General features: G+C 67.1%; 85 protein-coding genes and 1 pseudogene (2 of these 86 cut by a window edge). 44 read left to right on the forward strand and 42 right to left on the reverse strand.

The window, feature by feature from the left end:
• From JL101_RS32940 to JL101_RS32950, 3 genes are all read left to right on the forward strand, one after another.
• Window positions 1-529, forward strand: the end of a protein-coding gene (locus JL101_RS32940; RefSeq protein WP_203100658.1) for an MFS transporter. It extends 665 nt beyond the left edge of the window; 529 of the gene's 1,194 nt are visible here — the last part of the coding sequence; its start codon lies off the left edge, out of view; the stop codon is at window positions 527-529.
• A 120-nt stretch (window positions 530-649) separates the two neighbouring features.
• Window positions 650-1,111 carry an RT0821/Lpp0805 family surface protein gene (locus JL101_RS32945; RefSeq protein ID WP_203100660.1) on the forward strand — a complete coding sequence of 154 codons (462 nt, stop codon included), beginning with the start codon at window positions 650-652 and terminating at the stop codon, window positions 1,109-1,111.
• A 119-nt stretch (window positions 1,112-1,230) separates the two neighbouring features.
• The gene (locus tag JL101_RS32950) at window positions 1,231-1,677 is read left to right on the forward strand and encodes a methylglyoxal synthase (protein WP_228435606.1); all 447 of its coding nucleotides are present in this window, start codon (window positions 1,231-1,233) and stop codon (window positions 1,675-1,677) included.
• Window positions 1,678-1,698: 21 nt separating this feature from the next.
• Here JL101_RS32950 and JL101_RS37065 read toward each other — a convergent pair whose 3' ends face one another.
• The 5 genes from JL101_RS37065 to araD form a co-directional block, all read right to left on the reverse strand.
• The gene (locus JL101_RS37065) at window positions 1,699-4,407 is read right to left on the reverse strand and encodes a PAS domain S-box protein (protein WP_203100662.1); all 2,709 of its coding nucleotides are present in this window, start codon (window positions 4,405-4,407) and stop codon (window positions 1,699-1,701) included.
• A gap of 355 nt (window positions 4,408-4,762) precedes the next feature.
• A complete protein-coding gene (locus JL101_RS32965; protein ID WP_203100665.1) occupies window positions 4,763-5,596 on the reverse strand; it encodes a DUF72 domain-containing protein in 834 nt (277 codons plus the stop codon).
• Window positions 5,597-5,832: 236 nt separating this feature from the next.
• Window positions 5,833-6,552, reverse strand: a complete 720-nt coding sequence (locus JL101_RS32970; RefSeq protein ID WP_203100667.1) for a ribonuclease activity regulator RraA — start codon at window positions 6,550-6,552, stop codon at window positions 5,833-5,835.
• Window positions 6,553-6,637: 85 nt separating this feature from the next.
• On the reverse strand, window positions 6,638-7,408 hold the full coding sequence (locus JL101_RS32975) for an aldolase/citrate lyase family protein (RefSeq protein WP_203100669.1): 771 nt from the start codon (window positions 7,406-7,408) through the stop codon (window positions 6,638-6,640).
• Between the two features lie 65 nt (window positions 7,409-7,473).
• Entirely contained in the window at window positions 7,474-9,207 is a 1,734-nt protein-coding gene (gene araD, locus JL101_RS32980) for an L-arabinonate dehydratase (RefSeq protein WP_203100671.1), read from the reverse strand.
• Between the two features lie 207 nt (window positions 9,208-9,414).
• Here araD and JL101_RS32985 point away from each other — a divergent pair, with 207 nt between their 5' ends.
• The 11 genes from JL101_RS32985 (at window position 9,415) to JL101_RS33035 (ending at window position 22,476) form a co-directional block, all read left to right on the forward strand.
• On the forward strand, window positions 9,415-10,497 hold the full coding sequence (locus JL101_RS32985; RefSeq protein ID WP_203100673.1) for a LacI family DNA-binding transcriptional regulator: 1,083 nt from the start codon (window positions 9,415-9,417) through the stop codon (window positions 10,495-10,497).
• A 381-nt stretch (window positions 10,498-10,878) separates the two neighbouring features.
• The gene (locus JL101_RS32990) at window positions 10,879-11,805 is read left to right on the forward strand and encodes a calcium-binding protein (RefSeq protein WP_203100675.1); all 927 of its coding nucleotides are present in this window, start codon (window positions 10,879-10,881) and stop codon (window positions 11,803-11,805) included.
• Between the two features lie 323 nt (window positions 11,806-12,128).
• Window positions 12,129-12,881, forward strand: a complete 753-nt coding sequence (locus JL101_RS32995; protein ID WP_203100677.1) for a FadR/GntR family transcriptional regulator — start codon at window positions 12,129-12,131, stop codon at window positions 12,879-12,881.
• 58 nt (window positions 12,882-12,939) lie between these two features.
• Window positions 12,940-13,845, forward strand: a complete 906-nt coding sequence (gene kdgD, locus JL101_RS33000) for a 5-dehydro-4-deoxyglucarate dehydratase (RefSeq protein ID WP_203100679.1) — start codon at window positions 12,940-12,942, stop codon at window positions 13,843-13,845.
• Between the two features lie 69 nt (window positions 13,846-13,914).
• A complete protein-coding gene (locus JL101_RS33005) occupies window positions 13,915-15,426 on the forward strand; it encodes an ABC transporter substrate-binding protein (protein ID WP_203100681.1) in 1,512 nt (503 codons plus the stop codon).
• 70 nt (window positions 15,427-15,496) lie between these two features.
• Entirely contained in the window at window positions 15,497-16,420 is a 924-nt protein-coding gene (locus tag JL101_RS33010; protein WP_203100683.1) for an ABC transporter permease, read from the forward strand.
• A complete protein-coding gene (locus tag JL101_RS33015) occupies window positions 16,417-17,343 on the forward strand; it encodes an ABC transporter permease (protein ID WP_203100685.1) in 927 nt (308 codons plus the stop codon). The genes JL101_RS33010 and JL101_RS33015 overlap by 4 nt, the downstream gene beginning before the upstream one ends.
• Window positions 17,340-19,031 (forward strand): ABC transporter ATP-binding protein, encoded by a 1,692-nt coding sequence (locus tag JL101_RS33020; RefSeq protein WP_203100687.1) that lies wholly within the window; start codon window positions 17,340-17,342, stop codon window positions 19,029-19,031. The genes JL101_RS33015 and JL101_RS33020 overlap by 4 nt, the downstream gene beginning before the upstream one ends.
• Window positions 19,028-19,945 carry a dihydrodipicolinate synthase family protein gene (locus tag JL101_RS33025; protein ID WP_203100689.1) on the forward strand — a complete coding sequence of 306 codons (918 nt, stop codon included), beginning with the start codon at window positions 19,028-19,030 and terminating at the stop codon, window positions 19,943-19,945. Before JL101_RS33020 ends, JL101_RS33025 begins: the two co-directional genes overlap by 4 nt.
• A gap of 34 nt (window positions 19,946-19,979) precedes the next feature.
• A complete protein-coding gene (locus tag JL101_RS33030; protein WP_203100691.1) occupies window positions 19,980-21,518 on the forward strand; it encodes an ABC transporter substrate-binding protein in 1,539 nt (512 codons plus the stop codon).
• A gap of 124 nt (window positions 21,519-21,642) precedes the next feature.
• On the forward strand, window positions 21,643-22,476 hold the full coding sequence (locus JL101_RS33035) for a DMT family transporter (protein WP_228435638.1): 834 nt from the start codon (window positions 21,643-21,645) through the stop codon (window positions 22,474-22,476).
• Window positions 22,477-22,584: 108 nt separating this feature from the next.
• Here the strand turns inward: JL101_RS33035 and JL101_RS33040 are convergent, their stop codons facing one another.
• Window positions 22,585-23,994: a sodium:solute symporter family protein gene (locus JL101_RS33040; protein ID WP_203100695.1), complete on the reverse strand. Its 1,410-nt coding sequence runs from the start codon at window positions 23,992-23,994 to the stop codon at window positions 22,585-22,587.
• Window positions 23,995-24,122: 128 nt separating this feature from the next.
• Between JL101_RS33040 and JL101_RS33045 the strand changes: the two genes are divergently transcribed.
• The 4 genes from JL101_RS33045 to JL101_RS33060 all read left to right on the forward strand — a co-directional run bounded on the left by JL101_RS33045 (window position 24,123) and on the right by JL101_RS33060 (window position 30,752).
• Window positions 24,123-25,367: a metal-dependent hydrolase family protein gene (locus JL101_RS33045; RefSeq protein WP_203100697.1), complete on the forward strand. Its 1,245-nt coding sequence runs from the start codon at window positions 24,123-24,125 to the stop codon at window positions 25,365-25,367.
• A gap of 490 nt (window positions 25,368-25,857) precedes the next feature.
• Window positions 25,858-26,304: a hypothetical protein gene (locus JL101_RS33050; protein ID WP_203100699.1), complete on the forward strand. Its 447-nt coding sequence runs from the start codon at window positions 25,858-25,860 to the stop codon at window positions 26,302-26,304.
• Window positions 26,305-26,432: 128 nt separating this feature from the next.
• The gene (locus tag JL101_RS33055) at window positions 26,433-27,551 is read left to right on the forward strand and encodes an efflux RND transporter periplasmic adaptor subunit (RefSeq protein WP_203100701.1); all 1,119 of its coding nucleotides are present in this window, start codon (window positions 26,433-26,435) and stop codon (window positions 27,549-27,551) included.
• A 3-nt stretch (window positions 27,552-27,554) separates the two neighbouring features.
• Window positions 27,555-30,752, forward strand: a complete 3,198-nt coding sequence (locus JL101_RS33060; protein ID WP_203100703.1) for an efflux RND transporter permease subunit — start codon at window positions 27,555-27,557, stop codon at window positions 30,750-30,752.
• 12 nt (window positions 30,753-30,764) lie between these two features.
• Here JL101_RS33060 and pap read toward each other — a convergent pair whose 3' ends face one another.
• Together pap and JL101_RS33070 are read right to left on the reverse strand one after the other, a co-directional pair.
• The gene (pap, locus tag JL101_RS33065; RefSeq protein WP_203100705.1) at window positions 30,765-32,246 is read right to left on the reverse strand and encodes a polyphosphate:AMP phosphotransferase; all 1,482 of its coding nucleotides are present in this window, start codon (window positions 32,244-32,246) and stop codon (window positions 30,765-30,767) included.
• A 22-nt stretch (window positions 32,247-32,268) separates the two neighbouring features.
• Window positions 32,269-33,393: an AI-2E family transporter gene (locus JL101_RS33070; RefSeq protein WP_203100707.1), complete on the reverse strand. Its 1,125-nt coding sequence runs from the start codon at window positions 33,391-33,393 to the stop codon at window positions 32,269-32,271.
• A 378-nt stretch (window positions 33,394-33,771) separates the two neighbouring features.
• Here JL101_RS33070 and JL101_RS33075 point away from each other — a divergent pair, with 378 nt between their 5' ends.
• Both JL101_RS33075 and JL101_RS33080 read left to right on the forward strand, forming a co-directional pair.
• Window positions 33,772-35,952, forward strand: a complete 2,181-nt coding sequence (locus JL101_RS33075) for a hypothetical protein (protein WP_203100710.1) — start codon at window positions 33,772-33,774, stop codon at window positions 35,950-35,952.
• Between the two features lie 176 nt (window positions 35,953-36,128).
• A complete protein-coding gene (locus JL101_RS33080) occupies window positions 36,129-36,386 on the forward strand; it encodes a hypothetical protein (protein WP_203100712.1) in 258 nt (85 codons plus the stop codon).
• Between the two features lie 21 nt (window positions 36,387-36,407).
• Here JL101_RS33080 and JL101_RS33085 read toward each other — a convergent pair whose 3' ends face one another.
• The 3 genes from JL101_RS33085 to JL101_RS33095 form a co-directional block, all read right to left on the reverse strand.
• Complete coding sequence (locus JL101_RS33085) at window positions 36,408-37,295, reverse strand: dioxygenase family protein (RefSeq protein ID WP_203100714.1); 888 nt, start codon at window positions 37,293-37,295, stop codon at window positions 36,408-36,410.
• Between the two features lie 20 nt (window positions 37,296-37,315).
• Entirely contained in the window at window positions 37,316-37,825 is a 510-nt protein-coding gene (locus JL101_RS33090; RefSeq protein ID WP_203100717.1) for a c-type cytochrome, read from the reverse strand.
• A 108-nt stretch (window positions 37,826-37,933) separates the two neighbouring features.
• On the reverse strand, window positions 37,934-39,382 hold the full coding sequence (locus tag JL101_RS33095) for a tetratricopeptide repeat protein (protein ID WP_203100719.1): 1,449 nt from the start codon (window positions 39,380-39,382) through the stop codon (window positions 37,934-37,936).
• 264 nt (window positions 39,383-39,646) lie between these two features.
• On the opposite strand from JL101_RS33095, the gene JL101_RS33100 reads away from it, so the two are divergent.
• A complete protein-coding gene (locus JL101_RS33100; protein WP_323374757.1) occupies window positions 39,647-40,678 on the forward strand; it encodes a methyltransferase in 1,032 nt (343 codons plus the stop codon).
• 42 nt (window positions 40,679-40,720) lie between these two features.
• On the forward strand, window positions 40,721-42,799 hold the full coding sequence (locus tag JL101_RS33105; RefSeq protein WP_203100723.1) for an adenylate/guanylate cyclase domain-containing protein: 2,079 nt from the start codon (window positions 40,721-40,723) through the stop codon (window positions 42,797-42,799).
• A gap of 44 nt (window positions 42,800-42,843) precedes the next feature.
• Here JL101_RS33105 and JL101_RS33110 read toward each other — a convergent pair whose 3' ends face one another.
• On the reverse strand, window positions 42,844-44,313 hold the full coding sequence (locus JL101_RS33110; RefSeq protein WP_203100726.1) for a right-handed parallel beta-helix repeat-containing protein: 1,470 nt from the start codon (window positions 44,311-44,313) through the stop codon (window positions 42,844-42,846).
• 335 nt (window positions 44,314-44,648) lie between these two features.
• Between JL101_RS33110 and JL101_RS33115 the strand changes: the two genes are divergently transcribed.
• Entirely contained in the window at window positions 44,649-46,703 is a 2,055-nt protein-coding gene (locus JL101_RS33115; protein ID WP_203100728.1) for a calcium-binding protein, read from the forward strand.
• Window positions 46,704-46,934: 231 nt separating this feature from the next.
• On the opposite strand, the gene JL101_RS33120 is transcribed toward JL101_RS33115, so the two are convergent.
• The 6 genes from JL101_RS33120 to JL101_RS33145 all read right to left on the reverse strand — a co-directional run bounded on the left by JL101_RS33120 (window position 46,935) and on the right by JL101_RS33145 (window position 53,044).
• The gene (locus tag JL101_RS33120) at window positions 46,935-48,308 is read right to left on the reverse strand and encodes an acyltransferase family protein (RefSeq protein WP_203100730.1); all 1,374 of its coding nucleotides are present in this window, start codon (window positions 48,306-48,308) and stop codon (window positions 46,935-46,937) included.
• Between the two features lie 166 nt (window positions 48,309-48,474).
• Window positions 48,475-49,158 (reverse strand): sugar transferase, encoded by a 684-nt coding sequence (locus JL101_RS33125; protein ID WP_203100732.1) that lies wholly within the window; start codon window positions 49,156-49,158, stop codon window positions 48,475-48,477.
• Between the two features lie 32 nt (window positions 49,159-49,190).
• Complete coding sequence (locus JL101_RS33130) at window positions 49,191-50,087, reverse strand: WecB/TagA/CpsF family glycosyltransferase (RefSeq protein WP_203100734.1); 897 nt, start codon at window positions 50,085-50,087, stop codon at window positions 49,191-49,193.
• Between the two features lie 54 nt (window positions 50,088-50,141).
• A complete protein-coding gene (locus tag JL101_RS33135; protein WP_203100736.1) occupies window positions 50,142-51,131 on the reverse strand; it encodes an NAD-dependent epimerase/dehydratase family protein in 990 nt (329 codons plus the stop codon).
• 46 nt (window positions 51,132-51,177) lie between these two features.
• Window positions 51,178-52,188, reverse strand: coding sequence for a UDP-glucuronic acid decarboxylase family protein (locus JL101_RS33140; protein ID WP_203100738.1), 1,011 nt, complete (start codon window positions 52,186-52,188; stop codon window positions 51,178-51,180).
• 145 nt (window positions 52,189-52,333) lie between these two features.
• Complete coding sequence (locus JL101_RS33145; RefSeq protein WP_203100740.1) at window positions 52,334-53,044, reverse strand: helix-turn-helix transcriptional regulator; 711 nt, start codon at window positions 53,042-53,044, stop codon at window positions 52,334-52,336.
• Between the two features lie 1,542 nt (window positions 53,045-54,586).
• Here JL101_RS33145 and JL101_RS33150 point away from each other — a divergent pair.
• From JL101_RS33150 to JL101_RS33190, 9 genes are all read left to right on the forward strand, one after another.
• Window positions 54,587-56,950 (forward strand): GumC family protein, encoded by a 2,364-nt coding sequence (locus JL101_RS33150; protein WP_203100748.1) that lies wholly within the window; start codon window positions 54,587-54,589, stop codon window positions 56,948-56,950.
• A gap of 27 nt (window positions 56,951-56,977) precedes the next feature.
• Window positions 56,978-57,946 (forward strand): NAD-dependent epimerase/dehydratase family protein, encoded by a 969-nt coding sequence (locus JL101_RS33155; RefSeq protein ID WP_323374754.1) that lies wholly within the window; start codon window positions 56,978-56,980, stop codon window positions 57,944-57,946.
• Window positions 57,943-59,184: a glycosyltransferase gene (locus tag JL101_RS33160; RefSeq protein WP_203100750.1), complete on the forward strand. Its 1,242-nt coding sequence runs from the start codon at window positions 57,943-57,945 to the stop codon at window positions 59,182-59,184. Before JL101_RS33155 ends, JL101_RS33160 begins: the two co-directional genes overlap by 4 nt.
• Window positions 59,185-59,220: 36 nt before the next feature.
• Entirely contained in the window at window positions 59,221-61,428 is a 2,208-nt protein-coding gene (locus tag JL101_RS33165) for an NAD-dependent epimerase/dehydratase family protein (RefSeq protein WP_203100752.1), read from the forward strand.
• A gap of 4 nt (window positions 61,429-61,432) precedes the next feature.
• Window positions 61,433-62,677, forward strand: a complete 1,245-nt coding sequence (locus JL101_RS33170; RefSeq protein WP_203100754.1) for a lipopolysaccharide biosynthesis protein — start codon at window positions 61,433-61,435, stop codon at window positions 62,675-62,677.
• 10 nt (window positions 62,678-62,687) lie between these two features.
• Window positions 62,688-63,902, forward strand: coding sequence for a glycosyltransferase family 4 protein (locus tag JL101_RS33175; RefSeq protein WP_203100756.1), 1,215 nt, complete (start codon window positions 62,688-62,690; stop codon window positions 63,900-63,902).
• On the forward strand, window positions 63,899-65,233 hold the full coding sequence (locus JL101_RS33180) for an O-antigen ligase family protein (RefSeq protein ID WP_203100758.1): 1,335 nt from the start codon (window positions 63,899-63,901) through the stop codon (window positions 65,231-65,233). Before JL101_RS33175 ends, JL101_RS33180 begins: the two co-directional genes overlap by 4 nt.
• A gap of 353 nt (window positions 65,234-65,586) precedes the next feature.
• Window positions 65,587-67,017, forward strand: a complete 1,431-nt coding sequence (locus tag JL101_RS33185) for a GNAT family N-acetyltransferase (RefSeq protein WP_203100759.1) — start codon at window positions 65,587-65,589, stop codon at window positions 67,015-67,017.
• Window positions 67,018-67,382: 365 nt separating this feature from the next.
• On the forward strand, window positions 67,383-68,636 hold the full coding sequence (locus JL101_RS33190; RefSeq protein WP_203100761.1) for an ATP-grasp domain-containing protein: 1,254 nt from the start codon (window positions 67,383-67,385) through the stop codon (window positions 68,634-68,636).
• 527 nt (window positions 68,637-69,163) lie between these two features.
• Here the strand turns inward: JL101_RS33190 and JL101_RS33195 are convergent.
• Both JL101_RS33195 and JL101_RS33200 read right to left on the reverse strand, forming a co-directional pair.
• Window positions 69,164-70,540 carry a M20/M25/M40 family metallo-hydrolase gene (locus JL101_RS33195; protein ID WP_203100763.1) on the reverse strand — a complete coding sequence of 459 codons (1,377 nt, stop codon included), beginning with the start codon at window positions 70,538-70,540 and terminating at the stop codon, window positions 69,164-69,166.
• Between the two features lie 73 nt (window positions 70,541-70,613).
• Window positions 70,614-72,419, reverse strand: a complete 1,806-nt coding sequence (locus tag JL101_RS33200; protein WP_203100765.1) for an SLC13 family permease — start codon at window positions 72,417-72,419, stop codon at window positions 70,614-70,616.
• Window positions 72,420-72,790: 371 nt separating this feature from the next.
• On the opposite strand from JL101_RS33200, the gene JL101_RS33205 reads away from it, so the two are divergent.
• A complete protein-coding gene (locus JL101_RS33205; RefSeq protein ID WP_203100767.1) occupies window positions 72,791-74,362 on the forward strand; it encodes an AbgT family transporter in 1,572 nt (523 codons plus the stop codon).
• Between the two features lie 41 nt (window positions 74,363-74,403).
• A complete protein-coding gene (locus tag JL101_RS33210; protein ID WP_203100769.1) occupies window positions 74,404-74,931 on the forward strand; it encodes a DUF1269 domain-containing protein in 528 nt (175 codons plus the stop codon).
• 39 nt (window positions 74,932-74,970) lie between these two features.
• Here the strand turns inward: JL101_RS33210 and JL101_RS33215 are convergent, their stop codons facing one another.
• The 13 genes from JL101_RS33215 to JL101_RS33275 form a co-directional block, all read right to left on the reverse strand.
• Entirely contained in the window at window positions 74,971-75,882 is a 912-nt protein-coding gene (locus tag JL101_RS33215) for a cation diffusion facilitator family transporter (RefSeq protein WP_323374755.1), read from the reverse strand.
• Between the two features lie 56 nt (window positions 75,883-75,938).
• On the reverse strand, window positions 75,939-80,159 hold the full coding sequence (locus JL101_RS33220) for a translocation/assembly module TamB domain-containing protein (protein WP_203100771.1): 4,221 nt from the start codon (window positions 80,157-80,159) through the stop codon (window positions 75,939-75,941).
• 37 nt (window positions 80,160-80,196) lie between these two features.
• Window positions 80,197-80,970, reverse strand: coding sequence for an MlaA family lipoprotein (locus JL101_RS33225; protein WP_203100773.1), 774 nt, complete (start codon window positions 80,968-80,970; stop codon window positions 80,197-80,199).
• A gap of 8 nt (window positions 80,971-80,978) precedes the next feature.
• The gene (locus JL101_RS33230) at window positions 80,979-82,304 is read right to left on the reverse strand and encodes an alpha/beta fold hydrolase family protein (RefSeq protein WP_203100775.1); all 1,326 of its coding nucleotides are present in this window, start codon (window positions 82,302-82,304) and stop codon (window positions 80,979-80,981) included.
• Complete coding sequence (locus JL101_RS33235; protein ID WP_203100777.1) at window positions 82,301-82,867, reverse strand: hypothetical protein; 567 nt, start codon at window positions 82,865-82,867, stop codon at window positions 82,301-82,303. Before JL101_RS33235 ends, JL101_RS33230 begins: the two co-directional genes overlap by 4 nt.
• Complete coding sequence (locus JL101_RS33240; protein ID WP_203100779.1) at window positions 82,864-85,917, reverse strand: efflux RND transporter permease subunit; 3,054 nt, start codon at window positions 85,915-85,917, stop codon at window positions 82,864-82,866. The genes JL101_RS33235 and JL101_RS33240 overlap by 4 nt, the downstream gene beginning before the upstream one ends.
• On the reverse strand, window positions 85,914-86,972 hold the full coding sequence (locus JL101_RS33245; RefSeq protein WP_203100781.1) for an efflux RND transporter periplasmic adaptor subunit: 1,059 nt from the start codon (window positions 86,970-86,972) through the stop codon (window positions 85,914-85,916). Before JL101_RS33245 ends, JL101_RS33240 begins: the two co-directional genes overlap by 4 nt.
• A complete protein-coding gene (locus tag JL101_RS33250) occupies window positions 86,972-88,732 on the reverse strand; it encodes a recombinase family protein (RefSeq protein ID WP_203100783.1) in 1,761 nt (586 codons plus the stop codon). The genes JL101_RS33245 and JL101_RS33250 overlap by 1 nt, the downstream gene beginning before the upstream one ends.
• A gap of 356 nt (window positions 88,733-89,088) precedes the next feature.
• Entirely contained in the window at window positions 89,089-90,558 is a 1,470-nt protein-coding gene (locus tag JL101_RS33255) for a GntP family permease (RefSeq protein ID WP_203100785.1), read from the reverse strand.
• Between the two features lie 85 nt (window positions 90,559-90,643).
• Entirely contained in the window at window positions 90,644-91,903 is a 1,260-nt protein-coding gene (locus tag JL101_RS33260; protein WP_203100787.1) for a patatin-like phospholipase family protein, read from the reverse strand.
• Window positions 91,904-92,085: 182 nt separating this feature from the next.
• Window positions 92,086-92,664, reverse strand: a complete 579-nt coding sequence (locus JL101_RS33265; protein WP_203100789.1) for a hypothetical protein — start codon at window positions 92,662-92,664, stop codon at window positions 92,086-92,088.
• A 211-nt stretch (window positions 92,665-92,875) separates the two neighbouring features.
• Window positions 92,876-93,238 carry a glycine zipper 2TM domain-containing protein gene (locus JL101_RS33270; RefSeq protein ID WP_203100791.1) on the reverse strand — a complete coding sequence of 121 codons (363 nt, stop codon included), beginning with the start codon at window positions 93,236-93,238 and terminating at the stop codon, window positions 92,876-92,878.
• Window positions 93,239-93,279: 41 nt separating this feature from the next.
• The gene (locus JL101_RS33275) at window positions 93,280-93,717 is read right to left on the reverse strand and encodes an EF-hand domain-containing protein (protein WP_203100793.1); all 438 of its coding nucleotides are present in this window, start codon (window positions 93,715-93,717) and stop codon (window positions 93,280-93,282) included.
• A gap of 562 nt (window positions 93,718-94,279) precedes the next feature.
• Here JL101_RS33275 and JL101_RS33280 point away from each other — a divergent pair.
• On the forward strand, window positions 94,280-95,761 hold the full coding sequence (locus JL101_RS33280; protein WP_203100794.1) for an alpha/beta hydrolase: 1,482 nt from the start codon (window positions 94,280-94,282) through the stop codon (window positions 95,759-95,761).
• 43 nt (window positions 95,762-95,804) lie between these two features.
• Here JL101_RS33280 and JL101_RS33285 read toward each other — a convergent pair whose 3' ends face one another.
• Window positions 95,805-96,311 carry a PAS domain-containing protein gene (locus JL101_RS33285; RefSeq protein ID WP_203100795.1) on the reverse strand — a complete coding sequence of 169 codons (507 nt, stop codon included), beginning with the start codon at window positions 96,309-96,311 and terminating at the stop codon, window positions 95,805-95,807.
• 171 nt (window positions 96,312-96,482) lie between these two features.
• Window positions 96,483-97,193 carry an META domain-containing protein gene (locus JL101_RS33290; RefSeq protein ID WP_203100796.1) on the reverse strand — a complete coding sequence of 237 codons (711 nt, stop codon included), beginning with the start codon at window positions 97,191-97,193 and terminating at the stop codon, window positions 96,483-96,485.
• Window positions 97,194-97,347: 154 nt separating this feature from the next.
• Here JL101_RS33290 and JL101_RS33295 point away from each other — a divergent pair, with 154 nt between their 5' ends.
• Window positions 97,348-98,259, forward strand: a complete 912-nt coding sequence (locus tag JL101_RS33295) for a LysR family transcriptional regulator (RefSeq protein ID WP_203100797.1) — start codon at window positions 97,348-97,350, stop codon at window positions 98,257-98,259.
• On the opposite strand, the gene JL101_RS33300 is transcribed toward JL101_RS33295, so the two are convergent.
• The 4 genes from JL101_RS33300 to JL101_RS33315 form a co-directional block, all read right to left on the reverse strand.
• Entirely contained in the window at window positions 98,232-98,873 is a 642-nt protein-coding gene (locus JL101_RS33300) for a peroxiredoxin-like family protein (RefSeq protein WP_203100798.1), read from the reverse strand. The two genes, JL101_RS33295 and JL101_RS33300, sit on opposite strands and share 28 nt — an antisense overlap.
• Before the next feature lie 25 nt (window positions 98,874-98,898).
• On the reverse strand, window positions 98,899-100,293 hold the full coding sequence (locus tag JL101_RS33305) for an FAD-containing oxidoreductase (RefSeq protein ID WP_203100800.1): 1,395 nt from the start codon (window positions 100,291-100,293) through the stop codon (window positions 98,899-98,901).
• Between the two features lie 33 nt (window positions 100,294-100,326).
• Window positions 100,327-101,511 carry an MFS transporter gene (locus tag JL101_RS33310; protein WP_203100802.1) on the reverse strand — a complete coding sequence of 395 codons (1,185 nt, stop codon included), beginning with the start codon at window positions 101,509-101,511 and terminating at the stop codon, window positions 100,327-100,329.
• Between the two features lie 90 nt (window positions 101,512-101,601).
• A complete protein-coding gene (locus JL101_RS33315) occupies window positions 101,602-102,114 on the reverse strand; it encodes a cupin domain-containing protein (RefSeq protein ID WP_203100804.1) in 513 nt (170 codons plus the stop codon).
• Between the two features lie 205 nt (window positions 102,115-102,319).
• Here JL101_RS33315 and JL101_RS33320 point away from each other — a divergent pair, with 205 nt between their 5' ends.
• The 8 genes and pseudogenes from JL101_RS33320 to JL101_RS33355 all read left to right on the forward strand — a co-directional run bounded on the left by JL101_RS33320 (window position 102,320) and on the right by JL101_RS33355 (window position 111,687).
• On the forward strand, window positions 102,320-103,156 hold the full coding sequence (locus JL101_RS33320; RefSeq protein WP_203100805.1) for a 3-hydroxybutyrate dehydrogenase: 837 nt from the start codon (window positions 102,320-102,322) through the stop codon (window positions 103,154-103,156).
• A 34-nt stretch (window positions 103,157-103,190) separates the two neighbouring features.
• Window positions 103,191-104,360, forward strand: a complete 1,170-nt coding sequence (locus JL101_RS33325; RefSeq protein WP_407697467.1) for a patatin-like phospholipase family protein — start codon at window positions 103,191-103,193, stop codon at window positions 104,358-104,360.
• A 171-nt stretch (window positions 104,361-104,531) separates the two neighbouring features.
• Window positions 104,532-104,798 carry a DUF4212 domain-containing protein gene (locus JL101_RS33330; protein WP_202683184.1) on the forward strand — a complete coding sequence of 89 codons (267 nt, stop codon included), beginning with the start codon at window positions 104,532-104,534 and terminating at the stop codon, window positions 104,796-104,798.
• Window positions 104,799-104,822: 24 nt separating this feature from the next.
• On the forward strand, window positions 104,823-106,604 hold the full coding sequence (locus JL101_RS33335; RefSeq protein ID WP_203100807.1) for a sodium:solute symporter family protein: 1,782 nt from the start codon (window positions 104,823-104,825) through the stop codon (window positions 106,602-106,604).
• A 107-nt stretch (window positions 106,605-106,711) separates the two neighbouring features.
• Complete coding sequence (locus tag JL101_RS33340) at window positions 106,712-108,553, forward strand: DUF294 nucleotidyltransferase-like domain-containing protein (RefSeq protein WP_203100821.1); 1,842 nt, start codon at window positions 106,712-106,714, stop codon at window positions 108,551-108,553.
• Window positions 108,554-108,579: 26 nt separating this feature from the next.
• The gene (locus JL101_RS33345) at window positions 108,580-109,161 is read left to right on the forward strand and encodes a hypothetical protein (RefSeq protein ID WP_203100808.1); all 582 of its coding nucleotides are present in this window, start codon (window positions 108,580-108,582) and stop codon (window positions 109,159-109,161) included.
• Window positions 109,162-109,318: 157 nt separating this feature from the next.
• On the forward strand, window positions 109,319-111,376 hold the full coding sequence (locus JL101_RS33350; RefSeq protein WP_203100809.1) for a methyl-accepting chemotaxis protein: 2,058 nt from the start codon (window positions 109,319-109,321) through the stop codon (window positions 111,374-111,376).
• Window positions 111,377-111,490: 114 nt separating this feature from the next.
• A pseudogene (locus JL101_RS33355) lies at window positions 111,491-111,687 on the forward strand (antitoxin MazE family protein).
• A 94-nt stretch (window positions 111,688-111,781) separates the two neighbouring features.
• Here the strand turns inward: JL101_RS33355 and JL101_RS33360 are convergent.
• The 3 genes in view from JL101_RS33360 to JL101_RS33370 are tightly spaced (at most 52 nt apart) and all read right to left on the reverse strand, a layout consistent with a single transcriptional unit that may run on beyond the window.
• On the reverse strand, window positions 111,782-113,089 hold the full coding sequence (locus JL101_RS33360; RefSeq protein WP_203100810.1) for a sigma-54-dependent transcriptional regulator: 1,308 nt from the start codon (window positions 113,087-113,089) through the stop codon (window positions 111,782-111,784).
• A complete protein-coding gene (locus JL101_RS33365; RefSeq protein ID WP_203100812.1) occupies window positions 113,086-114,510 on the reverse strand; it encodes an ATP-binding protein in 1,425 nt (474 codons plus the stop codon). The genes JL101_RS33360 and JL101_RS33365 overlap by 4 nt, the downstream gene beginning before the upstream one ends.
• A 52-nt stretch (window positions 114,511-114,562) precedes the next feature.
• Window positions 114,563-115,343, reverse strand: partial view of a universal stress protein gene (locus tag JL101_RS33370; protein WP_203100814.1) — the 3' portion only. 104 nt of this gene lie beyond the right edge of the window; the window shows 781 of its 885 coding nt (coding positions 105-885); its start codon lies off the right edge, out of view; it ends in the stop codon at window positions 114,563-114,565.

Raw genomic sequence — 115,343 nt, forward strand, 5'->3', positions numbered from 1 at the left:
GGCCGCCGTCACACAGGCCCTGCTGTTCGCCGCGTTCACCGTGTTCTGGACCGTCCTGGCACTGCGCCTGGAGCAGCCGCGCTTCGGCCTGGGTGCCGACATGGCCGGCCTGTTCGGCATCGTCGGAACGGTGGGGATCCTCGCCGCGCCGGTCGCGGGGCGGATCGCGGACAGGAGCGGCCCGCACCGGATGATCGCGCTGGGAGCGGTGCTGACGCTGGCCTCCTGGCTGCTGTTCGGCCTCTGGACCTCGATCCCCGGCCTGGTGGTGGGCGTGATCCTGCTGGATTTCGCGGTGCAGGCGGCACTCGTCTCGAACCAGCACGTCGTCTACGCGCTGCGGCCGGAAGCGCGCGCCCGGCTGAACACCCTCTTCATGGGCATGATGTTCCTCGGCGGCGCGATCGGTTCCGGCGCCGCCACCCTGTCCTGGACCCTGGGCGGCTGGAACGCCGTGTCGGGGCTGGGCGCCCTGCTGGCGGCAGCCGCCACCTTCCTCCAGCGGTCCGGGCTGCGCCGGGGCCGGTAAGTGCCGCGAACGACAGAAAAGTCGGCCTGAAGGCCGCTCTTTCGGAGAATCCTGCCGACCGGACGACTCCAATTGGCGGTTCGGCTGTTGAAGCCCCGACAAACAGCTTCGGGGTCAATCATGCGAAAAATCTTCCTGGCAGCCGCCCTGTCGGCGTCCCTGGTCTCGGTCACGGCGTGCGACAGCTCCACCCTCGGGACCCTGGGCGGCGCCGGGGCCGGCGGCCTTCTGGGCTCGCAGATCGGCGGCGGCAAGGGCCGGCTGGCGGCGACGGCGGCCGGTACGCTCCTCGGCGCCTTCCTGGGCAACCGCGCGGTCGCCGCCCTCAGCGACAAGGATACCGACTATGCCGCCCAGGCCGAGCAGCGGGCCTACGGGGCTCCGGTCGGCCAGCAGATCCAGTGGGAGAACCCGGACAGCGGCAACTACGGCACCATCACGCCGATCCGGGAGGGCCGCAACGCCCAGACCGGCCAGTACTGCCGGGAGTTCCAGCAGACCATCTACGTCAACGGCCGGCCCGAGCAGGGTACCGGACGGGCGTGCCAGCAGCAGGACGGTTCCTGGCAGATCGTCGGCTAGCCTCCCGCGGGGCCGGACGGATCCGGGGGCGGTGATCGCCAAGGGCGCGCAACACCGCCGGGGCGGGACGGTTGACGGCTTCGCGGAACCGACGCCCCCCGTCCCCTTGAGCCGGAGATATGATGGAAGCCTCGAAACGGATCGCCCTGGTCGCCCACGACTCCATGAAGGAGGAACTCCTCGCCTGGGTCCGGCACAATGCCGGGACCCTTGAGGCCCACCGGTTCTGGTCCACCGGGACGACCGGGTCCAGGATCAAGGAAGCATGCCCCGAGCTCCAGGTAACCGCCCTGAAGTCCGGCCCGCTCGGCGGGGACCAGCAGGTCGGCGCCATGATCGCCGACGGCGGCCTCGACATCCTGCTGTTCTTCACCGACGCCCTGTCGCCCCACCCGCACGACGCCGACGTCCAGGCGCTGACGCGCCTGTCCACCCTCTACAACGTCGCCCTGGCGACCAACCGGACGACGGCCGATTTCCTGATCACCTCACCCTTCTTCGGAAAGCCTTTCCAGCCCACCGGCGGCGGGGACGGGGAGCCCGCCCATCCGGACGCGCGGGGCTGAGGCCCCGGGATTTCGGGCCGGTCATGCCGGCCGGCCGTCGCAGGGTCCGGGGGCCGGCGCCGGAATCTTGCGCCCCCTGATCGCCGCCTCCAGCGCCGCGGCGAGGCTGGCCATCCTGTAGGGCTTCGCGATGACCTGGATGCCTTCCGCGATGGCGTCGGCGGCCGATGCCTCGTAGCCGGTCGTGAGGAGCACGGGAAGGTCCGGCCGGCGGAGCCTGAGTTCCCGCGCGAGGGCGACTCCGCTCATGCCGCCGGGCATCATGACGTCGGAGAACACGGCGTCGACCGTGCGGCCGTCCGCCAGGGCGCCGAGGGCAGCCGCGGCGCTCGCGACCCGGGTCACCTCGTAGCCCAGCGAAGTCAGCATCTCCTCGGCCAGGGCGGCGACCTCGTCGCCGTCCTCCACCAGCAGCACGTGGCCCAGCGCCGTGTCTTCCCGCAGCTCATCGGCATCGAGGACATTGCGGGCGGGCCTGCTCGGCGCCTTCGCCGACCGGGGCAGCAGAACCGTCACCGTCGTGCCCCGGCCGGGAGCGGTGTCGATGTCGACCCGGCCGCCCGAGGCCTGGGCGAAGCCGAACACCTGGGCCAAGCCAAGGCCCGACCCTTTGCCGACCTCCTTGGTCGTGAAGAACGGCTCGAACACGCGGGCCGCGACATCGGGCGTCATCCCGGTGCCGTCGTCGGTGACGCTCAGCCGGACGAAGTCGCCCCGCAGGTCGCCGTTCTCCAGCCCCGGGGCGTTCCGGGCCGCGAGGGTGATCGTCCCGCCGCCCGGCATGGCGTCGCGGGCGTTGACGCAGAGGTTCAGCACGACGAGCTCGAGTTCGCCCGGATCCGCCTCGACCGGCCACAGTCCGGGCGGGAAACGGGTCTGGATCTGGATGTCGCCCCGCAGCGAGCGGTCGAGCAGTTCACGCATGCCGCCAATCTGCCCCGCGAGGTCGACCGGCTCGGACCGGAGCGGCTGGCGCCGGGAGAACGCCAGCAGCTGGCGGGTCAGGGAGGCGCCGCGCTCGACGGCCTGGTGCATGCCGTCGAGTAGCCGCTGGCGGCGGGCCGGCTCCATCCTGCGGTCGAGCATGCCGAGCCCGCCCGAGAGGACCTGGAGCAGGTTGTTGAAGTCGTGGGCGACGCCGCCGGTGAGCTGGCCGATGGCTTCCATCTTCTGCGCCTGGCGCAACTGCTCGGAGGCGCGCTTTTGCTCGGTGACGTCGCGCCCCTCCGCGATCAGGTGGTAGAGCCGGCCGGCGCCGTCGTGAACCGGCTTGACCGAGAAGTCGATGATCGCGCGCACCTCGCCCGCGCCGCGCATCTCATGCTCCCCGCGCACCACGTCGCCGGCTGCGGCGCGCCGGACCGCGTCCCGGACCGCCGCCTGGAGTGCCGGATTGCCGCGCATCGGCGCGGCGAGCCAGAAGGGCCGTCCGACGATGTCCTCCGGTCCGATCCTGCTCCAGGCCATGGCGGTCCGATTCACCTCCTCGACCATCCCGTCCGGCGTGAGCAGCGCCATGAACTGGAAGGCGGAGTCGAAGATCGTGCGGAAGCGCCGTTCGCTTTCGGCCAGCGCCTCGGTGCGTTCGGCCACCCGCAGCTCCAACTCGTCGCGGGCCGATTTCGCGTCGGTGATGTCCACGCTGCAGCCGGTGTAGCCGAGGAACTCGCCATGGTCGTCGAAACGGGCGACGCCCTCGCAGCGCAGCCAGCGGACCTGCCCCTGGCGGTCCACGACGCGGGTCTCGTGCCGGAACGGCCCCCGGGTCCGGAAGGCCGCGGCGAAGGCGCCGGTGTGCGCCTCCAGGTCCTCCGGCAGGACGACCGCGGTCCAGCCGTCGCCGAGCATGTCGGCGGCCGGCCGGCCGAACATGTAATCGTAGTGCATGTTGGCGAAGGTGAGGTTCCCCTCGACATCCGTCATCCAGATCAGGGCGGGCGCCGAATCCGCCATGTGCCGGAAGCGCGCCTCGCTTTCGCGCAGCGCCGCCTCGACCCGCCGGCGGTCGGTCAGGTCGATCGAGACCGCGATCACGGACGTCAGCCGTCCCGCGTCGTCGCGGATCGCGCTGACGCTGTTGTTGGCCCACACGCTGGAGCCGTCCGGCCGCACATAGCGCTTCTCGATCTCGAAGGCCCCGCCGCCGTCCACCAGATGCTGGAAAAGGACGGCGTTGCGCGGCAGGTCGTCGGGGTGCGTGATATCATGCATGCGCAGGCCGAACAATTCGCCGCGCGGGCGACCGACGGCCTGGCAGTAGCGGTCGTTGACGGCGAGAAAACGGCCGTCGGGCGCGCAGATCGCGAGGCCGGCGGCCGCCTGTTCGAAGAAGGCCAGGAATTGCCGGTCGCGCGCCCTCAGCTCCGCCTCCATGCGGCGGTGCTCGGTGACGTCGCGGCAGATCGCGGATACGCCGACGATCGAGCCGTCGCCGGCCTGCATCGGCGCTAGCGTCACCGTCGCGTCGACGTGACGGCCGTCCTCGCGCCGGCCGGACAGCTCGAAGCTTATGGTCTCGCCCCGCGCCGCCTGGCCGAAGCGCCGCCGGGATTCGCCGGCGTCGTCCGGCATGAGGAACCCGGCCGACCGTCCGACCGCCTCTTCCGCCGTGCAGGCGAAGATCCGCTCCGCGCCGGGGTTCCAGGTCAGGATGGTGCCGTCCAGGGCGAAACTGATGATCCCGTCGGGGGACGAGGCGACCACGGCGGCCAGATGCGCGTTGGCGACCATTACGCGGCGGTCCTCCGGTCCCGCAGCCGCTTCCGGGGAGCCGGCTTTGCTCCGATCCTCAGGACCATGTCATCATCCAGGTATTCGCTTTTACAGTCATTAAGGGAAAGCATAGATGAAGGAATAAGCAGCGATGTGCCGTCTCTGCCGGCATCGATACTGTCCATCGTCATTGCCCCCGCAGCGCTCAATATAGCATCGACATTGCCAAGCACGTCAGAGCGTATTTCGGGTGGGGGTCATGCTACTTTGCGCCTTGCGACTGTGCTGAGCGGTGTTCGGCCGATTACCCGAGGGCATCAGACTTTGGTCTGGCGAGCCGGCAATTCAAGGCTCGGGAATGATCGCCGGCTTTTCAGGCGGGCGACGCGGTCCCGGCGAATCGCCCGGCCAGCGACAGGGCATCGAAGGGGGCGTGCACGCGGGCGTCGTTGTCGAAGTAGACGAAGGCGGCTCGGGCGCCCCCGGCGTTCCAGCCGCGGATCCGGCCGGCCCACCCGTCGAGGGCCGCTTCCGAATAGCCGCTGGCGTACAGCTCTTCCGCGCCATGCAGCCGGGCATAGGCGAAGTCGGCGGTAAGCATGTCGAAGCGGGGCCAGCCCGGCGCATCGGAACTGACGAGGGCCACCCGCCTCTCGCGGAGCAGGTCGAGGAAATCCGGCGTCTGGAAGCTCGGGTGCCGGACTTCGAGCGCGTGCCGCAAGGTTCCCGGCGCGACCGCTTCGGTCCACGACCTCCCCTCGACGATGCCGGTGCAGCCCCGGGCGAGCCGGGCGGCGCCTTCCATGTCGGCGGGCAGGCGGTCGAGGAAGCGGGCCAGCCGGTCGCGGTCGAAGCGGGTCCGTTCCGGCAGCTGCCACAGGAACGGGCCGAGTTTCCGGCCCAGCAGCAGCACGCCGGAGGCGAGGAAGTTGGCGAGGGCCGTCTCGACGTCGCCCAACTGTTTCCGGTGCGTGATGAAGCGGCTGCCCTTGACCGCGAAGACGAAACCTTCCGGCGTTCCGGCATGCCAGCGCCGGAAGGTTTCGGGGCTCTGAAGCCGGTAGAAGGTGGCGTTGATCTCGACCGAATTGAACAGGCGCCCGATATGCTCCAGCTCCAGCCGCTGATTCAGGCCCTGCGGATAGAAGACGCCGCGCCAAGTCGGATAGGTCCAGCCCGAGGTTCCGATGCGGATGGAATTCGACATGTTCTCCGGACTTCCCACGCGCTGCCCCCGGAATGCGGTCCGCTGCAAGCCGGCCACGCCGGGCCGGTGCCGCAGGCTGACCGGCCGACAGCGTACCGGCGCGCTGGACCGCGCCGGCCCGCGCGCGCCCATTCAGGAGATCACCGACGAGGACCGGCACCGCGGGATCGGTGTCTGTTTCCTCAACGTGGTTCTCTCCCCCGGGGCTGCCGGCAGCCCCGGGGAAGGCGTCCTGGTCAGCGGCCGTTGGCCTTCCGCCAAGCGGCGTACTGCGATCGGGTCTCCTCCTCGGTGGCAGGGTAGAGGCCGAGGATCGAGCGTCCCGCCATGACCTGGTCGGTGACGAAATCCTCGAACGCCGTCATCTCCACGGCCTCATCGGCGATCTCGTCGGCCATGCCGGCCGGGATCACGATCACGCCTTCGGCATCGCCGACGATCACGTCGCGGGGAAAGACCGGCGCGTCGCCGCAGCCGATCGGCACGTCGATGTCGATCGCCTGGTGCAAGGTCAGGTTGGTCGGGGCCGACGGGCGCTTGTGATAGGCCGGAAAGTCGAGCGCCGCGATATCCGGCGAGTCCCGGAAGCCGCCGTCGGTGACGATGCCGGCGACGCCGCGCTTCATCAGCCGGGAGACCAGGATCGACCCGGCGGACGCCGCCCGGGGATCCTTGCGGCTGTCGATCACCAGGACGGCGCCTTCCGGGCACTCCTCCACCGCCTTGCGCTGGGGATGTCCGCGGTCCTGGAACACGCTGATCGGGTTGATGTCCTCGCGGGCGGGAATGTAGCGGAGCGTGTAGGCCTCGCCCACCATCGGGGCGTTGGCGGGATTGAGCGGCCGGACGTCCTGGATAACCTGGTTGCGCAGCCCCCGCTTGAACAGGGCGGTGGCCAGGGTCGCGGTGCTGACGGTCTTCAGCTTCTCGCGCGTTTCCGGCTTGAGGGTGGTCATATCGAAGGTCCCCGGTTCCACGGAATTGGCTTTCCCTCCCCGGCGGGACCGCCGCGGGGGAGGGGGCTAGGGTCGCCCGCCGGGCTCAGGCGGGATTCCTGAACCGGGCGGCGAGCTGTTCGGAGGTGCGGGCCAGCAGGCCCACGTCGGAGCCGACCGCCGTGAACAGGCAGCCGCGCTCGATGAAGCGGCGGGCCAGGGCCTCGTCGCCGGTCAGGATCCCGGGAGCCTTGCCGCACGCCCTGATCCGGTCGATCGCGTCCTCGATGGCCGCGGTCACGTCGGGATGGCCGGGCTGGCCCAGGTAGCCCATGTCCGAGGACAGGTCGCCGGGGCCGATGAACACGCCGTCGACTCCCGGAACGGCGGCGATCTCCTCCAGGTGGCCCAGGGCTTCGCGGGTCTCGACCTGCACCAGCACGCAGGTCTCCTCCGCCGCCCGGGCATAGTAGTCCTTCACCCGACCGAACCGCGACGCCCGCGAGGCCGAGGCGAACCCGCGCACCCCGTCCGGCGGATAGCGGGTCGAGGCGACCGCCTGCCGGGCCTCCTCGGCGTTCTGGACATAGGGGATCAGGAAGGTCTGCACCCCGGCGTCCAGGTAACGCTTGATCGTCACCATGTCGTTCCACGGCGGACGGACGATCGGGTGCGCCGTTCCGCCCACCGCCGCCTGGAGCTGGCTATAGACCATGGGCAGGTCGTTGGGCGCGTGCTCCGTGTCGATCAGCAGCCAGTCGAACCCCGACCCGGCCAGGATCTCGACCGAGATGTGGCTGGACAGGCTCGACCACAGGCCGATCTGCTGCCGGCCTTCCTTGATCGCCTTCTTGAAACTGTTGATGGGCATGTCCATGGCGTTTCCTCGTCGCGTTATTGCTTGATGGTGCCGTTGCTTCACGGCTCCGGCAGGTGGACCGGTCAGTGGATCTCCGGCTCTCCCGCGGGGGCCGTGGAGGCTCCGGTCTCCAGGAACTTGAAGTCGCAGCCTTCGTCGGCCTGGCTGACGAACTGCGAGAACATCGCGCCGTAGCCGCGCTCGAACCGCGGTGCGGGAGCCTTCCACGCCGCGCGCCGGCGGGCAAGCTCGTCCTCGCCGACCCGCAGCTCCAGCCGGCGGGCGGGAATGTCCAGCTCGATCACGTCGCCGTCCCGGACCAGGGCCAGCGGGCCGCCCACGAAGGATTCGGGCGCCACGTGCAGCACGCAGGCGCCGTAGCTGGTGCCGCTCATGCGGGCGTCGGAGATCCGCACCATGTCCCGCACGCCCTGCTGGAGCAGCTTCCTCGGGATCGGCAGCTGGCCCCATTCCGGCATGCCGGGCGCTCCCAGCGGGCCTGCGTTGCGCAGCACCAGCACCGAGGTCGCGTCCACCTCCAGGTCGGGATCGTCGATCCGGGCCGCCATGTCGTTGTAGTCTTCGAACACCACGGCCTTGCCGGCGTGGCGGTGCAGGTGGGGCTCGGCGGCGGGCGGCTTGATCACGGCGCCCTTGAGCGCCAAGTTGCCGCGCAGCACCGCCAGGCTGTCCGACGCGACCACCGGATTGTCGAGCGGCCGGATGACGTCGTCGTTGAAGACTTTGAAGCCCTCGATGTTGGCGCCGAGCGCCAGGCCGTTGACGGTCAGGCAGTCCCGGTGGATCAGGTCGCCCAGCCGCGCCAGCATCGCGCGCAGGCCGCCGGCATAGTAGAAGTCCTCCATCAGGTGTTTGCCCGACGGGCGGATGTCGGCCAGCAGCGGCGTCCTGCGCGCCAGCTCGTCGAACCGCTCCAGCGTCAGCTCCACCCCGGCCCGGCGGGCCATGGCGATCAGGTGGACCACGGCGTTGGTCGAGCCGCCCAGCGCCAGCACGGTGGTGACCGCGTTGTCGAAGGACTGCGGCGTGACGATGTCGGACGGCTTCAGGTCGTTCCAGACCATGTCGACGATGCGCTTGCCGGTCAGTGTCGCCATCGCGGCGTGGCGCGAGTCCGGCGCCGGGATCGACGAGGCGCCCGGCAGCGTGAACCCCAGGGCCTCGGTGGCGCCGGTCAGGGTCGAGGCGGTGCCCATGGTCATGCAGTGGCCGGCGGAGCGGGCGATACCCTGCTCGACGCCCTGCCAGTCGTCCTCGGTGATGTTGCCGGCGCGCAGTTCGGCCCAGTATTTCCAGCTGTCGCTGCCCGAGCCGAGCACCACGCCGCCCCAGTCGCCGCGCAGCATCGGGCCGGCCGGCATGAAGATGGTCGGCAGGTCCATGGAGAAGGCGCCCATCAGCAGCGCCGGCGTGGTCTTGTCGCAGCCGCCCATCAGGACGCAGCCGTCCGCCGGGTACGAGCGCAGCAGCTCCTCGGTCTCCATGGCCAGGAAGTTTCGGTAGAGCATCGTGGTCGGCTTCTGGAACGGCTCCGACAGGGACATGGCCGGCATCTCGACCGGGAAGCCCCCGGCCTGCCAGACGCCGCGCTTGACCTCCTCGACCCGCTGCTTGAAGTGGGTGTGGCAGGGGTTGATGTCGCTCCAGGTGTTGATGATGGCGATCACCGGCTTCCCGGCATAATCGGAGCGGTCGTAGCCCATCTGCGCCGTGCGCGACCGGTGGCCGAACGACCGCAGGTCCTTGACGCCGTACCAGCGATGACTGCGAAGCTCTTCGGGTTTCTTGCCAGACATTCCCTGTTTCCCCTCCCGCGCCTGCCCGCGCGCTTACCGGCAGCCGGTATGATAACGCTAACAAAGCGATGTTAGCGATAGCAGATGGCCGAGGAAAGCATTTTTTGCCGCGGTTCTGGGGCAGACGGTACCGCTTGGAAGGGGCTTCTCGCGGTGATAATGTCAGCGCTATCTACAGGACGAACATCTTGCAAGGCAGGCTTTCCCGTGGCCCGTTCCGCCCCCGCGCCGTCCCGCCGAAAAACCGCCGACGGCAAATCCGCACCGGAGCGGCCGGGCGGCCACGCCTCCAGCCGGTCGTCCGGCAGCGTGACGCTGAGCGACGTGGCCAAGCTGGCCGGCGTATCGCCGATCACGGTGTCGCGCGTGCTTAACCGGCCGGAGCTGGTGACCCAGGATACCATCGACATCGTGCGCGAGGCGATCGCGCGGACCGGCTATGTGCCCAACCTGCTCGCCGGCGGGCTGGCCTCCCGGCGCAGCCGGCTGGTCGCGGCGCTCGTCCCGACCATCGCGAGTTCGATGTTCGCCGAAACGGTGGAGTCGCTGACCGACAGGCTGGCGGAAGCGGGGTACCAGGTGCTGCTCGGCCTTTCGGGCTATCCGGCGGTCCGCGAGGACGACCTGCTGGACGCGATCCTGGGCCGCCGGCCCGACGGCATCCTGCTGACCGGCATCAAGCACTCGCCCGCGACGCGTCAACGCCTGCTTGCCGCCAGGATCCCGGTGGTGGAGATCTGGGACTACACGCCGACCCCGATCGACACGCTGGTTGGCTTTTCGCACGACGAGGCAGGGAGGGAAGTAGCCGACTATCTCCTCGCCAAGGGTCACCGGCGCTTTGCCGTCGTCAGTGCAGACGATGATCGGGCGGCTCTCCGGCAGAAGGGCTTCCTTGCGGAGCTTGCCGCCCGCGATATCACCGATGCAAGGATCTTCACTGTTCCAGCCCCCGGCACCCTCGGGACCGGCCGGGAAAGCGCGGCGAGGCTTCTGGACGGCGAAGCGCCTCCGGAGGCGGTGTTCTGCAGCTCGGATATCCTGGCCCAGGGCGTGTTGGCAGAAGCCCTTTCCCGCGGCCTTTCCATTCCCGGCGACCTTGCGGTCATGGGGTTCGGCGACCTTGATTTTGCCGCCCATACCTTTCCCGCGCTGACGACCGTGCGGATCGACAGGCGCGCCGTGGGCCGGTTGGCAGCCGAAACCATGCTGGCCAGGATAGATGGCAGGCCCGGTATCGAAACCGTGATCGACATAGGGTTCCAGGTGATCGAACGTGCCAGTGCCTGAATGGCAGGGCGGGGTCTGCGCAAGCGCCATCGTGTGGCCTTGGACGCAAGGCCCCACCCTCCGCGGCGGTGAAAACCTGGAGCAACCAACATGGTTTCATGATCGAGTTTGTTGAATCCTTGTCAAATCTGATTGTTATAACGAAGTTTAAGAAGATACTGAATTTCCTGAAATATCTGTGAATTAGTAAACCAAAATGAGGGTCGCAAAGATAAATCATATGTCCTCATGTTATAAAGCCAATAATTTAGATCGCTCTATCATTCTGCATGCTAAATTTTTGCCGTGTTCCGGAAAATGGATTCCGTTTCATGGACGGAATTTCGGGACATGGTGTGTTCGATTTGCTCCTGTTTTGGAACAATGCGGGAGGACAGAACAATGGCAGACGTGACGATCCTGGATAACAATGCCAATTTCCTGCTGGCTGGTGCAGGCGACGACACGGTCCTGGCCAAGGGTGGAAGCGACAATATTTCCGGCGGCGGTGGCCAAGACACGATTTTCGGCGGGACCGGCAATGACATTCTCAACGGTAACAACGGCGACGATGTGCTGTTCGGGGAAAGAGGTGCCGACACGCTCAGCGGCAATCTCGGTAACGACGCGCTGTTCGGAGGGGACGGCGGGGACACTCTCGACGGCGGCGCTGGTGACGACGTGCTCGTCGGCGAGGCGGGCAGCGACAATCTGAACGGGCAGGGCGGAAGGGACGTGCTGGCCGGAGGCGCCGATGCCGACAACCTGAGCGGCGGTGCGGACAGGGACGCGCTCGACGGCGGCGACGGCAACGACGTACTCCACGGCAACCAGGGCGAAGACGAACTCTCCGGCGGCGACGGCGACGATGTTCTCAACGGCAATGCCGATGACGATGTGCTCGATGGCGGAGACGGCGACGACGTGCTCAATGGAAACGCCGGCGACGACATTCTCCTCGGTCAAGGTGGATCCGACATCCTGGCCGGGGGGCCGGGCGACGATCGGTTCGTCTATTTCGATGTTACCGACTCTTCGGTGACGGATCCCGACGAGATTATCAACTTCAACGGCGCGGGCGACGATGTGATCGACCTGGCCGCCATCGATGCCAATACGCAGGTGGCCGGGGACCAAGCCTTTGCGCAGAACAGATACTCCGAAGGGGCTGGAGGCCCGCCCGTGAACTGGAACCCCCGGTCGCTCCATTTCGATACGGACGATCAGATCCTGTATGGAAACGTGGATAGCGACGACGCAGCCGAGTTCGGCATAAAGTTGCCTGGCACGATGGCCGCCGAAATCGGCTTCGGCGACTTCATCGCCTGACGTGCGGAGCAGGCGGTCGGAAACGGCCGCCTGCACCCATCGTCCTTCGGGCGGACGAAGGAGGACGTCGCCGCCTCCTTCGAAATCGCCTTCGTTTCCCTCCTCTCCAGGCGCCCGGCCAGCGGTGGCTGCCAAGCTCATCTGGTTTCTTCCTGGACGTGCCTCATTCGCCCTGCCACGCAACACCGCCGACGGCGCTGTCGCCCGATATCCCGTATGATCGATCGTGCCGGCTTGCGCTGTACTCATATGATGAGTACTAGTTGGGCAGGGCGTGGCCGGCCGCGGGCGTCGCCACGGGCAGCAGGTTCGGGAGTAGGGAAATGGCGATCGTCGCACGAGCCGGGGCACGCAAGACCCTGAGCGCCCAGGTGGTCGAGGCGCTGCGGCGCCAGATCGAGGAGGGCGACTACGCGCCGGGGGACAAGCTGCCGGCCGAGCCGGTGCTGGTCGAGCGTTTCGGATTCAGCCGGACGGTCATCCGCGAGGCCATCGCGGCGCTCCGGGCCGACGGCCTGGTCGAATCGCGCCACGGTGCCGGCGTCTTCGTGCTCGGGTCCCGGCGGGGCCTGGAAAGCCCGGAGCTGTTCACCCAGGCGACCGACAGGATCTCCGACATCATCGAGGAGCTGGAGCTCCGCATCGGCATCGAGGTCGAGGCGGCCGGCCTCGCGGCACTGCGCAGCTCCCCCGCCCAGGAGGCGGAGATCCAGTCCCAGCTCGAGATCTTCGGCGATCTGGTCGAGCGCGGCTTGCCGACCGACCAAGCCGATTTCGACTTCCACATGGCGATCGCGCGGGCGACCAACAACGGCCGGTTCAAGGCCTTCCTGGAGCATGTCGGCCGCCGGATCATCCCGCGGGTCAAGTTCCGCAGCGTCATGGGCGGGGTCGACCCGCTGCCGAGCCGGGACAGGATCCTGTTCGCGGAGCACACCGAGGTGGCGGAAGCGATCTGGGCGCGCGATCCCGAGCGCGCGCGGGAGGCGATGCGCCGCCATCTGCTGGGCGGCATCAAGCGTTACCGGGCCCTGACCCGCCCGAAGCCGTCGCCGGGCGTGCCCGATAAGGCTTGACAGGTCCCGCTTATCATCATACGACTTGGAAAAAGTCATATTATGAGAAGGGTGGTGGATGTCTCCCGCTGAAATCAAGTCCCGCCTGTCGTCCGGCCTGTTGTCGTTCCCGGTCACCCATTTCGACGCCGAGCTGCGCCTGAACCTGGACAGCTACGGACGCCATGTCGAGTGGCTGTCCGGTTTCGGCGCCGCGGCGCTGTTCGCCGCCGGCGGCACGGGTGAGTTCTTCTCGCTGTCCCCGCGGGAGATAGCCGACGTGACCCGCGCCGCCAAGGCGGCCTCCGGCGACGTGCCCATCATCGCCGGCTGCGGATACGGCACCCCGCTGGCCACGGACATCGCCGCGAAGGCCGAGGAGGCCGGGGCCGACGGGCTGCTGCTCCTGCCGCACTACCTGATCGGGGCGCCGCAGGAGGGCATCTACCGGCACGTCAAGGCTGTCTGCCGGTCCACGGGGCTCGGCGTCATCCTCTACAACCGGGCCAATTCCGTAGTGAAGGCCGACACCCTGGCCCGGCTGGCGGACGAGTGCCCCAACCTCATCGGGTTCAAGGACGGCACCGGCCAGATCGACACGGTCCGCGCGATCACCGCCAAGCTGGGCGACCGGCTCTGCTATATCGGGGGCATGCCGACCCACGAGCTCTATGCCGAGGCCTTCAACGCGGTCGGGGTCACGACCTATTCGTCGGCCGTGTTCAATTTCGTCCCCGAACTGGCCCAGCGCTTCTACCGGGCGATGCGCGGCAACGACGCCGCCACCATGGAAGCCATCCTGAAGGACTTCTTCTTCCCGTTCGCGGCGATCCGCGACCGGCAGCCGGGATACCCGGTGTCGATCATCAAGGCCGGCGTCGAGATCATCGGCCGCACCCCCGGCCCGGTCCGCCCGCCGCTGACCGATCTCACGCCCGAGGAGAAGGACATGCTCCGGACCCTCGTGACCCGGACCGCCGGCTGAGCGCGGCCGCCCGGAATCGCCCCGGAGACGGCGGCGGCCCCAGACAGAAGAAAACACGGAGGAAATACCATGACACCCAGAGGTGTGCTGTCCGTCGCCTGCGCCATGCTGATGGCATCGGCGGCCCTGCCCGCGGCGGCGCAGACGGGAGACGACGCCATCACGGTCGTCCTGCCGGAGCAGCCGGGCAACCTGGAGCCGTGCGGCAGCATCATGACCAATGTCGGGCAGATCCTGAACCAGAACGTCACGGAACCGCTGACGGTCATCGACCCGGAGAACGGGACGCCCCGGCCCAAGCTGGCGACGTCGTGGGAACGGGTCGACGACACGACCTGGCGCTTCCGCCTGCGCGACGGGGTGAAGTTCCATGACGGCGCCGACTTCGACGCCGAGGCGGCGGCCTTCTCGATCCGGCGGATGACCAGCGGGGCCTTCACCTGCAACAACATCGCCAAGTTCGGCAGCGCGAAGCTGACGGTGACCCCGGTGGACAAGTCCACCCTGGAGATCCGGACCGGAATGCCGGAACCGATCCTGCCCGCCCTGCTGAGCGTCGCGATGATGGTTTCGCCGAAGACGCCGGCCGACCGGGCGGTCAACGATCCGGTCGGCACCGGGCCCTACGAGCTGGAAACCTTCACGCCGCAGACGGTCGTCCTGGAGCGGTTCGACGGCTACTGGGGCGAGACGCCCGACATCGCCAAGGCGACCTATGTCTGGCGCGCGGAATCCTCGCTCCGGGCCGCGATGGTCCAGACCGGGGAGGCCCAGCTGACGCCCGCGATCGCCATCCAGGACGCCACCGACCCGGAAACGGACTTCTCCTACCTGAATTCCGAGACAACCGCGATCCGGATCGACACCGGCAAGGCGCCGCTCGACGACGTGCGCGTCCGCAAGGCGCTCAACCTCGCGATCGACTGGCAGGGCATGGCGGAGCTGTTCGGCGACGACGTCCTGCGCGCCTCGCAGATGGTCGTCCCCGGGATCAACGGCCACAACGCCGCCATCGAGCCCTGGAGCTACGATCCAGACCGGGCGGCGACGCTCCTGCAGGAGGCGCGCGCGGACGGCGTCCCGGTCGACACCGAGATCAAGCTGATCGGCCGAAACGGCATCTATCCCAACGGCAACGAGGCGCTGGAGGCGATGATGACGATGTGGGAAGCCGTCGGCTTCAACATCGACCTGACCATGCTCGACGTGGCGGACTGGACCCGGTACCTGCAGAAACCCTTCTCGCAGGACCGCGGACCGACCCTGCTGCAGGTCATGCACGACAACAACAAGGGCGACGCCGCCTTCACGATCCCGATCTTCTACCATTCGTCGGGACAGTACGCGACCTTCTCCGACCCGAAGCTGGACGCCCGGATCGACGAGGCGCTCGACCAGACCGACGAGGCCCGGACCAAGGCGTTCCAGGAGATCCTGGCGGAAGTGCATGACGGGATCGCGGTGGACATCCCGATGTTCCACATGATCGGCTACACCCGGGTCGGGCCCGGCCTCGACTGGCGCCCGAACCTGACGACCAACAGCGAGATCCCCCTCGCGGAAATCCGCCTGAAGAAGTGACGCCGGTCCGCGCCGCCGCCCTGCGGCGGCGCGGCGGCCCGCTTCCGCATCTCCGACAAGGGAAATCCGGATGTTCGGTTACCTCGGAAAACGCGCCCTCCACAGCGTCGTCTCGGTCCTGGGACTGCTGGTGCTCGTCTTCTTCCTGACGCGGCTGACCGGCGACCCGTCCTATCTCTTCCTGCCGCTCGACGCGACCCCGCAGGCGCGCGAAGCCTTCTCCCGGCTCCACGGCTTCGACCAGCCGCTCTACGTCCAGTTCTTCGATTATCTCGGCGACCTCCTCCATCTCGACTTCGGGGAGTCGCTGCGCCAGAACCGGTCGGCGATGGAGGTGGCGCTGGAGGCCTTTCCCCAGACGCTGAAGCTCGCCGTGCTGGCGATGACCTTCGCCTTCGCCCTGGCGCTGGTCGTCGGATCGCTGGCGGCGGCGAAGCCCGGGAGCCCGTTCGACCGGTTCGCCAGCCTGGTGTCGCTGGCCGGGGCCAGCGCCCCGGACTTCTGGGTGGCGATCGTCGGCATCCTGGTCTTCGCGGTCAGCCTCGACCTGCTGCCGACCTCCGGGACCGGCTCCGCGGCGCACTGGATCATGCCGGTCGCCGTCCTGATGCTGCGTCCCTTCGGCCTGCTGGTCCAGGTCGTCCGCGGCACGATGATCGGCGCCCTGTCCTCGCCCTACGTCAAGACCGCGCGGGCCAAGGGGGTGAGGCGTCAGAAGATCATCTTCTCCCACGCGCTGCGCAACTCCCTGCTGCCGGTCGTCACCGTGGCGGGCGACCTCGCCACCAGCCTGGTCAACGGCGCGGTCGTCGTCGAGACCGTGTTCGGCTGGCCGGGCATCGGCAAGCTGATGATCGACGCCATCATCCAGCGCGACTTCGCGGTGGTGCAATCGACCGTGCTGGTCACGGCGACCGCCATCTTCCTCCTGAACATCGCGATCGACATCCTCTACGCCATTCTCGATCCGCGCATCCGGTACCAGACGTCATGACCGTGATCCCGACCGACGCGAAGGCGGCGCCCCGCGAGCCGGGCAGGGCCCGGGTCCTCCTGGGCTATCTCGTCCACGACAAGCTGGCGCTGATCTCCGCGATATACCTGCTGTTCCTGATCGCCGCGGCGATCCTCGGCCCGCTGCTGGTCGGCGACCTGGCGACCAAGCTGGGCCTGCGCCAGCGCAACCTGCCGCCGTTCACGCTCGACCAGGGCTGGGCCTACGTGCTGGGCGCCGACACCCTCGGCCGCAGCATCCTCGCCCGCCTGGTGGTGGGGGCGCAGAACACCCTCGGCATCGCCGCGGCGGCCGTGCTGACCTCCGCCCTGGTCGGCGGCGCGCTGGGCCTGGTCGCCGGCTATTCCAACCGGTGGTACAGCCAGGCGATCATGCGGCTGGCCGACATCGTCATGAGCTTCCCGTCGCTGCTGCTGGCGCTGATCGTGCTCTACACGCTCGGGCCGAGCATTCCCAACCTGATCATCGTCCTGGCGATCACCCGGGTGCCCATATACCTGCGGACGACCCGCGCCGAGGTGCTGGAGCTCCGCGAGCGCATGTTCGTGAGCGCCGCGAAGGCGATGGGCGCCGGCTCGCTGCGCATCGTGCTGCGGCATATAGCGCCGCTGGTGGCGCCCACGCTGGTCACCATCGCCGCGATCGACTTCGCCTCGGTCATCCTGGCGGAATCGGCGCTCAGCTTCCTAGGCCTCGGCATCCAGCCGCCGCAGTTCACCTGGGGCGCCATGGTCGCGACCGGGCGGGGATACCTGGCGAGCGCCTGGTGGGTCGCGTTCTGGCCCGGCTTCGCGATCCTGCTGACGACGCTTTCGCTCAACCTGCTGTCGAGCTGGGCCAGGACGGTCGCCGATCCGCAGCAGCGGTGGCGGCTCCAGACACTGCGGAGGGCTCCGCGATGACCGGAGGAACCATCCCGAAGAAACCCATCCTGGAGGTGCGGGGGCTGACGGTCGACTTCCTGTCCGACCGCGACCCGTTCCGCGCCGTCAGCTCGGTCGATTTCCACGTCTGCCCCGGGGAAACGCTCTGCATCCTGGGGGAGAGCGGCTCGGGCAAGAGCGTCAGCACCAGCGCCATCATGGGGCTGATCGACACGCCGCCGGGCGACATCGTCGCCGGCCGTATGGTGTTCGACGGCCGCGACCTGTCGGCCATGACGGGGGAGGAGCGGCGCGACCTGAACGGTCGCCGGATCGCCATGATCTTCCAGGATCCGCTGGCGCACCTCAACCCGGTCTACACGATCGGCTGGCAGATCGCGGAGGTGTTCGAGGCCCACGGCATCGCCCGGGGAGGCGAGGCGAGGCGGCGGGCGGTCGACCTGCTGCGCCGGGTCGGGATCCCCGATCCGGAACACCGGGTCGACCAGTATCCCCACCAGTTCTCGGGCGGCCAGCGCCAGCGCGTGATGATCGCCATGGCCATAGCGCTCCAGCCCTCCGTGATCATCGCCGACGAGCCGACGACCGCGCTGGACGTCAGCGTCCAGGCGCAGATCCTGGACCTGCTGCGCGACCTCCAGGCCGAGTACGGCATGGCGCTCGTCCTGATCACCCACGACCTGGAGGTGGCGGCCTCCATGGCCGACCGGGTCATGGTGATGAAGGGCGGCCGGATCGTCGAGGAGGGCGAGGCCAGGACGGTCTTCACCCGGCCGAAGCACGACTATACCCGCGCGCTGCTGTCGGCCCTGCCGCACGCCGACGACGCTGACTCCCACCGGCGTTCCGGCACGGCCGCCGGCGAGCCGATCCTGCGGGTCGAGAACATCGTCAAGCGCTACACCCTGGGCGCCGGCCTGTTCGGCCCCGCCAAATTCGTCGATGCCGTCAACGACGTCAGCTTCGTGGTCGGCAAGGGCGAGACGGTCGGCATCGTCGGCGAGTCCGGGTCCGGCAAGTCCAGCGTCGCGCGCATCCTGCTGCGCCTCAACGAGCCGACCTCGGGCCGGGCGCTCTACAAGGGGGAGGACATCTTCGGCATGGACCGGCGCGCGCTGCTCAAGCTGCGGCGGAAGGTGCAGATGGTGTTCCAGGATCCCTACGGGTCCATGAACCCCAGGATGGACGTACGCACGATCATCTCGGAACCGCTCCGGATCCACCGCGATATCCTGCCCAAGGCCCGGTGGAACGACCGGGTGGTCGAACTCCTGGAGTTGGTCGGGCTGAAGGCGGAGCACGCCGCCCGACACATCCACCAGTTCTCGGGCGGGCAGCGCCAGCGGATAGCGATCGCCCGGGCGCTCGCCAGCGACCCCGAGCTGATCGTCTGCGACGAGGCGGTGTCGGCCCTGGACGTCTCGATCCAGGCTCAGGTGATCGACCTGCTCGCCGACCTGCGGACCCGCTTAGGCCTGTCCTACATCTTCATCACCCACGACCTGCCGATCGTCCGGCATTTCGCCGACCGCATCATCGTCATGAAGCACGGCGAGATCGTCGAGCAGGGCGCCACGCAGGCGCTGTTCTCCAACCCGCAACATCCCTACACGCGCACGCTGCTGAACGCGACGCCCCATCCCAAGTGGGAGACCGGCGCCGCGGTCGGCGCTGCCGCGCTTCCTGACAGGCAGGCACTTCCATGAAATTCGACAAGCAGGATCTGAAACGGGCCCTGACCGGCATCTCCGGCATCCTGGTGACGCCGTTCGACGCCGAGGACCGGCTGGTCCCCGCCCTCCAGGCGCCGATCGTGGACCGCGCGGTGGCGGCCGGCGTCCACATCCTGGTCGCCAACGGCAACACCGGCGAGTTCTACGCCCTGACCACCGAAGAGGCGGAAACGATGGTGCGGGCATCGGCGCGCCACGTGGACGGGCGCGCTCCCCTGGTGGCCGGCGTCGGCCGCGCCATCGGGGACGCCTGCCGTCTGGCCAGGGTCTCGGCGGAGGCGGGGGCCGACGCGCTGATGGTCCACCAGCCTCCCGACCCGTTCGTGGCGCCGCGCGGCATCGCGGAATACGTGAAGCGCGTCGCCGACGCCTCCGGCGGCCTGCCGCTGGTGATATATCTCCGTAACGACGCGATCGGGGTCAAGGCCATCGAGGCCCTGTGCGCGGTCGAGGGCGTGGTCGGGGTCAAGTGGGCGACGCCCAACCCCCTGAAGCTGGCCGAGGCCATGGCCGCCTGCGATCCGGACATCGTCTGGGTCGGCGGGCTGGCGGAAGTCTGGGCGCCGCCGCTCTATGCCGTCGGCGCGCGGGGCTTCACTTCGGGCCTGATCAATGTCTGGCCCGAAAGGTCGGTGGCGATCCACGCGGCCCTGGAAAGCGGAGACTACCCCGAGGCGCGCCGCCTGATCGCCGGGATGCGGGCTTTCGAGGACATCCGGGCCCAGGAGATGAACGGCACCAACGTGACGGGCGTGAAGGCGGCGCTGCGCCTGCTGGGACACGACTGCGGCGCCACCCGCCCGCCCTCGGCTTGGCCGCTGACCGAGGCCCAGTCCGCGATGCTGGCCGCCTTCGTCGAGGCCAACGGCCTCCGGCGGCTTGCCTGACGGAAAAGAAATTCTGTCCAAGGGGAGGAAACCGATGAAGACGAAGAAATCCTGCAGGGGCACCGCGGCGCTCCTGGCGTCGGCGCTGGCACTGGCCCTGTCGGCGGCCCTGTCAGCGGGTCCGGCGCTCGCGGCGCCGGGGGAGATCACGGTCGTCCTGCCGGAGCAGCCGGCCAACCTGGATCCCTGCCGGTCGATCCGCAACGACATCGGCCGCATCATCAACATGAACATCACGGAGACCCTGACCGACATCCAGGCGGAGGAGGGCACCGTGGAGCCCTTCCTGGCCACCGGCTGGCAGCAGGTGGACGACCTGACCTGGCGCTTCACGCTGCGCGACGGCGTCAAGTTCCAGGACGGAGCGGACTTCGACGCCGCGGCGGTCGTCCATACGATCAACCGGCTGATGAACCCGAACCTGTCCTGCGACAGCCGCTCCAAGTTCGGCGACATCAAGCTGACGCCCAAGGCGGTCGATCCTCGGACCGTCGAGATCAAGTCCGACATCCCGATCCCCATCCTCCCGACCCTGATGGGCACGGTCCAGATCGTCTCCCCGAACCTGCCGATGGACAAGGAGACCAACAGCCCGGTCGGCACCGGTCCCTACCGGCTGGACGGCGCGTCGCCGGAGCGGGTGGTCCTGACCCGGTTCGACGGGTACTGGGGGGAAGACCCGGAAGTCGCCCGCGCCACCTTCGTCTGGCGCCCGGAATCGGCCATCCGCGCCGCCATGGTCTCGACCGGCGAGGCCGACCTGACGCCGACCATCGCGGTCCAGGACGCCACCGACCCGGATACCGACTTCGCCTACCTGAATTCCGAGACGACGCGCATGCGCATCGACGCGCAGATGCCGCCGCTGGACGATCGCCGGGTCCGCGAGGCGCTCAACCTCGCCATCGACTGGGACGCGCTGGGCAGCGCCCTGTTCGGCGACGACGTGCTCCGCGCCTCGCAGATGGTGGCGCCGGGGGTCAGGGGCCACAATCCGGACATCAAGCCCTGGGGGTACGATCCGCAACGGGCGAGGCAGCTGCTCGAAGCCGCCCGCGCCGACGGCGTTCCGGTGGACAAGGAGATCCGGCTGATCGCCCGCAACGGCTTCTTCCCCAACTCGGCGGAATCACTCGAGGCGATGATGGGCATGTGGGAGGAGGTCGGCTTCAACATGACCATGGTGCAGCTGGAGGCCGCGGACTGGGTCCGCTACCTGGACAAGCCGTTCCCGCCGGAACGCGGCCCGACGCTGTTCCAGCAGCAGCACGACAACAACACCGGCGACGCCGGCTTCACCGCCCCGGTCATGTATTCGAGCGGCGGGCAGTACTCGACCATCGCCGACCCCGAGGTGGACCGGCTGCTCCGGCAGGCGATGAGCGCCACCGGCGACGAGCGTGCCAAGCTGTTCCAGGAGGTCTTCGCCCGGGTCCATGACGAGGTCGTCGCGGATGTCCCGATGTACCACATGATCGGGTACACCCGCGTCGGCCGGCGCATCGAGGGCTGGCGGCCGTCCCTCAAGACCAACAGCGAGATCCGGCTTTCGGAAATCGACCTTAAGGACTGACGATCCGGACGGCGGCGCCCCGATCGGCGGGCGCCGCCCATTCCCGCAGGGGCAGGCATTGACTCAGATTTCCAGGACCGGCGCCGCCGCGTGGCTGCCGCCGGTGATCGTCGGCGCGCTCTTCATGGCGGTCAACTCGGCCGTGGGCGCGTTCGACGCGGTCATCGTCCGCTTCGTCGCGGCCGAGGTCCATCCCTTCGGGATCGTCTTCTTCCGCAACCTCTTCAGCCTTCTCTTCCTCGCCTTCTTCCTGGGGCGGATCGGACCGCACCCGTTCCGCTCCCCCCTGTGGCCGGTCCACTGCCTGCGGGCGGTCATGAAGCTCGGGGCCCTGGTGGCCTATTTCTACGCCGTGACCCTGCTGCCCTTGTCGGTGGCGATCGCCGTGGCCTTCACCACGCCCCTGTTCGTCTCGCTCGGCTCCATCCTGTTCCTGGGCGAACGCCCGCGTCCCCTCCGGCTGCTGGCGCTCGCCGCGGGTTTCGGCGGGGTCTGGATCGTCCTGCGCCCGGACGCGGTGCCCGTCGGGATGGGCGCGGTCCTGGCGCTGGGCGCGGCGGTCGCGCTGGCGGGGGTCGCCCTCCTGATGAAGGTCTCCTCCTCGCGCGAGCCCGCGCTCCGGATCGTCTTGTTCAATCTGCTGGTGACGGTGCCGGTGGCGTTCCTGCTCTGCCTGCCGGTCTGGACCACGCCGTCGGCCGGCAGCCTCCTGCTCCTCGCGGTGCAGGGCGCCGGGGGCCTCGCCGCCCAGTTCGCCTTTGCCCGCGCGATGAAGCTTGCCGACGCGTCGCTCCTCATCCTGGTGGACTTCATCCGGCTGCCGCTCGCCGTGTTCCTCGGCCTCGCGCTGTTCGGCGAGCCAGTCGAAATCGCGGTCTTCGTCGGTGGTGGAATCATCCTCGCCTCGCTTCTCCTGCTGCTTCGGCAGGAACGGAGGGCAGCCCGGCAGGGGCCATAGGGCCATTGACCCGGTGGCCGGCATCTGGTCGCCATCGAGGGCATTGGACCGGCCTTTTGCAGGGTAGGAAAGGGAAGGGCTCAGTCCCCGCCGCGGGATGAAGTGGCGTCACCTGGCGCCGGCGATCGCCCGCGTCGCCCTTTCCTCGTTCTCCCGCGTCGCCGTCGCCAGGCTGACGATCACCAGGACGGCGACGGAGCAGGGCAGCGCGAACAGCACGCTGTTCCAGCCCAGCGGCTTGCCGAGCGCCAGTTCCCACACCAGGGTCGCCACGCCGCCGGTCAGGATCGCCGAGAGGCCCCCCGCGGGCGTCGCCTTGCGCCAGACCAGGGCGGCCAGCAGGGCCGGAGTGATGGCGGCGCCGTACATGGTGTAGGAATACATCTGCAAGGCCAGGATGGTCGGGAAGAAGGTGCCGAGCGCGTAGGCCAGGACTCCCAGCCCGACGACCGCCAGCCGGTCGAACATCAGCCGGCGCTCGGGCGCCACCGTCCTGCCCATCAGGGATCCGTGGAGGTCGTACATCACGTTCGCGGACGCCGACAGGAGGTACGAATTGCCGGTCGTGATGATGATCGCGACGGCCGCCGCCAGCAGCATGCCGCCCAGCAGGACCGGGAGTTTCTGGTTCGCCAGCGAAAGCACCGCCGTGGCCGGGTCGATCTCGGGCAGCAGGACGGCGGCCGAGGCGGCGAGCACCAGGATGATGCCGATGGTCAGGACGGAGCCCACGAAGAAGCCGATCGCCGCGATCCGGGCCGTCTTCGGGTTCTCCGCCGCGGAGAACCGCTGGTAGACGTTCTGGTCGCCCAGCAGCAGCAGGAACAGGGGCAGGAAGTAGCCGAGCATCTGCGGTAGGGTGAGGCCGCCCGTGAGGGTCTGCTTGGCCTCGGGAAGGGCCGCGACCATGCCGTCCAGCCCGCCCGTCTGCGACAGGATCAGCGGCACCGCGGCGATCAGCGAGACCAGGATGAAGATGGCGCTGATGAAGTCCGTGTAGGCCACGGACACCAGGCCGCCGATCGTGGCGAGGAAGATGATGATGGCCGCCGCGATCAGGGTCGCCTGCCACTCGGGGATGCCCGTCGTGATGTGGAGGACCTTGCCCCCGCCGATGAACTGGTAGGAGGTGATCCCGATGAAGGCGAAAAGGATGATCAGCGCCGAGACCGCGCGGGCCGCCTTGCCGTAGCGGATCTCCAGGATCTCGGGCACGGTGTAGCGCGCCGCGACGCGGACTTTGTCGGCCAGCCAGAAATACAGGATCAGCACGCCGATCGGCGTGCCGAGAAAGAAGAAGATCCCGGCGAACGGACCGTACTGGAACACGAAGCTGGCGCCGCCGACGATGGTGCCCGATCCGACGAAGGTCGCCAGCAGCGTGCCGGCCAGGACGGCCTTGGACAGGCTGCGTCCGGCCACCATGAAGTCGTCGCTGTCCTTGACCAGCTTGCGCATGATGTAGACGCCGAACACGCACACGAAGAGCAGGTACGCGGCGATGATTACGATCTGCATGTCTCGGATCTCCCGGATTGCCACCCCAAGGTTTCGCTCGATTTCGAAACTTATCGAAAGCGAAACCGTTGGAATCGGACTTGGTGGCATCCCGGGCCGCCCAATTTTCCCGGAATCGGAGAAGCATCGTGTCCGTCGTGATTTTCAAGGATTGCACCGTGTTCGACGGGACCAGCGCGGATCTTCGCGACGGCATGAACGTCGTCGTGGAGAACGACCGGATCCGGGAGGTCGCCGACCGGCCGGTCGTCGTAGAGGGCGCGCGCGTCATCGAGGCGAAGGGCAAGACCCTGATGCCGGGCCTGATCGATGCCCATTTCCACGCGATCGCCGCCGATCCCGACCTGGGCAAGCTCGAGAACATGCCGAAGATGCTGCTCGCCCAGCATGCCCGCCGGTTCCTCGAGGCGGCCCTTCACCGCGGCTTCACCTCCCTGCGGGATGCCGGCGGGGCGGACTACGGGCTGGCGCTCGCGACGGAGCACGGCCTGATCGACGGGCCGCGCCTGTTCTTCGCCGGCCGTGCCCTGACCCAGACCGGAGGGCACGGCGACTTCCGGTCCTACGAGGACGGCTCGTCGCTCAGCCTGTGCCTGTGCTGCCGCGGCGGCGCCGCCCTGGCCCAGGTGGCGGACGGCGTCACGGAGGTGCGCAAGGCCGCGCGCGAGGAGCTGCGCCGCGGTGCCACCCAGATCAAGATCATGGCGTCCGGCGGCGTCGCCTCGCCCAGCGATCCGATCGACAATCTCCAATATTCCGACGAGGAGATCGCGGCCGCCGTGTGGGAGGCGCAATCCTGGGGAAAATACGTCATGGCCCATGCCTACACGCCCCAGTCCATCACGCGCTGCCTGAACCACGGCGTCCGCAGCATCGAGCACGCCAATCTGATCGACGAGGCGACAGCGAAGCTGGCGGCGGAAAAGGAAGCGTTCGTCGTCCCCACCCTGGTGACCTACGACGCCCTCAACCGGTTCGGCGCCGGCCTGGGATTCCCGCAGGTCAGCCTGGACAAGCTGCAGGTGGTGCTGTCCGCCGGCCTGAAATCGCTCGAACTGTTGCGCCGGGCGGGAGTCCGGACCGGCTTCGGGACCGACCTGCTGGGGGACATGCACCAGCACCAGTCATCCGAGTTCTCGATCCGCCGCGAGGTCATGAGCGCCGCCGAGATCCTGATCTCGGCGACTTCGGTGAACGCGGCCCTGGTCCAGAAGGAAGGCGAACTGGGCGTGGTCCGCGCGGGGGCGCTCGCCGACCTCCTGCTGGTCGACGGCAACCCGCTTGAAGACATCAACCTGCTGGAGCATCACGGCCGCAACCTGGCGATCGTGATGAAAAACGGCAGGATCTACAAGGATGCGCTGGCCGCCTGACGGGCCTTAGACCGGACCCGGGCGGGGCTGGCGGGCGCGTAACCCTCCGGATCATTCCGTCCAGCTTGACGGCGTCGGCGGCGTTCCTGCCCCGCCCGCCGGACGGTACCCCTTCGCCCGTGCGATGAGGCCTGCCGGCGCGTCGCTGCTCCTGTTTCTCCGACGGAAGCCGGGCGCGTACTCCGCATTCCGCCCGAAAGGAGATCCCCCGATCGAGCCGGGGAAACTTGATGCAGGTTATGGTGTCCTGGGAAGGCACAAGTAATCGTTCGGTCCGACTGACATGCTGACGGTGCAGACTCGCAATTCCGAAAATATCTTCTGAAACGAATTCCGGACTGATGTCTGGGAGCAGGTTCAGGTTATAGGGATCGTATGAAACGAAATCATGCCGTCCCGACCGCAATTGCATCGGTCCTAAAGAAGCCTCACCGGATCGGCCCCGATCCGGAGCAAAATGCATCGGCAAATCTTTCCGAGGACGACTGCCATGAGCGAGACCCGTTCGGATGAGGATCTGATCACTCCGCAGGAGCTTCGACACATCTCCGAAGAGAAGGAAATGGAGGAGATCCGCGCAGCCCTCGAACAACAGAAGAAACTGGAGGCGCAGCAGCAGGATCTCTATCAGGCCTTCATGAACCAGCATATCCGGCCGGACGCCAAGGAGCGGTTCACGGCGGCGGTGCGCCGCGCGGCCGAACGCGGCCTCAACGAGATCCAGCTGCTCCGCTTCCCGAGCGCCTTTTGCACGGACGGCGGCCGGGCCATCAACAATTTCGACCCCGACTGGTCGAACAGCCTGACGGGGTTCGCCAAGGAGGCCTTTGATGCCTGGGACCAGCATCTCCGGCCATCCGGCTACAAGCTCCGCGCCCAGATCCTGAACTATCCCGGCGGCATGCCGGGCGACGTCGGAATATTCCTGCGCTGGTGACCGGGTCCAAGGCGCCGATCGGCCGGAAAACGTCTTAACGGGCGGCAGCGGGCCGCAAGCGGGGAGGTGCGAGGGTCATGTCCATTCTCCGGCAATCCTGGCGGCCAGGGAGGGAACGGGGCAGGCGCATGGCCCTGGCCGGCTTCTGCGCCGCCGCGCTGGCCGCCTGTTCGCCGGAGGAGGGCGCGCAGCAGGGAGCGGCACCGCCTCCCCCGGTCGCCGTCGCCGTGGCGCCGGTCGCCCGCAAGGACGTCACCGTCGGGGCGGGGTTCGTCGGCCGGGTGGTCGCGGCCGAGGATGTCGATATCCGCGCCCGGGTCTCCGGTTTCCTGGAGAAACGGCTCTTCACCGAAGGGCAGGACGTGCGGGCCGGCGATCTCCTGTTCACCATCGAGCAGGCCCCGTACAAGGCCCAGGTCGCCCAGGCCAGGGCCAACCTCGCGAGCGCCGAGGCCGCCGCGGTCAATGCGGCCGTCCAGTTGCAGCGCGCTCTCGACCTGGTGAAGAACAAGAATATCTCCGAAGCCGTCGTCGACCAGCGCCGCGCCGACGACGCCATGGCCAAAGCCGCCGTGCTCCAGAACCGGGCCGCCCTTGAACAGGCCGAGATCAACCTGGGCTACACGGAGATCCGCGCTCCCCTGTCCGGGCGGATCGGCCGGTCGAGCTATTCCCCGGGCAGCCTGGTCGGCCCCGAGGCCGGCGCCCTCGCCGCCATCGTCAGCCAGGATCCGGTCCACGTCACCTTTCCCGTGAGCCAGAGGGAGATCCTGCAATTCAAGCGCCGCGCCGCGGAGACGGGCGAGGCGGCGAACCGGGCCATCGTCCGGCTCACCCTGGCCGACGGACAGGCCTATCCCCATCCGGGCCGGGTGGACTTCCTCGACGTCAAGGTGGACCCGGGCACGGACACGCTGACCGTCCGGGCGGAGCTGCCCAATCCCGACCGGCTCCTCACCGACGGCCAGTTCGCCACCGTCACGGTGGAACGCGAGATGCCGGAACAGGCCCTGGTCGTGCCCCAGGCCGCGGTCCAGGCCGACCAAGCGGGCACCTTCGTGCTGGTCGTCGGCGGCGACGGCAAGGTCGAGGTCCGCCGGGTGGCGCTTGGATCGGGCGGGAACGGCGAGACGGTCGTCGAAAAGGGCCTCCGCGAAGGAGAGATGGTCATCGTCGAGGGCGTCCAGAAGGTCCGTCCCGGCCAAGCGGTCGATGCGGCCCCGGTCCAACAGGCGGCGGGAACCTGAGCCATGCTGTCGAGCGTGTTCATCCGGCGTCCCCGGCTGGCGATGGTCATCGCCATCGTCACCACGCTGGCCGGGCTGATGGCCATCACGATCATCCCGGTCGCCCAGTATCCGGACATCGTGCCGCCGCAGGTCAGCGTCACCGCCGTCTATCCCGGCGCCGGGGCCGGCGTCGTCGAGACCACCGTGGCCCAGCCGATCGAGGCCCAGGTCAACGGCGTCAGCAACATGCTGTACATGAAATCGACGAGCGGCAACGACGGCAGCTATACCCTGACCGTCTCCTTCGCCCTCGGGACCGATCCCGACATCAACACGGTCAACGTCCAGAACCGCGTCAGCCTCGCCGAATCGAAGCTCCCGGAAGAGGTGAGGCGGCAGGGCCTGAGCGTGAAGAAGAAGTCGGCGGCGCTGCTCCAGGTCGTGAACCTCTACTCGCCGAAGAACACGTATGACTCGCTGTATGTCAGCAACTACGCCACCATCAACATCCTCGACACGCTGGCCCGTATCGACGGCGTCGGCGACGCGTTCCTGTTCGGGGCGCTCGAATACAGCATGCGCGTCTGGCTCGATTCGGACCGGATGACCAGCCTCGGACTCACGCCCGCCGACGTGGCGAGCGCGATCAGGAGCCAGAACACCCAGGCCGCCGTGGGCCGCATCGGGGCCGAGCCGATCGGATCGGACCAGGCCTTCCAGCTGAACATCCAGACCAAGGGCCGCCTGGCCGATCCGGACGAGTTCGAGGCCGTGGTGATACGGGCCAATCCCGACGGCTCCGTGGTGCGGGTGCGCGACGTCGGCCGGGTGGAGCTGGGGGCGAAATCGTCCGACTCCTTCAGCCGGGTGAACGGCAATCCCGGCGTCTCGATCGCGATCTATCAGGCGCCGGGCGCCAACGCGGTCGCCGTCGCGGCGGCGATCCGGGCCGAGATGGACCGCCTGGCCCAGCGCTTCCCCGAGGACTTGGCCTACAGGATCGGCTACGACACGACGCTGTTCGTCACGGCCACCATCGAGGAGGTGATCCACACGCTGGTCGAGGCCTTCGTCCTGGTGGTCGTCGTCGTCTTCCTGTTCCTCGGAAGCTGGCGGGCGACCCTGATCCCGACCATCGCCGTGCCGGTGTCCCTGGTCGGCACCTTCGCCGTCATGCTCGCCCTCGGCTATTCGGCCAACACCATCTCGCTGCTGGCCCTGGTGCTGGCGATCGGCATCGTGGTCGACGACGCCATCGTCGTGGTCGAGGCGGTCGAGCGCGTCATGGAGGAGGAGGGGCTGCCGCCGAAGGAGGCGACGGCCAAGGCGATGGGGGAGATCACGGCGCCGATCATCGCCATCACCCTGGTCCTGCTGTCGGTGTTCGTGCCGGTCGGCTTCATCCCCGGCCTGACCGGCGAGCTGTACCGCCAATTCGCGGTCGCGGTCTCGGTCTCCATGGTGCTGTCGGCGATCAACGCCCTGACGCTCAGCCCGGCGCTCTGCTCGATCCTCCTGAAGCCGGCCCACGGACCCAGGCGGGGGCTGATGGGCCGCGTGACAAGGGCGATCGACCGGACCCGCGATTTCTATGCCGCCGTCGTCGCCCGGCTGGTGCGGCGGGCCGCGTTCGGCATCCTGTTCCTGCTGGTCGTGGCGGGGGGCGTCTATGCCCTGTCCAGGGCCACGCCCACCGGATTCCTGCCGCAGGAGGACCAGGGCGCGTTCTTCGTCGAGCTGCAGCTGCCCCAGGGATCGTCGGTCAAGCGGACGCTCGCGGCGGTGGAGCAGGTCGAGGACATCGTCCGCCCGATCGGCGGGGTGGTCGACGTGACCTCGGTGGTGGGCTACAGCATGATCAGCGGCCTGTCCCAATCCAACGCCGCCTTCATGATCGTCACCCTGGCACCCTTCGGGGAGCGGACCGATCCGCAGCTCGGCGTCGAAGCCATCACGGCCAGGATCCGCCGGGAAGGGGCCGCCGTCCGGGCCGCGGCCGTCATCCCCTTCCAGCCGCCGCCGATCATCGGCCTGGGCACCACGGGCGGGTTCGAGTTCCAGCTCCAGGACCTCGCCGGCGGCACGCCGGAGGACCTGGCGGCGGCGGCCCGCGGCCTGATCTTCGCGGCGAACCAGCAGCCCGAGCTGTCGGGGGTGTTCACGACCTTCGCGGCCGACACGCCGCAACTCTATCTCGACATCGACCGCAACAAGGCCCAGACGCTGGGCGTGGCCATCGACGACATCTTCACGGCCCTCCAGGCGACGCTCGGCGGGTTCTACGTCAACGACCTGAACCTGTTCGGCCGGGTCTGGCAGGTCAACCTGCAGGGCGAGGCGGACGACCGCGACCAGGTGACCGACGTCTACCGCATCAACGTGCGCAACGCGAAGGGCGAGATGGTGGCCCTGCGGTCGCTGGTCGAGGCGCGCCTGATCCTGGCTCCCCAGTCCCTCACCCGGTACAACAATTACCGGAGCGTGACCATCAACGGCAGTCCGGCGCCGGGCGTCAGTTCGGGTACCGCGCTCGCCGCCATGGAGCGGCTGTCGGCCGCCACCCTGCCGTCCGGCTACGGCTACGAGTGGACGGGCACGGCGCTCCAGGAGAAGCAGGCGGCCGGGCAGACCACCGTGATCCTGGCGCTGGCGGTGCTGTTCGCCTACCTGTTCCTGGTGGCCCTGTACGAGAGCTGGAACATCCCGGTGCCGGTCCTGCTCTCCGTCAGCGTGGGGCTGCTCGGCGCCTATGCCGCGCTGATCCTGGCGGGGCTGCCCGGCGACATCTATGCCCAGATCGGCATCATCGTGCTGATCGCGCTCGCCAGCAAGAATGCGATCCTGATCATCGAGTTCGCCAAGGAACAGCGGGAGCGGGGCCTCCCGGTCGCCGAGGCGGCGGTCGCGGGCGCGCGGATGCGCATCCGCGCGGTCATGATGACCAGCTTCGCCTTCATCCTCGGGCTCCTGCCGCTGGTGACCGCGCAGGGTGCGGGCGAACTGAGCCGCCGCGGCGTCGGCACCGCCGTGTTCGGCGGCATGCTGGCCGCCTCTCTGGTCGGCGTCTTCCTGATCCCGGTCCTCTACGTCGTGTTCCAGCACCTGCGGGAGAGGGTGGGCCGCGGACCGCGCGCGGAGCCGGCGGCGTCGCCCGCGGCGCCCGTCGTCGTCCATTCGGCGATGACCGGGGATCTGCCGCGCGGCGCCCATGGCGACTGACGCCGGTACCGGTCAGAGCAGCCGGTCCAGGCCGTCGCACACGGCGGTGAGCACCTGGATCCGCGCGGCGCGCTTGTCGTTGGCCGGCACCAGCACCCAGGGCGCCCCGGTCGAACCGGTCCGGGCCACCATCTCGTTGACCGCCATCAGGTAGTCGTCCCAGTGCTCGCGGTTGCGATAGTCCTCCTCGGTGATCTTGTACCGTTTCCGCGGGGTGTTCGCGCGCTCGTCGAACCGGCGGAGCTGCTCGTCCTTGTCGATGTGCAGCCAGAATTTCAGCAGCAGCGATCCGTGGTCGGTCAGCTGCCGCTCGAAATCGTTGATCTCGTCATAGGCCCGCCGCCACTCCTCGGGCCGGGCGAAGCCTTCGACCCGCTCGACCAGAACCCTGCCGTACCAGCTCCGGTCGAAGATCAGCATCTTGCCGGCGCGCGGCAGGTGCCGCCAGAAGCGCCAAAGGTAATGGCGTGCCCGCTCCTCGTCGGTCGGCGCCGCGACGGGCACGACGCGGCAATTGGCCGCCTTCATGCTCCAGACCAGCCGGCGGATGGCGCCGCCCTTGCCGGCGCTGTCCCAGCCCTCGAACGCCAGGACGGAGGACAGTCCCTCCTTCCTGGCCCTCAGGGACAGCTTGTGGAGGCGCCGCTGCTGGTCCTCCAGCTGCTCGCGGTAATCCTCCTCCGCGATCCGGCGGGACAGATCGAGGCTGCCCAGCACGTCGACCGGCCGTGCCGCCGGTTTCATGGCCTCGGCGGTCCGGGGCGCAGGAACGGCATCCGCCTCGTCCAGGCGGGCCGTGAAGGTGGCCAGCAGGTGCTCCGCGACGCGCACGCTGCGATGGCGGGCGTCGGTGCTCTCCACCACGGTCCAGGCGGCGCCGCCCGCGCTGGTTTCCTGCAGATAACGTTCGCAGAGCGGCTTGATCTCGTCGTAATGCTTGAAGATGATCCAGTCGCGCTGCTCCAACTGCCAGCCGGAGTCCTTCCGCTTCAGGCGGCGCCTCAGTTCCTGCCTGGGCAGGTGCAGCCAGATCTTCACCAGCAGCATGCCGTCGGTCACGAGCGCGCGCTCGAAGGTTCGCACATGCTCCATCCGGGCGGCGAAGCCGTCGCTGTCGATGCGGCCGAGATAGCGGTCGGCGATCGCGTCCAGCGCCAGTCCGCCGAAGAAGAGGGAGGCGCGCCCCCGGGGCGGCAGCGCCATCCAGTAACGCCAGAAGCGGGGCCGCTGCCTTTCCTCCTCGGTCTCCTCCTCGAACACCTGGGTATCGAGATAGCGGGCGTCCAGCCACTCGTTCAGCCGGTCCACCAGCTCCTCGCAGCCGATGCGGTCGTCGCCGGCGACCGCGATCAGGACCGGCACGCCTTTGCGCCTCAGGTGGAACTGCGCCTCCAGCAGCCGGGCCCGGAGGTCGGGCATGCGGACCTTGTAGTCCTCCTTCGCCAGGGTGCTGCCGATTTCCGCCACGTCGAACATCGTTTCCCCTCCCGTCATGATTTTTCTGATAGCCGCCGGGTCACCGGCCGCCCGGCACCGGCGCGTCCTCGTCCTTCCCCCACTCCTGGATCAGGCTGTAGCCGATCGCCAGGAGCGTCGGGCCGAGGAAGATCCCGATGAAGCCGAAGGCCATGATGCCGCCCATCACGCCGAAGAGGATCATGAGGATCGGGAGGCTGCCGCCCCGGCTGATGACATAAGGCTTCAGGAAATTGTCGATCGTGCCGACGACGAGCAGGTTCCAGACGATGATGAAGATGCCCCATTCCCGCTGTTCCTGGGCGAACAGCCAGGCCGCCGCCGGAATCCAGGTCAGCAGGAGGCCGCCGGGAAAGAGCGACAGGAAGAACGAGAGAAAGCCCAGGAGGAAGGCGCCGGGAACCTGCGCGACCCAGAAACCCGCCGTCGCCAGCACCGCCTGGACCAGAGCCGTGCCGAGCACCCCGTGGACGACGCCCTTGATGGTGCTTCCCGCGATCTCCATCAGCCGGCGGGAACGGTCGCCGGCGACTCGCCTGAACACGGCGTCGGCCATCCGGACGACGGCGGTCCCGTGCCGGTACAGGAAGAACGCGGTCAGGACGCTGACCGCCGTTTCGAAGATTCCGCCGGCCAGGGCGGCACCCTGGGCGAGAGCCCAGTCCCGGGCCGGTCCGACATAGGGCCGGAGGGATTCGGCCAGCGCCGCCCCGTCATAGGCCATCTCCTCCCAGGTGCGGGTCAGGTTGGGACCCAGGAAAGGCAAGTCGGCGATCCACCGCGGCGGCGGCGGCGGTCCCTGCTGAAGCAGCGATCGGATCCCTTCGGCGAAGCCGACGACGCCCTCCGCCAGGCGCGAACCCAGGATGACGAGGGGCAGCAGCAGCACCAGGGCGACCAGGAGGGTCATCACGACGGCGGCCGGTCCCTCGCGCCCCCCGAGGCGCTTCACCAGGAAACGGTAGATCGGCCAGGTCGAGAAGGTCAGGATGACTGCCCAGAGGATGGCGGCCAGGAAAGGCCGGAGGATGACGAAGCAGCCTACGGCCAGGGCGAGGAGAAGCACCAGCCCGGCGGCTTCCTGCACGTAGGCCCGCGGCCCCGGCGCGGCGGCGGTTGGTGCCGTTCCGGGCTTCGGCGTCGTCGCGACCATGTCCTCAGGCATCCGGGTTCTCCAAAGAGCACCTCGAGGATCACCGGGCAGCCCTCCCGGCCGGGTCCGCTTTCAGCCAAATCTCTTTCAGGCAAATCTCTTTCAGGCAAATCTCTTTCAGCCAAATCTCTTTCAGCCAAGTCTACGGCGATCACCCGCCTTTCCGTAATCCGGGATTTCCCCTACGCCGGCCGGGCCGAGCGCAAGGGAAATGCCCTCGCGCACTTGCCTTACGGGGCGGGGCAGGCCCTTATGCTCCAGGCTCGCCCCTCACTGGTTCGGAACCTGGTGTCAATGCGGAATGGAAAGTCGGAAAGCGGAAGTCCGATCGTCGGATACGGTTCAGGCCCTCGAAAGGAGTGGACGGATACGGGAGCAGCGATCTTCGTCGTGATCATCACGGCCTGCATGGCGATGGTCCCGCTTGCCGGAAACAATTATTTCTATTTCTCCGACGATTTCCAGACGATGATCATGCCGGTCATGCTGGAGATCGCCCGCCAGGTGAAGGAGTGGCAGATGCCGTTCGTCACCGGGCGATCCTGGCTCGGCGGTGCCATCTCCGCGGAATACCAGTACGCGATCTGGAACCCGGTCTCCGTTTCCCTCTATGTCCTGATGGATCGCTTCGGCCGTCTTGACCAAGCCGCGGCCTTCTTCTCGATTTTCCATCTCTGCCTGCTGTCGGGCGGCGTCTTCACGTTGTGCCGGGGATTGGGCACCCCGCGGGCCGGAGCCGTCGCCGCCGCGCTGGCCGGCGGAACCAGCATGTGGGTGGTCTACTGGGGGCAGGCGTGGGTGAACGCCCTGGTCGGCATCGCTTGGCTGCCCTGGGCGTCGGCCGCGCTCCTGCTGGCCTACCGCCGTGCGCTTCATGTCGGGCCGGCGGCGGTCGCGACCGCCCTGGCCCTCGTCAGTGGCTGGCCCTACACGGCCATCGCCCTGATCGTGGGCGCCGGCATCGCCCTTGCCGCCAGCTTCGTCCTGACCGGCCGGTTCCTGGCCTGCGTCCGGGTCGTCCTCGCCATGGGCCTGGGCGGCGCCATCGCGGCTCCGGCCTATCTCCCTCTGCTGTACTTCCTGCTGGAAGCGTCGATGCGCTCCCACGGCGCATCCTCGGATGTCCTCACTGCGCATTTCGACACCCTGCTCGCCGTCAGCCTTCCGATCTTTCCCAACGTCCTGAAGACCTTCAGCGGCGTGGACCGCACCGCGCCGTCCCCTCCGATCCACTATGTGTCCTGGTTCATCCTGCCCGTCCTGGCCAATGCCCGCTGGCCGGCCCTCGGCCTGAAGAACCGGCGGGGAGGGCTCGGCCTCGGCTTGGTCCTGGTGGCGACCGCCTTCGGCCTGCTGTCCATGTACGGGGCCGGCTGGTATTTCCGCTGGCCCTTCCGGCTGCTGCCCTACTACCACATCGCGCTCGCGGTCCTGGCGGGATGGCTGATGACCCGGACCGTGGGGGATGGGCAGGGGGTCTGGAAACCGGGCAGGACCGCTCTCGCCTTCGCCGTTCCCCTGGCGCTCGGGTTCCTCAACCAGTCCGGCATGGGCACGGACCAGGCCATCCTGCTCTCGTGGATCTGCGTGCTGGTCCTCCTCACCCGGTACTTCCAGAGGTCATGGCCGGAGTACTGGATGGCGGTGCCCGTGGTCGGGCACGTCACCATCTTCGTCTACCTGACGGCCGTCTTCCCCCACAACGGCATGGTGCCGCGATGGACGCCGCCGGTGGAACGGCAGGCCCTGCCCGGCATCGCCGATGCCCCCAGGGTGCGGCAGCTCGCCCTTTACCAGCCGCCCGGGCGGGATGCGTCCTTCGGTTCCGGCAAGGCTCCGGACGACGCCTTCTGGTTTGAGCTGATGCCGGGAAACACGCTGCTCCACCATGACGTGGAGGGGATCAACGGCTATTCCGCCCTGGACCCCCGGGGCCTGCGCGAGGCCTTTTGCATGGATTACATCGGGGCCAGCTGTCCGGACGCCGCGCGGCGGATCCTGTCGCCGGCCACGTCCGCGGATGGGACCGCCGGGCTTTCACTGCTCGACCTCACCCGCGTCGAGCGCGTGGTCGCCCAGCGGGGGCTCCATGCCGGGAGGTTCGCCGTGGAGGCGGGAGGCACCTGGGTCCGGGCCGGATCGGGCAGGCATGCCGACGTCTTCGTGAGACGCGAGCCGCTCCCCCCGCGGCCGGGCAGCGTTTCGGTCCTGCCGCCGGACATGCGGTTGCGGCTGGTCGGGAGAGGGCCGGACCGCGAGTCCTATCAACTGGACAAGGGGCATGGCGGCGGCCGGGTCGTATGGGCACGAGCCTGGTATCCCGGGTATCGCGCCTTCCTGGCCGGTCGCTCCCTCGAGGTCGAGCCGGTGCTGGGGTTCCTCCCGTCCGTCGTGCTCCCTCCGGACGAGGGGGGCGAACTGGTCCTCGACTACGTCCCGGCGGGGCTGCGGCCGGGCTTGGCGATCGCAGGCGTCGCCCTGGCACTGGCGGGCGCCTTCTCACTCGGAAGCCTGCTGCTGAAACGGGAAAGGCGGAGAGGGGAGGGAGTGTCGGTGACTGCCGAGGGCTAGCCGCCGGGCCGCAAGGTTCCGCCGGCCCGGCAACCATGATGTTCCCGATGGGTCACAACCGGAGCCAGTGGGAAAGCACTGTGATGGGGGATTGTGGCGCGGGAACCGACAAGGGAAAGCCGTCGCTTCGCCGGACGGCGATGCCGAAGACTTGACGGCAAGGGGAAGGAGCAAAAATGGACATGGATCTGTGGCATCTGGGAATCCTGCTCATTCTGACTTGGCTGGCGTGGCTGAACAGGCGCATCATCGTGTATTATCTCCGCTCGCGGCATCTCTTGAACCGGACCTTGTCCCGATATGTCCTGCTTTCATCCTCGGATGTCGTTCTCTCAAGCCTGATCCATCTGGGTGGATTCATCGGCGTGATACTTGTATGCGAGGCCTACTATGGCTGGCATATGAACGTGGCCGAGTACAACCTCCCCCGCTGAAGTCCCCTCGCCGCAGACGTGTCACCCTGCTCCCTTCTGCACGGAGGATGCCGAGACCTGCGCCTTCAGGACGAAATCGTAGGCGAGCCTCCGCCACGGTCCGGCGCTCCCGTCCGGGAAGCCGCCGGGAGCACCCGGCGGGCACGCCACGACGAGCGAGGGCTTGACGCCGAACACCGCGTCGTCGGCGAGGTACGGGCTGTCGGCCGGGAAGAGCTGGGTGACCAGGGATTCGTGCCCCTCCGCCGCGACTCTGAAATGGATGTGCGCCGGCCGGAAGGGATGGCGCCCGGTGGCGTTCAGCAGTTCGCCCACCGGGCCGCCCGCCGGGATCGGGTAGTGGGACGGCAGGATCGACCGGAAGGCGAAGCGTCCCCGGCCGTCGGTGCGGAAGCGCGCCCGCAGCGTCGGTTCCGTCAGTTCCGGGCGCTGCATGTCGTAGTAGCCGTTCTCGTCGGCCTGCCAGACATCGACGAGGGCGCCGGCGAGCGGGCGCCCGTCGCCGGATGACACGGACCCTTCCACATGGAGGCGCTCGCCCGGCTGCCCCCGCGCCATGTCGGCGCCGAGCGGCAGTTCCGGGGTGTCGGCGGCGTGGAACGGGCCGGGCGGGGTGGTCTCGGTGATTCCCCCGGCTGTCGGGTGGTTGATCGAGTCCACCAGCATGGTGACGCCAAGGACGTCCGACAGCAGGACGTATTCCTGGCGTCCCCCGGTGCAGGCCCTGCCGGCGCGGGCGAGGAAATCGACCGCCGCACCCCATTCCTCGACTGTGGGTCGGACATCCCGCACGAAGCCGTGCAGGTGGCGCACCAGGCTGGTCATGATGGCCTTCAGGCGCGGATCGCCGGTGCCGGCGAAGCGGTCGATCACCTCCCGCGTGAGGGAGTTCCCATCGAGATCCGTCATGAAATCCGGCATGGCGGCCGTCACCCGGGAATCATGACGCCGAGATAGGGCGCCGTCGGCTTCTCGGACGGGCCGGCAAGGTCCGGCACCTTGTGCCGTACGGGCCTGAGGTTCCTGAGATAGGTCGCCAGGGCCTGGGCATCGGCGTCGGTGAGCTTGCCGTAGCTGTGATAGGGCATCACCGGGGCCAGGACGCGGCCGTCCGGGCGGACGCCGGTGCGGACGGCCTTGACGACGTCGGCCTCGCTCCAGTTTCCCAGGCCGGTTTCCGGCTCCGGAGTCAGGTTGGGCGGGTAGAAGGTTCCGAGCCCCGGGACCTGGAATCCCACCTCGGAGCCGCCGAGATAGCGCTGCGGATCGGGCTTTCCCAGCAGCGCCCCGGTGGTATGGCAGCCGCCGCAATCCATGATGGCGGCAAGATATTCGCCCCGCTTCACGGCTTCCTCCGCGGCGGTCGGCGAGGTCGTCACGAGGGCCGCGCCGAGCAGCAGCGAGGTGGCGGCGGCGCCGGCGGTCAGAATCGTGCGCATGTTCTCCACATCCCTTGATCGTCTTCGGATGACCGAACCTTAGCGCGCACGGCTTTCCGCCGCCCTTTCCGGATCTTTCCCGAGTTGGCCGGAGTTTTCCCGGATCTCCTACTCGGGCACGCCGGCTTTCCTGAGTCCTTCGATGAACACGTCGCGGTGGGCGAACTTGCCCAGGTTTCGGCGGAGCACGCTCAGGCAGAGGGGTGGACCCACCCTGTTTCGGATCTCGATGAACTCCCGGGCCTCGTCCAGCAGGCCCAGGTGGCCGCAGCAGCTGATCAGGGTGTTGTAGTGCCCGGAATATTCCGCGAAGGAGGAGACCGAGGCCCGCAGGAAGGGCAGCGCCTCTTCGAAATGCTGCGCCCCCAGGAGCGCCAGGCCATGGATCGCCGTGTACAGCCCGGAGAAGCCGTCGAGCGGGCTCATGCGCAGCGCACGGCCGGTCTCGGCGATCGCCTCGTCGAAATGGCCCGCCCTCAGGAGCGCCCACCCCAGGGCCGTGCGGCCGAGCGCGAAGCTCGGGTGGAGGCCGAGCGCTGTCCGGAGCTCCCCCAGGGCCCGCTCGTGCTGGCCCGCCGTGCTGAGGCACAGCCCCGAGACCATCCGGGCCCACGGATCGCTGGGGTCGAGGGAAAGCGCATCCTGGGCATGCCCGGCCGCCTGACGGTAGCCCTCGCGTGCGTCGGGAAACCAGTAGCAGAGCGCCGCCCACCACAGCGCCCAGCTCAGCAGCGCGTGGGCGCGGGCATAGCCCGGCTCGATCGCGATGGCATGGCGCAGCAGGGCCTGGGCGTCCTCGTTCTGCCGGCGCCCCACCCGGTTGATCAGGCCCATGGCCCGCACGACCAGCCCCCAGGCGTCGATGCTTTCCGGCGGCCTGCTGGAGACCCGGAACCCCTCCTCGGCGTAGAGGTGGGGCTCCACCGCGGCGACCACGCGCTCCGTGATGTCGTCCTGGACCGCGAAGATGTCCTGGAGGTCGCGGTCGTACCGCTCCGCCCAGATGTGCTTTCCCGTCTCGGCGTCGACCAGCTGGCCGGTGATGCGGATGCGCGGGCCCGCCGTCCTGACGCTCCCCTCCAGGACGTAGCGCACCCCGAGGTCCCGGGCGACCTGCCGGACGTCGGCCGGCCTGCCCTTGTAGACGAAGGAGGAGTTGCGGGAGATGACGAACAGCCAGCGCAGGCGCGCCAGCGCCGTGATGATGTCCTCGGTGATGCCGTCGGCGAGATATTCCTGCTCGGGATCGCAGCTCATGTTGGCGAAGGGCAGGACCGCGATGGAAGGCTTGCCGTGGATCGTCGCCTCGCCGGGACCCGCGGCCGGTGCCGCGTCCCTGGCCGGCGGCTCGTCCCGATCGGGGCCGCCCGTTCGGCGAAACGACAGTTTCGTGTGGTTTTCGACGATGGAGAGCGTCTTGTCGGAGAACAAACCTATCAGCAGCTTGTCGACCGTGGATTTTCCCAGCCTCGTCTTGAAGGCGAACTGCTCTCGCGACAGCCTTTCACGGGCAAGATAGTCCCTGATCGTCGCTGCGATACGCTTCTTGTCTTCCAAACCCCGCCCTCCGTCGTCCGCAGAGGTCGCCCCTTCCGGAAAGATGCGGGCCATTATCCGGAAAATCCAGGCATATTCCGGATAAACCCGCGGAAACGAAACAAGCGTACAAGGAGGCTGTCCCTGGCCCCGGGAGCGGCAGACCGGCTCCGCAGGGGAAGCCGGGATTTCGCCCGCCGCACCGTGACGCTCTTGGACATGGAGGAGGAGAGGATGGCAAGCCTGATCGAAGCCGCCGGCCCGGAAACTTTTCCCGGCCGGCCGATGACTGCCGAGCCGGAGCCGCCCTCGCCGGCTCCACTGATGGCTCTCTCCACCGGCTTCTGGGGCTTCAAGACCCTGGCCGCAGCCCATGAGCTGGATCTCTTCACCCGGCTGGCCGGCGGGGCGAGCACGACATGCCTGGAACTCGCCGAGGCGCTCGGGATATGTCACCGTCCGGCGGAAATGCTGCTGACCGGGTGCGCGGCCCTCAGCCTCCTGGAGAAGCGCGGCGGCCGATACCGTAACGCCCCGATCAGCGAGGCCTATCTCGTGCGCGGCAAGCCCGATTATTTCGGCGGCTGGATCGAGATGGCCGACAAGCGGCTTTATGCCGGCTGGGGCAAGCTCGCCGAGGCGATCCGCACGAACCGGCCGACGACGTGGGATCCGGCCGTGCAGGCCTCGATCTTCGACGCCGAGGACCCGACGATGCTGGCCCTCTTCTGGGAGGCGATGCACGCGCTCTCGACCATGACCGCGCGCCGGCTCGGGGAGGCGTTGGACCTCGGCCGCTTCCGGCATCTCCTGGATATCGGCGGCGGGTCCGGCGCCTACGACATCGAGCTCTGCCGGCGCTATCCCCATCTTCGGGCGACCGTGTTCGACCTGCCCCACGTGACCGCGATCGCCGCCGGGAAGATCGCGCTGGCCGGGCTGGGCGGGAGGATCGGGACGGTTCCGGGCGATTTCTTCGGCACGGCTCCGTTCCCCGGCGGCCACGACGTCCACCTGCTCTCGATGATCCTGCACGACTGGAGCGAGGAGAAGGACCGGGCGCTGCTGCGCCGGTCCTTCGAGGCGCTGCCGAGCGGCGGCCTGGCCGTGATCAGCGAGCTTCTGGTCAACGACGACAAGACCGGCCCGGCCCCGGCCGCGCTGATGAGCCTGAACATGCTGATCGAGACGGAAGGGCGGAACTACACGCCGTCCGAATACGCGGGGTGGATGGAGGATGCCGGTTTTCGCGACGTAGAGACCGTCTGGTTCGACGCGCCGGGTGCCAACGGCGCGGTCGTCGGCCGCAAGCCCTAGACCGGCGCGGGCCGGGCGGGCCATCGAACGAAGGAGGATGCGATGAGGCTGGGGATCCAAAGCACGCTGCTGTACGCCAACGTCGCCCTGATGGCCTGCTCGCTGTCGGCCGTCTCGGCGGTGGTGCTCCTCCGTCATCTCGCCGTCGTCCGGACCGTCGCGGATCGTGAGATCGAGCAGGTCGCCAACGACGTGGAACACCGGGTTTCCCGGTTCCTGGAGAACGGCCCCGCCGTCCTGAACAGGGTCAAGTACTTCGTCGAACACCAGGATGCGGTGCCGGGCGACATCGGGCGCGTGACGGACTACCTGGCGTCGGAGGCCCGGGCGAGCCCGACGTTGACCTGGGTGAGCGTCAGCAGCGCCGGAACGGGGGAGTTCCTGGGCGTGACCCGGCGTGACGGCACGTTCGTCCTCAACCGGTCCGACCCGACGGTCGACGGCGGGATCGCCCGTGAATGGGAATTGCGCCCCGACGGGACGCGGGTCCCCTTGGAGACCGGACCGGGAGTGCCGTACGACCCCCGCGGCAAGGCGTGGTTCGCCCTCGGTATCGACGCGGACGAGCCGCGCTGGACGGATGCCTACGAGTTCGCCGAGGGCAGGCCGGGCATCTCGGCGGTGGTCGGCCTGAGGCATCCCGGGACGGGCAGGGCGGCGGGCGTCGCGACGGCGGATTTCCATCTCAGCGGGATCGAGAGTTTCCTGGCCGACCTGCGGGTCGGGACCGGCGGGCGCGCCGTGATCTTGGCACCCGGGTCCGCCGCCGGGTCCCCGGAGGAGTCCCTCGTTCTCGGCGCCGGGTCCGGTTTTCCGGAAGAGCTGCGCGCGGCGCTTACGGCCGTCGCCGGGCAGGGCGCGGGGGAGGCAGACCCGCCCCGGCAATCCGCGGACCGTTCCGGCGGCCGGTTCCGTGCCACGGCCGGCGGGGTCATCGTCGACGGCCGAACCCTCGCCGTCGGCGGCGGACTGCACTGGCAACTCCTGGTCATGCTGCCGCTCGCCGACGTCGAAGCCCCGATGTGGTCCGTCACGGCGGCGGTCCTGGTGACCGCCTGCCTCTTCCTGGCGGTCGGCATCGTCGCCGCGACCGTGATCGCCTGCGCCATCTCCAGGCCGATCCGCCTGATGAGCCGGGATCTCGCGGCGATCGGCGACCTGCACTTCGCGCGCACCAGGCCGGTCCGCTCCTCGATCCGCGAGATCGACGCCATGGCGTGCTCGCTGGTGCGCATGAAGGCCGCCCTGCGGTCCTTCTCGACCTACGTGCCGGTCGACGTCGTCCGGCGCGTCCTGACGAGCGGCCAAGCGGCCGAGCCCGGCGGCGAACTGCGCGTGCTGACCGTCCTGGTCTCGGACCTGGCCGGCTTCACCGGGATCGCGGAAGGCATGCCGCCGGGGAAGCTGGTGGGATACCTGGGCAGGTATTTCGGCATCCTGGAGCGGGCCGTCCACGATGCCGGCGGCATCGTGGACAAGTTCGTGGGGGACGGCATGCTGGCCTTCTTCGATGCCCCGGCCCGCGTCGGCGGTCACGCCGCCCAGGCGTGCGAGGCGGCGCTCGACGCGCAGCGTTCCCTCGGGCGGCTTGCCAAGGTGGCCGGCGATGCGCCGCCCCACACGCGCATCGGCTTGGCCGCCGGGGAAGTCCTGGTCGGCAATATCGGGACGGCGCAGCGCCTGTCCTATACGGTGATCGGGGACGCGGTGAACCTGGCGTCCCGGCTGGAGATGCTGAACAAGGCCTACGGGACCGCCATCCTGGCGTCGGGCGAGGTTCGGCGGGTCGCCGGCAGCGGCTTCGAATGGCGCCACCTCGACCGGGTGACGGTTCCAGGACGGTCCGAACCTGTGGAACTGTACGAGTTGCTGGGCCGAAAAGGGGAAGTCGCCGCCACGGCGCTCTTGGTCCGGGATCTCCACGAGGCGGCGTTGGGGGATCTGGTGGCCGGCCGGTTCGACGAGGCCGCGCGGGGCTTCCGCGCCCTCCTCGGCAAGGCGCCCGACGACCGCCCGGCCCGCTACCTGCTGGAACACACCGTGCGGATGGGGGCGGAACTTGCCGTTTCGGGACCGTCACGGGACTGGCGGGGCGTACATGTCCACCGGTCTAAGATGTGAGCGGGACGGCGCCGTCGAAGCGTAAACGGGAGTGACGGGCCTTTTCAGCTTCTCAGGTCCTGGCAGCCTTGCCACGATGCGGCAGTTCCGATCAATCGGCCACCTTGCTCATATCCGGTTTCTCCCTGCCACCCGGACCAGTCCAGTTCACGGCCGCCGATCATCCACCACGCCTGGCCGGCATTGGACACGATCCAGATGTTGCCCTCCCAATCGTTGTCGAAGGTGGCGGGATCGGGCGTGTCGTGGTCGGCGACGAAACCGCTGTGCCCGTCGGGTCCGTGATGGATGATGCGATTGTTGTGGATACGGTTGCGGTCGGTCAGGTAAGGCCCTTGACGATCGCTCACCCGCTCCTGATAGATCAGGCCGATTCCGTTGCCGCCGTCCCGGTCTGTCTCTATGCAGTTTCCGGTGACCTCCACGCCGGAACTGTTTTGCACGAGGATCTGGCTTCCCCAGAGCCACGTGAAATCAGCGCTGCCATTGCCGGCCACGACGTTGTCAGCGACTACGGCATCGTAGGAGATCTCGTATTGGATTCCGATGGACTCATTGTTCCGGACGGTATTGTTCCGGATTATCGTCCCCTTCATGTCGATGTCGCCCCAAAGGCCAGGCCCGGCGTTGTGATGCACGTCGTTACCGTCGATGACGACTCCGTAGGACTTGACGATCTTCAGTCCGCCCGCTTCCCAGGCGGGGTCAAATCCGGCGAAATTGTTGCGGGCGATCTCGACCCCCTCGATCCGGGCCCCGTGTGCGGCGGCGCCGTTGATGCCGGACTGGCCGTTGTCGATCGCGGCGCCACCGACGATCACGGATCCGGTATTCAAGACGATGCCCACGCCGTGGTTCCATCGGACGACCGTGTCGCGAATGGTCCAACGACGCCCGTCATGGCCGTGGATCGCTCCGAACTGGGCCATGGAAGCGTAACGCTCCACTACCAAGCCTTCTATGACGATATCTTCGGCATGTCCGTGGAAGGCTGCCGGCTGGGTCGACATCTCGACCTGGAATGGCGCCGGATCGATCGAGAGGTAGGCTGTCCGCGCGACGGGATCGAGATACCAAGTGCCGGCGGTGACCTCCGCCAGGTTCGCCACGCGTCTGTAGACGACGTCGCCGACGAAAATGTCTTCCCGCCAAGTGCAGAGATCGCCGTCGTCGAGGCATCTGCCCGCCCTCGGCAGTGGCTCCGGCAGGCCTTCGTGGCGCCAGTAGCGTCCGGTCCGCGTCCACTCCGACAGAACTGTCGCGCCGTTGAGAACGGCTCCCGGTTCCCCGAGGAATTCCTGCCGATCCTTCGCCTTGATCATTTGTCCACGATACAATCCCGGCGAGAGACGGAACACCGTGCCCTCGGGGTGCGCCTCAACGGCGGCCTGGAGGTCGTCCTGCTGACTCAATCTCACCTCGGCAGCAGCGGCGTTCCGCCGGCTCTCGCAGGCCGGAAGCAAGGAGAGAATCCAGAAGGCAGTCAAGAGGGACAAGGGGATGCGTCGTATCACGGGGGCAACTCTCGAATTGACCATAGCCAAGACTGTCGCTCCCAAGCACTGGCCGCCCGCGGACCATCCGCGCTTAGGCTACGCTGCCCAAAATCGGAAATGAACATTTTGATATCATCCTGAGGCAACTGAAAGACAAAGTTTAAGCGCAAAAAAGTATAAGCAAAACCCAAAATTAGCACTCCACCAACACCATCAAAAGGGCTAGATCCTGGACGCGCAGACGTGCCTGCGCTGAATTATCATTAACTTTTAAGAAAGGCGCCTTCATCCGATCAGATGGCCCTAACGGGCCACGGGCCCCGTACTGACCGGGATGGCTGGTGAGATTACCTATGGCGACAACTTCCGCATTCTATGTTGCGACGAACGGCAATGACTCCTGGTCCGGCCGCTTTGCCCAACCTCTCGCGGACGGGTCCGACGGACCTTTCGCTACCCTGGGCCGAGCCCGTGACGGCATGCGTTCGGATTCTGCGACCAACACCACCTATGTGCGCGAGGGAACCTACTCCCAGAAGACCCCTCTGGTTCTGACCGCGGTGGACTCCGGCCATACGTTCCAGGCATACGGCACCGAGAAGCCGATCGTCCGCGGCGGTACGGGAGTGACGAAACTGGTCGATATCCAGGAGACCAGGGACATCACGATCAAGGGAATCACGTTCCGGGATACCGTCACCTATGACAACAACGATGTATCGGCCGCCATCGTCGTCGACGAAAGCAGCGGGATCAAGTTGATCCAGAATACCTTTCTGGATGTCGGCCGGGCCGTGATGCTCGATGGCGATAGTCACCATAACACCATCGACGGCAACAGGGTGTCCCGTGCTGCCTCGACCGGTATCGATCTCACGCCGGAAAGTCACGAGAACACCGTCATCAACAATCACCTTTCGGATATCGGACTTCTCATCCACGAAGGCGGAGCGATCAACCTGCTCGAAACCTGGGGAAATCGCGTTGCGCACAATCTGATCGAGAGGACATCCCATGCCGGCATCGGTGATTGGGGCGGAGACAGCAGCGTCAAGTCCGGCGGAAATACCATCGAGTATAACGAGATCCGCGACACCAACCGCAATATGGACGACACGGGAGCTATCTATACGTACAGTGGCGAGGATTGGAACCATCTGGGAAATACGATCCGCTACAACGAGATCTACAATACCGGAGGCGTGAGCCCCGGCACTGCCGGCAGGGCCTGGTCCTTCGGCATCTATCTGGATGAATATCACAGCGGCAACACCGTCACGGGCAACTTCGTATCAGGTTCGGGGGCCGGCGGCCTCTATATCCATGGCGGTTCGAACAATACCGCAACGAACAATATCTTCCTGGGCGCCGATCACCATCACCAAGTCCTGCTCCAGGAAGTGGAACTCCGCCCGATGCAGAATCTCAAGATCTCGGGGAATATCATCCAGGTGCCAGCGGACGGCGGCCAACCGCTCGATCTGGATACCGCCGTCACCCCGCCGTCCTCGATCACGAACAATCTCTATTGGAACCCTGAGGGCAAGGTTATCGAGATAGCCGACCGTTCCTGGTCCCAGTGGCAGGCTGTCGGCGGTGACGTCGGCTCCCTGATCGGCAATCCCGATTTCGTCGCCTCCTCGTCCGGGAACTACACCCTCGCCTCCGGCTCTGCCGCATTGTCGCTGGGCTTCGTCAATCTTCCGTTCTCCCGAATGGGTGTGCTCGCCGCAACGGGCAGCGCGGATGAATCTCCGGACCCCGTGGCGCCCGTGCAATCTTTTCCGACCTATACTTCCGGTCAGTGGGTGACGACCCCGGCATCGACCGCGACCTATCTCGGCACTCCCTCCTCCGGAACGCTGTATGGTTCCTCCGGCAACGACCGGATCGGTGGCAGCGGCGGCGAAGACCGGCTGGTCGGTCGTTCCGGCCATGACACCTATATCGTGAACAGCAGCGGCGACCGGGTGGTCGAGTTGGCCGGGCAGGGCAACGATCAGGTGCTGCTCCGAAGCTCCACCTTCACGCTGCCCGCCCATGTCGAGAACCTGAAAAGCGACTCGTCCGTCGCCAAGCGACTCACTGGCAACTCTCTCGACAACACCATCGTGGGCGGCTCGGGCGCCGACACGATCAACGGAGCCGGGGGGGCCGACAAGATGACGGGCGGCGCCGGAAACGACGTGTTCATCCTGACCAAGGGCAGCATTTCCGGAGACCTGATCACGGATTTCGCTGGCAACGGCACTGGAGCGGGAGATGTCCTGAAGTTCTCCGGGTTCGGTTCCGGCGCTGCCTTGACCCATTCCGGAGACATCTGGAAAATCGACCATGACGGCGGTTCCGAGGTGTTCAAGCTGGTCGGCGTGACCGCGCTGGCGGCGGGAGATTACGTATTCTCCTGAGCCTGAGTGGTCGGGGAGGAGCGCAGCTCCCCGGGCGTACGCGATTCTCCCTGCAGCCCGATCCATTCCTCTGCCCGTTCCTGCGCGGAAGCTGGCACCCTGCGGGATTTTCCCGCTTCATATGCCTCCCGGATGACCAGCATGGTCATCCGGAAATCGGAAACCCGGCCGGTCGATGCTGTAGGCATCGATCGGATGGTTGATGCCGGAGCCATCGTAACGGTTTCGGTATCACAGGTCCTTTTTCAAGGACGCCGGCGTGTCGACCGGCCGGGTGGTCGACACGCCGGCGGATCGGCGGCCCTGGACCGCCGGCTCCGTCACGCTGCCGGTCGGCAATCCGGCCTGAAGCCCGGCAAGCAGTTTCAGTAGCCGGAGCTTTCCGGACCACGGGGGAGCGGCGGTTTCTCCGGAGGTCGGACGGGCACCGCTTCCGGTTGCTTGACGGCGTTGCGCGACGGACCGTAGATAGCTGCCCGGTGATCCGCCGAGCCATGTCCGACCGCCGGCGCGGCTCCGGGACCGGAAATGCCGGTTCAAGCTTTCGATCATCGGCTTTTCCAGCAGGAAATAGGTCCCTGCCGCGAGGATCACGCAGAGGATGATCCCACCAGCCTGGAACAAGCCGCCATATGCGGGCGAGCCTGGGAAAATCGTGATGGCTTTGCCGAGTGCGGACAGGATGAACCAGTGGGACAGATAAAGGCTGTATGAGATATCCCCAAGAATCACGAGGCCAGCGAGAAGGCCGGTAACGGCAGGGACTCCGAACGAAGAGCGTCGCTCGACGAACTTCTCGAGCGCCATGAGGATGCCCAGAAAGGCGAAGCAGAAGAAGCCAACGGTCACGACGCGGTAATATTCTTGCCAAACGCCCCATTCCTCCGCCCAGCTCGCTGAGACGTACCTGACCGCCAGGCAGCCAGCCATGACAGCGACAAGGACGGGGAGCGATCCCGCTGACATCACCCGGTTCCTGAAATTGTATAGGATCATGCCCAGCCAGAACTCCGCCAGCATCGGGGACGTGACGTGGAAATCCCAGATCTTCGTACCGGATGCCTCGCCCACGAGTCTCAGGACTATACCCGAGAAGAAGAAACACAGCACGACGGTGGGGGCGGCTCCGGGCCTTCCGATGGCAAGCATGGACGCAACCATAAGATAGAACAGGGCTTCATGTTCCAGCGTCCATCCGACCGAGAGCAACGGATATTCAAGCTGTGGGAACAGCAGAAGCGATTTGATGATGTTGGTCGGGGAGTAAGAGAACGAGCCCAAGTTCCAGGCCGGGTTCAAGAGAAAAGCAAGGACGACGGCAGCGGAGAAAATCCAATAGATGGGGTAGATCCTTATGAATCGCCTCAACAGGAAGTTGCCCGGCCCCAATCCGGGTGACGTGACCACCGATGCCATGACGAACCCGCTGATCAGGAAAAACAGGTCCACGCCGATACCTTCTGGTATCAGGTCCGGGAACGGCCTTGCATACTGGTAGTCAGGAACATGCTTGACGACCAGGAATGAATGGACATAGACGACTTCGAGAGCCGCAATGCCTCTCGCCACCTGGATCGACAGGAATCTGCCTTCCGTCGGCCTCATGGCGCCGATGCTCCATGGCTGATAACATCGTTCCGCCCGGCTGGGCGCGTTGCTGCACAGTCCAAGCCGGAAACGGTAATCTTCGTGCCCAAGCGCTCCGGAAGGACGGCCGGTAGGGGCAGCGGAGCGGGCGAACTCATGGCGTGTCGAGGTCGCGCGGGCAGGTTCATCCCGCGCCCTCGCACGACAACGTGACGAAGATGGTGTGGATCATGATCAGGGCATCGAGACGGGGTGAGCTTTCCCGGGTGTATCTCAAATCCCAGCCGATCCGTTCTTCCATCGCCTGCAGGGTTTCGGTCTGGCCGCGGCACCTGTTGATCTGCGCTAGACCGGTTATGCCGGGCTTGACGAGGAAGCGCCTGTCGTAGTGATTGACCAGGGTACCGTATTTGGCATCCAGCCATACCGGATGGGGACGAGGCCCGACGAAGGACATATCACCCCGGAAAACGTTCAGGAGTTGTGGCAGCTCGTCCATGCTGGTCGTGCGCAAGAAGCTGCCGACGCGGGTTATCCTGCCGTCTCCTTTCCGGGCCTGCTCCTCGATCTCCTTGCCATGACGCATCGTCCTGAATTTCAGGATCATGAATGTTCTGCCGTGCAGGCCCGTACGCTCCTGCCGGAAGAGAATCGGTCCGCTTGATTCCCACCTGATCGCCATCGCGATGATCATCAGCATCGGCGCAAGCGCAAGCAGCAGAACGAAAGCCAGGATGATGTCGATCATGCGCTTGGCGATGCTGGAACTCCACTGGTTCCGGGACCGGTGCCCCCGGCGGGCGGACGTCGGGGATGGTGCGAGATCGACGGCGCTCGCGAGAAGAACCCTTTCCGTGGGATCGTGCATTTCAGCCTCCCTGACCATCGTTGACAGGGTTGTCATCGTCCTGCCGGCGGACCTGACGGCAGACTCCGGGCAGCGACAGCCGACGGCTGCTGCCCGCGACCGGAGGTCGGCGGACTGTCGTCATCCATGTCTTTGTCCTGAAGCTGGAAGTACCTGCGGCCGAGCAGGAACTCTCCGGCGATCAGCAGCAGGAACCGTGGGTTGTTCCTCAGGTAGCGCCGCCATAGGCGGCGCGGTTCCGTGGCGAGGCGATAGAGCCATTCCAGGGCCAGTATCTGCAGGATCCGGGGTGCTTGGCTCTTGAGTCCGGCATTGAAGTCGAACGCAGCCCCGACGCCGATCAGGATCGGAGCGTCGAGACGGTCACACATCCGCGCCATCCAGTATTCCTGCTTGGGAGTGCTGAGCCCGATCCAGACGATGTCGGCCCGCGACGCGTTGATCGCCGCGGCCGTCTCCTCCTCTTCGTGCTCGCTGAGCGGGCGGAACGGCGGCGTCATCGTCCCGGCGACGGCGATCCCAGGAAAGCGCCGGGAGAGGCGATCGCGGAGGCGATCCGCGACCCCCTCGCCGCCGCCGTAGAAGTAGTGCCGGATCGTGCCGTCCCGGGTAGCCTCCATCAGGGCCAGCATCAGGTCCGGGCCATAGACTCGGCTGACTTGGTGGCGACGGACTCGACCGTAATAGACAAGCGGCATGCCATCCGGCGTCACCATGCGGGCTCCCCTCAACACTCTGCGGAATTCGGGAGAGTCCCGGGCTTCCATGACACCATGGACGCCGGTTATGGTGACGTAGCCGCTGCGGCGGTCCGCCACCCACGCCAATATGGTCTGCGTCGCGGTGGGCAGATCGATCGCGGATACGTTGACGCCGAGTATGGAGAACCAGGGCATCTCGGCAGGCATTTGCAAACAGCTGTCGCTCATCGCGGCCTCCGGTGGGAGCAGGGTTTTTCGGGGCCGGGGTCGCACCTTGGCGAGTCAGGCGGCAACCTCGACCTGACGGATCTCGTCGTAAATCCACCGGTAGGTCTTCTCGAGGCCGGTCCGGAGATCAATGGAGGGTGCCCAATCGAGCACCTCCCGGATCCGCGTGTTGTCGCTGTTGCGTCCTCTCACCCCCTTGGGCGCGTCGAGACGATAATGCCGCCGCAGCTTGATGCCCGCGATCTGTTCGGCGATGTCGACCAGCTGGTTGATCGTCACCAATTCGTCGGAGCCGAGGTTTAACGGATCGCCGCAGTCGGACGCAGCGATCCGGCAGGTCCCATGGACGCAATCGTCGATGAACATGAAGCTCCGGGTCTGCTCGCCGTCGCCCCAGATCTCGATTTCATGGCTTCCGCTCAGCTTGGCTTCGATCACCTTGCGGCAGATCGCCGCCGGCGCCTTCTCCCGCCCGCCAGCGTAGGTCCCGTATGGACCATAGACGTTGTGGTAGCGGGCGACCCGGGTGATCAGCCCGTAATCCTCGGTGAAATGGCGGCAGAGCCGTTCGCTGAACAGCTTTTCCCACCCGTAGCCGTCCTCGGGCATGGCCGGATAGGCATCCTCCTCCTTCAGGGGAACGACTTGGGGGGACAACTGCTTTCCCGCCGCATAGACGCAAGCGGAAGAGGAGAAGAAGTATCGCTCGACTCCCACCTCCCGGGCGGCGAGCAGCATGTGGGTATTGATCAGTACCGAGAGCATGCATGCCGCCTTGTTGTTCTCGATAAAGCCCATCCCCCCCATATCCGCCGCCAGATTGAAGACATGACGGGCTCCCTTGACGGCGATGCCGCAGTGATCGCGGCGTGACACGTCGAGGGTCAGGTTCTCGACGCCCGGCGTGTGGCGATACCATCTCTCGACCGGCTTGATGTCGACGGCACGGATGTTCGGGAAACCCTGCTCCGCAAGATGGGCCACAAGGTTACCGCCGATGAAACCGCCGCCGCCCGTGACGACGATCAGGTCATTGTGGTTCATTGATGCTCTCCAACAGATTGAAGGGGGTCGCGCGAGCGACGCCGGGTCAGGCGGTCGTCTCGAGCACGGGGGCAGGAGCGTCGCTCCGTTGCGCCAGTGTGGATCTGAAATAGGCGATGGTCTTCTGGAGACCTTCGTCGAGCGGGATATGGGGCTGCCAGCCGAGTAGCTTCCCCGCGACCGTGATGTCCGGCTTGCGGCGACATGGGTCGTCAGCCGGCAGTGGATGCCGATCTATCCGCGAACGGGATCCGGTCATCTCGATGATGCGTCGGGCGAGTTCAAAGACAGTGATCTCGGCCGGATTGCCCATATTGACCGGACCCGTGACGCCGGGAGACGCGTCCATCAGACGAACCATCCCGTCGAGCAGGTCGTCGACATAGCAGAAGGATCGCGTCTGGCTTCCGTCGCCGTAGATCGTCAAGGGGACGCCGGCCAAGGCCTGCACTATGAAGTTGGAGATGACGCGGCCATCTCCGGAGGCCATCCGCGGACCATACGTGTTGAAGATGCGGATTACGCGGATCTCCACGCCATGTTGCCGATGATAGTCGAACATCAGCGATTCGGCGCAGCGTTTCCCCTCGTCGTAGCAGGCGCGCAGACCGATCGGGTTGACGTTCCCGGTGTAGTCCTCGGTCTGCGGATGGACTCTCGGGTCCCCGTAGATCTCTGACGTCGAGGCCTGAAGCACTCTCGCACCCACGCGCTTCGCGAGCCCGAGCATGTTCATGGCACCGAGCACGCTGACCTTGGTCGTCTGTATGGGGTCCCGCTGGTAATATGCCGGCGAAGCCGGGCATGCGAGATTGTATATCTGGTCGACTTCCACGTAGAGGGGCAGGCATACGTCGTGCCGGACCAGCTCGAAACGCGGGTGACCCAGGAGGTGGGCGATGTTCTCCTTCCGTCCGGTGAAAAAATTGTCGACACACAGGACTTCATGGCCGAGGCCGAGGAGCTTCTCGCATAAATGCGACCCGAGGAACCCGGCGCCCCCGGTTACCAGTATGCGCTTGGAGGGATCGACGCCAAAGTTGAGATTGCTGTCCATGGAGCACCTCCGGTCTTGTTGAACTTGTCGGCGGCCCGGTAAGGCGCCTGGCGAGAACCGATGTTCAGCGGGGTGCGCCGCAAAGCGCCTCGGGTTCCGATCGGCTATGCGGGGAAGACCCACGGGAACCCGACCCTGCCGGCCGTTATGCGCCGATGCTGGGATCGTCCTGAAGAAGGCCGCTGCGGGCGATCCACAGGGCGGCCTGCACGCGGGTCTGCACTCCCATCTGACGCATCAGGATCCGGAGCTGGGCCATCACGGCATCTTTGGAAATGCCGAGGCAGGAGGCGATGTTCTTCGTGCTCTTGCCGCTCATTATAAGGCTGAGAAGCTGGATGTCGGACGGATCCAGTTCGTGAAAACCACCGGGAGGGCCACCGCTCTGCTCCCGCTGGGCCTGAATACGCTCGACCAGAGTGGCGGGATCCTGGGTGGTCAAATCCTGCGTCGGCCTGCCGATCTGGGCCAGAACTTCCCTCCCGATCACCACCTCGCCGGCAAGGATCGCCTTGAGACTGTAAATGAAGCCGTCTGCAGAACTGTTGGTTGAGAGACAGCCCGCCAGGTTCACCCACCTGATGATGCCGCTATCCTGCTTTGTCAGGTCGTCGGCTAGAAGTACCAGCTTGTTCGATGGACGTTTCAGGCTGTGAACGTCTTCAGGTGCCGGCCGTACTGCGGCGCTGCTTATGAGGATCAGTTCAGGCGAGCAAACCTGTAGTTTGCAAATCGCTTCGGATAACGAGGCTACGTCGAGAACGACGTCGAAGTCGTTGTCGCACAGGAGATGTCGAAGCGACTCCCTGACAAGCCTGGCCGGCTCAACAATGATTGTTTGAATAGATCTTGTCATGGTCCATCCTTTCGATAGGCCAGGTAAGATATTTTTTCGGCTGGGAATCAGCGCATTGAGTCGATCTGAAGAATCAACGAACTGCTTCCGTTGCGCCTAGAGTTTCCCGGTTTCCTGACGTGAAGTTCTTTAGCGTTGGCTGGACGTCGCCGAGCGCAGCATTGTTCGGAAGCAGCATTGTTCGGAATGGGTGCACATCTCCTCTGATTGAGAAAAGGTCAAGAAACAGCAGCTGAACAGGTCACGGCATACTGAAGGATGGGTGCAATGCACCCTGGGGAGTCCGAGCTTGTTATGGATCCCCCAAACAATCACCAAACTCTGAAGCCGGTGGTTCACGGCACAGTTACGCAGAACCGATGCCGTTCCGGTAATGGCAGCCACGACGTGCCGGATTTCTAAGATATTCTTCGATGTCATACTGTGCCGCCTGACTGACGACGCCAGGAAAACGCAACTCCGTTGCTGACCCAATTCTATTGCGCATTTTTGCTGGTGGTGTAACTAGACGGATTTCAGAACGTTGAGTGGAGTGCTTCGCCCTGCCGAAGTTCACTACCAGAAATGCAAGTATTAGTTGCAAAAGGCGCTCCTTGATACTTTCAGGGAGGCAATCCCGACGATATATTGCTTCTTTCTGAAGAACATAGATTTCTCTTGTTCTTTACTCTGGACCAAGTCGCCGTAGATCACTCCAACGCATACCCAAGCTACGGCGCATTAAAGGCGCAAAGCTGTTGGTACGGCAACAATTTATGGATAAAAAATAGTCTAAGCTGGAAATCGACTTTATCGGTAATACTTCGGTGGCGTAATTGGTAAGAAAACTAGCCGAGAAGACGTTTCACCAAAGTAAGCCTCCCCCTCTTTCTGGCCAGGCGCACTGTAGTTCTACCTGTTTTTTGAAAAGCGGATGCGGATTCTCCTAAGCCGTCGCCGGAGCCCGCGCCGACAACGAACGCTGTCAAAATGAAATAACGACATATGCCCTATTTCTTACTGGTAATAAAACAGTCTTTGATCTCGATGTGCCCCCAACGGTGTTAATACAGCTTGCTGTGTCCCCAGATACCTCCTCGTCAAGCTTGACCCGGGGCGGCGAGCGGCAGCAACAATAGGACAGCATCCAGATCAGGCCTCCATCGGAACAGCGGGCAAGGGCCGGCACTTCCCGGTAATGGCCTCCTGAGGATAACGTCGAATATTGGCATGTGCCTTCCGCTTCTCAAGGGACTCAAGATGCAAATAGTCATTCAAGCCGTGAACGGCGGGCGGAGTTATCCGCAGTGACAGTGGCCGAGCTGCAGGGCTGAACCCGCCATTGAAACAGATTGGGTGTTGACAGTGCCAATCATCCGGCATGTCAATGCTTGCTAATGTTCGATTCCCGGAGTCATCCATCGTCGGTGAAAAGTCGGACCACTCTTCAGTCGGGCTTCGGACAGGTATGAACGCGGTTCCGCCGGTTCTCAAGCGCTTGGCCGGCAAACGGCGGGGTCAAAGCGCACCTCTCTCATGCAAGTTCGCTCGACAGGACTGGCCGTGGAGGCGGTGGCCGTGCGGCAGGCAGCCGTCCTGACCGGAAACAATCGAGAAACAGCCGTCTGCGGCACACCAATTATGGGATTCGGCATGGCATCTCTGCTCCCGAACGACATTCTCAGCGACGCGCCTCGCGGCAAGCCTGACGTCCACGTCTATCATGATCGGATGGTTCAGGGTGTGCTCGACCTGTTATGGCGGCGCAAATGGCCGCTGGTCGGCTTCGTCGCGTCCGTCATGATCCTCACGGGCTTCGTGCTGAGTCAGATGCCGCCGGTCTATAACGCCGAAGCAGTCGTCCAGCTGGATACCCGCAAGACCCAGTATGTCGATTTCAATTCCGTTGTATCGAACCTGAACGCCGACGCCTTGGTCGTCCGCAGTGAAACGGACGTCATTCGTTCCCGCGCCATAGCCGCCAGGGTGGTCGATAGGCTGAAGCTCGATGCCCAGCCAGTCGACGATCCGCCGCAAAGCGTCGGCCATGCGTTCCTGTCCATATTCGATCGGATCGTCGCGTGGGCCGTCGCGAGCTGGCAAGCGGGTGAGTTCCAGACCTTCCTCGGCGCTCCTGTCGGCACGTCCGTCCCCATGACACAGGAGACCATCCGGGTCGCCGCAATCGACCGGCTCCTGAACCATGTCGGCGTGACCAATGACGGGCGCTCATACACGATCCGCATCACCTACTCCTCCACCGATCCGAAGGAAGCGGCACAGATCAGCAACGCCTTCGCCGAGGAGTATGTCAGAAGCCAGATCGACAGCAAGTTCGAAACCACCAGGCAGGCGAACGAGTGGCTCGCGGCCAGCCTGGAGAGCGCGCGCCAACGCGTCCAGCGGGCCACTGCGGCCGTGGACAGCTTCAAGGATGAGAACGGCATAGGCGCGAGCTCCGACGGAACTCCGAGCCTTCCCGTCCAGCAGGTCAACGAGATCAACACCCAGATCGCCCAGGCAGAAGCCGCGTGGGCGGTGAGCCAGTCGCGCCTGGTCAGGACGAAGACGCAGATCGACGCCGGCCAGGAGGAAGCTGTGCCGGAAGTGTTGAGTTCTCCCGTCATCCAAAACATGCGGCAGACCGAGATCGCGTTGCGCGGCGACCTTGCCGACCTGAGGGAGCAGTTCGGCGAGCGTCACCCGGAAGTTCGGAAGATCAACGCCAAGATCGCCGACGTCGATCGCCGGATAAGGGCGGAGGTCGGCCATGTGGTGGCCTCGATGCAGGCCGAAGCCGATTCCTTGAAGATCAGGGCGGACATGCTGCGCGACCGGCGCGACCAGCTCCAGCAGGTGGTGGGCATCTCCAACCGCCTGCAGACACGCCTGCGCGAACTGGACGGCGAGGTGGAGGCGAGCCGGACACTGTTCCTGGCGATCGCCGAACGCTATGTCGAAACCTCCGCGCTGCAGAATATAGCCCAAGCCGACGCCCGGATCGTATCGCTGTCGGACCCGCCGCTGCTGCCTTCCGGTCCGAAGGTCTTGATCATCCTGGGGCTGACCGGGGTCATGGCCACCACCGGCGGGGTCGGGCTGCTACTGCTGCACCAGAAATTCGATGTCGGTTTCCGCACTGCCAATCAGGTATCCGGACTGGCCAATGTCCCCTGTCTCGGGATGGTGCCGCTGTTGCCCACCGAAACCATCAAGATGAAGCTGTCCCGCGGCCATCCCGCCAATGTCGGGGAGTCCGCCTTCGCCGAAGCGCTCCGCTCGGTCCGGACCATCCTTCGCCTCCAGTCCATCGAAAGGCCGATGAAGGTCATCGTGGTCACGTCGTCGCTCCCTGAAGAAGGGAAGTCGATATTCACGTTCGGGTTGGGCATGGCTTTTTCGGAAAGCGGCCTACGGACGCTGCTGATCGATGCCGACCTGAGGCGGCCGGCACTCGCGTCGGTGACGGGGGTCGGAGAACAGAACTCCCTGTCGATGGTGCTCGATGGACAAGCCAGTCTCGACCAGGTGGTTCAGCCGGTCGCCAACGGGCGGCTGCACGTCCTGCCGGCCATCGCGGAAGGAATTCGATCCCAGGATCGGCTCGGCTCGGCAGCGATGCGGCGGCTGATCGAGGATGCGCGCGGCCAGTACGATATCGTCCTGATCGACACACCGCCGGTCATGATGGTGGCTGACGCCTTCCTGCTCCTCGCCCACAGCGACAGCGTCATCTACCTGGTCCAATGGGAGCGGACACCGCGGGAAACGGTCCTGGCCGGCTTGCAGCGCATGCGGCAGGCGGGCGTGCGGCTGTCGGGCGCAGTCCTGTCTCAGGTCGATCTCGGTCGCCATGCGAAGTACAAGATCAAAGATGAAGGCTACTACTACCTGAAGAATCGCAAGCACTACTCCAATAGAATTTGACCCTCCCACAAATCTGTGGAGTTATTGATGATGAGTCGCAAAAGAATCATTGTTACAGGCGGCAACGGCTTTGTTGGACGTCCGCTTGTGCGGCGGCTCTATGCCGACCACGACGTCTGTGCAATCGACAGGGTGGAGCGCAGCCGAGTCCGCTTCGGCCCCGATGAGTTGTCCCGGTTTCAATTGGCACATATCGATATCTGCGATGCGGAGGCCCTGGGGGCGGTCATACGCGAGTTCAGGCCCGATGCCATCATCCATCTCGCCGCCATCCACTACATTCCCGAGTGCGAGCAGAACCCGGTCGATACGGTCGCCGTCAACGTCGGCGGGACGGTGAACCTGCTGAAGAACTGTCCGCCCGCCTGCCGAATGGTTTTCGCCAGCAGCGGGGCCGTTTACCGGCCCGATACCGCCGCCCATGACGAGCTGTCCTCGGTGGTGGAGCCGAGCGACATCTATGGCATGACCAAATGGCAGGGCGAGCAGTACACGCGCTATCTGGCGGCCGCTTCCGGATTTCCGGCCGTTGTCGTCCGCTTGTTCAACGTGGTGGGGCCGGGTGAAACAAATCCCCATCTGCTGCCCGAGATCGTCGCCCAGCTCAAAGCCGGGCGGACCTGCGTGCGGCTGGGCAATCTGACGACCAAGCGCGATTACATCCATGTATCGGACGCGGCGGCGGGCTTCGCCGCGGCCGCCGTGCGGGGCGAGATCGCACCGGGAAATGTGGTGACCGTCAATCTCGGAACCTCCGTCGAACATTCGGTCCGGGAGGTTCTGGACAGGCTGCGGATCGTCAGCGGGATCGAGTTCGGGATCGAGCAGGAAAGCGCGCGCATCCGCGCCGTCGACCGCCCGCGGCTGCGGGCCGACAACACCGAGATCCGGCGCCGGTTCGGGTGGGAGCCGCGGTTCGATCTGGATCAGGCGCTTCGGGATCTCTGGCGCGATCCGGACATGTTGGACCACCTGGTTCAGAAGTACGTCGCATGAAGGTCCTAGCGACGATCGTCGTCCCCCCTCATCTGTCGGTGAGCGGAGCGACCCGGGCCGCGGAGCGGCTCTCGGCGGAACTGGCGCGTTACTGCGACATCGACATCGCGAGCATGCAGCGCAGTTCCATGCAGGAAACTATGCCGGTGATGGCCGGCATGGATGTTTCGCGGGTGCCGGTCCGGGTCTCCAATCCCCTCGGCCTGACCGAAGGCATCCTGCCGAACCGCTTCCGCACTCTGTTCTACCTGTCGGACATGCCGCGCCTGATCAGGCACAGCGACTACGATCTCGTCCACATCCACAATCCGATGCCGGCGGTCGAGATGATGCGCGTTGCGCAGGCCTGCGTCTCGTCCGGCATTCCTTATGTCGTCTCGACCCACGGCTTCATTGAGGTCAGCCAGGGCGTCGCCCTCCACAGGCTCGGACCGCTCCAGCGACTGGCCTGGAGCATGCTCGTGTCCTGTCCCCTGCGCGCCGTGATGCGCAATGCCTCCGCCGTCGCCGCCCTGTCGCCAGTGGACATTCCCGCCGTCCGGTCCTTCGGGTTCGCGGGGGACGACATCGCGCTCGTTCCGAACGGCGTCGACCTGCCGTCCGACGATATGACGGGGGACGGGCCGGCCCTCGCCCGGTTCAACATCGTGCCTCGGGCCGCGGATAGTCCGATCTGCGCCTTCTTCCTGGCCAATCACACCCCGAACAAAGGCCTGGGCGTCCTCCTGGAAGCGTTTTCCACGTTGCGTCGCCCCTATCTACTGGTCGTGGGCGGAGAGCGGCGCGACTATGTCGACTATGATCGCTACGAGCGGATGGGGGACGCGGACCATCGCATCCTGTTCACCGGGCGGCTGTCCGAGGCTGAAGTCGCCGCTCTGCACCGGCGCAGCGACCTCTTCGTCTTCCCGACGCTGGCCGACACCTTTCCCCTCACGGTGCTCGAGGCGATGGCGCACGGACGGCCGGTGGTGGCTTCCCGGGTCGGCGGGATCCCGTACCAGATCGACGCGGAGTGCGGCCGGCTTGTCGAGCCCGGCGACGTCGAGTCGCTGATCGCGGCGATCGAAACGCTGGCAGGCGACCGTGACCGCCTGTGGGCCATGGGCCTCGCCGCGCGCCGCCGTGCGTCCGAAAGCTTCAATTGGAGATCGAGCGCCGCGACGGCGGCGGACCTGTACCGGCGGCTCCTGTCCCGTCCGGTCGGCGCGGCGACGCCGGCTCCGGCTCGGTCCTGAGCGGACCCCATCATTCTGGCCGAAAAGGAATTCACTATGGTTGATGCGCCCACCCAGCGCTTGGCGATCATCGGCTGCGGGGCCCTGGTTGCCCATCACCTCGTCCCGTCCCTCAAGCGCATCGGCTGGCTGCCGACCCTGCTGGCGGATCAATCCCGGGAGCGCGTGGATCTGGTTTCCGGACTGTTCGGAAGCCGCGGACGCGAAATGAAGCTGGTATCCGATTGGCGCGAGGCGGCGGACCTGTTCGATGCAGCCATCATAGCGACGCCCCATGCGCTCCATGCCCCGATCGGCGTCGATCTCCTGCGGGCCGGCAAGCATGTCTTCGTGGAAAAGCCGCTCGCGACGACGCTGGCGGACTGCCAGGCCATGATAAAGGCGGCGGAGGACAATCGCGTCCAGCTGGCCGTCGGCTACTTGCGCAGGCATCTCCACGTCTCGAAATGGCTCAAGGCGTTGTTGGAAGCGGGCATCCTGGGCGAACTGCGGAGCGTCACCCTGCGCGAGGGGGGCATCTACAACTGGGCCGTCTCGACCAACTCGTTCTGGCAGCGTTCCCTGGCAGGTGGCGGCGTTCTGATGGATACCGGCTCGCACGCGCTGGACCAGCTGCTCTGGTGGCTAGGCGACGTATCCCTGCGCGAGTACCGCGACGACTCCTACGGCGGCGTCGAGGCGGAATGCACGATGGAACTGGCGCTGCCCGAGGGCGGCGTCGCCAAGGTCGAGCTCAGCCGGACGCGAAACCTGCGGAACACCGTCCAGATCATCGGGACCAACGGCCATGTCGAGGTGGGCCTGCATGCCAACCTGGTTCACGGTGGCTCCCCCGGAGCCTTGTCGTTCGTCCATCACGGCATCGGGCCGGGACGTATGCCGCAGCAGATGTTCGCCGACTTGTTCGACGCCGAGATGCGCGATTTCCGCGAAGCGGCCGAGTTGTCGCGCCGGCCCTGGATCGACGGATCGGAGGCCGCGCGGTCCAACGCCTTGATCGATCAGTGCTACGCCAAGCGCAAACCCTTGTCGCTGCCTTGGGTCGAGGCAGGTGCCGGCGGCACGGAGACGGTCGATAATGGCGTCCAGGCGGGCAACAGCCCCGACGATATAAAGATCGGGCCCGGGAGCAGTGTGCTCGTGACCGGCGGCAGCGGCTTTCTGGGCGGCAGGCTGGTCGAGCGGCTGGCACTCGAGCGCAACTGCAGCATCAAGGTCCTGTTGCGCAACTATGGCCAGGCGGCGCGGATCGCTCGGTTCCCGGTCGAGATGATCGGCGGCGACCTGCTTGACAAGGATGCGCTTGATAAGGCGGTCCGCGGGGTCGACGTGGTGTATCACTGCGCCTACGATCACCGTTCGCCCAAGCAGAACCTGGACGGACTGCAGAATCTCATCGACGCCTGCCTGCGGCATCAGGTGCGCCGTCTCGTCCATGTCAGCACCATATCGGTTTACGAACCCCTGCTCGACGGCGACATCACCGAGGAAACGGTCGAGCCCGCGTCCAAGTGGACTTATGCAGTCACTAAGCGCAGCCTCGAGCGCGCCGTCATGGCTGCCGTCCGGGAACGGGGACTCCCCGGGACGATCATCCAGCCGACGATCGTCTACGGGCCCTATTCCAAGCCCTGGACGATTGCTCCCGTGGAGATGCTGCTCAACGGTACCGTGACGTTGCCGGACGACGAAGGCCTGTGCAATCCCGTCTATGTCGACGATGTGGTGGATGCCATGTTCCTCGCCGGCGAGCGAAGCGAGGCGATAGGAGAACGCTTTCTCATCTCCGGCCCTGAGGCACCGTCCTGGCGGGAGTTCTTCTCAACCTTCGAGCGGTGGCTGGGCGTCGAGTCGATTCGGTTCAAGCCGGCGTCGCAGATCCGAAAGGAGAACGCCAGTATCCTGCGCGACGTCAAGATGGTCGCCTCGGATCCCAAGAAGATCGTGACGATCCTGGTTCGCTGGCCGCTGGCTCGCCGTCTGCTACAAGCCGGGTTCGATACGATGGGCCAGAAGATGCGCCAGTTGGTGATCAAGTATTATTTCAACGCGTCGCCCAAGTCGAAGAGCGCCGTGTTCCTGCCCGACAACCAGACACTGTCCCTGTATTGCGCGAAATCCCACGTCCGCATCGAGAAGGCGCAACGCTTCCTCGGCTACCAGCCGAGATACGACTTCGCCACCGGAATGGAGATGACGCACAGGTATGTCGACTGGGCCTTCACCGACGCGCGCGCAGCCTGATCTCATGAATCCCCGGCGCCTCCTGCCCTTCGGTTCGATCGGCTTCTGGACCCTCATGGACCAGGGAGTGGTCAGCCTCGGTACCTTCATCGTCAACATCGTTCTGGCCCGCTATCTGGAGCCTGCCGGCTACGGCGTCTTCGTTCTGCTGTACAGCTCCATGTTGATCCTGCAGATGGCGAACTCCGCGCTGATCTTCTATCCCCTTTCGATCCGGGGCGCCGTGGCCCAACCCGACGAAGTTGCCGTCCTGATGGGTGGGGCTTGCCTCCTGACCGCGCTGGCCAGCCTCATCTACTGCCTGCCGCTGGCCGCAGTGCCCCTTTTCCTGGATCGTCCCGATCTGGTCCTGCCGGCGGTGCTCTGCTTTCTCGGCATCCAGTTCCAGGAAGCCTTGCGACGCGGCCTGTTCGCCACCCTGCGACATCGCAGCGCCATCTGGGGCGATCTCGTGAACTATCCGGGGCAGGCCGCTCTTGCGATCACCCTGGCCTTCACCGGCAGCCTGCATATCGATCGGATGCTGTACGGCATGGCCGTTCTGGCCTCGCTGGGCGCCGTGGTGCAGCTGTTCCAGCTTGCTCCGGCCCGACCGGCCCTGGCCGGCTTGCCACCGCTGGCCCGCGATTTCATCCAGACCGGTCACTGGGCGCTCACGGCCAACCTGGTATCGGTCTTCCGATATCAGGCGCTGATCGGGCTGGTGACCGCAGCCGGCGGCGTCGCGGCGGCGGGCATGCTCCAGGCTACCGCCAACCTGGCCAACTTGGCCAACCCTCTGATACTGGGGCTGTGCAACATCATTCCCCAGATGGCGGCCCGCGGTCAGGCCGAGAAAGGGGAAATCGGGGGATGGGCGGCGGTGCGACGCTACATTTTCGCCGGTGCCGGTCCCATGATACTCTTCTACATACTTTTGCTGGCAATGCCGGAAGTCTGGCTGCGGCTGTTCTACGGGGCCAGCTACACCGGGCTGACGGTTCCCCTGCGGATCCTGGCCGTGGCAATGGCCGCCAACTACATGGCGGACATGACATGCTCCTATCTCGTCGGCATCGACAAGGCCAAGCTGTCATTCCTCATCGGAGCCGCGGGAGCGGGGACGACCATGGCGGTGGCCATTCCGCTGATAAACAGCCATGGCATCTCGGGAGCCTGCGCCGCGATGCTCGCATCGGCGATCATCCGGGCAGCCCTCTGCTACCGCGTGGTCAGGAAACTCGGAACAGGTGGGGCGGCATATGCATGATGGATCCGCCATGACAATCCAGGAAAGTGCCTGCGAGCCCGGCGATGCCAAATGTCATCAGCCCGATCGCCTCGACATCCGCCATGTCCTGATCGACGAGGGAGGACACCATCCGATCCAGGCCAACGGCCTGATCCAGTGCATCTACCACTTGGCCGACGAGCAGACCAGGATGGGCGACGAAGTCACCGTCAACGTGCTGTCACCGGGAGGGGACACCACGTTCGAGGACGGCGCCCTCAGGGTCGAGGTGCTTGCCGCGCAGGGAATCAAGGTCGGTGATCGCCTGTTCACGCTCGACAGGTCCGCTCTCGCACAGTTGGTCCGGAATACCGGCAGCCTGACGATCTTCCATATCCACGGTGCCCGTGCACCCGCATTCGTGCATCTCACGCGTTACCTGCGCGCCCGCAAACTGGCCTATGTCGTCACGCTTCACGGCAACTACTCGCATGTTTTCGGTAACGGGGCATGGCCGCTTCGGCCGGTCATCTATCTCTACATCGCTCTGCTCGAAGGAGCGGCGTTGCGGGCAGCGCGCTTCGTCCAGGCCCTCAGCGGGGTGGAACACGCGGTAATCCGGCGGTTGGCCGGGGGCGCCATGATCCGCCAAGTCGGCAACGGCGCCTTTTCGTCGATGAGCGGCCAAGTCCCCGAACGGTTCAGGTCGGCGGCACCCGCAGGACCACCGGTCTTCGGATTCTGCTCCCGTTTCGCCATCCACCACAAAGGCATCGACCTTCTGGTCGACGGCTTCGCGCGATACCTCAGGGGAGGCGGGAAAGGTCGCCTGGAACTGATCGGCACCGGAGATCTGGGAGCGGCGATCCGGTCCCAGCTTGAGACCCCCGAACTTGCCGGACACGTAACCGTCCATGGCCAGAAGATGGGATCGGAGAAGACTGCAATAATGAAGCGTTGGCATTATTTCGTGCTGCCGTCGCGCTTCGAGGGGCTTCCGCTGGCCGGTCTCGAGGCAGCTCTCGCCGGCCTGCCGGTGATCGTGACGCGTGAGACGGGATTGGGTCCCGTGGCAGGTGCCGGCGGCGGGATCCTGATCGACGGACTGACCGCCGAGTCCGTCGAGGCCGCACTCCGGCTGGCGGAGGAGCTTTCCGCCGCCCGCTATGCGGCCGCATCCGACTGCGTCCATCAGTGGGCCCTGGACCATGCCGACTGGTCGGTCATCGCCCGCTCCCTGCGTGCCGGATACCTGCAGCAATGACGACCATTCCGTTCGAGCAGACGGCCAAACCGTCGCGCGATCTCCACGACAGGTACCTGCTTCTCCTTGGCTTCATGCTGGCGGGATACGCGGCGTTCGGCAAGGGCTTCGCCTATATCGGCTACCCGCCCCTGTTTATCGGAGAGGTGGTCCTGCTGTTGGGGCTGGCCGCGCTGGTTCGGAGCGGGGGCCTCATCGTCGCGATCGCGACACCGGCTAGCCTGACCATGCTGGCGTTCATGATCTGGGTCGCCTTCCGCACGATCCCCGGCATCGGCATCTATGGCCTCGAGGCCGTGCGGGATTCAGTCATCGGGCTGTACGGTCTGTTCAGTATCGTCATTGCGGCGCTCGTCATCGAGAGGCCACGGCGCATCCTCATGCTGCTGCGCTGGTTTTCTCGTTTCAGTTTGTTCTATCCCGTGGTCGCCCTGTTTTCGTGCTTGGTGTTCCGTTTCTACGGCAGCGTTCTTCCGGTCTGGCCGGGGTCCGGCGTACAGATCATCTTTCTTCGGGCGGGTGAACTTTCCTGCCACTTGGCGGGCATCACCATCTTCGTCATCCTGGCATTGGGAAAGAGCACCCTGCCGTGGGTGGTGTCGCTCCTTGCCTGCCTGATCGTCGCCGGATCGATGAGCCGGGGCGGAATGCTGGCGTTCCTCGTGCCGGTCTGTCTCGCCGTAGTTCTGACCGGCGCGTTCGCGAGGCTGTGGCAGTTCCTGATAACCGCGATCGTGCTGGTGCTGCTGTCGCTGTCGGCCGAGTTCCTGATCGCGTCCGACGCGATCGACATGCGGGCGATTTCCTCGCAACAGGTGCTGAACAACTTCATCAGCATCTTTTCCTCGACGGGCGACATGACACTGGACGGAACGAAGATCTGGCGTCTCCATTGGTGGGATGCGATCTTGAACTACACCGTTTACGGAGAACACTTCTGGAGCGGTCGCGGGTTCGGCATCAACATCGCGATCGAGGATGGCTACCAGCAGAACGATCCCGAGGGAGGCGCCCCCCTGCGCAGTCCTCACAACGCCCACATGACCGTACTGGCGCGGGCCGGGGTACCCGGGGCGGTGATCTGGGCAGTCATGCTGATCACATGGGGCGCCTCCATGCTGCTGGCTGCGCTGCGGAGCCACCGGGCCGGCGCATTTGCCTGGTCGCGGTTGTTCATCTTCCTGTTCTGCTACTGGCTGGCATTTCTCATCAACGCGACCTTCGACGTGGCGCTGGAGGGACCGATGATCGGTATCTGGTTCTGGACCATCCACGGCCTGGGGGTTGGCGCCATGATGCTGCGGGCGGCTGAGGAGGGTCGATCGGGCTAGTTTCCGGGATGGGATGCCCAGCCTGGATTCGTCAGTCAGCGGGTCTGGATACCGGTGATGCCGGAACCCGGAGGTTGGCGTGTCAGGATTTTTTCTGCCTGTCCGATCATCCGGACAGCGTGTTCCAGGGAGGGTTCACAGATGGCAGCAATGGAGATCGCCGCCTGGCATGAGGCCAGGAAGGTTTCCGGGTCGCCCAATGAAAGGGGAGACGCACACATCGTCGGATTGGTGACTTCCCTGGCCCGAGATCGCGCTTTGTCGATGGCAGCTTCGGCCGCGTCGAGCCGGAGCGTCTGGAACCCCTGGGATGGGGCAACCACCCCGCCGATGGCCAGGAAGCGACCACCGGCGTGACCGTGAGCCTATGCGTGCGGTCTCTGAAAGAGGATCCGACAGACTTTACGTTCATCGATCATGGGTTGGCAATGGCGCGCACTTTCTACTTGGCCTCATTCTTCAACTTTACGTCAATCGTCAGTGGCGCCGGAATCCAATGGCCTGGGAACGATCCGAAGAGGGAAGCGATGGATAATGCTGCTGTGGAAGGCGTCGGCCGCCTTGCGGTAGGAGCATCGCGCGGAGAGGGTGCGGGACCTGGGGATCCTGCAGGTCCTGTCTCGTCTGCCGAGCTTTTCATCGAGATGGCGGGTGCGGGGCGTTTCTCCGACCTGGAGGAGGAATGGACTGCTTTGATCGCGAACAGCAGGGAGCCGAATGTCTTCCTGGATCCGGCAATTGTGAGTTCGCTGGTCGAGGCCCTGGGGACTCCGGCGCGCGTCGTTCTGGCCTGGGCATCCGGCAGTTCCGCCGAACGGGTCCGACTGGTCGGAGTCTGGGTCTTCGTCGTCGGCCGGCCGTCATCCCGGCTGCCGATCCGCGTCCTGGTGTGTCCACTCAACAGGCTGACCTTCCTGGGGACGCCCGTGATTGAGGCCGGCTGCCATCATGCGGTCCTGGCGGCCATGCTCGACGCGATCAGTGCCGATGTTTCGCTGCCCAAGATCCTGTGCCTGAACGATCTGAATGCGGACGGCCCGGTTTTGGCAGCTCTCGGCGAGGTGCTGGCCGCCCGCCGCTCCCCGCCGGTTGTCCTGGAGCGCAGGACCAGGGCCAAGCTGGAGGTGCCGCCGGACGGATCGAATATTCTGGAGGGCTCGCTATCCAGCAGGAAACGTGCGGATATGCGGCGGTATCGGCGGAGGCTGGCTGAGCGGGGCGAACTGGTTCATGTCAGCCTGAGGTGCCCGGACGAGGTCGGCGGTGCCTTCGAGAAGTTCCTCGTGTTGGAGGGCAGGGGGTGGAAAGGAAAGCGCCGCGAGCGCGGCATGGCAATCATCCTGGACGAGCGGCTGACGGCATTCGCACGGTCCATGATCGTCGGCTTGGCGCGAAAAGGCAGGGCGGGCATCGAGGTCTTGCAGCTGAACGGCATGCCGGTCGCGATGAACATCTGGCTGCGGTCGGGCAGCCGTGCGTTCGGCTGGAAAATGGCGTATGACGAGACCTTCAGATCGTTCTCGCCAGGCGCGCTCCTGATGCAGGACGTGACGGCGATCTTCTGCGCCGCTCCCGCGCTCTCCTCCGTCGATTCCTGCAATCGCCGGGAGGTCGGGATTACCGCTGATTTCTGGGCGGGGAGGCATGACGTGACTGATATGCTGCTGGACGCAAGGCCGGGTGGCTCACTCGTTTTTCGACTGCTCGGAGCCGCCGAGTTCCGCTACCGGCAATTCAAGGGACATCTGCGCAAGTGCTCAGGCTTCGGCGCCCGCAATCGATGACCCCGCGCGGCAGGCTTGAGCGAAGCCGGTCGAGGACAGCCCGATCGACTTGGCTGGATCGTCTCGAGTAATGCTTTCGCGCGGCAAGGCGGAGCGCCCGGATCCTGTCATAGCGGCCGTGCCTGTTTCCCGATGCCCGCATGCGACCTTATCTAACGGAGATACCCGGATTCCCAATGGCGAGCTTGCCAGCTTCCTGCTCTGCTACGGAACATCAAATCGGACATGGGTGGATTTTCCGTCAAGGCGGGTTCGACTTGCAGGTTCTCAAGCATGGCGGAGTGCTACGCGTCCAATCAGGCTGCCAGAACCGGCATCAACGGGATCAATTGCGGCATAATAACAAGAAGTCGGAGTTGCTGGTCATGGCGAACGCCTTGGTTCTCGCAAGTGGATTCTTTCTGCAGTATCGCACCCTAAGATGCGCCGCCAAGCTGTTTTCCGCAGTTTATGTCCTAGGAGAAAGACGTGCCAAACCGATGAGGGCATCGATAGCGTGCGACGGCTTCTTCGATAGCGATCATGAATTTTACTTGATCCTGCGCGAAACAGTCGATCAGATCAATTCTCTGTGTCGCACCCTAAAAATAGACATTATCCTCCCAAGTGATGCCAGCACGACGCGCTTTATCTCCCGGTATCGCGATCAGCTGCATGCGGCTGTCTACCCCGTTCCTTCCCCGCAATCGTTCGACACTCTGAACGGAAAGCATAATTTCGCGACCTTGTGCACTATGCTTGGCGTACCGCATCCAAAGACGACGGTGGTCGCCAGAAAGCAGGACCTGGCGCATCTGGGTACGCCGGGATCGATGCAGTTGCCGGCCGTTGTGAAGCCACTCGGCATGTGGGGCAGTTACGGTGTACGGGTGGTCGATTACCATAACAAAGATGATGTTCTCAGGAGTATTCAATACGAGCCGGTCCTGATCCAGGAATTCGTAGAGGGAAAAGAGGTTTCCGCATTCTATCATTGCCGATCTGGAGAAATACTTGCAGGAGTCTGCTACAACATAAGCAATGGTGTTCTGACCTTTACATCCCTGGAGGAAGTCGACCGCAACGCCGGACTCATCGCGGATTACCTGAAGATCGACGGTGTGATCGGGTTCGACGTGATGGTGGGCCGGAACGGGGAGATCAGCTTTCTCGAGTGCAATCCGCGGTTCTGGTACAATATGGATGTAGTGGAAGTCGCCGGTATCAACTTCGTAAGCTTGGGGATCGAGTCGTTGATCAATCCCTCATGCAACTGGGAAATGGTCAGGCAGCGCGCCCGTGATCTTCAAGGGCAGTCCTTTATGAAGCTATCGGCATTGCTGGCATCTATGGCCAAGCCGTGGCTTTGGAGGCGAATCGATCGTCGTATGCTTCGTTATTATGCGCAGGATCTTGTACCCGTCGCTTGGACTGCTCTGTACTCTTTCACCAGTGCGCGCAGCGGATCAGGTTATGCCAACGGGAGCCTGGGTTACCAGCAGGAGTGTCTGCCTCCCATGGCGCGGGAGATCCAAGGCCTTGAGCCAAGCGCTGTGCCCGCGGAACAGGCGCGTTCTGGCCTCACATCGACGGATGCACGGTTTCCGTCCATGTGGGACCGCAAGGTTCCCCATCCCTGACCATTGGCACGGTTTCCAGATGAGCGGCATGGCCATCCGGAAGCTGCGGCGGCATCCTGGATGTCGGCTGTGGCCAGGCTGAGAATCAGCAGGGATCGTCGGTGTTCGTCAAAGGTCTAGATCGGAATGTGGCGCGGCAGCTTGCGGAACCACCGCTAGACCGCCTGCCGGACCGGGGAACGGCGGCAACATGCGCCGGCCGCATCCCATCCAGGCCAGATAGCGGACCGCATCCAAGATCTCCTGAAGATCCGCTCCGATCTTCCGGCGCGGCATGCCGCGCCGGGTAGCAACGGCTCGACATGCGTCCACGCCCCATCACCCAAATCCGCAGCACGATGCCGACGGCCGAACCTCTTCTGACGACTACTGTGCTTTTCGACCGCCCCCGTTAGTCGGATATCACATGACCAGGGCGCCGGCGAGGTCATGTCCTACTCCGTGGCGGCCGGCATCCGTTTCTCGGCGGAAATGGGCATGTCCGGGTGATTGCTCCGTCTCAAGGAGCGGCGGGCCACGCCCCGCCGCTACAGGGCGGCCAGGATCCGGACCCAGGACCGGATTCCCTTGCGGAAGCTCTTCAGGTCGTACTTCTCGTTTGGGCTGTGGATCCGATCGTCGCTGAGGCCGAAACCCACCATCACCACGTCGATCCCGAGCTTGTCCTTGATCAGCGTCGTCACCGGGATCGAGCCGCCCCCGCCCACGAAGGCGGCGTCGCGGCCCCATTCATTTGTCAAGGCGCCCTGCGCCTTCTGGAATGCCGGCGTGCCCGTGTCGAAGGCCACGGCGGTCCCGGACCCGTGCTCCATGAACTCCACCCTGCAATCGGCCGGGACCCGCGCCTTGACGAAATCCCGGAAGGCCGCGCGCACCTTGTGCGGGTCCTGGTCGAACACCAGCCGGAACGAGATCTTGGCCGAGGCCTGCGCCGGGATCACCGTCTTGAAACCGGCGCCCTGATAGCCGCCGCCCATGCCGTTGACTTCGCAGGTCGGCCGCGACCAGACCATTTCGAGAGCCGAGCGTCCCTTTTCCCCCGCCGGCACCGACAGCCCGACCTCGCCCAGGAAGGCTTCCGTGGAAAAATCGAGCCTGGCCCAGCTCTCCTTCAGCGCCTTGGGCAGCTCCGGCACGCCCTCATAGAAGCCGGGGATGGTGACGCGCCCGTCGGCGTCGCGCAGGTCGGCGATGATGCGGGCCAGGATGTGGTTGGGATTCGCGGCGGCCGAGCCGTAAAATCCCGAATGCAGGTCGCGGTCGGCGGCGTGGATGGTGATCTCCTCGCCGCAGAGTCCGCGCAGGCTGGTCGTGATCGCCGGCGTATCCGGGTCCCACATGTTGGTGTCGCAGATCAGCGCCAGATCGGCGCGCAATTCCTCCTTGTTGGCGTCCAGGAACGGCGGCAGGTTCACCCCGCCCGATTCCTCCTCGCCCTCCAGCAGGATCGTGATCGGGATCGGCAGCTTGCCCGTCACCGCCTTCCAGGCGCGGCAGGCCTCGACGAAGGTCATCAGCTGTCCCTTGTCGTCCGCTGCCCCGCGCGCGACGATCATCCGGGAGCCGTCCGCCCGCGTCTCGATCGAGGGCGCGAAGGGATCGCGATCCCACAGTTCCAGCGGATCGACCGGCTGCACGTCGTAGTGACCGTAGAACAGGACCGAGGTCCCCGGCGCCGAGCGATCATGCGCGACGACCATCGGATGGCCGGCCGTGTCCCGCACGCTCGCGTCGAAGCCGATCGAGGCGAGATCGGCCGCGTGCCATTCGGCGCAGGCCCGCGTCTCGGCGGCATAGGCCGGATCGGTCGAGATCGACTTCAGCCGCAGCGTGGCGAACAGGCGGTCCAGCGCCGCGTCGAGATCGGCGTCGGCACGGGCGAGGACTGCATCGAGTTCGGACATTTCCAGGTTTCCTCCCTTGGTTTTCTTGATCTTCCGCAGAGATTCACGCGGAGTCTTCGCCCGGGCCGCGGGCTCAGAACGGCCAGATGATCGGCACCACGAAGATCACGAGGATGAAGCACCAGATCAGCATCGGCAGGCCGAGCTTCCAGTAATCGCCGAACCTGTAGGCGCCCGGCTCCATCACCATCAGGTTCGTCGCCGTCGCCACCGGCGTGAGGAAGGCTCCGGCGCAGGCGACGCACACGCACATCAGCACCGGCTGCGTGGAGATGCCCATCTGCTGGGCCGCGACCACCGAGATCGGAATGATGATGAGGGCGGTGGCGGTATTGGAGATCACCTGCCCAAGGACCGCCGAGAACACGAAGAGGCCGGTCAGCAGCGCATAGGGACCGGCATCCCCGACGATCCCCACGAGAGTTTCGGCGAGCAGGCGCGCGGCACCGGTCTGCTCCATCGCGGTCGAGAGCGGCATCATCGCGCCGACCAGGATCACCGTCGTCCAATTGATCGAGCGATACACCTGCTCCACGCTCAGCACCCCCGAGATCAGGACGATGCCGGCGGCCAGCAGCCCTGCCACGGCGGGCGGCACGAGCCCGGTGGCCAGCAGGAACACCATGAGCGCCAGCGCCGCGAGCACCGTCCCCGCCCCGCGTCCCATCGGCACGGCCTGGCGGCGCATCAGGTCGGGCGAGTTCACCACCAGCACTTCGGCCTGGTCGAGCCGTGTGTCGAGCGCCTTCCAGGTGCCTTGCAGAAGCATCGTGTCGCCGGCCGCCAGGGCGTCGCCCGGCGTCAGGTCGACACCCTGCCGCTGAAGCGCCAGCACGATCAGGTCGCCGCTTTCTGTGACCATTCCGGGAAAGAAGCGCTCCCCGATCAGCGGTGACCGCGGTGGGATCAGCACTTCCGCAAGCCCGGAGTCGCGGTTGAAGAGCTGGTCGGCGATCTCCCCCTCGGGTACGTCTTCTCGGAACGCGAGGTTGAATTCCCGGGCCACCTCCGCCGCCTGGTCGGCCGGCCCGCGCAGGACCAGCAGGTCGCCCTCGCCGATGGTGTCGCGCCGGATCAGATGACCCCGTGCGTCCTTGAACGTCACGAAGGTCAGATCGCCCCGTCTGGCGAGGCCTATCGCCTCGCGCGTCTTTCCGATCAGGGGAGATCCCGCACGCACGTGCAGCTGGTACAGGTCGCCCGACAGGCGATACTGCTCGAACAGGGTGGTCGCGTGCCGGCTGAGGTCGGGCGGCAGGGACCTGCTGGTGCGGCTCGGCAGCAGGCGTTCGCCGAACAGCACCACGATGCCGATGCACCCCAGCACGATCGGCGCGCCGATCAGCGCGAACTCGAAATAGCCGAACCCGCCGCCGCCCGCATCGGCCGAGGCTTCGACCACGAGCACGTTGACCGGGCTGCCGGTCAGCATCAGCAGGGAGCCCCCATGGGCCCCGAAGACCAGAGGCATCAACAGTTGGGACGGCGACCGGCCCAGCCGGATGGCCATGACGACGACGACCGGCAGAAGCGCCGCCACCGCGCCGTTCACGCTGATCAGGGCGCTCAGGATCCCGACGAAGCCCATCATCAGCACGATCAGCCGTATCCGGCTGTCGCCGGCCTGCCTGATCAGGAGCTGCCCGGCCCAGGCCGTCACGCCGGCTACTTCCAGGCCGGCGCTGACGACGAAGAGCGCCGCGATGAAGATGACGGCCGGGTCGCCGAAGCCTGCCAGGCTCTGGTTCAACGTCAGTATGCCCGTCGCCCAGAGCGACAGCGCGGCGCCGACGCAGACACCGATGACCGGCAGACGGTCCCATATGAACAGCACAATGATCGCAGCGATGATGCCGAAAACGATCCAGATCTCGCTCACGGATCCAACCTTCAAGTCTTTTGCGGATGCCGATAATGCCGGTGCGGGCGCGCCAGTCGCCGGGCTGAAGCGTTACCAGATCGTTATTTAGCATAGAAGAAAAATTAAGAAAAGCATCAGTATTGGTTGCAACTGCATACATTTTCGCCCGGACCCTGAGCATGACTATGTATGAGAGACAAAAGATCTTCAGCCCCTGCTTCGCAGATGCACAAGCCCTTGTGAAACTGTTTCAGTGGTTCCGATTATTCTTGAGGATAGTATAACTATTTTCCCGGTATTTGGTCTTTTGGTATTAATACGACGCCGGAGTATCCTTGCAGTCGTTGTTCTGACTATATCCCTTCAAACCTTGTCTGAAGGGAGGGGCGATGGCGGGCCAGATTGGATACCCGACGCCGAGCCGGACGCAGACGGTGGCCAGGAAACCGGGTGCTCTGGACAGGTTTCTCACGACGATCGAGCGCGTTGGAAACAAGGTGCCGCACCCGGGCATCATCTTCTTCATCCTGATCGGCATCGTCATAGTCCTGTCGGCGATATTCGGCCTTCTGGGAACCTCGATCACCTACGAGGTGGCCGACCCGGTTTCGGGCGAGATCGAGACGCGCACGACGGCCGTGCGGAGCCTGCTGTCGGCAGAGGGCCTGCGCTTCATGATCACGTCCCCCGTGGCCAATTTCCTGGGCTTCGGATCGGTCGGCGTGATCATCATCGCCATGGTCGGCGTGGGCGTCGCCGAGGAGTCCGGGCTGATCGCGACGCTGGTGCGCAAGATCGTCCTCATCGCACCCCGCTCGATCTTCACCTTCATCGTCGTGATGCTCGGGGTCGTTTCCTCGATCGCGGCGGACGCGGGCTACCTGGTGCTCGTTCCGCTGGGCGCCGCGGCGTTCCACAGCCTCGGACGGCATCCCCTGGCGGGACTCGCGGCGGCCTTTTCCGGGGTGGCGGCGGTATTCCTCGTCAACGTCTTCGTTACGCCCACCGACGCGCTGCTGGCCGAAATGACCAACGACGCGATACGCCTCGTCGATCCGGCGCGCCAGGTCACCCTCGTCGGCAACCTCTATTTCATGATCGTCTCAAGCCTTCTGATGGCGGTTCTCTGCACGCTCATCACCGAGAAGATCGTCGAACCGCATCTGGGACCCTACACGGGCGGCGTGCCGGTGGAGGCCGCCGAAGGATTGACCCCGGAGCAGTCGCGGGGCCTGCGCAACGCCGGCATAGCGCTCTTGGTGTTCGTGGCGGTGATGGCGCTCCTGACCGCGCCGTCGAACTCGGTGCTGCGAAACCCGCAGACCGGGGCGATCCTGTCGGGCTCGCCGTTCATGGACGGCCTGATCATCCAGATCAGCGCGCTTTTCTTCGCGGTCGGCTTCGCCTACGGCAAGGGAGCCGGCACGATCAACAACCTGACCCAGGCGATCGGCATGATCGTGAAGACCTTCGCGGGGCTCGCGGGGCTGATCTTTCTCCTCCTGGTGATCGCGCAGTTCATCGCCTTCTTCAACTTCACCAACATGGCGATCGTGCTGGCCGCCAACCTCGCCGACATCCTGCAGGACGCTCCGATCAACGGGGTCGGCTACATCATCATTTTCGTGCTGATCATCTTCCTGATCGACGTCCTGATCACCGGGGCCGTCGCGAAGTGGGCGATCTTCGCTCCCGTGTTCATTCCGCTCTTCATGCGACTGGGGGGGGACCCGAACCTTGTCCTGGCGGCCTATCGGGTCGGGGATTCGCCGATGAACGTCATAACCCCGCTGAACGTGTATCTCGGGGTCATGGTCGGCTTCGCCGCGAAGTACCAGAAGGACGCGGGCATCGGCACCATCGTCTCCCTGATGCTGCCATACACCGGGATCCTCGTGGTCGCCTGGACCCTGCTCCTGATCGCCTGGTACGTGCTCGGCATCCCCCTCGGGCCGGCCTGACGAAGGAAAACGTCCGTCTCAACATAGGGAGAAAACTACAGATGTCCGATCTGATCTGCGTCGCCTTCAAGGACAAGGAAACGGCCGACAAAGCCCTCGACGAACTGCGGGAGATGCAGCGGGAATACCTCATCGACCTTGAGGATGCCTGCGTCGCGGTGCGGGAACTGGACGGCAAGGTGCGCCTGAAGCAGGCGGTGAACCTCGTGTCGCTGGGAAGCGCCAAATCGGGGCTTTCCGGCATGCTCTGGGGCTCGCTGGTCGGCCTGCTGTTTCTCAACCCTCTCGCCGGCATGGCGCTGGGAGGCGTCATCGGCGCCGGGACGGGCGCGCTGGCCGGCAGCGTGACCGATTACGGCATCCCGGACGATTACATCCGGAAGATCGCCCAGACCATCGAGCCGGGGACCTCCGCGCTGTTCGTGCTGGTGCGCAGGGTCAATCCCGACAAGGTGCTGCCCGAACTCAGCAAGTACCAGGGCACGGTGCTGCGCACGTCGCTGACGACCGAGCAGGAGAACCGTCTCAAGGAGGCCTTGAACTGCGCCACTGCGCAGGCGACGGCATGAACGGAAACCCGCGGTCGGGCTTCGCCCGACGCGGGTCATTCAGATCGACCAGCGCCTGTCGCCGACGAAGGCGATCGTCAGCCAGCGCTCGCGTTCCGATCCGCCGATCGCCGCCCCGATCTCCTCGCGAATCTCGTCGAGGCGCCGGATGCTGTCGATCCGGAACGATTGCGGCACGATCAGGTGGATCTCGATGAAACGGGAGCGGCCGACCTTGGCGACATAGGTCTCGTAGCCCTCGAAGCCGTATTTCTCCACCGTCGCCTCCGCGACGGCCCTGACGCTGCTGTCCAGGTTGCCCGGCGCGGCGAGGAGGATTTCCGAGATCGCCTGCCTCACCGTCCTCACCGGCACCGGAAGGATGATCAGCGCCAGCAGGGCGAGGATGGCCGGATCGACATAAGGCGCAAGGGCCTCGAAGCGCGTTCCCCGCAACATGGCCGCGGCGATGAAGGCCACCAGCAGGGCCAGGGTGATCGTCCCCGACATCAGCCAGCCCTTGACGTCGAGGGCGACGAACTCCGACCTGATCGCCCGGTTCGCCCGGCGGCCGGCGAAGAACATCGCGAAACACGCGGCCGCGACGACGGCGGCGTAGACGATCGCCCAATCGAAGGAGAGGTCGCGCCCGCCGGCCAGCAGCAGGCCGACCGCGTTCACGAAGGCGTAGAAGGCGAGGAGGATCAGCAGGGCGCCGTTGAGCGCCAGCGCCATCGGTTCGAGATGCCAGAAGCCCAGCTGGAAGCGCTCGCTCTTGTCGCGGGCGATAAGCCGCGTCACCATCAGCGCCAGCGCCGTCATGGAGGCGTCGACGGCCGAGAACATGCCGTCGAAGATGATGGAGAGCGATCCGGACAGGATGCCGAAAAGGACCCCGGCCGCTCCGATGAGGACGGTGACGAGGATCGAGCGGCGTAGGACTTTCTGTTCGGCGTCGGCTGCGGGCATCATTGAACTCCAACTGACTGGTCAGACTGCCTTGCTCCCTGGCGGTTCCCGGCAGTCCCTCAGTATTCCCATTCGTACAGCACGCCGATACTGGCGCCCGAGTTGGTCCCGACATCGGTGCGGAGCCTCAGGTTCCTGGTCAGGGTGATCTCGACCACGGCCCGGCTGCCCGCCTCGCCGACGCGCTGCTCGGCGCCGACATAGACGTCGCGCGAGACGTAGCGGCCGGCAGCGACGCCGGTACCCGACAGGCCTTCGCCCGGCTTGCCGCTCAGCAGCTCGAGCCGGTCGATGCCCAGCGTGCCGCGCACCCTGTCGATGACGCCGGGAGCGCCACCGATGCCGGTGAGACGGCTGATGGAGTGCGCGATCTGGACAGCCTCGATCGCGCTGAGATTGCTGAACGGCTTGTTGAACAGGACGCGCGAGAGGATCTCGTCCTGCGGCAGTTCGGGCGAGGAGGTCAGCGTGATCCTGGGGGCGGACGCGCGTCCCGTGACCACCACCTGCGCCGTGATGTCGGCGGTCCTGGCCTGGGCACTGATGTCCAGCATCGGATCGGCGCTGCCGTCGCCGGTGAAATCGATGTTGGCCCGGGTGAACTCGAACCATGTGGTCAGCAGGTCGAGCGTGCCGCTGACCAGCCTCAGCCCGCCGTCCGGGACCGGCTTCGCCGTCGTGCCGCCGACCGTCGCATCGGACGACAGTTCGATCGCCAATCCGCGGCCGCGCACGAAAATCCGGTTCTCCGCCTTCACGGCCATGTCGAGCCGGAGCCGGAACGGCGACGCCACGGGCCGCTCCGCCGGGGCTGTGCCGCCGGGCCGGTTGATCTCCTCCACCTGGATCTCGACCACGGCGGACGGCATCCGCTCCGGTATCCGGATGTCGGCATGCCGGATCGTGACCGGTCCCTGGAGCAGCGGGGCGTCGAGCGGTCCGGTCAGGGTCAGCACCGTGTCGATCCTCGCCGTGACGAGGTCGGTCTGGACGAGCTGCGCGTCGCTGGCCCGGATGCGCAGGTCGAAGGCCCGTGGGTCGTCCGGATCGACGTTCACCGAGCCGGAGGCCTCGACGGTGCCGCCGCCCGGCGCGCGTCCGTCGAACCGGTCGATGGTCAGGCGACTGCCGTCGCCGCGCAGCCGCAGGGTGATCCCGCTGATCACCGCGCCCGCCGCCCGGTTCTCGTAGCGGCCGCCGGCGATTCTGGCGTCGCCGCCCAGCCGCGGTTCGCCGAGGGAGCCGGCAAGGTAGAGATTGACGTCGAGCCGTCCCTGCGCTTGGTCGCCGGTGTCGGCGAGCAGGTCGTTCAGGATCGCGAGCTCGACATGGCCGCGCAGCGCCCCGCTGACGGGGACGTTCCGCGGCAGGTCCACCGTCAGCGGTTCCCGGCGCAGCACCAGCGGCAAGTCCGCCTGGAACCGCATGTCGACGCCGTCGCGCCGGCGGGTCGCGGCCTTGCCGTCCAGTGCCAGCCGGCCGTTCCGCCACCGGCCGGTGGCGCCGATGTCGATGCCGGTCAATCCCGCGGCCTCGCCGCCCCTCAGGCTCACGTCGGCGGCCCGCAGGTCCAGGTCGGCGCGCGGATCGGCGAGGGTGCCGCCGAAGACGGCCTTGCCGTCCAGACGGCCGGAGAATTCATGATCGGGCGCCACCAGGGAGGCCAGCGCCAGCGGGATCCGGGTCAGGGTGGCGGTGCCGTCCAGAGCGTTGCGGACCAGTCCGCCGTCCAGGGCGACGCGGGCCTCGCGGCTGGCGAGGCGCAGGTTGCGGACCTCGAAGATGTCGGGGCCGATGGCCGCGGTGGCCGGACCGGCCAGCCGGAACGGCTCACCGGCATAGGCGCCGTCCAGCTTGTCGACTCCGAGCCGCCGGAGAGTTCCTTCCCGGGTCAAGCCGCCCGCGAGCCTCAGCCGCACAGGCTGCGCCGGAGCGCCGGCGACGGCAACGCCCGTTCCGTCCAGCCTGCCGTCGAACCGAATCCCGCCCGGCGCGGCGCTGACGTCGGCGTTCAGGTCGAGCCGGCTGGCCGCCAGCACGGGACCCTCCGGACCGGCGACCGACAGGTTCCTTGCCCCGAGGGCGGCGGTCGCGGCCTGCCGGCCCCGAGCATCGTCAAGCCTGACTTCCAGCCGGCCGCTGCCGCCCAGCGTTCGGCCGGCCAGGGCGGAGAAGACGCCGAGATCGCCGATGTCGCCGGCCAGCCGGCCCGTCGCGGTCATGCGGTCGAGCGCCACCCCGATGGCGCCGGTGATCCGGTCGCGCCCGGCGCCCAGCGATATGCCGGTCAGGCCAAGGCGTTGTCCTTCGAGGGCGAAGGCGGTCCTGGCATCGAACGGCTGCCGGCCCACGACGGCGCTGGCGTCCAGGGTGCCGCGCGATGTTCCCGGCGCCAGGGTCGCCCGCACGGAGAGATCGGCGCGCGGCACGGCGCGGCCTGACAGGACCAGATCGCGGCCGGCCAGATCGGCCCGGACTTCCAGCGCGTCGAGCGGCCCGGTCGCGGTGCCGTCCACCACGGACGATCCGGCCACCGCCGTCTCCAGCGGTTCGGCGAGGACGTCGAGGCGGGGCAGGCTGGCGCGCCACCCGGCGTCCAGGGCACCGTCGCGGAGGGCCGCCGACGCCGTGAGCGCCGCATGCCGGCCGTCGATCCTCAGGCTGGACAGGTCGATCGAGCCGTCGGTCCCCACGGTCACGAGGCCGGCCAGATCCACCTCGCGGCCGACCAGGGCGTCGACCGCGGGATGGATCCGGCCGGTGCGCAGGCCGGTGGCGGTGCCGGTCACGTCCGCCCGCACCAGGACCGCGTGATCGCCGCCGGTCAGGTCGGCGGCGAGCACGGCCGCTCCCTCGAGCGGCACCCCGGCGATGCCCGCGAGGTGCTTCAGGTCGGGCATGTCGAGCGTGACCCGGGCGCCGACCGCCTGCCAGTCGCGGACCAGGGCGGTGGCGCTCAGGGTCCCGATCGCGGCGCCGGCCCGAAGGCCGTCGACGCGGATCTCTCCGGTGCCGGGAAGGATCACGGCGCTGCCGGAGATCCTCACCTCCGGGCCGGCCAACCGGGCGATACGCGGGTCCGCGGCGGCGATACCCTCTATGGCGAGATCGGCGGCGACGGTCGGTGCATCGACCGGTCCGGCGGCTTTCCCCGAGAGCCGGACGTGCTCCCAGCCGACCTCGGGAGCGAGGATGCGCAGGGACGAACCGGCATCGGCTTCCAGTGCGTAGTCGAAGTCGAGTTCCGGGGGATCGAACCGGTAGGTGCCGGAAAGCTCCAGCGTTCCGGCCGCCAGCGTCACGCGGGCGCCGGTGAGCGCGATCCTGCGGTCCGGCTCGAGGGCGGCTTCCGCCTGAAAGGCGACGCCGTCACCGATCAGCGCGGCGATCCGCCGGTCGAGCAGCCGGTCGGGCGGTCGGGCCAGGGCGGCGTCACCGCTGATCGTCAAGCCGTAGCCCGCAGCGCCGTCCGCACCCGGAACGCCGCGGATGGCGGCATCGGCGCCGACGCGCGCCATGTCGCCGGCGCTGCCGTCCAGCCGGCCCCGCCAGCCGGACAGGGGACCGGAGCCGCGCAGGACGACAGTGACCGGCGGCAGGCCGGGGATGCCGGCGGCCCGCGCGATCACGCCGCCCTCCGGCTCCTCCACCGTCAGGTCGAGGTCGAGCCGTTCGGCGCCCGGCGCGTGGTCCAGCGCCAGCTTGCCGGAGCCCGGCCTGTCCAGGCGGCCGATCGTGAGGTTCGCCGCGACCCCGGCGCCGCGGCGCTCCAACCGGGCGCTGCCGTCGATCCTCAGGCTGGCCGGCTCGCCGCCGAGCAGGGCGGCGCCCAGGTCGAGCTGCCTCACCGTCAGCTTCTGAAGATCGAGGCCGACCGGCAGGTCGGGAAGCCGGGGCAGGCTGAAGGGTTCGTCGCCGGGTGGGGGCTCCGGCTGGCCGGCGGGCAGACGCTCCAGCGCCATGCGGTTGACGTCGAGGCCGCTGATCCGGACCTCGCGGCGGAACAGGGCGCTCGGCGCCCAGTCCAGCATCGCCCGATCGACGCTGAGCCAGGTTCCCTGGCCGTCGGCGATGGCGAGGTCATGGATGGCGACGTCGAGGCTCCAGCCGATTCCGACGCGGCCGATCGTGACGGTGCGGTCCGGGCCGCTCAGCAGGTGCTGGACTTGGCCGGCGATCCAGCCGGAACCGTTCTCCCCGGATCGCTCCTGGAGGATGACGGCGCCTGCCGCGCCCGCGAGCAGCAATGCCGCAGTCCACCGGCGAACCCGACTTCCCATGGAACTTCGCCTTCTTGCAATGCTTCCGCGCCGGCACTCATTCGGGAGGCGGAGCATCGCGGTTCACCTGGAAGTCCCGCTTGGCCGTCCAGGCATAGCGGATCAACTCGTATTCGAAGGGCGATCCTGTCGAATGATAGCGGAAAGGAACCCGATAACGGGTATCGATCTGCTGGATGCCGTAGGGAGCGTAGTCGTAGGCGGCGGCGTCCAGGATCGAGTCCGGGATGGCGAAAGCGAGCGTCGCCCAGTCCACCGCGGTCCCGACCGCGTCGCGCAGGTTGGACGGGCCGAGGGCGGGCAGCACCAGGTAGGGACCGGTGTCCACGCCCCAGATGCCCAGGGTCTGGCCGAAATCGGCGTCCTGCCGCGGGACGCCCAGTTCGGTGGCGACGTCGAACAGGCCGAACAGCCCGACGGTCGAATTGATCATGAACCGGCCCAGCGTCGGGGTCGCCTTGTCGGGGCTTGCCTGAAGCACCGAGTTGGTGAAGGTGTTGATTTCGCCCAGGTTCTGGAAGAACGACGACACCCTGCGGCGCAGGAAGGGGGGGACGACGAATTTGTAGGCGTCCACCACCGGAATCAGGACGTACCGGTCGAGCTGGGCGTTGAACTTGTAGATGCGGCGGTTGGCGCCCTCCAGCGGATCATGAACGAGCAGGACGTCGCGGGCCCGGTCCGGATCGGCCGAAACCGCGGCCAGGTCCCTTCGGGGAGGCTCGTACCGCCCGGTCCCGCCCGGACCGGCGCATCCGCCGGCCGCGAGCAGGAGGACCAGGGCCAGATGCGCGGCGGGGCGCCGGGGCATGCGGCGCCTCATCGGGAAAAGAAGTCGGCCAAGAACGCGGCGACGGCGCGGTGCTGGAGGTTTCCCATGTGGCCGCCGTTGGGGAAGATCCGGGCGCGCGGGCCGAACACCCGGACGAGTTCGTCCAGGTCGCCCGGTGCCAGGATAACGTCGTCCCGGTTCGTCATCAGCCAGATCCTCTGCTCGCGCGACAGCCACTCCCCGATGGCGGAGAGGCTTGTCCCGTCGAGCAGATCCTGCCGCGTGCGTCCCGGCTCCCGGTCCAGGTAGGTGTCGGCCAGCATGTCGTCGAAATAGTCGAGCAGGCTCGTGCGAAGCGCCACGGCCAGGTATTCCGACAGGGGCGTCGTGGACAGGAACGGGCGGTCCCGGGGGAAGATGTACCCGGCCCCGGTCATCACGTCCGAAGTGAAGACAAGGTTCGCCGCAGACAGCCGGAAGGCCAGGCCGATCGCCGTGGCGAGCTGGTCGTCGGAGGGGCGGAGCCTCCGGTAAGCCTCGATCTTGAGATCCGGATCCTGGAAGTCGAGGGCGTCGGCGCCCGGATATGCCGCCAGCCGGGCGATCGCCCGGTTCAGGAAAGCGTCCAGCCCATAGATCCCGTCGGGCAGCCCGCGCACCAGCATGGCATCGATCTCCTTCACGGATCGGTAGACGCTGAGGGGCGGATTGATCAGGAGGATCCGATCGAACCCGAAGCCCGCCTGACCCAAGTCCAGCTTCTTATCATCCAGCTTCGCGACATAAGCGGCATGCCACCCGCCCAGGCTGTAGCCGGTCAGGTGGTATCGGGAAATCTCGACGGACTCCCGCAGCCGGCCGTCGATCAGGCGCATGAGCGCGTGCAAGTCGGCGGCGTCCGATTCCGGATACCCCGGCAGCCGCGACGCGCTGGCGTTGACGATGAAGTTCGCGTGCGTCGGCGACGGAAGAAGGACGACATGCATTCCGGCCGCATGCAGCACCTGCCCGAGCATCAGCATGTGGCGGGACTGGTCGTCGGCGCCGGTACCCGCGATCACGAAGACCAGCGGCGCCGCGTGGTCCTGAAGGAGGGTCGAATAGCGGAGGCGGTCAGTGTGCCAGAACCCTTCGGGCACCTCCCTGGCTTCGAAGACCTTGAGGTTCCGGCGGACGACCCTGGCGTCCGCCGGGAGTTGGACTTGGAACTCCGCCGGCGTGCCCAGCACCGTCGCGGTCCAGGGGTTGTCGAAGGGATAATCATAAGGCAGGTCGGGGCCCCGATCGGCCTCGCCCGGCGGCGAAGGCCGGGCGCAACCGGCCGCGAGAAGCAGGCAGAGCGCCGCGCACAGGATGCGGGATCGCGAGGTCACCGCCGGACGACGATTTCGGCGTTGGCGAGGCGCTGGAACAGACGCCGGCGGCGATCCGGCGGAAGCCACTCGTACAGGAACATCTCGAGCGGCTTCCAGATCGAGACCCATCCCAGGATGACGAAGCTTTCCTGCACGATCCGCGTGATCGGGCGGGCGGGAAGGTTCTCCGTCACATGCCAGGCGAGCAGGAGGCAGGTGGCGAGCGTCGCGAATCCGATCAGCCCGGCGCGGCGCCCGGCCCTGAACAGCTCCCTGATCCGCTTGGACTCGACGTTCGCGCTGGCGGCGAAATGGCCGGTCATGGCGGCGGCGATGTCGGACGCCGAACGCGCGGGGTCCCCGGGCGCTTGGGCGGCCGGCAGGTGGATGACGACGCGGAGCCGCTGGTTCGCCGGCAGCTCCTTCGCCTTCAGGAGGAGATACTCGTCCGCTTCCGCCGTCAGGGTGCCCTCGCGGAACGGCGACGGATCAACGTCGGTGAACAGCTGCGAAAGCCTGCCCAGCCTGATGTCGATGTCCCCGCCCGTCCGCTCCTCCGGCAGCACAACCGCTTTGTTCATGTCGATCCCTCCAGCTTCTTCTCCCGGCCGCCGAACCACGTCACGTACAGGGTCGGCAGGAAGACGAGCGTCAGCAGCGAGGCGACGAGCAGGCCGCCCATGATCGCGAAGGCCATCGCCCCCCAGAACACCGTGAACGCGATCGGGATGAGACCGAGCACGGTGGAGGCCGCCGTCAGCATGATCGGGCGGAACCGGGAACTGCTCGCCTCGATCACGGCGTCCGTCACGTTCCTTCCCGCCTTCCGCTCCGCCTCGATCTGCTCGATCAGGATCACCGCGTTCTTCGCGATCATGCCGACCAGGGCCAGGACGCCCAGGATCGCGACGAACCCGAGCGGCTGACCGAAGGCCAGCAGCGCCAGGACGACGCCGATCAGCCCGAGCGGCACCACGCTCAGCACGAGGATCAGGCGCTGGAAACTCCTGAGCTGGACCATCAGCACGGTCAGCACGAGGAACAGCATCAGCGGCACGACGGCGAAGACCGACGCGCGGCTCTCGGCGCTTTCCTCCGCGATGCCGCCGATCTCGATGCGGTGACCCTTCGGCAGGGTCGAGGACAGGTCCGCGATCTTCGGCGCCAACTCGTCGATCACGGCTTCCGGCATGATGCCGCCCGCCACGTCGGCCTGCACCGTCAGCGTCGGCATCCTGTTGCGTCGCCAGACCAGCGGATGGTCCTGTCCGTACTCGAACGTCGCGAACTGCTTCAGCGGGACGGTGCGCCCGTTCGGCAGCGACACCTCGAGGGTGCGCAGCGTCTCCACGGAAAGGGTCTGGCCGCGGGTCTCCCGCGCCAGGACGTTGACCAGATGGATCCCGTCGCGCACCTGGGTGACCGTCGCCCCGGAAATCGCGGTGTTCAGCACGGTGGCCGTTGCCGCCGAGCTCAGGCCCAGGCGCCGCGCCTCGTCCTGGTCGATCCGGATGCGCAACTCGCGGGAGGTCTCCATCCAGTCGAAGTTGATCCGCCGCGTCTCCGGTGCGGTCGCCATGACCTGCGCCAGCCGGAGCGCGATCTCGCGCACCTCGACCGGATCGGGGCCGCTGACGCGATACTGGAGCGGCCAGCCCACGGGCGGCCCGAGCTCCAGCGGATAGACGCGTCCGACCACGTCGGGGAACTCCTCGGCCAGAAGCTGCTCCAGCCGGGGCTGCAGCCGCTCGCGCGCCTCGATGCTCTTGGTCACGATCACGGACTGGCCGACGAAGGGGTTGGCCAGCTGGACGTTCAGCGGCAGGTAGAAGCGGATGGCGCCGCGCCCGACATAGCTGCTCCAGCTCTCGATGTCGGGATCCTCGCCCAGGCGCGCGTCGAACCGTTCCACGGCGCTCTGAGTGGCATGGATCGACGCGTTCTGCGGCAGCCGGAGATCGACCAGAAGCTCGACGCGGTCCGACGGCGGGAAGAACTGCCGGGGAACCAGGCCCAGCAGCAGGATCGAGAGGACGAAGAATCCCAGCGTGACCCCGATGGTCAGCCAGCGCGCTCCTATCGCCGCAGCCAGCACGCGGCGATAGGCCCGCAGCACGAAGTTCGGTTCCGTGTTCAGGGTCGCCTTGGGCGGGCGCAGCAGCATCGTGCCCAGGAGGGGCGCGAAGATCATCGCGACGAACCAGGATGCGATCAGCGCGATGCCGACGACGGCGAAGATCGAGAAGGTGTACTCCCCGGCCGAGCTCTGCGCGAAGCCGATCGGCACGAAGCCCGCGATCGTCACCAGCGTGCCGGCCAGCATGGCGAAGGCCAGGGTCTTGTAGGCGTACACCGCCGCCACCTCCATCCGGTCGCCGGCCGCCAGCCGCCGGGTCATCGCGTCGATGGTCGTCAGGGCATCGTCCACCAGCAATGCCAGCGCTATGATCAGCGCGCCCAGCGAGACGCGCTGGAGGTCGATGTCGACCAGGTCCATCACCGGAAAGACGATGGCCAGCGTCAGCGGTATGGCGATCGCGACGACGGTCCCGGCGCGCACGCCCAGCGCTATGAAGCTGACCGCCAGCACGATGAGGATCGCCTGCCACAGGGAGGTGGTGAAGTCCGAGACCGCCTCGTCCACGGTGCTCGCCTGGTCGGCCACCAGCTCGGCCTCGATGCCGATCGGCAGGTCGGCGACGATGCTCTCCATCTCGGCCGCGATGTTGCGGCCCAGCGCCAGGATGTCGCCGCCCTCGCGCATCGCGATCGCAAGGCCGAGCGCCGGCTCGCCGTTCACCCGGAAGACGGGCTGCGGCGGGTCGGCGTAGGCGCGGCGCACGTCGGCCAGATCGCGCAGGCGCAGCATGCGGCCCGCCGCCACGAAGTTGACGTCCAGGATGTCCCGCTCCGTTTCGAAAGCGCCCGACACCTGGAGGGACAGCGCCTCCTCGCCGGTGCGCAGCACGCCGGCCGGACGCACCATGTTCTGCGCCTGGAGCGCCGCGATCAGCGCGGCCGGTTCGACCCCGAGCCCGGCCAGCGTCGCCGCCGAGAAATCGACGAAGATGCGCTCGTCCTGCTCGCCCAGGATCTCGATCTTGGAGACGTCCGGCACGAGCAGCAGGCGGGAGCGGACGTCCTCGACATGGTCGCGCAGTTCGCGGTGGGTGAAGCCTTCGGCGGTGAAGCCGTAGATGATGCCGAACGTGTCGCCGAAATCGTCGTTGAAGCCCGGCCCGACGACGCCCTGGGGCAGGGTGTGGCGCATGTCGGCGACCCTCTTGCGCACCTCGTACCAGGTGTCGGCTACCACTGGCCCGTGGGCGCTTCCCACGAGATCCACGAAGATCACGGTCGTCCCGGCGACGGTGTAGCTGCGCAGCCTGTCGAGGTTGGAAACCTCCTGCAGCGTCCGTTCGAGCCGTTCCGTCACCTGTTGAAGCGTGTCGTCCAGCGTAGCGCCCGGCCATTGGGCCTGCACCACCATGGTGCGGATGGTGAAGACCGGGTCCTCCGCCCGGCCGAGCTTCAGGAACGACAGGGTCCCGGCCACGATGATGCCGATCATGAAGAAGACGACCAGGGAGGGATTCCTGATCGACCATTCCGATAGATTGAAGCCGTTCACGGTGATGCACCCAGGATGCGGACCTGCTGTCCCGGCCGCAGCGCCTGCACGCCCGCCGTGACCACGACGTCATAAGGTTCCAGCCCTTGCGCGACGACGACCCGCGCGAGGTCGAAGCGGTCGACGTCGATATTGCGGAGCGCCACGGTGCCGCTCGCCGGATCGACGATCCAGACGGCGGGCTGGCGGTTGGACTGCGTCAGGGCGGAGGCGGGAATCTCGATCGCGCCGGCCCCGCCCAACTGCATCGACCCGACGACGGTGGAGCCGAGCCGCATCGCCTCGGGCGGGTCGTGCAGGCCGATCCGGATCTGGAAGGTGCGGGTCACGGGATCGGCCTGCGGCGCCACCTCGCGCACCCGGCCGGTGGTGCTCACCGTCGGGTCCGAGGTCAGCGCCACCGAAATGACGGGGTCGGCGGGCGCATTCTGGATCACTCGCGCCGGCACGTCGAAGACGGCGTCGCGCCCGCCCTGGCGCGCCAGTTGCACGATCATGCGGCCGGCCGCCACGACCTCGCCCGGTTCGGCGCCGCGGGCGGTGACGGATCCGGCGCTGTCCGCCACCAGTTCGGTATATTCCAGCTGGTCCTCGGCGATGTTGAGCTGCGCCTGGGCCGCATCGAGCTGCGCCTCGGCGGACTTCCTCGCTTCCAGCGCCTGGTCGTAGCGCGCGCGGGTGGTCCAGCCCTGGCCCAGCAGGGTCTCCTGCCGGTCGTAATCGTTGCGCACCCTGGTCAACTGGCCCATGGCGGCCGTCAGGTTCGCGCGGGCCGTCTGGAGGGCGTTGCGCGCCGGTTCGGGATCGAGCCGGGCGATGACCTGGCCGGCCTCCACGCGGTCGCCCACGTTCACCGGGCGCTCGATCATCCGCCCGCCGACGCGGAACGACAGGCTGACCTCCTCCTGCGCCTGGATCTGCCCCGTCAGGGTCACCGTCTCGCCCGCCTCGCGCTTCTCGACCGTCACCACCCGCACGGGACGGATCGGCTCGGCCTCGCTTTCCTCGTCACCCCCGCACGCCGCCAGCAGCGTCAGCGACGCGACCACGAGCATCAGGGACGCCAGCGAGGGTCGGGATTTCCGCTCGGAAGCACGGTTCCAGTTTTGTCTTCGGTCCACGGTCGCCCCCATTGTGCCGGTTCACGATGACCTCCACAATGTTGCCAATCGCCTCGAGCCGACATCGCCGGGTCAAAAGGCCGGTCATTGGCATCAGGCGGTGACAGAGACGGCACGCGGAAGACGACGTGAACGTTGTCACCGTCGACCTCGACCCGCCGAACCATTGCGCGAATGATCTCGCGCGTGCCATTCCAGTCGAGTTCATCCAGGGCCCCGTGGACCCGGTCGGCAAAATCCTCGACGCGACCGATCACCAGCGCCAGGCTGCGCTCCATCTCGGCATCGGCCACCAGCCGCTCCCGCTCGCCCTCCAGTTGGGCGAGGCGCTCCCTCATGCCGCCGACCCGCGGCTCGAACTCGTCCCGCTCAATTCTCAGCTCGGCGTAGCTGTCGATCAGCCGTCCGATACCCCGGCGCACGGCCGCGATCTGGCGCTCGAGCGCCGCCACCGCCTCCCCGGCGTGCGAACTTCCCCGGCTCACGGCGAGACGGCGTTCGTACTCGGCGGCAAGCCGCCGGGGATCTTCAAGAACCGCCCGGATCTCGTCCCAGACCGCCCGTTCCAGCCGGTCGCTGCGGACCGATCGGTTGTCGCACACGGCCGTCCCGGCGAAGCGGTGGGCGTCGGTTCCGGGGCAGCGGTAATAGCCGTAGTCGGCCGGGCGCTGGTTCCCGACCAGACCGCGTGCCATCTTACCGTAGAAGCCGTACCCGCAGCGCCGGCACACCACCAGGCCCTGCAGCAGCCAGCCGGGCCGGCGGCGGCGTTCACGCCGGTGGCGGCGGTTGGTCTCGAGCTGAGCCTGCGCCGCGTCGAACACCGCCGCATCGACCAGGGCGGGGACTGGGATCTCGATCCATTCCTCGCGCGGCACAGGCACCCGGGAGATCGCCTTCGAGGGATGGGGATGACCCTTACGGGGGCGCAGGGGCGGCTGTGCCTCGACATGGCGCGAGCGACCAAAGACGGCGCGTCCGACGTAGGCGGTATTGCGCAGCATCAGCGCGACCGTGGTCGGGTCCCAGCGCGCCAGCCCGGTCCGTGTCGGCAGGCCCGCCTCCTGCAGCCGGCGACAGGCCTCGCGGAGGCTCAGGCGATCAAGGCCGATCCAGGCGAACAGGAGCCGGACCCAGCGTGCCTCCTCCTCGACCGCCTCAACGCGCGCCACCCCGCCGCCCTCGTCCCTGGTGACGTAACGGTAGCCGAACGGGACGCGACCGATGGCGCTGATCAGTCCTGAGCGGGCGGCGTGGCGCCGCCCGCGCCGGCTCCGCTCCAGGATCTTGGCGCGCTCGTACTCGGCGACCATCCCCTGGACCTGGAGCAGGAGGTCGTCCTCGGGGCTGGCACCGATCGGTCGGTTGACGAACACCACCTCGGCACCGGCCCTTCGGAACTCCTCGATCAGCAGGACCTGGTAGGCGTAGCGGCGCGCCAGGCGGTCGGGAGCGAGGACGTAGATGCGGTCGACCAGCCCGCCCGCCGCCCGGTCGCGCAGCCGCTCCAGAGCCGGGCGCCGCAGGGTGGTGCCGCTGAACCCCTCGTCGACAAAGACATCCTCGGCCTCGAGCGCGACGCCGTCGGCGCCGATCCGGTCGCGCAGCGCGGCCACTTGGCTGTCCACGGTGTTGCCGCGCGCCTGCTGATCAGTCGAAACCCGTGCGTAAAGGGCGATCTGAAGGTTAGGCATCCTCAGCCCTCCGACTTGCCGGCTTGGTTGCCGCGCCGTCCTTCCGGGGCTCGGCCGTCCCCAAACGCCGGCGCGTGATCGGCACAGCGCTCTCGTAGGCATCGGCCAGACTTTGCGGACTGGTCCGCGTCGTCTCGAACGACACCTCGACGGTCAACCGCGGCGCTTCCCTGCGCCGAGCCATCGGCGCCTCCCTCGGCACGCTCCCGCAGATCGGGTTGCCAATAGAGGTTCAACGGAGTGCCGTCGAAACCCTCTCGGTAGCGCGGGCGGAGCTGTGCGCGCTCAAGCACCACCGTCCATTCGAAGTCCACAATGGCAACATTGTGGAGGTCGTCACGGCGAGCTTGTTCGGATCAGAAGGAGCCGAGAAGGTTCGTCAAGACGATCAAGACGGCCAGCGCGAGCATCGGAATGGCGCAAGCGACGATGAAGACGTCGCCGTAAGCCTCGCGGTGGCTGATCTTGCAGACGGTGAGCAGGGTGATGACGGCGCCGTTGTGCGGCAGCGCGTCAAGGGCGCCCGACGCGACCGCCGTCACCCGATGCATGGCATCGAGGGAGACGCCGGTCGCGTGCGCCAGTTCCACGAATGTCGGGCCCAGGCTGTCGAGGGCGATGCTCATGCCGCCGGAGGCCGAACCGGTCATCGCGGAAAGGACCGAGACCGACAGGGCTACCGACATCAGCGGATTGCCCCCGCCGACAGCGAGGACGGTCTCGCTGATCAGGTCGAACACCGGCAATGCCGCGATCACCGCGCCGAATCCGACGAGGCTCGCGGTATTGAAGATCGGCAGGACCGAGGCGTCGGCGCCCTTGTCCAGGCTCGCCCGCAGATCGGCCAGACGGCGCCAGTTGCCGGCGATGAGCAGGAGGATGGCGAAGAACAGCGCCACGATGACCGCCCAGACGCCCCGGACGCTCTCGATCGTCGTGGACCCGAACAGCGGCTCGGCGAGCCATGCGGTGTCGAGCAGCGGAACCACGATCTGGATGAAGGCGAAGTTGGTGACGATCACCACGACCACCGGCAGCAGCGCCAGCGCGAACGGCGGCAACTCCTGGTTCCCGTCCGACCTCCCCGGCGCGGAGTTCCGCGACAATTCGCCGATGTCGAACCCTGCGCCCTGCGCGTGCTCGCGCGTCGCGACGTCCGTTGCCGGCACGCCGTCGATATGCGGACCGTAGCCCTCGCCTGCCGTCCGCGCCTGTGCTGCGCGGCGGTTCAGCCAGGCCAGCCCGAGCAGAAGCATCACGAGACCGGTGATGATCCCGAGCCCCGGAGCGGCGAAAGCCGTGGTGCCCAGGAAAGGCATGGGGATCGCGTTCTGGATGGCCGGCGACCCCGGCAGGGCCGACATGGTGAAGGTGAACGCGCCGAGCGCCAGCGCCCCCGGCATCAGGCGCTTCGGAATATCGGCGGCGCGGAACAGGGCCGCCGCCACCGGGATGATCGCGAAGGCGACGACGAACGCCGAGACGCCGCCATAGGTCAGCAGGGCGCAGCACAGTACGACCGAAACGATGGCGCGCTGTGGTCCCAGCCAGGCGCTGACCGATCCGGCGAGGGATTTCGCCGATCCGGTATCGTCCATCAGCTTCCCGAAGATGGCCCCCAGCATGAACAGGGGGAAGAACGCGATGATGAAGGAGCCGGTGTTGGTCATGAAGATCTGGGTGTAGGCCCCGAGGATCGGCAGCCCGCCGGTCAGCAGCGCCGCGAGAAGCGCCATGGCGGGAGCCAGGATCAGCAAGGTCACCCCGCGATACGCCAGGTAAATGAGCAGTCCAAGCGCTACGAGGACCGCGACGAGATCGAGCATGCCAGTTGTTCCATGCGGTGATGGCCAGCGCTGTCCCGGCCTCGAGGGTTCACCAGGACCGGAGAGTCAGCGGTCGCGGCCCGTTTCAGGCGGTTTCGGGATACCGTGCGTCGTTGGGATATCGTGCGAAGTCCTTGCCGAGCGCCCGCCAGTCCGCCAGCCACCGTTCCGCGACCATTTCGCCCTCCTCGCGAAGCCTCGCGAAATGGCCGGGGCTGCGGTCGAACTTGGAAGTGTGCTTCAGGCCCCAGGCGGTCTCGCGTGTCATCTTGATCGTCCGGACATCGATGATCTTGCGGGTGTCCAGCGGCGGATGACTGCCCCCGTACTTCCTGATCCACTGATTGATCGTCATGATGCCGTCCAGTTCCTGACCCAAAGACAGGTTGCCGGCCAGGTCATTCACCCGATCATCGATGTCTTCAAGGCTGATGTTCAACGAAGCGGGACGGAATTCCTGCGGATTGATCCGGACGATCCAGATCTCGTCAGGCTTTTCTTCCCTGGTCGCGGCGTCCAGCAGATCCCGCACGGGCGGATTGCGTGAGTACAGGCCGTCCCAATAATATCCGTTGCGGGTGATGGTCCTGCCCGTGTCGCATGTCGGGAACGTCATGCCGCCGATGACCTGCGCCGGCAGGACTTCGGGAAGCGTACCCGATGCCGCCACGCCCTCCAGCGATATCGATCGGCGCATCCGCCACCGGACGATGTCGTACTGGTCTATCTCCCGTCCGTCCGGCAGCAGGCCCATCTGTTCAAGGGTCTTGTCGCTGTCGAAGATCTCGAAATTGCCGCTGAGAACCTCGATGGCGCCGACGATGATCCGCAGATCGGCCTCCGCCAGTCGCGGCCAGTCGATCGTGTCGAAATCCGGGCAGACGGCCTTGAGAAGAGCCGGAAATCCCAGGTACTCCTGGCGGGCGCCCATCATCGACAGGCTGGTGAGACCCAGATTGGCCTTGGGGTCGTAGGGATTGGAGCCGGGAAACGGCACGCCCCGCGATTTCCAGTGCAGGAGCGTGCCGACTATCTGGTTGAGGGCGGTCTCGGCCGGGGTGGTCGCGGCGAACGTCGTCCAGAGATGATCCAGACGCTCCACGGCCTTGTCGATCGTCCCGCAGTCCTCGTCGCCCGTGTTGGGAGCCAGGCCGTACCATGTCGCGAACGCGCAGAGCGCGCCGGCCGAGGTGCCGCTGAGCGCGATGATCCTGAAGGTGTCGCCGTCCTGCGGGTTCGCGTCCCAGCGCTTTTTCGTCGCCAGGATCGTCCTCAGCACGCCCCAGGTGAACGCGGCATGCGTGCCCCCGCCCTGGCAGGCGATCGCAACCTTTCTGGTGGCCATGACTTTCCTATCTTCTCTCAATGCAACGGAAACGCATTCGAAATTCTCGGCTCGCCTTGTTGAGAGAATTGCCGTTCATCGTCCTGAAGGTCTGCCCTCCGCGCAGGACCTCCAGGGTCAGGAAAGCCGCGGTGACGGAGTGGCCGGCCGCTTCCGTGATCGCGGGGCTGCGGGCTCCCGGGCTACCGCATCGAAACATCCGTGTCGTAAGGAACCCTGATCTTCTTGACGGTCAGGTCGAACGGCGCATCCGAAGTCGGGGCCGCGGTGCCCAGGTACATGAAGGTCCCGGCCGGCAGGGATGCGCCCGCGGGCAGCGTCGTGCCGGCGGGCAGGCAGGCGCCGGGCGGCAGGGACATGCCCGCGGGCAGCGTCGTGCCTCCCGGCAGGAACATGCCGCTGGGCAGGATCGAGCCCTTGGGCCAGGTCGTGCCCTCCGCCACCCTCTCGCCATCCGCCAACATCGCGCCGTTGGGCATGGTCATGCCCTTCGAAATGGTGACGCCGCTGGTCAGGGCGATGCCGCTGGCCAGACTTAAGTCCTCATTGACGTCCATGCCGTTGAGCAGGCACACGCCGTTCAGCAGTTTGATGTCGTTATTGATGGTGACGTCATCGGTCAGCAGCAGGCCGCGGCTTATGTTCACGCCGTCCACGACCATCTCGGCCGCCATGGCCGGTCCGGAGAAACCGCAAAGTCCGACGGCGACGACCATGAGGCTGGCAGCCGGCACGGCTTTCCAAGCATGTGTTCTGCGCATGGTTTCTTCCTTTTTAAGAAGATGAAGATCCGAAACGATTAGTATTGTCTGCGGTCATTGGAATAATAAGCCTTGCATCCTATAAACATCCTGATCTTTTGTGATTCTTTCGACCGGGGTGCGGATGAAGATGAAGCTTTCATGCAGTGAAAGGCTTGTCTTCAAGACCGGACGTCGTCCCAGGGTCCGGCCGTCGCGCTCTTCACGAAGCTCATCCTTTGCGTTCGCGTTGCCACTGCTCGAAAAGGCGCCGCTCCTCGATCTCCCGGCGGACCTCCTCGTCCTGCAAGGCGCGTTGTCGTTCGAAGTCGAGTTGCCGTCGCGCGCTGGCGTCCCGTGAGGCTTCGGCCTCCTGTGTCCGCCGGATTTCGGCTTGCCGGTCCAACGTCATGTTGCCGGCGATTCCTCCGGCGGCGGCGCCGATGAGCATGCCGCTCGTACTGTTGCCGAAGATCGCCCTGCTCACGCCGGCACCTGCGGCGGCACCGCCGAGCGTGCCGACCCCGGCTGGCGCGGTTCCGCCGCCGGCCGTCTCGCAGCCGGCCAGCGCCAACCCGGCGACGATCCCCAGCAAGGAGATCCTCAGTCCGGCGCGGGGCGCTCCATGCGATTTCCTCATCTTGCAGCTCCCTGGTCGGAGCTTGCAGCCTCGACCATTTCTTCGAAGGACAGGGCACCGTCACCATCTTTGTCGCCGGCCATGAACGCCCGGGTTTTGTTGGACATCACCTCCGAGAAGGTCAGGGCGCCGTCGCCGTTGGCGTCGATGCGGGAGAACCTGGCCGGATCATGTGGCCCCAGTTCACTCCGCGTCAGCGTCCTGCTGCGGTCCTTGTCGAGCGAACTGAACCCGACCGCCGCATCCCGCGCGAGTTCGGCCTCGCTGACCAGCTGATCGGCATCGGTGTCGGCCGCCTCGAAAGCCAAGCGCTCGTACCCTGTCGTTTCCGTCCCGCCAGCCTGCTGCGCATTCGCGGACTTGACCGACCCACCTGCCATGACAACGGAGAAACACAGTGATGCCACGAGAAATCGGGCATATGGGTTCAGCATAGCCCATCGTGATCTTGCATATTGGCTAAGCATCCATGTGTCCTTTTTTCTGTTCCAGCGCAGTCTTGCGCTATCAAGATCGGATCAGTCTGGCCTGTTTACAATAAAGTTACTCGCGTCGATAAAATACTATATTGATTACGGGATGAAGAAGCATTCAAAGTGCTAAGTCGATTAGCTATTTAGGCTTCTACAAAATAGTTTGCCGAGTTGCCCATTTATAGAAATCAGTATAGACTATGATTCTTTCGGCGGGAAGTGTGTATGCCACTTTTTACATTCACAGAAGATTTCGTTGGAAATGATACTTTTGCATCTGTTGCTTGCAAAGAGGTTTTTACTCGGCTAGCATAGACCGACGGTCTGTTTTTCCGGCTGTATTTTCATTCCCGACATCACTTAAGATATTGGCGATCACGCGGAAAGGTCGCGAGGGCCTGGTTACTCCACCGATATCTTCGCGGGCGGGGAGACGAAATCACCGAACCGGCAGGTGGTCCCATCGGAGCGGACGGGAGCCGGGGTACACAGAATCCGGATCATACAGAAGAAGGTGGACGTCATGCGGGTCTGGGTCGCGAGGATGTTGAAGCGGACCGCCGCTGTGCTGGCCATCGTCGCCGTGACGTTGCTTGGCATCCGCGCATACGATTCCCAGCGGGGTCAACCGCTTGAATCCTGGCACAAGTACGTTCCCGAGGAATTGACCGCCGATGAACTCGAAGACGGCAGCTGGGCCGATTACCTGAAGGCCGAGGGGGCTCTCTTCGACAGGGTCCGGGAAGAAGTGACGCGGAAGCTGCCCCCGGAAGACCGTATCCCGGTCAACCGGTATTTCGACGGCAGCCCGATCCATCCGGGACGGTTTCCCCAGGACTGGAACCGTTCATATACGCTCGAACCCCAAGGCCCTCTCCGCGGCGCGGTCGTCTTCCTCCATGGCTTGACCGACTCGCCCTACAGCCTGCGCCACATCGCCCGGCGGTACAGCGAGCACGGCTTTGCCGCGATAGCCATCAGGCTGCCCGGGCACGGCACCGTCCCGGCCGGCCTGACCGACATCGATTGGGAGGATTGGCTGGCGGCAACCCGGTTGACGGTCAGGGAAGCCCAGCGCCGGATAGGTCCGGGGCTGCCGTTACACCTGGTCGGATTTTCGAACGGCGGCGCGCTGGCGATGATGTATGCGCTCGACGCCCTGGACGACGATCGGCTGATGCGGCCCGACCGGATCGTGCTGATTTCGCCGATGATCGGGATCACCGCATTCGCGCGCTTCGCCGGACTGGCCGGACTGCCGGCGATCTTCCCGGCCTTCGCGAAGGCCGCCTGGCTCAGCGTCCTGCCGGAATTCAATCCCTTCAAGTACAATTCGTTCCCGATCAACGGGGCGCGCCAGTCGCATCTGCTGACGGAGGCGCTTCAACGGAAGATCGCGGCCCGGGCATCGGAGGGCCGCTTGGCTGAACTGGCCCCTGTCATCACTTTCCAGTCGGTGATGGATTTCACGGTCAGCACGCGCGCGATCGTGTCCGCGTTGTATGCCCATCTGCCCGCCAACGGCAGTGAACTCGTGCTGTTCGACGTGAACCGCAACACCAAGTTCGGTCCGCTCCTGAGTTCCGCCTCCGATACCATGCTGACCCGGATCCTGCCCGGACCGCCCCGGCGGTTCCGGACCACGATCATCACCAACGCCAGCCCCGACACCGCCGACGTGGTCGAACGGGTCATGGAGGCGGGGACCGACACCGAGCTGATACGCGATCTGGGATTGTCCTATCCGATCGACGTCTACTCGCTTTCGCATGTCGCCCTTCCGTTCCCGACCAGCGACCCCCTTTACGGGTTGCACCCCGACCCCGCGGAGGATTTCGGCATCAACCTGGGCGCCCTGGCCGCCCGCGGGGAGCGCGGCGCCCTGATCGTCAGCATGGATTCCTTGCTTCGCATGTCGTCCAATCCGTTCTTCGGCTACCTCATGGGGCGGATCGAGGAAAAGCTCGCGCCGGCCCCGCAGCTGAATGCCGGCGACGACCATTGACCGGTGCCCTGCATCGCCGGCATCCGGTCGGGTTGCTCCACGTTCAGCCCACCAGATCGATGACACCGAGGATCGTGTCGGGTGCCGTTCCGTAGCGGATCAGCGGGATATCGACAGATTCGAAGCGGATATGCTCGCGGTTCTTGTACAGCAGCCGCCCCGAGCAGCGCCAAGCCTGGCCCCCGGCGAGCACGCGGCTGAAGTAATCGTGCAGATGCTCGCTGATCGCGCCCGGGGTCTCGGGCGCGATCACCTGGCCGGTCATGTTCTGGCCGATGATCTGGATCGCCCGCTCGCCGTAGAGACGGAACTGGAAGCAGCCGTCCAGCGCGCGCACCACATAGATGTTGGGGATCAGCGGCGCCTGCTTCGTGACGTCGAAGGACGACCAGTTCGGAACCCCGTCCCGGCCGGCCTCGGACCACCACTGCCACAGCTTCTCCGTCAGGCGGCTCTGGAAGTTGCGGCGCCGAATAGCGGCTTCATCAATGGGCTCCTCGACGATTCCGGGTTCACTCTGCTCGCATTCGTTCGGGTGGGCTGAATACATCTTCATCCGAGACGGGCCGTTCGACACCGGGCGATCCTAACATGACCGAATCATTTTTAGCGTCGGAGGATTGCGCAGCCGTTAATTTATTCACCGATACCCCCGATCGGAGCCGATTATTGGAGCGGCGACGGCCTTCGCTCCGCTCTGGGGGACCGGATGATCCGAATCCTACTCCCGCGCCGCCACGATCGTCCGGCCGTCGGCGTCGTGGACGACGAGCGTTCCGTCGTCCGGCATCTCGTGCCGCGCCGCCGCTTCCAGGATCCTCAGGAACGCGGTTTCGCGGTCGAGCAAGCCCGGCGGACAGGCCCGCCGGGTCGCGGCGACCGGTCCGATCGACAGACCCTCGCCCGTGACGGAGTAGGCCGCATGGTATGCGTTGCAGCCCGTCGTACCGGACACCCGGCCATCGAGCGCGAAGGCCAGCGTGGGCGGGGGGCCGCCGGCGTCGGAGGAACCGGGGATGGCCGAACCGGCGACCTCCCGGACGGTCCAGGGGCGGCCCTGCAGCAGCGCCGCCGGATCTCCCCCGCAGCCCGTCAGGTCCCGCCCATCGATCGTGACGGCCACATGGTCCGGGTAGGGCATGCCGGTCATGGTGTCCCGGCAGGTCCGCCTGTCTATCGCGACGCGCAGCCGGTGCGCTTGGGTGGCCGCGTCATAGCGGCGGCCGCCTGGAACCGTCTCCTCCGCCGGGCGCGGGACGACGATCCGCGCCGCGCCGTAATCCGTCACCAGCGTCATCCGGTCCGGGGCGATCTCCAGCGACCAGCCCGGCTCGTTGCCGCGCGCCCCATAGGCGGCGTCGGCGGCTGCCGGGCAGGTTCCGGACAGCACGGCCGCGGCGACGGCCGGCAGAAGAAGGACTCTCGGCATCATGGAAGCCCCGGAGACGGTTCGCCAGATTTCCACGCCGGCCGCGAAAGATCCAGGGAGCGGCATGGTCACCCCGATGGGGTCCGGGATGCCCGGCATCATCCTCCTGCGCACCGCATTTCCCTCGAAATACGCCTATATTTTTCGACCCATGGAAATGCATCAGATACGCTATTTTCTGGCGGTCGCCCGCACGCGCAACTTCACCCGCGCCGCGGAGGAGTGCCATGTCAGCCAGCCGTCGCTGACCCGTGCGATCCAGAAGCTGGAAGGGGAACTGGGCGGCCCGCTGTTCCGGCGGGAACACAGCCTGTCGCACCTGACCGACCTGGGCCGCATCATGCTGCCCCACCTGGAGCAGACCTATGGGGCGGCGCAGGCCGCCAAATCCATGGCGGAAGGGTTGCGCAAGGGCAGCTTGGCGCCGCTCGGCCTGGGCGTCACCGCGTCCCTCGCCCCCGACCACCTGGTCGGCCTGCTGGAGACGCTGAACCGATCGCTGAACGGACTGGAGCTGACGCTGGAGTCCGAGGCCCACGCCGATCTCGTGCGGGACATGATGCAGGGCGACTTCGACGTGGCGATCCTGGAGGAGGCGGCCGACCTTCCCGACCGGCTGCGGAGCTGGCGGCTCTTCCGGGAGCATTACCGGGTGCTGTGCCGGACCGACCACCGCTTCGCCCAGCTGAACGCGATCGAGCCGGCGCTCCTCGACGGCGAGGTCTGGATCGATCGGCCGAGCTGCCTGTCCAGCCCCCGCTTCCGGCAGCTCTGCGCCCTTGCCGGCGTCATGCCGGCGTTCCGCCACCGCGCCACCGGCGAGGCGCATCTCCAGCGCATGGTGCTGGCCGGCTTCGGCTGCGCCCTGGTTCCCGAGACCCTGCCGATCGCGGAGGGGCTGGCGATGCGCCCTGTCCACGACCTGGACCTGTCGCGGACCGTGCTGGTCGCGACCGTGATCGGCCGCCGCCTGTCGCCGGCGTCGGACGCCTTCCTGAGGGCGGCGCGGGCCCGCGCCTGGGCATCGGAGGAGCCTGACGCTCAGCCGCCGATGTCCCGCAGGACCTGAAGCACGGCCTCCGGCTCGGCGCGGCGACGGAAATCCACGTCGGCCTCGGCGAAGCGGACGATGCCGTGCCGGTCCACCACATAGGTGGCCGGCACCGGGATGAACCAGGCGTCGCTGCCATAATGCTGGGCCAGATCGCGGCCGATCCCGAGATAGGCCGCGCGGACCCTGTCGCTCACCCGGACGGCGAGGCCCATCCGGAGCGCCAGGCCGTGGTCGACGTCGACCAGGATCAGGCCGCCCAGGTCGAGCTGTCGCCGGAGCGCCTCCGCCCCGCCGCCGGTCTCGCCGGTCACCGCGACGAAGGAGGCGCCGAGCCGCCGGACCTCGGAGGCGGCCTCGGACCAGGCTGCCATCTCGGTGCGGCAATAGGGGCACCAGCCGCCCCGGTAGAAGCTCAGCACCACCGGTCCCTCCGCCAGCAGGTCGCGGGACGACACGTACCGGCCGCGGCTGTCCGGCAGGGCGAATTGCTCGAGCCCGTCGCCGACCGCCGGGCTGCCGACTGCGGCGCCGGCCGCGCGCAGGTCGGCGACGAATCCGTCATAGAGGGCGTCCCAGGCCGGATCGAGCGACCGGCTTATCTCGTCCAGCCTGTCGGCGAGCGGCGTCATGGCCCGGTTCCCGATCGCGAGGGCGTCATTCCAGCGGCTTCAGGCTGCCCAGCAGCGTGGGGATCAGCTCGCTGACCGTGGGGTGGATGTGCACGCAGCGCTGGATCACGGTATAGGGCGCCTTGGCCGCCATGACGTCCAGCAGCGAATGGACGATCTCGTCGCCCTCGATGCACAGCAGCGCCGCCCCCAGGATCAGCCGGGTCTCGCGGTCCACCAGCACCTTCATGAAGCCTTGGGTCTCGCCGCGCTCCTTGGCGCGGCCGACGCGGGTCATGGGCAGCACGCCCTTCAGCGCGGGCCGGCCGGTGGCCCGCACCTCCGCCTCGGTCATGCCGACGCGGCCCAGCGGAGGGTCGGTGAACAGGGCATAGGCCGTGATGCGGTCCGACACCCGGCGGGGATCGCCGTCGAGCAGGTTGGCCGCGACGATCTCGAAGTCGTTGTAGGAGGTATGGGTGAAGGCACCGCGCCCGTTGACGTCGCCCAGGGCCCAGATCCCTCCGGCCCCGCCGTCCTCGACGCTCGCCCGGAGCTGGTCGTCGACCTGGATGAAGCCGCGCTTGTCGGTGGCGACGCCGGCGGCCTCCAGGTTCAGGCCGTCCGTGTTGGGCACCCGGCCGATCGCCAGCAGCAGGTGGCTGCCGTCGATCCCGACGGGACTTCCGCCGGCGGTGGCGGTCAGCCTCATGCCGGAGCCCCGTTTCCCGACCGCGATGTCGCGGACCCCCAGGTGGATGTCGATGCCCTCCGCCGCCAGGATGCCGCGCACCGCGTCGGAAACCTCCGGGTCCTCCCGCGCGATCAGGCGGTCGGCATATTCGACCACCGTGACGCGGGAGCCGAAGCGGCGGTACATCTGGGCGAATTCCAGGCCGATATAGCTGCCGCCGGCGACGACCAGATGCTCCGGCACCGCGTCGAGCGCCATCATGGAGGTGTTGGTGAGATAGGGCATGCCGGACAGGCCGGGCCAGTCGGGCACCGTCGGCCGTCCGCCGGTATTGATGAAGATCCGGGGCGCCGTCAGGGTCTCGCCGTTCACCTCGACCTCGCGGGGACCGGTGAAGCGGGCCGATCCCCAGACCAGCGTCAGGTTCTCCGTTCCGCCCAGCCAGGACGCCAGGCTGTCCAGCGACGCTTGCACGATCCGGTCCTTCCGCGCCTTCACGGCCTTCATGTCGACCCGCACCTCGCCGCCGGTCAGCACGCCGTAATCCGCGGCGTGGCGCGCCAGATGGGCCACTCGGGCGCTGGCGACCAGGGTCTTGGTCGGGATGCAGCCGTCGTTGACGCAGGTCCCGCCCAGGTGCTCCCGCTCGATGACGGCCGTCCTCATGCCCGCCTGGGCCATCCGGACCGCCAGGAAGGGACCGGCCTGGCCGCTCCCGATGATGATCGCGTCGAAACTCCTCGCCATGCCGTTTACTCCCCCGTCCTTGTCGGCGCCGCCTCAGGGGCGGCCTGCATTCGGAGATGTCCGCAGATTGAACCCCAGAACCGCCGCCAGCGCGAGGGCAACTCCGACTCCGGCCACCGCGGCGGGCCAGCCGAACCTGTCGAAGACCGGCCCGAGCGCGGCGCTCCCCGCCAGCCCGCCGGAGAAATAGGCCGCCAGATAGACCCCGCTCGCCGCCGCCCGGTCCGAAGCCGCCCGGCTGACGAAGCCGGTCGCCGTCGCCTGGGCGAAGAAGGTCCCGGCCCCCGCCAGCACCATGCCGAGCAGCACTTCCCACAGGTCCGGGCTCAGCAGCAGGGGCAGGCCCGCGGCCGCGACCCCCAGGCCGGTCCACAGGGCGGGGCGCACGCCCCGGCGCGCGGCGAACCCGCCCGCCAGCGGCGTCAGCACGATCGAGGGCAGGAAGACCAGATAGACGAGCCCGACCGACATCATGCCGAGACCGAGCGGCGGTGCGACCAGCACGAAATTGACGTAGGTGAAGACGCCGATGAAGGCGAACAGGATGCAGAAGCCGATTCCGAACGCGGACAGCACCGGCACCGTGCAGAGCCGGCCGAGGCGGCGCCACGGCGGGGCCGCCGGTCCGGCGGAGGCCGGCGCCGGGTGGCCCCGCATCATGGTCCAGGCCAGCGCCGCGCCGGCCAAGTTGAGGGCGGCGAACAGGACGAAGTTGCCGGCCAGCCCGAAGCCCTCGCTGACCGTCGCGGCGGCCAGGCGCCCGACCAGGTTGCTGGCGACGTTGCCCGTGACGTAGGCCGCGAAGTGCGTGCCGCCGCTGCCCCGTTCGCCGAGCCAGGCCAGCGTCAGGGCGAAGGCGGTGGACATGCACAGCCCCTGGAGCACGCGGAGCGCCGTGAAGACCTCCAGGCCGGGCGCCAGCGCCAGCAGGAAGGTCGGCACCGCCAGCAGCGCGAGGCTGGCGGTGACGCCGCCTCTCCGGTCGATCCGGTCGCCGAACAGCGCGGTCGCCAGTCCGGCCGCCGCCATGCCGAGCGTGCAGGCATTGACCGCCATGCCCATGGCCGAGGGCGTCACCCCGTAGGCCGCGGCCAGCATCGGCAGGATCGCCTGCGTCGCGAACAGGTCGACCACGGTGAAGAACGCCATCAGGGCTACGATCGCGGGACGGAGCGCCGGAGCGGACCTCATCCCGGGCAGGGCTCTCGTGACGGTCATGGCGGCTTCCTCATCACAGGGATGGGCATGGAGCGGAGCGGGGAGGGGAGGGGCCGGAGAGGCGGCCCCCCAAGTTACATCATGCCCGGGTCACATCATGCCCGGGTCAGCGTCCTTGACGTGCAGCAGGTCGGCGGAGAGCAGGACGGCGGTGCCCTTGCCGGTGTTCTTCCACCAGTGGGAAACGCCGTGCCGCTCCGCCGTGCTCTCGCCGGCCTTGTGGACGATCGGCACGGCGCAGGTGCTGGCATACTCGGTGATCTCGCCCTTGATGACGTAGATGATGGCGGGGCGGTCCTCGTGGCTGTGCCAGGGCACGACTCCGCCGGGCTTCACCTCGATCCGGCGCAGGCGGAACTGGCGGTCCTGGATGGCGGCCGGCTCCTTCGCCACGTCGATCGAGGCGACGACCTTGTCGGTGACGTCCTTGGCCGGGCTCGGGTCCGGCATGCGGAGGCCGACGCCCTCCTGGCCCGCGGGGCAGGCGCCGGCCAGCGCGTCGGCGGGCGCCAGGGCCAGGGCGGAGCCGAGCAGCAGGGATCCCAGCAGCCCCCGCTTCAGGGCGGTCTTCAGGGAAAGCACGGCAGTGGAACGATGCGTCATGTGAAGTCTCCCGGTTGCCACGCCCGTCGCGTGGTGACGGGACCGAGCATCGTCGGGACGGGCGCTCGGGGGAAATGCCGGTTGGCTAAGCAATCGATAGCCGGCGTGTATCGACTGCTTAGCCAACCGGCATTTCACGGCGGAGGCTCCCGGTGGGACAGTCCGGCCAGGATCATCGGACCCGTTCCACCAGAGAGGTCTCGCCATGGATACGCTGACAGTGAAGGATCCCGCAGCCCCTGCCGCCGCCCCGACCGACGAGTTCGCGGGCCGGGTGGCGCTGGTCACCGGCTCGACCAGCGGGATCGGGCTCGGCATCGCGCGGGCCTTCGCCGCCCGGGGCGCCACAGTCGTGCTGAACGGCTTCGGCCCGGCGCGGGACATCGCCGAGGCGCGCAGCGCCATCGAGGAGGAGTTCGGGGTGGAGACGGCCTATTCGGACGCCGACATGTCCGACCCGGAGGCGATCGGCCGGATGATCGAGACGGCGGCGTACCGGCATGGACGGATCGACATCCTGGTCAACAATGCCGGCATCCAGCACGTGGCGCCGGTGACCGAGTTCCCGCCCGACCGTTGGGACCGGATCCTGGCGATCAACCTCAGCTCCGCCTTCCATACCGTGAGGTTGGCGCTGCCGGTGATGCGGCGGAACGCCTTCGGCCGGATCGTCAACGTCTCCTCGGCCCACGGTCTCGTCGCGTCGCCGTTCAAGTCGGCCTACGTCGCGGCCAAGCACGGCATCGTGGGATTCACGAAGACGGTGGCGCTCGAGGTGGCGGAGGAGCCCATCACCTGCAACGCGATCTGCCCCGGCTACGTCCTGACGCCGCTGGTCGAGCAGCAGATCGATGACCAGGCGAAGGTCCACGGCATCTCCCGCGAGGCGGTGGTCCGGGACGTGCTGCTGGCGCAGCAGCCGAACAAGCGGTTCGCCACCGTGGACGAGATCGGCGCGATCGCCGTGTTCCTGTCCAGCCACGCCGCCGCCTCGATCACCGGCGCCGCGATCCCGGTGGACGGCGGCTGGACCGCGCACTGACCCTCCTACCGGACAGCGGAGAGCAGACATGCTGATGACCAGGACCGGGGCTGAACCCGGAACGGGCGCTGCGGCGAAGCCGCAGATCGACAGGGAGACGCTGGGCCAGATCGTGCTGGTGTTCCAGGGCGGCGGCGCCTTGGGCGCCTACCAGGCCGGCGTCTACGAGGCGATGCAGGAGGCCGGGCTGGAGCCGGACTGGGTGATCGGCACCTCGATCGGCGCCATCAACGCCGGCCTGATCGCCGGCAACCGGCCGGGCAAGCGGCTGGCGCGCCTCCAGGAATTCTGGCGGAGGGTGCAGCACGGCCCGTTCCGGCAGCTGACCGCGGCCTCCTGGGGCGGCGGCCCGGAGGCGTTCAGCGCCCTGACGGCGGCGGCGGGAGTGGACGGCTTCTTCCAGCCCAACCCCTGGGCCTTCCTCGGTATGAAGACCGTCCTCGGGCCGGAGAACGCCGGCTACTACTCGACCGAACCGCTGGCGAGGACGCTCGCCGACCTGATCGACCCGGACTGCCTGGGCGCCGGCCACCCGCGGCTGACGGTCGGCGCCGCCAATGTCCGGACCGCGGAGATGCATTACTTCGACAGCCGCACCGCGCCGCTGACGATCCGGCACGTGATGGCGTCCGGGGCTCTGCCGCCGGCCTTCCCCGCGGTCCGGATCGACGGCGAGCTCTACTGGGACGGCGGCATCCTGTCGAACACGCCCGTCGAGGCGGTGTTCGACGACAATCCCCGGCGCAGCGGCCTCGTCTTCGCGGTCCATATCTGGAGCCCCAGCGGGCCGGAGCCGGACAGCATCTGGAAGGTCATGAGCCGCCAGAAGGACCTTCAGTACGCCAGCCGGGCGGCCAGCCACATCGTCCGGCAGAAGCAGATCCACCGCCTGCGCCACGTCATCGCCGAACTGGCGGAGGCCCTGCCGGCCGACCGGCGCGACGATCCGCGCCTCCGCGAGCTGGCCGCCTACGGCTGCCTCACCCGGATGCACGTGGTGCGCCTGCTGGCCCCGCCGCTGGCGGGCGAGGACCATTCCAAGGACATCGACTTCAGCCCCCAAGGCATCCGAGCCCGCTGGTCCGCAGGCTATGCCGACACCGCCCGCGTCCTGGCCGAGGCCCCCTGGACCCATCCCGCCGACCCGATCGAGGGCTTCATCCTGCACGATGCCAAGGCCGGCCGGGTCGTCGGGGAAGGCTAGCCGCCGGACGCCGCGGCGCCTCTCGAAAGTGGTATGACGATACGAAATCGCCAGCAGCTCCATTGTCAGACCGACAGTTCTGTGGCTCAATATCAAAAAAACGCGCTGCCAAAGGCTCCGGGCCGGCAGCCGAATCAAGACCCGCGGGGAAGCTCAACAGAGGGGTTGAATATGAGGGACAATCTCGACACCCAGGCGCAGCTTTACTGGCGCGCCAATATCCAGACGGTCATGGCCTGTCTGATCGTATGGTTTCTCGTGTCGTTCGGAGCGGGAATAATCTTCGCCGATGCCCTGAACGGCATCATGCTCGGCGGTTTTCCCTTGGGCTTCTGGTTCGCCCAGCAGGGCTCCATCGTCATCTTCCTGCTGCTGATCATCTTCTACGCTTGGCGAATGAACCGGCTGGACCGGAAATTCAACGTCGACGAGATCTAGGCGATCGCAGGGAAGGCTGAAACAATGGAACTCCAGACACTTACTTACCTGATCGTCGGAGCGACCTTCGCCCTCTATATCGGGATCGCCGTATGGTCACGGGCGGCGACGACGGGCGACTTCTATGTCGCCGGCAAGGGCGTCCACCCCATCGCCAACGGCATGGCGACCGGCGCCGACTGGATGTCGGCGGCTTCCTTCATCTCCATGGCCGGGCTGATCGCGTTCCTCGGCTACGGCGGATCGGTCTACCTGATGGGGTGGACCGGCGGCTATGTCCTGCTGGCGATGCTGCTGGCACCCTACCTGCGGAAATACGGCAAGTTCACGGTGCCGGAATTCATCGGCGACCGCTACTACAGCAGCGCCGCGCGAGTCGTGGCGGTGATCTGCCTGATCTTCATCTCCTTCGTCTACGTCGCCGGGCAGATGCGCGGCGTCGGCATCGTGTTCTCCCGCTTCCTAGAGGTCAGCATCGAGGTCGGGCTGATCGTCGGCATGGGGATCGTGTTCGTCTACGCCGTGCTGGGCGGCATGAAGGGCATCACCTATACCCAGGTGGCCCAGTACATCGTCCTGATCACCGCCTATATCGTGCCGGCGGTCTTCATCTCCCTCCAGCTGACCGGCAACCCGTTCCCGCCGCTCGGCCTCGGCGGCACGCTGGTTGACAGCCCCGCGGTCAGCGCCGACGGCGTCTACCTGCTCGAACGGCTGAACGCCGTCGTCACCGAGTTGGGATTCGCGGCCTATACCGACGGCCAGAAGAGCGTCATCGACCTGTTCGCCATCACCGCGGCGCTGATGGTCGGCACCGCGGGGCTGCCGCACGTGATCGTCCGCTTCTTCACCGTGCCGCGCGTGCGTGACGCGCGCTCCTCGGCCGGCTGGGCGCTGTTCTTCATCGCCCTGCTGTATCTCTGCGCCCCGGCGGTCGGCGCCATGGCCCGGTACAACCTGATGGACACGCTCCAGGTCGGTGCCGTGGGCGCCCCGGACGGCAACCTGCTCTACCAGGACCGGCCGGCCTGGATGCAGCGCTGGGAACAGACGGGCCTGCTGAAGTTCGAGGACAAGAACGGCGACGGCCGCATCCAGTACTACAACCCGGCGGGCATGAACGACGACCTGGAAAGGCAGTACGGCTGGGCCGGCAACGAGCTGACCGTCGACCGCGACATCATGGTGCTCGCCAATCCCGAGATCGCCAGGCTGCCCAACTGGGTCATCGCCCTGGTCGCGGCGGGCGGCATCGCGGCGGCCCTGTCCACCGCCGCCGGCCTGCTGCTGGTGATCTCGTCCTCGATCTCCCACGACCTGCTGAAAAGCACCCTCGCCAAGAACATGACGGAGAAGAACGAGCTGATGGCGGGCCGCATCGCCGCCGGCGGCGCGATCCTGATCGCCGGGTACCTGGGCTACAATCCTCCCGGCTTCGTGGCGGAGGTGGTCGCCTTCGCCTTCGGTCTCGCGGCCAGTTCGCTGTTCCCCGCGATCATGATGGGCATCTTCGCGAAGCGGGTGAACCGGGAAGGGGCGATCGCCGGCATGCTGACCGGCCTCATCTTCACGATGGGCTACATCGTCTACTTCAAGGGGATCTTCATCGAGCCGATCGGCGTCAACGCGCCGGCGAACTGGCTGCTGGGGATTTCTCCGGAAGGCATCGGGTTCGTCGGCATGCTGCTGAACTTCGCGGTCGCGTTCGCGATCAGCAAGGTGACGGCGGCGCCGCCGCGCGAGATCCAGGAACTGGTGGATTATATCCGGTCGCCGCGGGGCGCCAAGGCCGCGATCGACCACTGAGCATCGAGCACTGAGCATCGACCACCGGCCGGAAGGGCAGGGCGGCCGCCGTCCTGCCCTTCCGCGCCATCGTATGGCAAACCACCGTGGTGGAGGCGACCTTGAACATGCCGGTCGAGCCTGCCGCGGTCCGCGAGTTCATCGCCGACCAGCCGGCCTTCGCGAAACTTCCCGGGGACGACCTGGACGCCATCGCCGCCCAGGTCGTCCCGATCCGCCTGAACAGGGGCGAGACGCCGGCCTGGCCGGGCGATCCGGCCGGCGGCATCGCCCTGGTACGAAGCGGATCGCTGGAGGTCCGGACCGTCACGGGCGAACCCGTCGCCCGCCTGGGCGAAGGCGATCCGGTGCCGGCCCTGGGGACGTCCGGCGGCGAGGCCGTGCTTCGCGTCGCCGTCCTGGCGGACACCCTCCTCTACCGGATCCCGGCCGACCAGGTCCTCCGGCTGCGGGCGGCCCACCCCGATTTCGCCCGCCTGCTCGACCCGCAGCCGGGCGAACGGCTGCGCGCGGCCCGGGGGCGGATGGATCCCGCCGGCCGCCGGGAGGTGAGGAACCTGATCCGGCGCCCGCCGGAGGTGACCGCCCCCGGGACCAGCATCGCCGACGCCGCCCGGCACATGCATCGGGCCGCGGTCTCCTGCCTGCCGGTGGTCGAGGACGGCCGGCTGCTGGGCATCGTCACCGACCGCGACCTGCGCAACCGGGTCCTGGCGGCGGGCCTGGACCCGGCCGGCCCGGTGACATCCGTGATGACGCCGGATCCCTACCGGATCGACGACACCGCCCTGGTCTTCCAGGCGGAGATCCTGATGGGCCGCCACGGCATCAACCACCTGCCCGTGATGCGCGGGGCGGAACTGGCCGGGATGATCACCAGCACCGACATCCTGCGGACCCATGTCCGGTCGGTCGTGTTCATGGCGGGCGACATCGCCCGGCGGGACGATGCCGCGGGCGTCGCGGCGGCCGTGAAGCCGCTGCCGGACATGGTCCACGACCTGGCGGAAGGGGGCAGCAGCGCCTACGGCATCGGCCATGCCGTCTCGGCCGTCACGGACGCGGCGACGGAACGGCTGATCGGGCTGGCGGAACAGCGGCTGGGTCCTCCGCCGGTGCCCTATCTCTGGATGGCCCTCGGGTCCCAGGCGCGGAACGAGCAGACCGCCTGCTCGGACCAGGACAACGCCCTGGTCCTGTCCGACGACTACGAGGAGGCGGCCCACGGGGACTATTTCAAGGCCCTGGCGGAATTCGTCTGCGACGGGCTGGCCGAGGCAGGATATCCCCTCTGCCCCGGCGGCATCATGGCCCGGAACCCGCGGTGGCGGATGCCGCTGGCGGCTTGGCGCCGCGCCTTCGAGCACTGGGTGCGGGAGCCCCTGCCCGAGGCGCTGATGAACGCCAGCATCTTCTTCGACATGCGGCCGGTCGCCGGCCCGCCGCCGTTGTTCCGCGACCTTCAGCGCCACGTCCTGGAACTGACCGGAAGCAACGGCATCTTCCTCGGCCACATGGTCCGCAACGCGCTGACTCACCAGCCGCCGCTGGGACTCTTCCGGAACTTCGTCCTGATCTCCGGCGGGGAACACCACCGATCGCTGGACCTCAAGCACTCCGTTCTGGCGCCGATCGTCGATCTGGCCCGGGTCTACGCCCTGGACGCCGGCTCGCCCGTGGTCAATACCCACGACCGGCTGGTGGTCGCCGGCGAGACCGGCAAGGTCAGCCGGGACGGCGCCCGCGACCTGGTGGACGCGCTGGAGTTCCTGGGCCTCGTGAGGATCCGGCACCAGGCCCGGCTCCTGAAGGCCGGCAAGTCCCCCGACAACTACCTGTCGCCGCAGGAACTGTCGCCGTTCGAGCGGGGGCACCTCAAGGACGCCTTCGCCGTGGTGAAGCTGATGCAATCGGCGGCCCTCGCCGCCTACCGCGGCGGCATGGCCTGACCGCGGACGAACCGGGAACCCCGCCGATGCTTCTCGATGTCCTGATCGCTGCCTGCGCGGCCTTGGCGGCGCTCGGCGTCATGCTGATCTGCTTCAAGGCGCTGCGCGCCGCGCCGCCGCGCTGGCTCGGCCCGGTCGTCGCCGCCGTCGCGGTCGTCGCGGTCACCGCCACGCTGCGCTACCAGTGGGCCGGCCGCATGGAAGCGATGCTGCCGAAGGAGATGGCCGTCGTCGAGCGTCTCGCCACCCGGTCGCCGTTCGAACCCTGGTCCTACGTGAAGCCGGTCGTCACCACGCTGGTGCTGGCCGACAGGGGATCGGCGCGGACCAACCCCGCCCACGCCGACCTCGTTCTCATCAACGTCCTGATCGTGCGGCGCGCCGACGATACCCTGGTCACGCGCCATCTGGTCGATTGCGCCGGGCGGCGCGAGGCGGTGTTCCCGGCGGACGCCCCGTTTACGTCGGACGGCCTGCCGGACGGCTTGGCCTGGGCCGCCGACACCCCGCCCGCCCTGATCGATACGGCCTGCGCCCTCCGGACTTCCGGCATCGGTTCGAGCAGTAAAGATGAAGGTCATACGCCGAAAATCAGGCCCGTTATTTAACGAATATTGCAAAAAACCTTGGCCAAGAATAGCGCGCATCCGGTCGGACCGCCGCGTCGATCGGCACTGCCCCGAAGGAAAGCGCAACCAAGGAACTGCCATGCCATCCCTCCCGACCGCGCCGAGACATCTCCGTTCCCCCGGCATCGGAGCGTCGTTGAACCTGATCGTCGCCGCGCTCTGCCTGATCCTGGTCGGCATCACCGGCTCGACGCTGATCGGCGCCTTCGGTGCCGTCCGTTCCGCGGAGCGCGCGGGCGATCTGGCGCGCGCCGGCCGCGACGTCTTCACGGCGCTCCAGAGCGTCCGGATCGAGCGCGGCAGCACCCGCCTCCAGCTGGAAGCCCAGGACGCCGCCGCGGCGACCATGCTGACCGGCCTGGAAACCGTCCGCGCCAAGTCCGACGCGGCGCTGGAAGCCCTGGTGGCGGCCTGCGGACGCACCGACTGCGCCGATGCGGCGGAGATGTCGGAACTCGAGGCACGGAGCGGCCGGCTGGCGGCCCTGCGCCCGGAGATCGACCGGAACCTGCGCCAGCCGTTCCCGGCGCGCCGGGACGGGTTCGCGAAGGAGGCGAATGCCGTCATCACCGCCCTGGTCGACCAGCTCGAACTGATCTCCGGGCGCCTGACGGCGCGGCTCGGCGAGGTCGACGCCTTCACCGCCGTCCAGGTCGCCGTCAAGGACGCGGCCTACCTGGCGCGCGATGCCGCCGGCCTGGAGAAGTATCCGGTCGCGGCCATCATCAAGGACAAGGCCGTCTCGGCCGAGAACCGGGCCAGGATCGCGGAACTTCGCGGCAAGGCGGACGCCGGCTGGAAGCTGGTCAGGGAGATCGCCGGGCGTCCCGGCATGCCGGCGCCGGTCGTGGCCGCCGCCGAGGCCGCGCAGGCGCTCCACTTCGGCACCACCGTCAAGCTGAGCGACCAGATCCAGCAGGCCGTCGCGGCCGGGAACGCTCCGCCGGTCGGGGCGGCGGAGTTCAGCAAGGCCGTTGACGCCGGGACCACCAGCCTGGTCGCCGTCTGCGAGGCGGCCCTGGACGCCATCGTCCTGCATGCCGACGCGAAATCGTCGGCCGCGTCCGGGAACCTGACGCTGCAGGCCAGCCTGCTGCTGCTGGCCGTCGCCATCGGGGCCGGCGCCCTGGCGGTCATCCGGGGGCGGGTCCTGCGGCCGATCGACGGCATCACCGGGGCGATGCTGCGCGTCGCCGAGGGCGACCTGTCCGGCACGATCCCCTATGCCGAGCGGGGCGACGAGATCGGCCGCCTCGCGGGTGCGCTGGGCACCTTCAAGCGCAATGCCGAGGAGACCCGCCGCCTGCAGCGCGAGCAGCAGGAGGAGCAGGTCGGCAAGGAAGCCCGCCATCGGGAGATGGAGGCCGCGCTGGCGGAGTTCGGCTCGGCCGTCGCCCGCGTCCTCCAGGGCTTCAACGTCTCGGCGGAGCGCATGACCGCCGCGTCGGAGAACCTGACGGAGGTCGCGGACTCGTCGAAATCGCGGGCCACCGTGGTCGCGGGCGCGTCCGAGCAGACCTCCGCCAACGTCCAGACCGTCGCCGCCGCGACCGAGGAACTGGCCGCCTCGATCTCCGAGATCGGGCGCCAGGTCACCCACGCCGCCGGCCGCGCCCGCGACGCCGTGTCGGAGGCCCGCCAGACCGGCGAGACGGTGCGCGCCCTGGACGAGGCGGCCCAGCGGATCGGCGCCGTGGTCGGGCTGATCCAGCAGATCGCCAACCAGACCAACCTTCTGGCGCTGAACGCCACGATCGAGGCGGCGCGCGCCGGCGAGGCGGGGAAGGGCTTCACGATCGTCGCGCACGAGGTCAAGAACCTGGCCGGCCAGACCGCCAAGGCGACGGAGGAGATCTCCGGCCAGATCTCGGCGATCCAGGCCTCGACCCGGCAGACCGTGGACGCGATCGTCGGCATCGCGGCGACGGTGGAGGAGATCGACCAGACCTCGGCGGCGATCGCCTCTGCGGTGGAACAGCAGGCCTCGGCGACGCGCGAGATCACCCGCAACACCAACGAGGCCGCCCGCGGCACCCAGGAAGTTTCCTCCAACATCCTGGGCGTGACCGAGGACGCCAACCGCACGGGCGGAGCCGCCGGCGAAGTCCATGCCGCCGCCGAGGAACTGCGCCGCGAGGCCGCCGTGCTGGGCCAGCATATCGACCGCTTCCTCGGACGCATCCAGGCGGCCTGAGCGGGAGGACGGCCGGGCAAGCGAAATTCCAGTTCGTGCTCCCCCACGGCGGCGCTATGGTTGCATGTGACCAGTGAGGCCGCCGTGACAGCAACCCCGAAACCGTCCAGGGACATGGTCCGCATCCACCGCGCGAAGCTGCGGGTCCCGGGACCGCGGCCGGTCGAGATCTGGATCCCGGATGTCCGGTCGCCGCGGTTCGCCGCCGAGGCGCGCCGGCAGTCGCTCCTCGTCAGCCGGAGCCCGTACGAGGACGAGGAACAGGCCTTCATCGACGCCGTCTCGGTCAGTCCTGGGACGAAGAAGAGTGAAGCGGGGGAATCCGGACCGTCGCCGACCACGCGGACAAGCCCTGCCCGGCGGTCATTTGGCGGTCCCCACGGCCGGCGCCGATTCCCACGCCCGTCAGCCGATCCCCAGCTCGCGCATGCGTTTCCACAGGGTCGTGCGCGAGACGCCGAGCAGCCTCGCCGCCTGGCCGCGGTTGCCCTCGGCGCGCCGGAGCGCCTCCTCCACCTTGGCCCGGGTCGCGACGGTCAGCGCCTCGTCCAGGGTGCCGGTCCCGGCGGATGACGGCCCATCCAGCGCCGCCTCCGGGAAGAGATCCGTCGGTCCGATCACCGTCTCGTCGGCCAGCACCGCCGCCCGTTCGATCCGGTTGCGCAGCTCGCGCACATTGCCCGGCCAGTCATGGTCGGCGAGGGCCGCCAGCCCCGCGGGTGACAGCGCGCGGGCTTCCAGGCCGAAGCGCGCCACGGCGTCGTCCAGGAAGCGGCGGGCGAGCAGGGGCACGTCCTCGGGCCGTTCCCGGAGCGGCGGGATGCGTACCTCGACCACGTTGATCCGGAAATAGAGATCCTCCCGGAACGTCCCGGCGGCGACGCAGGCGGCCAGGTCGGCATGGGTGGCGCAGACCAAGCGCGCCTCGAAACGCCGTTCCTCCCGGCCGCCGACCGGCAGGAAGACGCGCTCCTGGATCACCCGCAGCAGCTTCGACTGATGCTCGACCGGCAGCTCGGCGATCTCGTCGAGGAACAGCGTCCCGGTGCCGGCCCGCGCCAGCAGGCCGGGGCTGGACGCCACCGCCCCCGTGAAGGCGCCGCGTTCGTGGCCGAACAGCGTGCTCTCCACCAGGTCGCGCGGGATGGCCGCGCAGTTGACGGCGGCGAACGGCCGGTCCGCTCGGCTGGCGGCGTGGAGCAGCCGGGCCGCGACCTCCTTGCCGACGCCGGTCTCGCCCGTCAGCAGCACCGGGATCTCCACCCGGGCCGCCTTGCGCAGGACCGCTTCGGCCTGCCGCATGGCCGGGGCGGCGCCCAGGGCGGCGGCATCCGCGGGCGCGTCCGGCACGCAGGCCTTGCGCAGCTCCGCAACCAGCGAGTCCACGTCGACGGGCTTGGTCAGATAGTCGCGGGCTCCCGCCTTGATCAGCCGCACGGCCTGGTCGACCTGGCCGTGCGCCGTGATGAAATACACGGGCAGCGCCCCGGCCATGTCCAGCAGGTGCCGGTAGAGCGCCTCCCCGTCCATGTCGGGAAGGCGGATGTCGCTGACCACGGCGTGGGGCGGGGCGCCGCCCGCGAGGGCCTCGACCGCGGCGGCCCCGGTGGCGGCAAGTCGCGGCCTGAAACCCTCCAGACGGAGCCGCTGCATCAGGGCCGGGCCGAGCACCGGATCGTCCTCGATCACCAGGACGGAGGGAGTGTCGTTCATGCCTTGGCTCCCAGGGGTATGGCGATCCGGATCGAGGTCCCGCGGCCGGGCGCGTCGATCACCGTCGCGCGGCCGTCGAGCGAGCCCAGCAGGGCGACCACCACGTCGATGCCCAGGCGCCGGCCGCTTCCCTCCATTACCGGTCGGTCCGCCCCGCCGCCGGTCAGGCGCGACGCGACGGAGCGGTCCAGGCCGGGACCCTGGTCGACGATATCGCAGATCAGGTCCGTCCCCTCGGTGCGGGCGGCGAGGCTGACCTTGCCGCCGCCGGGCGTCGCGGCACAGGCGTTCAGCAGCAGGTTCAGGAGGAGCTGGCGCACCTCGACGGCGCCGAGCTCGACGCTGTCCGCCACCTCGACGCGCCAGTCCAGGGTCACGCCGCGCCGGACGGCCTCGGGCGCCACCAGATGGCGCAGATCCTCGAGATCCTCGCGGCACAGCCGCCGATCCTCCGGCGGCCGGTACAGGTCGAGGGTGCCGGTCACGATCCGGTCGATCGTCCCGATGCCGCGGTCCAGCAGACCCAGCGCCTCGTCGCGCACCTGCCGGTCGTCGCCGAACCGGCGCAACGTCGATACCGCCGTGGCCAGCCCGCCCAGCGGGTTGCGCACCTCGTGGGCCATGGTCGCCGCCATCCGGCCGAGCGCCGCCGCCTGCTCCCGGTCGGCGAGCGCCCGGATCAGGCGCTCGCGGTCCCGGACCCCCTCGGCCAGCCGGTTGTAGGCATCGAACAGGCGCCGGGTTTCCGGCCCCGCGGTCCCGACCGCCGCGACCGGCAGGGGCTCCGGCTCGCCGAGCGGCTGGGACCCGAGGTGATCGACCAGGGTGCGCAGCGGGCGGGACAGGCGTTGCAGGATCGCGAAGGCGAGGGTGCCGCACAGGCAGGCGATGACGAAGTCCATCAGGACCACCGCCCAGAGCAGCCGTTCGCGCGCCGCGATGACCTCGGACAGGTCGAGCGCCGCCACGATCCCAGGTCCGGCGCCGGCCCCCGGATCGCCGAGTGGGCGGCTGGCCCAGCCGATGTCCCCGGCGGGGTCGATGCGGAACCCGAGGCGCATCAGCTCGGCCGCGTCGGGCGGCCCGATCCGGGGATCGCCGGCGCGGGCGATCAGCCGGCCGTCGCCACCGAAGGCGAACAGCGCCTGTTCCGGAATGCCGTGCTGTTCGGCTAGCGCCTGCGCGAAGCGGCGCTCCAACTCGACGGCGTCGCCGGCCTCCACATAGGGCCGGACGCTCGCCGCGAGCCCGTCGAGATAGACCTGGCCGATCTGCCTGAGCTGGTCCGTCTGGCGGGAATTCATGACCTGGAGGGCGACCTGGGTCGACCCGACCGCGACCACGAACACCATCGCGGCCGCCAGGGCCGGCAGCTGCAGCGACGGGGGAATCAGGGTCTTCAGTCCGATCAAGCTCGGCATCCGGGGCGCTTCGGGAAGTCTCGTCCTGCCCCGTAGTTGGCCTCCCGAGGGCTCAGGGCAAGAGCGTCACCGGCATGCGGTCCGAAACGACCTCGAACGGGCAGGTCCGGACCATGCCGAGCCATCCGCTCCGATGCGACAGGCAGGACATCGCGGCGGCATCGAAGCGCCGGACCTCGCGGTCGAGCACGTCCGCCCCGGCGTCGGGATCGATCGCGGGCATGACCGTGGCCTTGCGCCCGTGCGCCCGAACCAGTTCCACCTGTTCGTCGAGGGCCGCCTGGACCCGCTGCCGGTCGCCGCCCACGGGCAGCAGCGTCACCGGCGCCTCGGTCCAGAGGCCGGCATGCAGGAACCGCCGGGCCAGCCGGGCGCAGCCGTCCGTCCCGGATACCACGAGGACGACGTTGCGCACGGCCGGGGGATGCTGCCGCACCCGCAGGACGGGAACCGCGGACCGGGCCGCCAGGGTCGCGGCGAGTTCGTCCGATGGCGGCTGCCCCGTCCCGGACAGCCCGGCGCCGGCCGGGACCACCAGCAGGTCGCAGCCGGCCACCACCGCCGCGAGCCCGTCGAAGCCGGTCTCGTCGTGCCGGCTGGTGATCTCGATCGGATGGCCGCGGGTGACCTCGTCGAAGTCGCGGAGCGCCGCCGAGGCCGCCTCGCGCCTCCGGGCCCGGCGCTGGTCGGCCAGCCAGCGAGCCCAGTAGGTGCCGCCTGCCGGGATCGCCTGGGCTTCCGGCTCCGGGTCGAAGGCCGACAGGCCCGTCAGCTGGGCGCCCGAGGCGAGCGAGATCCGCGTGGCCAGTTCGATCGCGGACCGCTGGGCGTCG

Origin of the sequence: Skermanella rosea, assembly GCF_016806835.2 — a bacterium.
In the GTDB taxonomy this organism is placed as follows: domain Bacteria; phylum Pseudomonadota; class Alphaproteobacteria; order Azospirillales; family Azospirillaceae; genus Skermanella; species Skermanella rosea.

What these genes read in the sequence shown, in the direction of transcription:
- JL101_RS32945 (WP_203100660.1), top strand. Translation starts at nt 650, where the DNA reads ATGCGAAAAATCTTCCTGGCAGCCGCCCTGTCGGCGTCCCTGGTCTCG.
- JL101_RS32950 (WP_228435606.1), top strand. Translation starts at nt 1,231, where the DNA reads ATGATGGAAGCCTCGAAACGGATCGCCCTGGTCGCCCACGACTCCATG.
- JL101_RS37065 (WP_203100662.1), bottom strand. Translation starts at nt 4,407, where the DNA reads ATGGTCGCCAACGCGCATCTGGCCGCCGTGGTCGCCTCGTCCCCCGAC.
- JL101_RS32965 (WP_203100665.1), bottom strand. Translation starts at nt 5,596, where the DNA reads ATGTCGAATTCCATCCGCATCGGAACCTCGGGCTGGACCTATCCGACT.
- JL101_RS32970 (WP_203100667.1), bottom strand. Translation starts at nt 6,552, where the DNA reads ATGACCACCCTCAAGCCGGAAACGCGCGAGAAGCTGAAGACCGTCAGC.
- JL101_RS32975 (WP_203100669.1), bottom strand. Translation starts at nt 7,408, where the DNA reads ATGGACATGCCCATCAACAGTTTCAAGAAGGCGATCAAGGAAGGCCGG.
- araD (WP_203100671.1), bottom strand. Translation starts at nt 9,207, where the DNA reads ATGTCTGGCAAGAAACCCGAAGAGCTTCGCAGTCATCGCTGGTACGGC.
- JL101_RS32990 (WP_203100675.1), top strand. Translation starts at nt 10,879, where the DNA reads ATGGCAGACGTGACGATCCTGGATAACAATGCCAATTTCCTGCTGGCT.
- JL101_RS32995 (WP_203100677.1), top strand. Translation starts at nt 12,129, where the DNA reads ATGGCGATCGTCGCACGAGCCGGGGCACGCAAGACCCTGAGCGCCCAG.
- kdgD (WP_203100679.1), top strand. Translation starts at nt 12,940, where the DNA reads ATGTCTCCCGCTGAAATCAAGTCCCGCCTGTCGTCCGGCCTGTTGTCG.
- JL101_RS33005 (WP_203100681.1), top strand. Translation starts at nt 13,915, where the DNA reads ATGACACCCAGAGGTGTGCTGTCCGTCGCCTGCGCCATGCTGATGGCA.
- JL101_RS33010 (WP_203100683.1), top strand. Translation starts at nt 15,497, where the DNA reads ATGTTCGGTTACCTCGGAAAACGCGCCCTCCACAGCGTCGTCTCGGTC.
- JL101_RS33015 (WP_203100685.1), top strand. Translation starts at nt 16,417, where the DNA reads ATGACCGTGATCCCGACCGACGCGAAGGCGGCGCCCCGCGAGCCGGGC.
- JL101_RS33020 (WP_203100687.1), top strand. Translation starts at nt 17,340, where the DNA reads ATGACCGGAGGAACCATCCCGAAGAAACCCATCCTGGAGGTGCGGGGG.
- JL101_RS33025 (WP_203100689.1), top strand. Translation starts at nt 19,028, where the DNA reads ATGAAATTCGACAAGCAGGATCTGAAACGGGCCCTGACCGGCATCTCC.
- JL101_RS33030 (WP_203100691.1), top strand. Translation starts at nt 19,980, where the DNA reads ATGAAGACGAAGAAATCCTGCAGGGGCACCGCGGCGCTCCTGGCGTCG.
- JL101_RS33035 (WP_228435638.1), top strand. Translation starts at nt 21,643, where the DNA reads ATGGCGGTCAACTCGGCCGTGGGCGCGTTCGACGCGGTCATCGTCCGC.
- JL101_RS33040 (WP_203100695.1), bottom strand. Translation starts at nt 23,994, where the DNA reads ATGCAGATCGTAATCATCGCCGCGTACCTGCTCTTCGTGTGCGTGTTC.
- JL101_RS33050 (WP_203100699.1), top strand. Translation starts at nt 25,858, where the DNA reads ATGAGCGAGACCCGTTCGGATGAGGATCTGATCACTCCGCAGGAGCTT.
- JL101_RS33055 (WP_203100701.1), top strand. Translation starts at nt 26,433, where the DNA reads ATGGCCCTGGCCGGCTTCTGCGCCGCCGCGCTGGCCGCCTGTTCGCCG.
- JL101_RS33060 (WP_203100703.1), top strand. Translation starts at nt 27,555, where the DNA reads ATGCTGTCGAGCGTGTTCATCCGGCGTCCCCGGCTGGCGATGGTCATC.
- pap (WP_203100705.1), bottom strand. Translation starts at nt 32,246, where the DNA reads ATGACGGGAGGGGAAACGATGTTCGACGTGGCGGAAATCGGCAGCACC.
- JL101_RS33070 (WP_203100707.1), bottom strand. Translation starts at nt 33,393, where the DNA reads ATGCCTGAGGACATGGTCGCGACGACGCCGAAGCCCGGAACGGCACCA.
- JL101_RS33080 (WP_203100712.1), top strand. Translation starts at nt 36,129, where the DNA reads ATGGACATGGATCTGTGGCATCTGGGAATCCTGCTCATTCTGACTTGG.
- JL101_RS33085 (WP_203100714.1), bottom strand. Translation starts at nt 37,295, where the DNA reads ATGACGGATCTCGATGGGAACTCCCTCACGCGGGAGGTGATCGACCGC.
- JL101_RS33090 (WP_203100717.1), bottom strand. Translation starts at nt 37,825, where the DNA reads ATGCGCACGATTCTGACCGCCGGCGCCGCCGCCACCTCGCTGCTGCTC.
- JL101_RS33100 (WP_323374757.1), top strand. Translation starts at nt 39,647, where the DNA reads ATGACTGCCGAGCCGGAGCCGCCCTCGCCGGCTCCACTGATGGCTCTC.
- JL101_RS33105 (WP_203100723.1), top strand. Translation starts at nt 40,721, where the DNA reads ATGAGGCTGGGGATCCAAAGCACGCTGCTGTACGCCAACGTCGCCCTG.
- JL101_RS33115 (WP_203100728.1), top strand. Translation starts at nt 44,649, where the DNA reads ATGGCGACAACTTCCGCATTCTATGTTGCGACGAACGGCAATGACTCC.
- JL101_RS33120 (WP_203100730.1), bottom strand. Translation starts at nt 48,308, where the DNA reads ATGAGGCCGACGGAAGGCAGATTCCTGTCGATCCAGGTGGCGAGAGGC.
- JL101_RS33125 (WP_203100732.1), bottom strand. Translation starts at nt 49,158, where the DNA reads ATGCACGATCCCACGGAAAGGGTTCTTCTCGCGAGCGCCGTCGATCTC.
- JL101_RS33130 (WP_203100734.1), bottom strand. Translation starts at nt 50,087, where the DNA reads ATGAGCGACAGCTGTTTGCAAATGCCTGCCGAGATGCCCTGGTTCTCC.
- JL101_RS33135 (WP_203100736.1), bottom strand. Translation starts at nt 51,131, where the DNA reads ATGAACCACAATGACCTGATCGTCGTCACGGGCGGCGGCGGTTTCATC.
- JL101_RS33140 (WP_203100738.1), bottom strand. Translation starts at nt 52,188, where the DNA reads ATGGACAGCAATCTCAACTTTGGCGTCGATCCCTCCAAGCGCATACTG.
- JL101_RS33145 (WP_203100740.1), bottom strand. Translation starts at nt 53,044, where the DNA reads ATGACAAGATCTATTCAAACAATCATTGTTGAGCCGGCCAGGCTTGTC.
- JL101_RS33155 (WP_323374754.1), top strand. Translation starts at nt 56,978, where the DNA reads ATGATGAGTCGCAAAAGAATCATTGTTACAGGCGGCAACGGCTTTGTT.
- JL101_RS33160 (WP_203100750.1), top strand. Translation starts at nt 57,943, where the DNA reads ATGAAGGTCCTAGCGACGATCGTCGTCCCCCCTCATCTGTCGGTGAGC.
- JL101_RS33165 (WP_203100752.1), top strand. Translation starts at nt 59,221, where the DNA reads ATGGTTGATGCGCCCACCCAGCGCTTGGCGATCATCGGCTGCGGGGCC.
- JL101_RS33170 (WP_203100754.1), top strand. Translation starts at nt 61,433, where the DNA reads ATGAATCCCCGGCGCCTCCTGCCCTTCGGTTCGATCGGCTTCTGGACC.
- JL101_RS33175 (WP_203100756.1), top strand. Translation starts at nt 62,688, where the DNA reads ATGACAATCCAGGAAAGTGCCTGCGAGCCCGGCGATGCCAAATGTCAT.
- JL101_RS33180 (WP_203100758.1), top strand. Translation starts at nt 63,899, where the DNA reads ATGACGACCATTCCGTTCGAGCAGACGGCCAAACCGTCGCGCGATCTC.
- JL101_RS33190 (WP_203100761.1), top strand. Translation starts at nt 67,383, where the DNA reads ATGGCGAACGCCTTGGTTCTCGCAAGTGGATTCTTTCTGCAGTATCGC.
- JL101_RS33195 (WP_203100763.1), bottom strand. Translation starts at nt 70,540, where the DNA reads ATGTCCGAACTCGATGCAGTCCTCGCCCGTGCCGACGCCGATCTCGAC.
- JL101_RS33205 (WP_203100767.1), top strand. Translation starts at nt 72,791, where the DNA reads ATGGCGGGCCAGATTGGATACCCGACGCCGAGCCGGACGCAGACGGTG.
- JL101_RS33210 (WP_203100769.1), top strand. Translation starts at nt 74,404, where the DNA reads ATGTCCGATCTGATCTGCGTCGCCTTCAAGGACAAGGAAACGGCCGAC.
- JL101_RS33215 (WP_323374755.1), bottom strand. Translation starts at nt 75,882, where the DNA reads ATGATGCCCGCAGCCGACGCCGAACAGAAAGTCCTACGCCGCTCGATC.
- JL101_RS33220 (WP_203100771.1), bottom strand. Translation starts at nt 80,159, where the DNA reads ATGGGAAGTCGGGTTCGCCGGTGGACTGCGGCATTGCTGCTCGCGGGC.
- JL101_RS33225 (WP_203100773.1), bottom strand. Translation starts at nt 80,970, where the DNA reads ATGCCCCGGCGCCCCGCCGCGCATCTGGCCCTGGTCCTCCTGCTCGCG.
- JL101_RS33235 (WP_203100777.1), bottom strand. Translation starts at nt 82,867, where the DNA reads ATGAACAAAGCGGTTGTGCTGCCGGAGGAGCGGACGGGCGGGGACATC.
- JL101_RS33245 (WP_203100781.1), bottom strand. Translation starts at nt 86,972, where the DNA reads ATGCTCGTGGTCGCGTCGCTGACGCTGCTGGCGGCGTGCGGGGGTGAC.
- JL101_RS33250 (WP_203100783.1), bottom strand. Translation starts at nt 88,732, where the DNA reads ATGCCTAACCTTCAGATCGCCCTTTACGCACGGGTTTCGACTGATCAG.
- JL101_RS33255 (WP_203100785.1), bottom strand. Translation starts at nt 90,558, where the DNA reads ATGCTCGATCTCGTCGCGGTCCTCGTAGCGCTTGGACTGCTCATTTAC.
- JL101_RS33260 (WP_203100787.1), bottom strand. Translation starts at nt 91,903, where the DNA reads ATGGCCACCAGAAAGGTTGCGATCGCCTGCCAGGGCGGGGGCACGCAT.
- JL101_RS33265 (WP_203100789.1), bottom strand. Translation starts at nt 92,664, where the DNA reads ATGCGCAGAACACATGCTTGGAAAGCCGTGCCGGCTGCCAGCCTCATG.
- JL101_RS33275 (WP_203100793.1), bottom strand. Translation starts at nt 93,717, where the DNA reads ATGCTGAACCCATATGCCCGATTTCTCGTGGCATCACTGTGTTTCTCC.
- JL101_RS33280 (WP_203100794.1), top strand. Translation starts at nt 94,280, where the DNA reads ATGCGGGTCTGGGTCGCGAGGATGTTGAAGCGGACCGCCGCTGTGCTG.
- JL101_RS33285 (WP_203100795.1), bottom strand. Translation starts at nt 96,311, where the DNA reads ATGTATTCAGCCCACCCGAACGAATGCGAGCAGAGTGAACCCGGAATC.
- JL101_RS33290 (WP_203100796.1), bottom strand. Translation starts at nt 97,193, where the DNA reads ATGATGCCGAGAGTCCTTCTTCTGCCGGCCGTCGCCGCGGCCGTGCTG.
- JL101_RS33295 (WP_203100797.1), top strand. Translation starts at nt 97,348, where the DNA reads ATGCATCAGATACGCTATTTTCTGGCGGTCGCCCGCACGCGCAACTTC.
- JL101_RS33300 (WP_203100798.1), bottom strand. Translation starts at nt 98,873, where the DNA reads ATGACGCCGCTCGCCGACAGGCTGGACGAGATAAGCCGGTCGCTCGAT.
- JL101_RS33305 (WP_203100800.1), bottom strand. Translation starts at nt 100,293, where the DNA reads ATGGCGAGGAGTTTCGACGCGATCATCATCGGGAGCGGCCAGGCCGGT.
- JL101_RS33310 (WP_203100802.1), bottom strand. Translation starts at nt 101,511, where the DNA reads ATGACCGTCACGAGAGCCCTGCCCGGGATGAGGTCCGCTCCGGCGCTC.
- JL101_RS33315 (WP_203100804.1), bottom strand. Translation starts at nt 102,114, where the DNA reads ATGACGCATCGTTCCACTGCCGTGCTTTCCCTGAAGACCGCCCTGAAG.
- JL101_RS33320 (WP_203100805.1), top strand. Translation starts at nt 102,320, where the DNA reads ATGGATACGCTGACAGTGAAGGATCCCGCAGCCCCTGCCGCCGCCCCG.
- JL101_RS33325 (WP_407697467.1), top strand. Translation starts at nt 103,191, where the DNA reads ATGACCAGGACCGGGGCTGAACCCGGAACGGGCGCTGCGGCGAAGCCG.
- JL101_RS33330 (WP_202683184.1), top strand. Translation starts at nt 104,532, where the DNA reads ATGAGGGACAATCTCGACACCCAGGCGCAGCTTTACTGGCGCGCCAAT.
- JL101_RS33335 (WP_203100807.1), top strand. Translation starts at nt 104,823, where the DNA reads ATGGAACTCCAGACACTTACTTACCTGATCGTCGGAGCGACCTTCGCC.
- JL101_RS33340 (WP_203100821.1), top strand. Translation starts at nt 106,712, where the DNA reads ATGCCGGTCGAGCCTGCCGCGGTCCGCGAGTTCATCGCCGACCAGCCG.
- JL101_RS33345 (WP_203100808.1), top strand. Translation starts at nt 108,580, where the DNA reads ATGCTTCTCGATGTCCTGATCGCTGCCTGCGCGGCCTTGGCGGCGCTC.
- JL101_RS33360 (WP_203100810.1), bottom strand. Translation starts at nt 113,089, where the DNA reads ATGAACGACACTCCCTCCGTCCTGGTGATCGAGGACGATCCGGTGCTC.
- JL101_RS33365 (WP_203100812.1), bottom strand. Translation starts at nt 114,510, where the DNA reads ATGCCGAGCTTGATCGGACTGAAGACCCTGATTCCCCCGTCGCTGCAG.